Genomic DNA, 115,343 nt, shown 5'->3' with positions numbered 1-115,343 from the left:
AGCTGCGCAGGGTGGGCCAGCTGGCGTGATTGACGAGGTTGTAATCATCGGGTTCGCCCGGAAGTGGTTGCATCGGTACCGAATCGGGTAGTGCGGTCTCCCGTTGGAACCAGCCCGCGGTGTACTCCCAGACATCACGTAATGTTCCCGGATCCTTGCAGAAGAAGTAGTTGAACAAGAACCAGTGGCGGGGGTCGTGATCGACATCGGCGATGCGGGCGGGATTGCGCGCGGCGATCTGATGCACTTGCCGGGCTTGGGTTTTCAGCAGCGCCGCCAGTTCCAGCCAGGCGGTGTCGGCCCGGAGCGCGACCAGGTCGGCCACGGAACGAGTACGGATCAGCACCACTACGTCGTAGCGGGCGGGGGACACTTGGGCGCGCTGGAGCAGCTTGCGACCTTCACCCGGCGGTCGCAACACGGCCCGGAACACCGTCGCCTCCAGCACGTCGTCTCGTCGTGCGAGCGCCGCGCACAAAGGCCCGGCCTCGGCGAGCAGGCGCCGCCGCGACCGCGCGGGTAGCGGGAATGGTCCGGCCCAGGCGCCGATATCGGCCCCGATAAGCAGAAAGCCGTTGTCGGTCGGCGTGATCAGACGCGCCGGGACAGCTCGGTGTTCGTTGACAAGTTTCATGAAGGCTCCCTCGTTCTATGCGAAAGCATAGGTGGATATGCGGTAGTTTGTGCGGGTGTTGCCGCTGGTCCGCACGCGAGCGCCGGTGTGCTGGCACGGTTTCCCGATGCGGCAAACCGCTTGCCAGCCAGGCTGTCTCGCGACAAGGATCGCTACGTATGGAGAGTGCTCCGGGGATCCGCGTCCGAACCGCCGCCACAAGCGAATACACGCTCCCCAACGAATGGGAGTTCGCTGCGGAACGGCTTGCGCTGCTGGGTGCGGCCTACGACCCGGAAAGTATCGCTCTCGCTGAGCGATTGGGTGTCGGTGCGGGATCGCGGTGTCTGGAGGCAGGGGCGGGCGGCGGGTCGTTCGCGCGATGGTTGTGCGGTGCCTGTTTGCCGGCCGGCCGAGTGGTCGCTGTGGACGCGGACCCGCGTCATCTGGCGGACCTGCCCGACCTGGGCGGTGAAGTAGCTCAGCTCGACCTTGTCGCCGACGAACTCCCCGAAGGCCAGTTCGATTTCGTCCACACGCGATTCGTGCTGCTGCATATCGCGCAGAGGGATGTCGTGTTGGAGCGGTTGGCCCGGGCGCTGGCTCCCGGCGGTGTTCTCCTGCTCGAGGAGGGCGACGGTCTCGGTGTTCTCAATGAAATGCCGGGCGCGTTCGGCGAGGTCTGGCGAGCATTCGCGCGTTCGACCGAGACCGCGGGCGCCGATCAGGCCTGGGCCAGGAACTTGCCTGCGCAGCTGGAGAAACTCGGGCTCGTCGATCTCCGGGCCGATGCGCAGGCGCCAATGTTCCGCGGCGGTTCGCCGACAGCGCGCATGTGGAACCTCACCTGGTCGCAGGCGCACGAAAGCTTGGTGGCGCACGGGGTCGCACCCAGCGTCATTGCCGGCGCACAGGCCGAATTGGCGGACGAGCGGCGCTGGCTCTACGCCCCGCCTACCGTCCGTGCCTGGGCCCGCGCCGGTTCGACCTCGGCGTAGCCGCCGCGCAGTGGAAGCCTAGCGGGGCGTGTTCCCCAATGACTGGACGGCTGTGGCGATTTGAGTGCCTACGTCGAGAATCAGGCGGAAAACGTCTTCGGGGACCAGTTTTCCGTTGCACCAGAGGATATTGCACTGCGTCGAGGCGTAGGGGCCGACACCGAGGAGGACGGCCGCGGCGTTCAAAGGGTCCGCCAGTTTGCTGAGGTCGTCCAGGTTCTTGACCAGAGGTTGGCTGGGATCGCTGATGGCGTAGGGGTTTTCGTACGGCATGGCGGGCAGGTCGGTGACGGCGGCGCTCGCCCTGCGGAAGAGTTCCTTGTTGTCCGGGTTGCTGGTGCCGGTCAGCAGCCCGGTGAGGTTGCCGGGCTCGATCCGGGTCGGAATGCCGAGCCGGACGATGACGAGGTCGCGGCTGGGCACCATGGTCACGAATTGGCCGAGCGCCCCGGAGAAGGCGTAGGTGTCGCGGGGCGATCCGACGAAGACCGGGTGCGAATAGTGCTGCGGGGTAGGCACATTCACGCCGCGATAGGTGTCGCCCGCGTTGAGCCACCACAGGAAACCGTAGCCGCCGTTGGCGTCGGTCGGCTGGGCGCCCTGGCGGATGTAGTCGGCGTCGACGAGCGTCCGGTCCTGCCAGCGTCCCTGCTGGATCAGCAGCCGGCCGATCCGGGCCAGGTCGCCCGGGCGCATGGCGAGCCCGCCGTTGACGGCGGTGTTGCCGCTGCGGTCGCGCAGCCACACCCAGTTGCCGCGGTCGATCCCGAGGGGCTGCATCAGCTCGCGCTGCACGAAATCCTGGAAATCGGAGCCGGTGGTGATCTCGACGATCTTCGGCAGCAGCGCGAGGACGTTCTGCGCGTACTGGAACGTCGTTCCCGGCGCGTAGTCGACCGGCGCGGCGAGCGTTTGCAGCACCGAATCCGTTTGCAGGCCGGCGATATCGGACGGCCAGCTGAAATGGATGCCGGTGGTCTGGTTCAGGACCTGGCGGACAGTGATTCCGGCATGCGCCGGATCGGCTTGCGGAAAGAATTTGCCGAGCGGATCGTCGAGCCCGAACAACCCCATCGTGATCGCCCGCCCGACCACCACCGAGGCGACGCCTTTGCTGCCGCTGGCCAACGGCATCGGCAGATTTCCGGTCGGCGTGTGGTCGCCGACGAGACAGCCGTGGCGGTAGATCTGCACCGCGTACGCGCCGGTTCTGGCACCGTGGGCGACCGCCTCGGCCACGGCCGCCGGATCCATGCCGACCGCCGCCGCGTCCTTGCGTTCGGGCAGCGCTCCGGCCGCCGGCTCAGCGCAACCGGCCTCGGGCGTGGCCGCCGCGGTCGGGACGAACAGCGTTGCCGCTGCCACGACGGCCACAGCGAGCCAAGAGATTCCGACACGGCGGCGGATCGGCATTGTGCAAATTCCTTCCCCATTGAGACGTTGATGTCTCAATTCCGGGAGAGTAGCGCAGCTGTGGCCCAGGGCACAACAGGGTCGCCGCACCGATGACTTCCGGCCGAATCCGCCGTCGATATCTCTGGGTACACCGACAGACAGGAGTCCAGGCATGACAGGAACGACCTCGATACGGGCGAATGGGGTGGATCTCGGGATCGAGAGTTTCGGCGGCGCGGACGATCCGCTGGTTCTGCTGGCGGGCGGCACCACGATGTTGTCCTGGCCGGACGTGCTGTGCGAGCGGCTCGCGGCCGGCGGCCGGCGTGTGGTCCGCTACGACCTGCGGGACTCCGGCGCGTCGACCACCCTTGACCCGGAGCATCCGGCGTACGACCTGCGGGATCTCGCCGCAGACGCGGCGGCGCTGGTCGCGGCGCTCGGCGCCGGGACCGCCCATCTCGGGGGAGCGGGCGTGGGCGGCATGGTCGCTCAGGTCGCCGCGCTGGACCACCCGGAGCTGTTCTCCGCGTTGACCCTCGTCGGCACCCGGCCGGTAGCGCCGGGCCCGGTCGACGAAGACCTGCCGGATCACGACCACGCGATCTTGTCAGCGCTGTTCGCGCACCCGATGCCGAACTGGACCGACCGGGACGCCGTCGCGGCCTTCGCCGCCGAGGGCGCCGAGACGCTGGGCGACGATCCGGAGCAGGCGCGGGCGACCGCAGCCCGAATCTGGGACCGGACGCCCTCGGCCGACCCCGCCGTGCACCAGGCGAACCAGCTCGGCATGGTGTTCTCCCGCCTCGATTGCGCCCCGCGCTGGCGTGAACGGCTCGGTGACCTCGAGCTGCCGGCACTGGTGGTGCACGGCCGCGCCGACCCGTTCTTCCCGCTCGGCAACGGCGAGGCCCTCGCCGCCGAAATCCCCGCGGCGCGACTGCTCGTCCTCGACGACATGGGAACCGCCCTGCCGCAGGACGCGGCCGACGAGGTCGCTACCACCATGCTCGCCCTCTGACGCTCGGGCGCCAGGCGCACCGGGTGTCTTAGACTCGGGCAGTGCCGAGCGCCGAGTCAGCCGCGTCGACCGCCCTGGGTGGGCGGCAGGCCCGCTGGCAGCCGCACAACGAGAGCCGGCGCGAGCAGATAGTCGCGGCGACCATCGCGCTGCTGGAGGAGACCCCGCCCGGGGGCGAGATCTCGATGCAGCAGATCGCCGAGCGCGCCGGATTGGCCAAATCGGTGGTGTACCGGCAGTTTTCCGGGCGGGACGACCTCGATCGGCGAGTGCGGACGGCCATCGGCGAGCAGTTCACCGACACGCTCGACGAGGCGCTGGACGTGGCGTCCGGGTCGATTCGCGAGATCGTCGCCCGCGCGGTGGAGACCGTGGTGGACTGGTTCGAGAACCACCAGCGCTTGCACGATTTCCTGCGCAAAGGCCCGGCGGTCGGCGATCCCGACGACGTCGACGCCGCCACCGGTCTCGCCACCGCGGTCGCGGCGCGCACTCGCGGGCTGGTGTCGGGTCTCGCCGGTGTGGTCGGCGTCGTCGACGAACCAGCCGTCGACACCATGACTTTCGCCATCGTGTCGATGGTCGAGGCGACGGTGACCCGGTGGGCCCGCGATCCCGCCCCAGCGCTTTCCCGAACCGCCCTGATCACCACCGTGGCCGGCTATGCCTGGAGCGTGGTCGACGCCGTCGCCCGCGATCACGACCTCGCCCTGGACCCGGACCGGCCGTTGCTCGAAGTGCTGCGCGACCTGGCCGCACCGCTCTGATCGGGCGAAACCTCAAGCCACGCGCCGTGTCCCACGCTCCGGCTCACTCCGGTACCGCGACGGCGCGCCATCGATGTGCAGCAGCGACCACAGCTGTTTGGTGATCGGGTTCATCAGCCCCAGATCGGTGGCGAGCTTGCGCATGTCACCGAAATACCCGGACATGATGCGCCGCGACTGTGGTGCGCTCCAGAACGCTTCGCGCATAACCTCTTCCGGAATATCGAACTGCCGCCCGAAGGACCGTGGCGGCGACATGATCTCCCCGGCCAGCCAGCGCATCGCCAGCGGGAAAGCCAACGCGCACACCGACTTCGACGCGATGTTCATGCGCCCCAGATGCGCCGCGAGGAACTCGCCCGCGAACGAGATGTGCCGCGCCTCCTCGGCGATGTGGATCTCCATGGTGCGCAGCACCGCGGGCGGTACCGAGTCGCCGTCGCGGATCAGGGCCTTCTGGTAGTGGTCGATCGGCTCCTCGCCGCCCAGGATGCCGATGAACAGGATGACGTGCGCGTACCCGCCGGCCACGCCGATAAAGGGCGAGAGGATCTTGAAAAGCCGCCGCATCCCGGGCACGTCCACACCGATCCGATTGACCAGCTCCTGGAACATCTGGATGTGGTTGCACTCCTCGGTCATCTCGTGCAGGCAGTAACGGAACTCGGGAGAACCGTTGGGCAGCTTCATGATGTACTGCATCATCCCGCGAATCAGCACGCTCTCGAAGGCCGCGCCCACCTTGATGACGTTGGCGATCCGCCATTTCCCGATCTCGACCTGCCGCTCCAGCGGCAGCTCCCGATACCAGCGCGTCGCGCCGAGCGGATCGTATTCCGGCGACAGCACCCAGCGCGGATCGTCCGGATCGATCGCGAATTCCGGTGCGTCCCAATCGATATCCAGATAGGGGTCGAAGCGGCGGTGAACCGAGCCCTCGGACAGGGTCGCCAGCGCGTCCCGATAGTCCTGGTCGAACAGTTCCCCGCCCGAGTGCGACAGCGTCATCGGTATCTCCTCGTTCGGGCCGACCGGCGGAGCAAGTGGTCGGCGTCACTTCGAGGATATATGGGACCCAGAGTCCCACACAACTGTTCTCGAGATTGGGTGGCACGTCCAACCCTTGTCTCGGGGTCGCCGTGCGATCTACTATCGAATGTAGTAGTCGAATTGAAGGTGGGGAGGCCGTGATGGCCGAGATCGGCAAAGCGGGCGCTGAAGTGCGGCCGTCGCTGTTGGGGAGATTGGTGGAGCGGAGTTCGCGGTTCGCCAACCGTCGCGGGGTCTATCTCGGGCGACGTTCCACGAAGCTGCACGTCGCGCTGTACCGACGATTCGGCGGTCGAGTAGGTGGGCGCCTTCTCGGGTGGCCGCAGACTCGGATTCTGCTGCTGGATCACGTCGGTGCGAGGACCGGGATTCGCCGAACGTCCCCGGTGATGTACTACGAGAACGGTGCTGTCCTCGCGATCGTGGCTTCGAAGGCCGGCCAGCCGACCAACCCGGCGTGGTTTCACAATCTGCTCGCCCACCCGGAAACCACGGTTCAGGTCGGTTCCGAGACGCGCCGGGTGCGAGCACGCGTGGCAACCCGAGAAGAGCGGGATGCCCTGTGGCCCAACTGTTTAGCAGTGTATCCCGGCTATGGCTTCTTCCAGCGCCTCGCGCATCCTCGCGTGATCCCGATCGTGCTACTCGAACCGAGGTGAGGTCGATGCCAACCCCTCTGAAGATCTTCGTGGCGGGCGGGACCGGGGCGATCGGGCGGTATGTCGTTCCGGCGCTGGTGAATTCCGGACATCAGGTCAGCGCGCTCGCTCGAACGCCGGCGTCGGCGGCGGCCCTGGCCGCCGATGGCGCACGGCCGGTGGATATCTCGTTGTTCGACCGGCAAGCTCTTGCGCACGTGCTCACCGGGCACGACGCGATCGTCAATATGGCCACCGCGTTGCCGAGCACGGCACGGTTTCTTTCCGATAAGGCCTGGCGGAGAAACGAATACGTGCGAATCGAAGGTTCAGCGGCGCTCTTCGACGCGGCGACTGCCGTGGGTGTGGGCCGGATCGTGCAGGAATCGGTGGCGATGGTGTATCCCGACGGCGGGGCCGCCTGGATCGATGAGAGCACCGGACCCGATCGGTATCCGCGCGCGGTGTGCAGTCTCGCCGCCGAGGACAACGCGCACCGGCTCACCGCCGCGGGCGGAACCGGCGTGGTTCTCCGCTTCGGCGTGTTCTGCGGGCGCGGGGCCGAGCACAGCGAACTGATCCTGGCCGCGGCCCGCAAACACATCGCGACCGTCCTCGGCCCGCCATCCGGATTTCTGTCGTCGATCCATCTCGCCGACGCCGCGGCGGCAGTAGTCGCGGCGCTCGAAGTCCCAGCGGGCGTCTATAACATCGTCGATGACGAACCGCTGACCAAACGCGACTACGCGCGCGCCGCCACCGCCGCCGTGCATACCCGGCCATGGCTCTGGGCGCCCGGCCGCGCGGCTTTGCTGGGCGGACGCCGCCTCACTTCGCTGACCAGGTCCTTACGGGTGAGCAACAAGCGATTCCGCGCCGCGACAGACTGGACGCCGCGCTATCGCAGCGCCGCGGACGCCTGGCGTGCCATGGCAACGGAGCGGACCTAGGACGGGAGGCCGTTGGGGTAGCAGACGGGACGCCACAGCGTGCCGCAGAAGAAGTTGTTCAGGTCGGCTGAACCGCTGGCGATCCCGCTGTTGCCGATCGTCTCGGTGGCCTGGGGCCCGAGGGTGGTCTGCGCCTGGGCGGGAGCGACGGACAGCAGGACCGCGCCGCCGAGCAGGGCGCCGGCGACGAAGGAGCGGTTGACTCGAATCATGGGAGGCCGATCTTGTCGAAGGGGATCCGGTCACGGAGGTGACCTCGGTGGGAGCATCGAGCGCCCGGCTCGCGCCGTTACCGAAATCATTGCGACACAATCGAACTCGCGCCGTGTCCGGCCTTCAGTCTGAGACAGTAGGCAGTACTGTGGGCCCAGGCGCACCGTCCGGGGTGCCGGTGACTCTAGGAGGACGCATGCGGGCGGCTGTTGTGGCGAAATCGGAGTTCCGGGTGGCGGAGCTGGCGACGCCGGTCCCTGGCCGCGGGCAGGTGCTGATCAACGTGTCGCGGTGCGGGATCTGCGGGTCGGACCTGCATGCCCGAGTGCACGCGGACGAGATGGCAGACCTCGCCGCGGCCACCGGGTACGGCCACTTCATGCGGTCGGAGCACGAGGTCGTGCTCGGGCACGAATTCAGCGGGGAGATCGTCGAATACGGGCCGGGTTGCCGCAAACGCTGGCGTGCGGGCACTCCGGTGGTGGCGTTGCCGATCGTGCGGCAGGGGCGGCAGCCGCACGCGGTCGGCCTGTCGCGGTCGGCGCCGGGCGCGTACGCCGAGCAGGTCGTGGTACAGGAGTCGATGACCCTGCCGATCCCGAACGGCTTGTCGGCCGAGCACGCCGCGCTGACCGAGCCGATGGCGGTGGCATGGCACGCGGTGCGCAAAGGGCGGGTCGGCAAGGGCCAGACGGCGTTCGTAATCGGCTGTGGCCCTATCGGTCTCGCGGTCATCACCATGCTGAAGGCGGCGGGCGTGCGCACTGTCGTCGCCAGCGACCTCTCGCCGCGGCGCAGGCAGTTGGCGGAGGTCTGCGGCGCTGACGTCGTCGTCGATCCCGCCGCGGAGTCGCCGTGGACCGCGACGCCGAAACCGCCTCGGCTCGGCGGGGCCGAAGACCTTTTGAACCTCGCCTTCGACACGATGGAGAAACTGCGGCGGGTGCCGAACCTGCCGTGGTGGTACCTCTTCCGGATCGGGCACACCCTGAACGCGACCCCGGCCGGTCCGGTGATCTTCGAATGCGTCGGCGTCCCCGGCATTCTCGACCAGATCGTCGCCGCGGCGCCGCTGCTGTCCCGGGTCGTCGTCGTGGGCGTGTGCATGGAGCCCGACCGCTTCCGGCCCGCGCTGGCGATCAACAAGGAGATCGAACTGCGTTTCGCGCTCGGATACGACCCGGGCGAGTTCCGCGACACCCTGCACATGATCGCCGACGGGAAAGTCGATCCCGCTCCACTGATCACCGGCACCGTGGGGCTCGACGGCATCCCCAATGCCTTTGCCGCGCTGAGTAACCCGGAAGTGCACGCCAAGATCTTGATCGATCCCGCGAGTGCGGTCGCGGCACCCTGACCGCCCTGGCTCAGCGCGGTTTCACCAGGTCGGCGATTTCGGCGAAGCCGCGCCGGACGGCGTGGTCGTAGGCGGTGCGGCCGTCGGAATCGCGGATGGCGACATCGGCGCCGTTGTCCACCAGTGTGCGGACGATATCGCGATAGACGGCGCTGCCGTCGCCGTAGTAGACCGCCTCGAGCAGGGCGGTCCAGCCGAGATCGTTGACATGATCGATGTCGATGTCGGTCTGCCGCAGCACTTCCCGGACGTAGTTCAGATGGCCCTTCTCCGCCGCGGGGATGAGCGCGTTGCCGCCGAAACGATTGCGCAGCGTCAGGTCCGGCTGCGCCGGTAGCAGCGCTTCCATCATGGCGACGCTGCCGGTGACGCCGGTATTGACCCAGGGGCTTTCGCCGCGGTTGTCCTTCGCGTCGGGGTCGGCGCCGAATTCCAGCAGCACGCGGGCGACAGCGAGGTCGTCGTCCAAGACCGCGTTCATCAGTGGCGTGCGGCCGGCGTCGTCCCGGGCGTCCACCTGGGCTCCCTGGGTGAGCGCGGCGCGCACCGCGTCCGCGTCCCCCGACGCCGCGGCGGACAGCAACGCACTGGTCACCTGTCCGACGGGCACGTCCGCCGCACTGGTGCCGCCGGACGGGGTGACCGGAGCCGCGGTCGAATCGGTCCCTGCTGTGCAGCCGGTGATCAACAGTGCGCCGCTCAGCAGCGCGATGCCGTACTGGAGGGGCCGAGCCCGCCGCTTCGAGGTATCCATTTCCTCGCTCCGTTCGTCGAAAGGACTTACGGTTCCCATGCTGCGGGCCCGTGACCTGCCGCGAATCGGCGTGCCGGCTGGTTCTGCGCGCCGCCTGGCCGATGCCTGGGTCAACCGATCGGACGACCCGCGTCGCTGACCGCTACGTTGGCTCAACGGAAAGACGCTCGCCCGCACCGGAACCCGGGGCATGCGATACTCGATGGCCGAGTCCATGACACATGTGGGCCGGTGGTTGTCGCCGGGGGACGAACTGCGACTGGAAATCGACGGAATCGGTGTCATCGAGCACCACATTCAGCACTAGCGAGGCACCGTGAAGATCGATCAGGTTTCCGATTCCGTCTACGTAGTGGCCGGAACGAATGTCAACTGGGCGTTGGTCAGTGACGGTTCCGGGGTCACCGTCATCGACGCCGGTTACCCCGCTGACAGCGCCGACGTGCTCGACTCCGTCACCCAGATCGGCCATCAGCTCGCCGACATCGCCGCCGTGCTGATCACCCACGCGCACCTCGACCACATCGGCGGCGTGCCGGCCTTGGTCGAACGCGCGGGCATGCCGGTCTACACCGGCGCCGAGGAGGTGCGCCACGCCAAACGTGAGTACCTGCAACAGATTTCCCCCGTCGGCATGATCAAACAGCTGCCCACCCGTCGCGGCAGGCGCTGGCTCGCCCACACCATGCGCGCCATCTACGGCCACATCGGGATGACCCTGCCGACGGCGGCGACCGGCGAGCCCGCGACCCTGGCCGCGCTACCCGGCGGACTCGTCGCGATCCCGAGCCCCGGCCACACCACCGGTCACACCGCGTACTTCATGCCCGCGGACGGTGTCCTGTTCTCCGGCGACGCCCTCGTCACCGGACACCCGCTGGTCGAACACACCGGCCCCCAGGTACTGCCGACGGTGTTCAACCACGACGAGGCGCGCACCCGGACCACCGCCGCGGACCTGGCGGCACAGCCGGTCCGGCTGCTGGTGCCCGGCCACGGCGAGCCGCTGCGAGTCGAGGGCGACGCACTCGCGGACGGCCTGCGTCGAGCAGGCGTCAGCCGATAGCGGGCAGCTGGACGACCTGGCCCGCGTAGGCGAGTCCGGCGCCGAAGCCGAGGAGCAGGGCGGTGTCGCCTGGCTGGGCGGAGCCGGTGCGCAGCAGTTCTTCCATGGCGAGCGGAATCGAGGCGGCGCTGGTATTTCCGGCCTCGGCGATGTCGCGCGCGACGGTGACGGTGTCCGGGATCGCCAGCGTGCGGATCAAGGCGTCGGTGATGCGGCTGTTGGCCTGGTGCGGGACGAACGCGTCCAAGTCCTCGACCGTGACCCCGGCGCGATCCAGCGCGTCCCGGCACGCCTTCTCCAAAAACGTGACAGCCCAGCGGAATACGGCCTGGCCGTTCATCCGGATGTAGGGCCGTTCCGAGGTGCCGCCGCTCGCCTCGGCCGCGGCGACTTCGGCGAAGTACTGCTGGAAATCCTTGTCCTGCTTGATCGCGGCGGTCTGGCTGCCGTCCGAACCCCAGGCGACGGGTCCGATGCCCTCGGACTCGGCCGGACCGACGACCACGGCGCCCGCGCCGTCGGCGAAGATGAACGCGCAGGTGCGATCGCTCTGATCGAGCAGATCCGAGAGCCGTTCCACGCCGATCACCAGGACGTAGCGGGCCTCGCCCGAACGCACCAGACTCGCGGCGTTGGCCAGCGCGTAACAGAAACCGGCACAGCCCGCGGAGATGTCGAACGCGGCGGTGTCGTGCATGCCCAAGTCGGTCGCCACCACCGCGGCCGCCGACGGACCCAGCACCATCTGCGAGGACGTGGCCAGCACGACGGCGTCGATCTGCCCGGCGTCGATGCCGGTCGCGGCGAGCGCCTGCCGGGCCGCCGCGGCGCTCATTCCGACAATGGTTTCGTCCGGCTCGGCCCAGCGGCGAGCGCTGATGCCGGACCGGGTCTGAATCCACTCGTCCGACGAATCGATACGGTCGACGATCTCGGAGTTGGGGACCACCCGGCGGGGCCGGTACGCGCCCAGCCCCAGCATGGCCGCATGCGCCACCGGCGGGGTGGTCCTGATCTGCACCTTCACAGCAAGTCCTTCGGCAGGCGGCCGTCGGCCGCAGGGTTGAACCAAGTGTTGTATCGCGACTCTATTGCGGGAGTCCGACAATGGCACTGCCGGATCCACATACTTTCTATAGCTAACATTGGCCGATTCCGCCAACCCCGCATCCCGCCCCGGCGGTGCTGGTCAGGTGTGCGGGGAGTCGTCTCGGTCGAGGGCCGCGAGCTGGGCACGCAGGGTGTCCAGGCCCATTCCGCCCAGTTTCAAAGCGCGCGTGTGGAATTCCTTCAAGTCGAAGGAAGCGCCGGCGCGTCGGCGCGCTTCGGTGCGGGCCGCGAGCCAGTGGCGTTCACCCAGCTTGTAGGCGGGCGCCTGTCCCGGCCAGCCGAGGTAGCGGTCGAGCTCATCGCGAACCCGGACCGGATCGGTCACTGTTCGGGTCAGCAGGAACTCCAGGCCGAGTTCGGGGGTCCAGCGCCGGCCCTCGTGAAAACCGGTGCCCGGGGGCAGCGCCAGCGCGAGGTGCACGCCGATGTCCACGATCACCCGCGCTGCGCGCAGCAGCTGTTCGGCGAGCATGCCGAACAGGTCACCCTCGTCGTCGAGGTAGCCGAGCTCGTGCATGAGACGTTCGGCGTAGAGCGCCCATCCCTCACCGTGCCCGTCGACGAAGGACAGCGTCCGCTGGTACTTGTTCAGCGAATTCCGCTGGAGCACCGCGGTCGCCGCTTGGAGGTGATGGCCGGGCACACCCTCGTGGTAGACCATGGTGACCTCACGCCAAGTAGCGAAGTGCTCCTTGCCCGGCGCCACCGACCACCACACTCGGCCGGGACGGCGGAAATCCTCGCTGGGGCCGATGTAGTACGCGCCCAGCGCGCCGCCGGGCGGGGCGACCTTGCACTCCAGCGTCATGAGCTCATCGGGGATCTCGAAGTGCCTGCCGCGCAATGATTCCAGCGCTTCATCCGAGCATTTCTGGAGCCACGTTTCGAACGCGGTCAGTCCGCGCACCTGATACTTCGGCTCGGAGTCGAGTAGCGCCGCCGTGTCGGCGAGTGTCGCCCCCGGCGCGAGACGAGCGGCGACGGCCAGCATTTCGGCCTCGATCCGCAGGAACTCCGCCCAGCCCCATTCATAGGCTTCCCGCAGGTCGAGGTCGGCGCCGAGGAAGTAGCGCGACCACAGCCGGTAGGTCTGCTCGCCGACGGCATCGTCGATGGGAGCGCTGGGCGCGAGCTCGGCGCGCAGGAACTCGGCCAGCTCGGCGTAGGCCCGATCGGCGGCCCGTGCCGCCTGCCGCAGGTCGTCCAGTGGTACGCCGTCCACCCCCGCCGCGGCCCTGGCCAACGTAGTGAAGAAGCCGTCGCGACCTGGGCCGCCTGCCCAGGTATCGGCTTGTTCGGCGGTCTTGGTGATCTGGCGGAGCGCGGCGGTCCGGCCGTGCCGTGCCGCCGCGCTCAGCGAAGAACGCAGCCCGAGGAGCGTCCCGGGAACCTTCTCCAGCCGGTCGGCGATGACCGTCCAGTCCGCCGCGGTCTCGGTGGGCATGAGGTCGAACACCATCCGGATGTCCTGGACCGGGCTGGCGATCACGTTGAGCGAGGCTTCTCGAAGGCCCGCGTCGTGGAGTTCGAGCTCGAGCCCGATCCGTTCGCAGAACACGGCCTTCGCGACCCGTTCGCCGGCATCGATCGGCTCGGTGGTCAGCATCGCGCGCAGAGCGCTCCCGGCGAGCTCGGCACGGTGGGCGTGGCCCGCAGGCGAATAGTCGGTCAGGCAGTTCTCGTGTCCGGTCAGGCCGAACATGGTCGCCAGGACCGGATCAGCGGCTGCGAAATCATCGACGAACCGGTCGCAGATCTGGTGAACGCCCTCCACAGCCATGTACGCACGCTAACGGTTCTGCCCGCTCACCAGGCCAGAACCGCACGGCGCGGATAATTCGCTGGCGGGCCAGGGGAGACGCCGTTAAAGTGATCGCCGCGACGCGGGGAAGTTCCTGGATCTATAGCTGGGGGCCGAGTTGAGTTCCCCAGCGTCGTCCAAAATCTTCGAGTGTGGTCGGCACACCCTGGCTCAGTCAGCCGGGTACTCCGCGTAGAGGTCCCCGCCGAATAATTTCCAGTAGAAGCCGTTCATCTTCGCGGCGGCCGGTGCGTGCCTTGTCAGGAGCGCGGCGACAGCAGGCGAGACGTGGTCCGGGATGTAGCCGGCGGCGCACTGGAGGACGTATTCGTTGCGGGCAACTGGACCACCGGTGGGTGGCGTCGGGATCCCGCAGACATCTGTGACAAGCCAGTTGACCAGGCGCATCGCGGCGTAGTCGGCGTCGTGGGTGGTGTGGCGTTCGGCGAAGTCGCGTTCGACGGGCGTCAGGTCGAAGCGGGGTGAGGTGGCCAGTCCGAAGTCGGTGAGATAGATCCGCCGGCCGTCGGTGCGAAAGTTTCCGAAGTGCCCGTCCATGTGCAGCAGGCTCTGTCTGTCGAGGAACCGCACTATCTCTGAAAGCTGTTGTGCGACTGCGGGAGCCTTGTCCGCGGGGCACTCCCGGAGCCAGTTCGGCATCGAGTGCGGGATGTATTCGCAGAACAGCACGAGACTGGACGTCGCGGAGGCGAGGGCTTCCAGGCGGGCGCGTACCGCTGAGTTGCCGCCGTATGCGGCGACCACGGCCTCGATGTCCAAGTGTTCGTCTGCGATCGGCGTCCTGCCGGGTAGAACGCGCCAGTGGTGCAGCATCGGGAACGCCTGGGTCGCACCGGTCAGAACGCCGTCGGTGACGATGATGTTCGCGGCGAGCTCACGCCAGGCGTTAAAGCTCGGGCCCGCGATGCCGTACTGGCAGCACATCGGCAGGTCGAAGAGGTTGGTGGTGGAGCCGCGTTGCGTGAGTTCACGATCGGTCAGCGGGATGCGCTTGACGAAGACCGGGGTGGCGTCGACATCGAGAATCGCCGAGCCCCCGCCGATTCCCACGCTGTGCGATCGGGCGCCGTCCACGAGTTCGGCGAGCTCGACGTCGTTGCGAGAGGACAGGAATGCCGAGAGTTGGCGATGGCGGACGCTCCTGGCTGTTGTCATCACTGGCTTGCTAGGTTGCTGTGCCGAGTAGGTGGACTGCACAGGTCGGGCCGCCACCACACAGCGGTGATCGCGCGGGTCCAGTGACTCGCAGCGATGTATCCAGCCCCGCCACAGCGCTTCCCGCGCCTACCGAGCGGGCTGGGTGATGGCCTGGTCCGGTTCGGGCTCGCCGCATCGAGAAGCCTTGCTGTGTTCATGTCGTCGATTACCGCACGTGCGCATGCGGCGGTTGAAAACGCATGTCCGGCAACCTAACACCGGAACAGGACAAGGCGCTGTACAGCTCTCCCATAGCTGGAGGTCCACCTTCAGCCGTCACCGGCGCTGGAGTGGTCTCGGCCGCGCCATCGCCCTCACCCTGGCTACCGCGGGCCATCACGTGGTCGCGACCGGCAACCAACTCAGTCGCGGATCCGGAGGGGAGCCGCGACTGAATTGGCTTGTGTTGGTGCGGTGTTCGTCAGGCGTTGAGGGCGGTAGTGATTTTGGCTGCCATGGCGGTGACGGCGGGGCTGGGCTGGTTCTTTCCGGTCTGGGTGGCGGCCTGGACTGCGACCTGGATGGTGTCGCGGAAGTTGTCGGCTTCGCCCGGGTGCTGGGCGAGCAGGGTCATGGCGGCGGTCAGGCTCGGCAGGACCTGGTCGGCGAGTTCGGCGACGTTCTTGCCGTTGAGGTGGATGTCTTTGGTTTTGGCGGCGAGGATGTGCCCGACGAGTCCGGTGGCGGAGGTCAGGGCGATGGAGGCGTGGCCGATGCCTTGGTGGGGTGCGCCGGTGGCGGCGAGCAGGCCGACGGTGCCGTAGGCGGCGGTGCGCAGGGTGGCTTTGTCGGTGTCGGTGAGGGTGATGGTGGTGGACATGGTGTGCTCCTTGTGTTCGGTTGCGGCGGTGTGTGTGCCGGTTGCATGTTCGATGTACACACTGTGTCGGGGTCGGCTGTCACCGTTCTGACAGCCGACTGACACCACCGCTGACATCACGACCCTCCGCCCCGCGATGAACGCCTGAACCTGATAGCCCACAATGGAATACAGGCGTGGCGCGCAGAGTTGATCCCGTCTGTATCCGCAGTACACCGGAGGATGGGGCTTCATGCGGTTGACGGTCGGCAAGGCTCTTCTGCTCGTGACCGATGCGCTACTCATGATCTACTGGATCGCGGTCGCGGTCGACGCGATCCCGACGGACGCCGCATTCCGGGACTACACGAATCCCGTTGTACAAGCCTGGAATTGGTCATTCTTCCCGCTCGACCTTGCCGCCGCCGTCTTCGGGTTCGCGGGCGTCTATTTGGTCCGTGCCCGGCACCGGCTCGGTTGGATCGTCCTGACGGTCGGGTTGACGCTCACGTTCTGCGCCGGCTTCATGGCGATCTCGTTCTGGGCCTACTACGGCGATTTCAGCGTCGTGTGGTGGGGCTCCAACGCAATGCTGATGATCGTCCCCGCCCTCGTCTTCGTCCTACTGATCGTCGACCGCGAGGGGACCGACATCCACCCACGCCAGATCGTCGTCGACGATCACATTCGCCCCTGAAATTCTTCGGCCGAGCCCATAGTTCGACCGGCGAACCACTACCCTCGCCTCGTGTCCACTTCCAAGATCGTCCTCGTCACCGGCGCCGGCAGTGGTCTCGGCCGTGCCATCACCCTCGCCCTGGCCGCCGCGGGCCACCAGGTCGTCGCTACTGGGCGCACCGCCGAGACCCTGGACGAAACTGTCGCCGCCGCCTCCGGGCCGGGCAGCGTGATCGCGATACCGTCCGATGTCACTGACTCGGAGGCCGTCACCGCGCTCTTCGAGCAGGTCACCGACCGGTGGGGGCGGCTGGACGTACTCGTCAACAACGCGGGCATTTTCGGGCCTTCGCAGCCGATCGATGAAGTATCCGTGCAGGATTGGCGGCGAGTGATCGACACCAACCTCACCGGCGCCTTCCTGTGCGCTCAGGCGGCCTTCCGGATCATGAAGAATCAGCAGCCGCGCGGCGGCCGGATCATCAACAACGGCTCGATCTCCGCGCACACCCCCCGACCGAACACCGTCGGCTACGCCGCCAGCAAGCACGCCATCACCGGTTTGACCAAAGCCCTTGCGCTGGAAGGCCGTACCCACGACATCGCGGTCGGCCAGATCGATATCGGCAATGCGGCAACCGAACTCACGGCGGGGATAGCCGCCGGCGCACTGCAAGCCGACGGCACGGTCCGCCCCGAACCGACCATCGCCGCCGACGACGTGGCCCGCCTCGTCGTGCAGACCGTCGACCTGCCGCTGACCACCAGCGTGCCGTTCCTGACCGTCATGGCCACCGGCATGCCCTATATCGGACGCGGCTGACGTCGGATAGTCCAGGAGCTCATCGTTGCCGTCGTCGCCGGCCGATCAACACCCGGCGCGGAAGAAGACGCGGGTCGAGTCGTCTGCGCTGTCGTGGATGACCACCCACCTCGTCGGAGTCCGGTTCATTTCCACCAAGTGTTCGTTCTCGGCGTCGGAGGCCAGTAGGTCGGTCTGACCGCTCGCCAGCCAGGACTCCTGCCGCCAACGAGCCGGAACCCCTGGATCGAACCTGGTGAGGCCGGATTGGTGCTTGAACGCGTCGAGCGCACCGCGGGGGATATCGAAGATCGCTTCGACGATCTGATCGCCGAACATTACATCCCGCTCATAGAAGAGCAGCTCGACGTCGGGCGGAAGTACCAGCTTCCCGCAGTCGGCGACGATCCCGAGCTGCTCCGACTCGTCGGCGCACCCGACCAGCGAGCCCAGCAGGGCAGTTGCGAACACGCTGGTGCGCAGCGCGCGACTCCGAGTCACTACCCGGCGGTCTGGGCTTCGAGCTGCTTCTTCACATTGCGCAGGGTGCGGGCGATGTTCTTGGCCTGGAACTGGGCGAAAGTGTCTCCGCCGGTGACGATTCGGTCGAACACCTGCACTGCCGCGTTCGGCCAGCGCTCGCGATCGTCAGTCCAGGTTTCGGTGACGCGGGTGCCGCCGGGCTCCGGGGTGAAGTGGTACGCCCAGGAGGCGATTCCGGACCGGATCCAGGGCTTGCGGGCTCCGATGGCCTGCACTTGGAAGGCGAAATGCGAGCCCGGGTCGGCCGCGGTCACCACGCATCGCGTGACCCATTTCGTGAACCCGCGCTTGTTGACGCCGTCGAATTCCATGCCCACGTAACTGGACTCGCGCGGCTGGTGAACGGTGGCCCCGAGGTTCTCGGGGCTCCACCGTCCCATCAACGTGGGATCGCTGATCTGCCGATAGACAACGAGGGGGTCCGCCGCTACGTGAATGCTGTCGAAAACCGTCGTAACCCGGCGCACGGTGGGCCCCTTCGCTTCCTGATCGTTGTCGCCTGGAGCCTATCCGACGCCTTCCGGGCCGGGTTTCCGCACGTCCGCGGCCGTCGGCGCGACTATCCGGTGGCTGCCACCGGTCGCCGGTGCTGTGTTCCGTACAGTGCGCGAGCCGCTGTGGGCGTGCGGGTTTCGAGCGTGGCGGGCAGCTCCTTCTTCACGTGCTGTTCGAGGATCTTGCCCGCCATCGGGGCGATGATCGGCGCGGCCAGGATCAGTCCGCGCTTGTCGAACAGGGTGAACAGCCAGACCAGAATCCGCCCGGCGGGCCGCACCAGCAGATCGATGATGCGCCACTGATCGAATTGGCCGAGGCGGCGCATCCACTTCGGCAGCGTCGCGATGGAAGCCATCGCCAGCAGCCGCGCGCCGACGGCATAGGTCCAGCCCGCGCCGTGCTTCGGCGAGGTGAACAGCATCTGGTGCATGCCGTCGAGCGCGCGCTCGGTGGTGCACAGACGCGGGCGCACGGCGTCGAAGTACTCCTGGATGCCCTCGCGGGTGCGCGGGACATCTTTGGGATCGCAGGTCTGTAGTTCGGCGGCGAGCGCGCATTCCTCCCAGTAGCGATTCTCTTCCTCGGCGCTGAGCTGCCCGGGACCGAACATCTCGTAGGCCTTGAGCACCGAATGCCAGCCGGTGAGATGGATCCACAGCTGGGTGTCGGGGTTGTTGGGGCTGTATCGGCGGCCGGTGACCGGTTCGATACCGGTCGACCGGGCGTGCAGCTGCATCAGATGCTCGGAGGCCTTGATCGCGGTAGGCGTATCGCCGATCGCCACGATCAGGAAGTACGCGAAGGTCATGTCGAGCCGAGTGCGCGGGTCGGAGTAGATCTTCGCGGTGTCCAACACCGACGCGGTCAGGAACGGATCGAAGAACTCGAGGGCTACCGCGCGCTGGAATCCGATCACGGCGGTCGGCGCGGTCCAGATCTTCCAGCTCGGGGAATCGGGCCCGAAGAAGCCGTAATCCTCCCGGCGGAGAGTGGTCGGATCGAACGTCATGGCGGCTCCTCTGCGGCTCCCAGTGAATACAACGCCACCGTAGCAATTGTCCGATATGAATACAACGGGTGCGTAGCTTTTGTCGGGTTGAGGTGCGGATCGCACCCGCCAACTGGCAGGATGGGCCGGATGGAGGCGAATCGGCAGTGAGCACATCCCGAGCCACGCAAGGCCCGCGCCGGCGGTACGCACCACGCTTACCCGCCGAACAGCGGCGCGCCCAGCTGCTGGACGCGGCGTTCGCGGTGCTCGGCCGGGTCGAGTTGCACGAGCTCAGCATGGAGGCCGTCGCGCAGCAGGCCGGAGTCGGCAAACCGGTGCTCTACACCGTGTTCAAGACCCGCGCCGAGCTGGTGGAAGCGCTGCTGGAACGCGAACGCGACCTGGCGCTGGAACAGGTCTCCGACACCTTGCCCGTCGACTTGATCGGCGCCGATCCGGTCGTCGCGGCCTCGGCGACGGTCGAGGCGTTCGTGGCTGTGGCACTGGAGAATCCGACCCGCTGGCGGCTCATTCTCGCGGGCCCGGGCAGCGCACCCGATGAATACCGGGAAGCCATCCGCAGCTCCCGCGCCGGCATCTTCGATCAGGCCGAATCGCTGGTGCGCATGGGCCTTGCCATCGACGAGCGCTGGGCCGCAATGGATTCGGGCCTGCTCACCAATTCCCTGCTCACCATCGCCGAGATGCTCGGGCGGCTCGCGGTCAGCGAACCGCAGGCGTACCCGCGCGAGCGGATCGAGGACTTCGTGCAGTCCATCGTGCACCTGCTGATGAGTCAGTCGGCCCAATCCTGAGCACACCGCCGCACGAGCGGTTCAGGAGTCGGGGAGCGTGGCGGGTGGTTGCGGAGTGGTGATAGGCGCGGCGGGCACTTGCGTGTGCGTGACTTCGCCGGTGCCGAGGTAGTGCAGGATCGCCTGGTCGACAACCGAGTTGTACCGCGCGAAGGAGCCGTGATCGGTGCCGTCCACCCACATCAGCGTGCCGCGGAGGGCGGCGGCCATCGCGGGGCCGCCCGCGGCCGGAGTGGCGGCATCGGCAGTGGTTTGCACGATGAGCGGCCGGACGGCCAATCGGCTGCCGTCGAAGCGAATCCGTCGGGCCGACGACGGCCAGGCCGAGCACAGCATGCCCGAGCGCTGTAGCTGTGCGGCGAACTGGAAATAGCTACCGCCGGAGGCGAATTCGGCCAGCATGGCCGCCGCGGTCGCGGGATCGGGCCGAGTGGAGCTTTCGTTGCAATTGATCGCGTCGTGAACGAAGCCGGACGTGGGATCCAGCGCGAGACGGTTCGCCAGATACGTGAGGAACTCGGTTTGCCGCGGATCCGCACGGTATCGGCGCATCCCCTCGGCAACGTAGGGCCAATAGTTGCGCCAGTAGACGGCCGCGTCGGTGGCGGCCTGGGTCGGGCTCGGTGACACGCCAGGGTGGCGGACCGACTGCACCAGATTCGCGACCCGGCCGGAAAGCTCGCCCGGTGGCAGGTTTTCCGCTTCGGGGAGGGCGCCCGCGGCTCCGCCGAGCGCGGGATCGAGCCGGGCCTGCCAGCCGCCGCCCTGGGCGTCGACCTGTCGCGCCCACTCGCCCGCGACCGCGCGGCGGGTAGCTCCGAGCTGATAGACGGCGTCGTTGGCCGCGATCCAATCGAACAACGTGCTGACCGCGGCCTCCCTGGACTGCCACCCCGCGGCCTGCTGTTCTATCCATTCCCATTCGGGATTCACATTGGCGTCCAGCACCATCTTGTCGACCCGCTCGGGGAACAAGGTCGCGTAGGTGGCGCCGACAGCCGTTCCATAGGAACCGCCATAGAAGCTGATTCGGTCGATACCGAGCATTCCACGGACCTGGTCGAGATCGCGGACCAGCGTCTCGGTGGTGATGGTGGCGGGATAGCCGGGAGCCGCTGCCTCACATGACGATCGATCCGTGACCGGCACGATCACGGCTGTCGTTCGACCGCATCGGAGCGGCGTGGACCAGCGTAACCCCCTCGGCTGCACGGCGATCCGGTCGAACTCCCGCAAGCCGGGAACCCGGGCATCCCGCACGGACCAGAAATTCAAGGCGTCCACGCCAGGACCGCCCGAGCCCGCGAAGAGCGTCCCGCGGCTCGTCCCGGGATCGGCCGCCGGCATGCGGCTCAGCGTCAGCTCGATCTGACCGCGTTCGGGGACGGCATAGTCCATCGGGACCTGTACGGTCACGCACTCGGCCGAACCCGCCATTGCCTCGGGCGGACATGCGCCCCAACGCAATTCCGATATCGGCGCCGCCGACACCGAGGGTGTCACCCCGTTCGACATCAGGAACCACGTCACTACCGACAGCAACGCCATCGAGCCCGACCGTCGCATCGCCCCCACCTTTGAATCACTTCAGTCGCGTTCGCAGGCTACCGCACCGGCGACGGGGAAACACCTGCCGAGGTCCCCCCGGTCCGGCCCGCCGGGCGCGATGATGGGCCGATGACGACCGAGATCATTCCCGTGACCTGGAAGGACGAGCCGCAGGAGCACGACTATCCGGCGGCCGCGGATTATCTGGAACTGCTGGCCGCGCCGGAGGTCGTCGACGCTGTCGTCGCGGATCTACGCGCCGCGCCGATCGTGTACAAGAAGGCCAAGGACATTCTGCGGGCGGCCGGGCTGGCGTTGCTGTCGGCCGAGAATCCGCATGTCCGGCGGGACCTCGTCAAGATCAACAACCGGAAATCGCTGTCGCCGATCCTGCTGGTACGCGGTGATTTCCGGATCGGCGTCCCGATGGTGATCGCGGACGGATACCATCGCGTCTGCGCCATCCACTGGGCGGATGAGAACATCGCGATTCCGGCGAAGATCGCTGCGCTGCCAGGTCGTCCTGAGCCTGAACAGCCGTAGTATTCCGGCGGGATCAAGGGACGCGCATTTCCTCCGGGGCGCGCTGTGCACCGTTCGCGCTGTTGTCCGCCAGCAACTCCTCCAGCACCTGGATCGCGCCGCTGACGCGCAGCAGCCCCTCCCGGAGCCCGGCGACCTGCTGTTCCAGTTGCAGGAGCCGGGTCTGGCCTTCCTCGTAATCGTTGCGCAGCGTGCGCAGCCGGGTTTGGGCTTCGTCTCGCATGTCAGTGCTCCGTTTCCAGGTTCCGCATTCCCCGCGTCGGGGATGCGCCGTATTCGGTGGGGTGCAGGAAATACCGTTGCTCGTGTTCGGGTTTGGCTTCTTCGACGCGGATTCGGTGCGCGTTCGCCCACGGGTCCTTGCGCACGCCGGTGACCTGCCAGGAGACCCGCACGAAGGGCTTGTCGGAGCAGATGGTGAAGCGGTTGTCCGCGACCTCGGTGGCGATCGCGACCGAGGCGGGTTCGCCCAGCGGGGTCAGCTGGTAGGTGAATTCTTCGTTCAGGGCGTCGAAATAGCCGGGCAGCCGGACTTCCGCGTAGCCGTGCTCGTCGGTGCCGACGGTCCCGCGATAGAGGTTGAGCCGCTCGGGGGATTCGACGAACGAATGGGAGAGGTATTTGTGCTCCGGATCGAGCGGATGGTCGATCTTGAAGCCGCCGCCGCCTTTGCTGAGTTCGCCGGAGATGCGGACGTCACCGAAGAAGCTGCCCGCGATCGGGCCGGACGCGATGATGCCGCTCGCGGTGCCGGTGGCCCACACACCGGTATTTCCCTTGCATCGGAGCGCTGCCCCGAACGCGGCGTTGCCACCGTTGATGTCCACGGAACCCGAGTTCGTGTTCATTTTCAGGGCCCAGCCGATTCCCGTTCCGAAGAAACCGATCTCGGTGTCGCTGGCCATGCCGACGAAGCCGCGGTCGGCCTGCGGACCGCGCTGGTAGAACCAGATTCCGGCCGACGGGTCGTCGGTGCCCTGGCGCACCCGCATGCGCCGTTTGGTGTCCAAGAAGCCGGCGATATCGACATCGCCGTTGGTGGTGCGCATGGTGAGGCCCCAGCCGAAACCACTGCCCCAGAACCCGACCTTGTCGAGATCGGCGAGTCCGATGAACGAGCGATCGGCGCCATCCTGGTGCAGCCAGGTCCCGGCGGTCGGGCCGCCTTCGGCGCGGATTCGCATGCGCCGGTTGACGTCCAGTCCGATCTCGTTGGGCGCGACGTTGATCGTGAGCCGGTCGCTGCCCGACCACAGGCGCGCGCTGCCGCCGACGGCGTACCAGATCCACCGTTGCCCGGCGCCGGGGTTGTTCACGAGGGTCGTGACGTTGCGGTCGGCGAAGGAGAACCCGCTGCCGGCGCCCCCGCTGTGGATTTCGGTGCCCTCGACATGCAGGATGCGGCCGGGTCGCTGGGTGCCGATACCGACATTGCCGGACTTGTCGACGACGACGCGGTCGACGCCGGCTCCTACGTCCACCACGTGCAGTTTGCCGTCGCTGCCCGACTGCAGCCCGAACGTCTTCGCCTCCGCCGAGGTATTCGCGAGCTGTAGCCCGGATCCCCAGCCGGGACCGGATGATTCGAGCTTCAGCGCGAGCCTGTCGGTGGCGCCGCGGTCGATGTGCACCCCGGCTGCCGGTGCAGTTGTTCCGAGTCCGAGATCGCCGTTGGCGTCGAGGGTGAGGGCGGGTTTGGGGCCGGTTTGGGTGAGCGTGAGGCTGCCGTTGGGTTGGGCGCTCAATTCGGCGGCCAGGGTATGGGTCACCGTCAGGCCGGGCGCGGCGGCGCTGTGTGCCTTGTGGAATTGGACGCGGTCGGCGTGAATTCCGGTGTGGCGCCGCTTCTGTGGCGTGAGCGCAGTGACGTTGCCGTTGCTCAAGGTGACGTGCGCCAGAACCAGATCCAGGCCGGCGTCGTCGAAGTCGGTGGTGCTCTGTAGCCGGATCCAGGGGGCTTGGGTGAGGGTGGGCGCGTTGCCGAGCAGCCCCTCGGTGGTCACTTCGTGGTGCCGGATGGTCAGGTAGCGGGCGCCGGTGATGCCGTTGGTGGACAAGGTGATTCCGGTGTCGGTGACCGCGGCGGTGGGAATGTCGGTGGTCTGGCTGGGGTCGATATCCGGACTCGTGATGGCGACACTGCCGGTCGCGACGACGATGAGACGCCCGGCGTTGTCGGTGGCGGCGCCCGGGGCGATGGTGAGCCCTGGTTGATCGACGGTGGCGGTGACGGCCAGGCCTACGGCGATGCCCCACAGATGCAGGCTCGCGGCGAGCATGCCGCTGTGCGGAATCGCGAAATTCTCTACGTCGGTGACGATTTCGGTGCGGCTGGGGTTGCCGCTGCGGACGGTGTTGGTGACCCGATTCCAGTAATCGGTCCGCGTCAACCCTGTGTAGGCCATGACTCACTCCGTGCTTTGTAGGCCGAGGCGACGGACCGGTCGGCGGCTTCGCCATGGACGTCGGGATGGATGAACAGTCCGGCTTCGTCTTCCGGTTTCGCGGTCTCGACGGCCATCGGATGGGCTTTCGCGTAAGCGTCGTGCCGGACTCCGGTGAGCTGCCAGCTGATCCGCAGCCCAGGTGCGCCGCCCGCGATGGCGAAGCGGCCGTCGCGCAGTTCCCGCGCCACGTGCAGATCAGGTGCGCGCGAGCCCAGCGGCGTGAGCTGGTAGCGAACCTGCTCGTTGAGCGCTTCGAACCACTCCGCCACGGCGACTTCGGCAGTGCCGTCGGCGCCCAGCTCGACGATGCCGTCGTAGAGGTTCTTCAGCTCGTCGCTCTCGATGGCCGAATGCTGGAGATACTTGTTCGCCGGGTCGAGCGGGTGATCGATGCGGAACTGGAGCGCCGACTTCGTCAGCGTCCCTTGGATTCGCACATCGCCCTCGAACAACGCCGCCGGTCCGACGAATCCGCCGACGACGCCGATCGGCGCGATGACGTGTATGCCGCGATGGAAGGTGCCGCCCGCGTGGAATTCGCCACGCCCCATGACGGTCAGCGCGACGCCCTGGAAACCCAAGAAGTCGAACGGGCCGAGCTTGGGGCTGATGGTGCAGGTAAGCGTGGTGGTGTCCATCCGCAGACCCCACCCGCCCGCTTCGGAACCCCAGAATCCGACGTGGGTGTCGTCGGCCAGGCCGACGAACGAACGATCCTTGCCGTTCTGGAACAGCCACGTCCCCGCGGTGGCCTCCGTGGTCTCGGCGCGAATGCGCATGCGGCGGTTGACATCCAGGCCGACCTCGTTGGGCGCGAGATTGACGGTGAGCCGATCGGTACGCGACCAGAGCCGCGCGCTGCCCTCCAGGGCGTACCACACCCAGCGTTGCCCGGCGTCGGGCATCTCCTGGAAGGAACCGGTGCTGCGATTGGCGAAGGAGAATCCGCCCCCGCTGCCGCCGCTGTGGATTTCGGTGCCTTCGGCATGCAGGACCCGCTGCGGCGTCCCGGCTCCGAGCCCGAGGTTTCCTTTGGCGTCCAGCGTCAGCGTGGGCTGGGAGCCGGTTTGGGTGAGTGTGAGATTTCCGCTGGCTTGGGTGGCGAGTTCGGCGGCGAGCCGGTGCGTCACGGTGAAGGTCGGCGTGAGGCCGCTGTGCGGCCGGTGCAGCTGAATGCGGTCCACCTGAATTCCGGTGTGGCGGCGCAACTTCGGGGTCAGGCCGGTCACGTTGCCGTTGTTCAGGCTGACCTGCGCGAGAACCAGATCGACGCCGCTGTCCTCGAAGTCGGTGGTGCTGAGCAGCCGGACCCAGGGTGCGTGGGTGAGGGTCGGGGCATTGCCCAGTAGCCCTTCGGTAGTGACTTCGTGGTGCCGGATCGTGACGTAGTGGTTCCCGCTGATACCGGTGGTGGGCAGCGTGATCCCGTTGCCGGTGACGGGGATGGTGGGAATGTCGGTGGTCTGGCCGGGATCGATATCGGGGCTGATGATCGCGATGCTCCCGGCCGTCAGGGCGATGAGGTGCCCGGCGCTGTCGGCGGCGGAGCCCGGCGTGAGGAAGATCCCGGACTGGCTGGCTATCCCGGAGACCGTGAGACCGGTGGCGACGCCCCACAGGTGCAGGCCGGCGGTCAGTTCGTTGACATAGGGAATGGTGAAATTCTCGATGTCGGTGACGTTTTCGGTGCGGGTGGGGTTGCCGTTGCGGACGGTACCGGTGACCCGATTCCAATAGTCGGTCCGCTTCAACTCTGGTGTGGCCATCCGGAACTCCCTGATCTCAGCCTGCGATGATGAGCGTGCCGACGGTGTGCGCCGGGCGCAGTTGATCGACGACGGCGCGGATACTGCCCGCGACCGTGCCGAGCGTCTTCGTGCGTTCCTGTTCGTCGTCGGGCAGATTGCCCTGCTCGAAATGCACGGTGACGCAGAAGCGGAAGGGTGCGAGCCGGGACAGCACCGGCGCCTCCTGCTGTGACTCGAGCTGGCCCGGATCACAGATGACCAGTCGTGCGTTCTGGGCGGTCATGCCGGTCGGGAAGACGAGATTGCCGTACTCGGTCACCCGGCGAACGACGGTGGCGGCCGCGTCGACCTGAAAGACGCCCGCTGGTCGCGCGACCGTGAGGATGGACTCGCCGGAGGCGTACGGGCGCAGACCGGCGTCGAGCACGTAGAGTCCGCCGCCGTCGGCGGGGACCAGCGCGGTGGGCGAGACGAGCGGATTGCCGAACGACTCGGTGACCGGAAGCAGGGGTTTGGCCACCCAATTGGCGGCGTCGGTACGGTCCACCCGCATCAGATTCGCCGGCACCGTGCCGTCCTGCGCCTTGCCGTCGCCGATGACGATGGTCCCGTCGGTGCGCACGAGCATCGAGAGCGGTTCGACGACGGCGGGCAGCGGGCGCACCGGGAACGGGCCCGCGGCGCCCGGCCGCACCACGACGATCTTGGTCTGGGCGGGATCGCCCATGATATTGCCGCGATCGAGCACCAGCAGATCGCCGTTGGTATCGACCGCCATCGCGATCGGCCGCACGATGGACAGCGTCGCCGTGGTGGTCACCTGGGCCGCCCGATACGGGGTGGCGAGGGCGAAGATCTTCTTCGACCCGTCGAGAATGTAGAGCGTCTCGACGATCCCACCGCGCGGCGGCGCCACGACCAGCGCGACGATATTGGTGAACGCCGACTCCGGCGCGAGCGGCGCGGGAAGTGGCGGTGTGCCCGCCACGTCGAGGCGGCCCGCCGGGTCGAGCCGCCAGACCCGCGGCGTGAGCGCGGAGACCTGGCGCTGGGCTCCGAAGTCGCCCACGAACAAACTCCCGTCGGGTCCCGTCGTCGCGCAGCGCGGCCGGACCAAGCCGTTGACGTGAATGGCGCTCCCGGTACTGAGCGGGGCGCTGAGCACCGGCGCTTGTGACACCAGCGCGGTGACCGCCGCCAGGCCGCCCCCGCGCCCCGGCACGGTCACGAGCAGTTTGTTGCCGTCGTCGATGGCCACGCGCGGCCGGGCCCGGGTGACGGCGAAAAGGTCCAGCGCCGAACTCATTCCGGCCTTCAGCCCGCGGTGGCGATGAATATCGCTGATCTCGGAGGTGGCCCGGCGGCGCTGGTACTCGTCCCACAGCTGCCTGCCCTGCAACTCCGGAAACTCGAGCCCGACCCAGGATGCCAGCCAGGGCAGGAACTCCGACGGAGTGTGCCACGGGTCGAACAGGCGCGGAATCGCCACGATCGTCTCGGCCACCGATCGATGTGCGGGCACCGAATCATCAAGTCCGGTAAGTATTTTCTCGAACGCGAGCAGAAACGCGCCCATCGTGAAGTCCGGCGGCGCGGCGGCGGGGTCCCAGGTCGCGGGATCCTCCCACAGGACCGGCGGTAGGTAGCGCAGATAGCTGCTCGCGGTATCCATGGCGTCAGTCGGTTTTCACGGTGGTGACAGCGTGGGTGGTTGCGGCGCAGATCAATTCGTAGTCCGCTACCCGCACGGTCGCGCCCAGCGGTGAGAGCCCGAACGGGCGCTCGGCATCCGGATTCCAGTCATCCACGGTGCCGGTGGGATTGAACGGCGGGAAGTGATACAGCGGTATCTCGGCCTGGATTTGCAGCGTCCCGATATAGGCGATGTTCTCCGGCGGCATGATCGCGCGGAACAGATCCGCGGCGAACACCGGCTGGCCGGGCGCCCAGCCGGCGCCGTCCGGTCCGCCGCGGGTCGGATGCAGGTACGCGTTGATCAGGTTCTCGGTATCGGTGCGCACCTGCTTCTCGTCGGCGCCCGCGTTCAAGGCCGACTTCCAGACATTCAGCACCGCGGTGACTTTCACGGGAAGATAGCGCGGTCCGACGACCGTCAGCGCGGCGGTCAGGTCGCGGCGGCGATCCAGGTAGTCGCGCACCTCGGCGAGCACGACCGGTGACGGCGCGGGGCGCGGTTCGCTCGGGCCCTGGTCGGTCACCACGATCACGTGGACGGTGCCGGGCGCACGCGTCATGCCCGCGAAGGTCCACGGCTTCCCGTTGCGGGGTCCGCTCTCCTCGTGCAGGCGCGGCGGCAGGCAGCGGGCGGTGACCACGTCCGTGGTCGCGGCCCGCGCGAGATTCTCGTAGTCTTCGACCGTGACCGCGCGATCGCGGGTTTTGAGCACTTCCGGTGCGCGGCGCAGGGTTTCGTCGATGGTTTCCTCGTCGGAGCCGTCCAGCCCCGGCCCGAGGTTGGTGACTCCGGTGATACCGGCCGGATTGGCGCCGGCGACGGTGGCGATCCGGCCCGCGGCGATATTGCCGGAACCACCCCCGGCGATATGCCGATAGGTGCGCGCCCGGACCAGGCACCCCTGGGGTGGGACCGATCCGTGTCCCTCGCCGGTCTTCTCGTCGAAGTTGCCGAACAGGATCTCGCCGGTGACCGGGTCGGCGCGGTAGACCTCGTGCGCCCCGGCCGGTAGGTCCGCCACCCGCGTCCACTCCCGCCACTGGGTCGGGGTTCCGGTGCCGACCTCCACCGCCAGTCCGGAACCGCCGCCCGGTTCGTACAAGGGGCGGTGGGGTAGCGAAAACTGTTGAAACGGCTGGCCGTTGCCGTTGCCCAGGATTTCCGGCGTCGCGATGGTGAGCGCGTTGTGCGCGAGCGCCGCGTTGAAGAGGAAGCGGTCGAAGCCGACCGTGACCGGCGCCTGCGTTTTGTTGGCGATCCGCACGCCGAGCCAGTGCTGCGGCTCGGTCAGCGCGGGACCCGCGGTGGCGACGCGCTTCCAGCCGGGGTTCTCCGGCCGGTCGGCGGTCGGGCGTTGCGCGAACCAGTCCGCGGGCGGTTTCGAGCGCAGCGTGCCGTTGTGCTGGAGCCCCTCCGTGCCGTCGAGGACGCCCGCGACCTCGGCCCATTTGTGCGGGTCCTTGTCCTTGGTCGAATACGCGCAAGTGACGCTCACCTGTCCCGCGACCGCGGTGCGGTACAGCAGTATTCGCAACGGGATCTCCTCGGTCGTAGCCTGACCGAAGCCGAAGCAGAGGTGCACCGTCTGGTTCTTCGCCAAGGTCACCAGGTGCTTGCCGGTGGGCGGGCCGACGAGCACGGCCGAGGCGTCGGTGTAGGACAGGTCCGGCGGGTCGCCGGTGACCGGACCGATGATCACCGCTTTGCGCAGGGCGATCGGCAGCACCCGGGCCGGCTCGCCGGTTTCGAAGACGACGGGCTGTTCGGTCTCCGACGCGGGCGTCTGCGCCTGCGTTCCGGCCGGGACCGTGACGATGCCCGCACCGGAGGTGAAGGTCAGATAGGTGGACGCTGGAGTCGGCGGATTCCGGGTGATGCCCAGCAGGTTCAGGAACGCCAGGTAGTGCTTGTCCGGAACCCGATTCAGCCGATAGGTCAGGCCTTCGACGAGGAAGGCGAACAGCTCGATGAGCGCGATCGCGGGATCGCTCGGATTGTGATCGGTCCACTGCGGCGCGTAGCGGGGGATCAGCGCCCGCGTTTCGGCGACGAGATCCTGCCAGGTCCGGTCGTCCAGGTTCGGCGGTTCGATCCGTCCGCGATGCGATGAGTAGGCGGTCATGGCCGGCGCTCCAGCGTGAAGGGGTACACGAAGGTGTGCACATCGTCGGCGGCGCGCAGCCGGTAGGCGATGGTGATGATCAGCCGCCCGCCGGGGTTGTCGTTCTCGACGGCGATGCCGGTCAGTTCGATCCGGGGCTCCCAGGCCGACAGTGCGTCCTCGACGTAGAACCGGGCCAGGTTGGCGGTCGCGGCATTGTTCGGTGCGAAGACCAGGCTGGACAGGTTGCAGCCGAACCGCGGCCGCATCACCCGCTCGCCGTGCTGGGTGCCGAGGATGACGCGGATCGATTCCTCGATCCGGTCCACGCCCGCCGATTCGGCGATGCCCGCGAGCCCGAGCCGGAACGGCCACGCTATGCCGCGCCCGTAGAAGTCCGAGTCCATGGGATCCCTCTCTCCGATCGTCTAGGTGATATTGATTTGGCTGGCCCGCAGGGTGATCGGCCCGTTGGCGGTGATCGACAGGTTGCTCATCGCGCTGATGCTGATCGACCCGTCGGTGGAGTCGAGGGTGACCGAGCTGCCGAGCTTGTCCTCGATCACCACCTTCCCGAGGTCGAGGGTGTCGTCGAAGGTGATGGTGTGTCCCGCACGGCTTTTGATGACGCGCTTGGCGTTCTGGCCGTCGGCGTTGGTGACCGGCGGCATGGCCAGGGCGCTGGTCAGGCTGCCCAGTACGTACGGGCTGGCGAGGTCGCCCTTCTCGAAGGCGATGAGCACCTGCTCGCCCGGTTCGGGTTGGGCGTAGAAGCCCATGTTCTTGCCGCCCATCGGCCGCGCGCACGGGGCCCAGCCGCTGGTGATCTTGGTGGACAGGCCGGGGTATTCGAGTTTCACCCGGCCCAGCGGCAGCTCCGGCGGCACGTCGAAGAGTTCCTGGTTGTCCACCACCGTGGCGACGTAGACGCCGAAGAACTGCTCGGGCTTGTCGGGCGCGGGCTCCTCGCTGATCTGCTTGCGCAGCAACCCCATCAGGCTGGTGTGGCTGCGCTGGGTGATCTCGAAGTCGGTATGGAACCCGCTGTCGTCGAGGCGATGGGTGACCTTGCGCACCCGGTAGGTGCCGCCAAAGCGCTTGCCGACGCCCGTGATCGCGATGTAGTTGCCCGCCTTGAGATCCGGGATGCCGATACAGGTGCCGGCGCCCTCGTACATGCCCTCCAGCAGGTTGGCCAGCATCGCGCGCGCGAGGGTCATGGCGTCGAGCGGGTTGCTGATCTTTCCCGTCCGGATGCCCTTGCGCACCAGGGAGGTGAGCAGGTCCATGGCCGAACTGCCCAGGCGCTCTTCCAGATCGGCGAGATCGAAGTCGGCGGCCAAGGCGATGCCGAGCAGGGTTTGCCCCAGCTCCTGGTTGTAGCCCCGGATGACCTGTAGGCCCGCCAGCCCCGCCGTCGAGATCTTCGGTGCGAAGCTCGACAGGTTCTTGCCCCATTCCAGCACGTGCGCGGCGGTCTGCGGGCGCGGGAACTGGAAGTGCAGGCGATCCCATTCCACGTAGACGTCGAAGAAATAGCGTTCGGCGCGGGACTTGAGAAACGCCATATCGCTCTCGGATTGGATCAGCTGCTTGTGGAAACCGGGGGTCGGGTCCACCAGCGGGATGAGACCGTTCTCGACGGCGATCCGCGCCGCGACGATGGAGTCGTTGACGTACTTGTAGGCCGTCGGTTCGGGTTGGCTGCGGCGCATCTTGTAGGACTTGTCGTAGCCGATGACGCGCACGACCGGCGGCCCGTCGGCCGGGAAGGATGGCTCGATAGCGGTGATCTCGCCGAGAAACGCCGGTTCCAGCCGGTTGCCGTAGCCGAGATGGATCTCCACCGTCTTGCCGAGGTCGAACAGGGCCGAATCGAGCAGTGTGTTATCGGGATTCGCCAGGGTCAGGTGGAAGGTTCCGGCGAGGTCGAGATTCGTTTCGACGGTCAGGCTCACCGTCTGCTTGGTCACGTCGGCGGCCATGGTCAATCCGGAGATCCGGATCTCGAATCGTGGTGCGTAGAAGGCTTCGGTCACGGCCGGCTCCCTACCCCGGCCAGGCCGGGATGAGGAGCCGGGTGCCGCCGGGCAGACCGAGCGGGTCGTCGATGTCGTTGGCGTCGGCGATCTCCCGCCAGCGGGCCGGGTCGCCGAGCATCGCGGCGGCGATCCCGCTCAGCGTCTCGCCTTCGACGGTGATGTGCACGGCGGCCTCGCCCCGGACCACCGCCGTGGCGAGTTCGACGGCCGCGCCGGCGGCCGCCGAGACGGTGGGGGAGCCGAAGAACAGCCCGCGCTGCACGTCGATGGTCACGCTCACGAATTCCTGGAGCCGGATCGACAGGAAGGACCGCACCGGCGTGCCGTCGCGGCGGAACATCGTGAACCGCTGCCCGGCCTCGACCAGAACGCACCGGAAAGCCAAGCCGCCCATGGCGAAGATCAGGACCGGCGGCGCCTGGGTCTCAGGTTGTTTGTCGAGCAGCGCGACGATCGGTGCGGTGTGGACGCGCACATCCTGGCCGGACTCGTAGCTGTCGAAGAACAGTTCCATCGACAGGGTGCGGTTCTTGCCCCGCACGTATTGGATCGGTGAGGCGTTGAGCCCCGGGATGCCGACTTCGGCGAAGGTGTTGCCCTGCTCGACCTTCACCTCCTCGGGGTTGTACATCACCGTGACGGTCGCGCCGGTGGTGGTGTTCACGATGGAGGCGCGCGCCAGCTGGTTTCCGGTCGTCACGATCAGCCTCCTCGTTCGAACTCGCTGCGCAGCTGCCGCCTGAGGTCGGCGAGGATGCTGCGCCGCAACGACTCCACGTCGAGCGTCGCGGGCGCGGCGAGGTCCCGGTCGATCGCGGCCGTGCGCGGCGGTGCGGCGCTCACCGGTGGCGCCGGCGCGGCGAGCACAGGCGCGGTCGCGGGGGTGGCGACCGGTGGGCCGGTCGGCGGCGCCGAGTCGGGCGTCGCGGGCGTGCGGGCACCGTGCTCGGCGAACGCCGAGACTGCCGGGAGCGCGGTGCGGGCGCTACGCCGCACGGAATCCCTTGCCGTGCGCTCGATTCCGAGTGCTCGGCGTTCGCCGTCGTCGTGCCGGCCGGAGCCGGTAGCCCGCTGCCACGCCAGGCCCGGCGCGAGCATCTCGGCGACGTGGGTGGCCTCGTGGGCGAGCAGGGCGAAGCCTTCCGGGCTCCGCGGTTCGTATCGGCCCGTGCGGAAGTACACGTCGCGTCCGTAGGTGACCGCGTCCGCGCGGTGCGTGCGGGCGAGCTGGTCGGCGTGCGTATCGGTGTGCACGACGACCTTCGCGACATCGGTGCCGGTGACAGGGCGCAGGCGTGCCTGCGTTTCGCTGTCGAGCGGCCTGCCCTCGGCGGCGGGGGTTGTCACCCGCTCGGGTGGGTCGGGAAGCGGGACACCGCCCGTGGTCTCGACGCGTTCGAACCGGGACGCGAGCGGTTCGGGCAGCGTGCTCACGTGCTCGAGCAGATCGTGCAGCGATTGCCACCACGCGAATCGCGGCGCCCGCGCCGACATCAAGGCCCGCGCGTACCGGTCCAGGCGCTGGCCGAGCGTGTCCGGGACGAGCTGTTCGGTGGTCACGATGCCGGATCTCCTTGGGAGCGAGAGTGATTCACGGCTGCTGGGTCAGCGTCAAGATCTCTTCTACCCAGCGCAGGCGTTCGGCGTGATCGAGGGTCAGTACCTCGGTCAAGGTCCAATGGGCGTGCCGGCCCAGAATGGCTACTTCCTGGTAGACCCGATCCACGGGGTAGCCTAGAACCCCCCCAACGGCGGCACCTCCACCTCGTGATCGTGCCGGCAATGCGGACATCGGGTGTTGATCACGTGGCTGCTCAACCCGTTGACCCGGTTGTACATGTCCTGGAGGTAGGTCAGGTCCTCGGAGAACAAGCCCTCGATGACCCCGGCGTTGACCTCGGTGAGCGCGCCCAGCTTCGTCACCACCCGCGCCAGCAGCAGCACGATGAGATACGCGGGCCAGTTCTGCACCCGCGGATCCTTCAGGGGGTAGATCTCGTCGGCCGCGGTCGCCAGGCGCATCACGCCCTTCGAGTGCAGCGTGCCTTCGGGATCCACGTATCCCTTGGGTAGCTGGAAGTCGAATTCCGTTACCAGCACGGCTCTACACCTTCGTCGTGGTGAAGCTCGTCAGCCCCTCGTGCGCCAGAACCAGTGTGGCGATGGCGATGTCGCCCTTCTGGCTGAGCGCGGGCCCCTCCCATTTCGAGGGCCAGGCGTTGACGAAGTTCCAGCGCGCCACCTCGGTGTGATTGTCCAGGTCGAAGACGACGATGGAACCGTTGCGGCGCACCACCTTTCCGTTCACGATCTCCTGCCGCCAGTCCCACAGCTCGGTCGAGTCGGTGATACCCCACTTCAGGGTGATGTCGGTGAAGGTGGTCTTGCCGGGTAGCCGGGTGAGGCCGCCGCTGCCGCCGCCGGCGCCGCCGATCGCGCGCGGGCCGTCGATGACTTCCGTCGTCGAGCCCAGCCCACTGCATTCGGTGAAGCTCACCGGCTCCTTCAAGCCGATGACGGTCACGATGAAATTGAATGCGCGATACGGATCTACCCGCCGCCCTGTCTGTGCCATGCCGATCTCCTAAACCTCGGTCACCTGTGCGCCGCCATCCCACATGCCGATGCGGAAGATGATGTATTCGGCCGGATGCACCGGCGCGACCCCGATTTCGCCGAAAAGCTGGCCCAGCGCCCGTTTGTCGGGCGGGTTCAGTTCCTGGTCGATCTTCACGTAGAAGGCCTCCGCGGCTGTCGCGCCGAAGAGCGCGCCGGATTGCCAGACCCGGGTCAGGAATTCGGAGATGGTCAGCTCCAGCCGTTTCCACAGCGCGATGTTGTTCGGTTCGAACACGGCCCAGTTCGTGCCGGCGACGATCGAGTCCTCGATGAACGACATCAGCCGCCGGACGTTGAGGTTGCGCCAGGCGGTGTTGTCCTTGGGCGCGGTGGTGCGCGCCCCCCACACCATCGGCGGGCGGCCCGGAAACACGCGCAGCCCGTTGATGTTCAGATTGTTGAGTGCGCCGTGCGTGGTGTTGTCGAGCAGGAAATCCAGCGCGATCGCGCCGCGGATCACCTCGTTGGCCGGCGCCTTGTGCACGCCGCGCTCGGTGTCGCTGCGGGCGATGATTCCGGCGATGTGGCCCGACGGCGGGATGGACAGCGGATCAGCCTGGGCGTTCTTTGGATCGATGACTTTGATCCATGGCCAATACAGTGCCGCGAAGCCGGACTTCGACTCCAGCAGCTTGCGCTGGGTCTGGAGCGCTCCGTCGGCTTTCAGCGGAGTGGGGTCTTTCGCACCGTCCAGGATGGCCACGCGGTCGGCCAATTCCTCGCACTCGGTGATCACTTTGCGCTGCAGGGGCCCGTCGACGACGCCGGGCAGGCAGACCAGGCTGATGTCCTGGAGCGGCCGCAGCGCGGCCAGCGCTGTGTCCAGCTGCCCGGTGTCCTTATAGGCGACCACGTAGGCGAGCGTGCCGCCGTTCTCGAAGAAGCCGCGCACGGCGAAGGGCAACGTCTTCGTCGTGTCGTAGTCGCCGAACTGCTCGACGAAAGCGGTCCAATTCGTCACGGCGGTGGGTGTATTGAGTACCGCGTCGGCTTTCGAGACGGTGCCGATGAAGGCCGCGGTACTGGTTCCGGCGCCCTGGATGGGCCCGGTCGGCGTGATCTCGTCGATGTAGACGCCCGGTGCTGTTTTCGTCACGTCGATCATCGGTGCTCCGTCCGAGAGAAGGTTTCAGGAGAGGAAGACGGGGTGGATCTGGGCGGTTTCCCGATACTTGATCGGGTGCGTGACCTCGGGGCCGCCGGGTACTCGGACGCGCAGTGTGTAGTCGCCGAAAGCCAGCTCGCGGAAGCGAAATCGGCCCGCCGCGTCGGTGGTGGTGTCGAGGTTCTCGTCGAGGACCGAGACCGACGCGCCCGTGACCGCCGCCAAGCCCGCGTCGAAAACCCGGCCGGTGAGTTCGGGATGGGTGCGGGACACGCCCTCGATATCGATCGTCTCGACGCGGGAGACCGGATCGAGGGGATCGGGCGCCTGCATCCCGATGGTGACGGTGAGGGTGAAGGTGGGGCGCGGCACCGTGCCCAGCGCGCTCCACAGGTGCGCCAGGCTCTCGTCGGGCGGCGTCATCGCCAGCGCGGTGGGAACCGGGTAGCGCTGCGGCGGGTTCTGCAAGGAGCCCACCAGCGCGGTGTCGGGTATGACCCGGAATGTGCTCAGCCACAACAGGGTTGCGCCGAGGAGTTTGTGTTCCGCGGCGACTTTCACGTCACCGGATTGCGATGACCATGCCGTGATCAAATAGGTGCAGTCCACGCGGGTGGGTGGAGCGCCGGAAAGAAAATGATCATCGACTCGATCCATTATCGGCACGCTGCTTCGTAGCTCACGGTTTTCTGAAATGGCGTGCAGGAATAGATTGACGGTCGGCGGGGTGGGCGTGAAGTCTTTGTCGGGCGTCCGGAAACTGATCTCGGCGGCCCGCAGTTCGGCCGGGGCCGAGGCGCTCGACAACAGCCCGGCGAGGGTGGCGTCCAAGTCGTGAAACATAAACCACGCCTTAGGACTTCGGGGAGACAGTCATCATCTCCGAAGCTGCCTTTCACATGATCTTTTGGCTACCAGCAGGTACAGAGCGCCGAGGTGTACTCACTCGCACGGCTTTTCCGAGACCCCCGAGATCTCGACTCTACTTCATCGAAAACGCGCGACTCCAAGTTTACGACATCGTTGCCGTGTTTGGACCTACAATGAGCACACTTGTCCGCGGACGATGCGGAGACAGCCGGTGTCCGAAGAGGCGACATATCGCGATACGGTCGGCGCCGCCGATGCCGGTTCGGCGGAACTCGGCCCCGCGCTGCGGCGGCTGAATCGAATTCTCGCGCACGCCTTGGCTATTGCCCGGGAATCCTTCGGGCTCGATATCGCGGGGGATCCGTTCCGTGGCCTCTATATCGATGCCGAGGCGGCCCAGCGGGCGCTGCGCGACGCCGGGGGAGTGCACGGCATCGGGGACCTGGAGCCGGAATGGAACCAGATCCTCACCGAGGACGACCAGTGGGCGTGGCTGGCACGGACCTACGGGCTCACCGAACTGGAGCTCGATATCGTGTTGATCGCGCTCGCCCCCGAAGTCGATCTGCGCTACGGGCGGGTCTTCGGATACCTGCACGACGATATCGGTCAGCGGCAGCCGACCGTGGACCTCGCGCTGAACCTGCTGACCCGGACGCAGCACGAGAAGCTGGCCCGTCGCACCGTGTTCGGGACGGCCGCACCGCTGTTGCGCGGGCGGATCCTGACCTTGGCGGCCGAAGGCCGGCTGCCGATGTCGGCGCAGACCTTGCACCTGGATCCGCAGATCGTCGATGTCTTGCTCGGGCAGAACGGGCTCGATCGCCGCCTCGCCGGATGTTGCCAGTTGCGTCATCCGCAAACCCGTCCCGAGGGCGCACCGGTCGGTGAGTCGCTGCGCCGAGCGGTGGGCGCGGCGTGGCGGACCCGTCCGCTCACCGTCTATTTCGAGGGCCCGGAGGGCACCGGCAGGGGCGCGGCGGCGGCCGCGCTGGCGGCCGAGCTCGGGGTTCCCATGCTGGTCGTCCGGGCCGGTTCGCTGCCGCGCGATGAGACCTTCGCCGACCTCGTCGCCGTGGCCCTGCGGGAGGCGTTGCTGCACGGTGCGCTGGTCGTCGTCGAGGAGTTCGACGAATTCCGCCGTGTCGACGAAACAGGCAGGCGCGCAACTCTTTCTGATCAGTTGAGGACACACCCCGGCGTCGCCATCCTGATCGGCAGCGGCCCCTGGGTTCCGTTGCGCGACGACGAATTCGACTTGCTGGTGGTGGCTTTCGCCTTGCCGGACGCGGCCCGCCGGCGCGAAATCTGGGCCGCGGCGCTGAGTCAGGCGGGGGTGCACGCCGCAGCCGCGGACATCACCACGCTCGCGGGCCGATTCCGTCTGAGTGAAACCCAGATTCGCGCCGCCGTCCGGACCGCGGGCGCTGCGCCGGCCGTCGCCGAGTTGTTCGCCGCCGCGCGGGCGCTCTCCGCCAATGGACTGGCGTTGTCGGCGCGAAGGATCACCCCGAGGTACGGCTGGGACGACATCGTGCTGCCCGAGCACGCCGCCGGCCAATTGCGGGACATCTGCCGTCGCGTCGTTCATCAGGATCAGGTGCTGGGCGAGTGGGGATTCGGTCGCGGCATGTCCCAGGGGCACGGCATCAGCGCGCTGTTCGTCGGGCCGCCGGGCACCGGCAAGACGATGGCTGCCGAGGTCATCGCGCACGAGCTCGGCCTCGATCTGTACAAGATCGATCTGTCCACGGTCGTGAGCAAATACATCGGGGAAACCGAGAAGAATCTGGAGCGCATCTTCACCGCGGCGCCGCGGGCGAACGCGTGCCTGCTCTTCGACGAGGCCGACGCGATCTTCGGAAAGCGTTCCGCGGTCCACGATTCGCACGATCGCTACGCCAATATGGAGATCTCCTACCTGCTGCAACGGATGGAGCAGTACGACGGCTTGGCGATCCTCACCACCAACATGCGCGACAATCTCGACGAGGCGTTCGTCCGTCGCCTGCAGTTCATCGTGGAGTTCCCGCTGCCGAGCGAGGCCGATCGCGCGCGCATCTGGCGCACCCGGCTGCCCGCGGGCGCGCCCCGGGATCCAGCGATCGACTTCGAGCGCATGGCAAGGGATTTCGCACTCTCCGGCGCCGGCATCACCAATATTCTGCTGGGCGCGGCGTTCCGGGCCGCCGCCGACGACCAGCCGATCGGCACCAGCCATGTGCTGGCAGCGGTCGCCAGTGAGTATCGCAAGATGGGCAAGGTTGTGCCCGAGGCAGCAGGGGAGCCGGCATGAAAGCCACAGTGGCGGCGGCGGGCGAGCGCGGTAAAGCCAAGACCAGGGGCGGATCCGCGGGCCGCGTTCGGGACGCCCGATCGGCGGTGCGCGATGTCGCGCACGCGGCGGGCAACCAGGCGATGGGCAGCCGGCTCAGCCCGCGGATCGCGGAGTCGATGCGAAAAGCCTTCGGGCACAGCTTCTCCGATGTGACCATTCATACCGACCCCGCCGCGGCGGCCAGAGCCGATGCCCTGGGCGCGAGCGCCTACACGGTCGGACGCGATGTCGTCTTCGGCACCGGGCAGTACCAGCCCGATACGCCCGAGGGGCGCATGCTGATCGCGCACGAGCTGACTCATGTTGTCCAGCAAGATAATTCGTCTGCCGGTGGCGGCGGCCGCAATGCCGCGGCCGAAGCCGAGGCCGATGCCGCCGCGGTGGGTGTCGGCCTGGGCGAGCGCCCGGCCCGGGTGGCGGTTCGCGCACCGGTCGGCATCGCGAAGGCGGAGAAGGGCTTCTTCGAACGGGCCCGGGCGTTCAAGGATGAAACCTTCGCCCGGGCGGAGGCCGCGAAAGCCGCGGCCTTCGCCCGCGCGCGTGAGGTCGAGGAGCAGCTGCGCGCGGCCGCGCGGGCCGCCAAAGAAGCGGTCGTCACCACGGTCCAGCAGGTGGCCCCCGCCGTGGTCGCGGAGAAGGCGCAGGCGGCGGCCCAGGCTCAGACGAAGGCCGTCGCGACGGTACGGAAGGCGATGCCCGCGCTGAAGAAGCAGGCGAAGACGCTGGGCCGCGACGCCGTCAAGGGTTACCTCGGCACCGCCGAAGGCGTGTACCTGGAGGCCGCGAACTTGGTCGACACCGGCGTGTGGGCGGTTTCCAAGGTGGGTCAGGCCGAGGACATGGCGTTCGGAAGTCTCGACGACGCCGCCAAGCACGTGGGTCTCGGCGAGACCCAGCGCAAGGTGCTGAGCACCGCCGCGCGCGGCACGGCGCTGGTGGTGTCGGGCGGCACCATCGGGCTCGCGGGACCGCTCAACCGGCAGCTCCAGGAGGCGGCGAAACACTCCCCGGTGGATCCGGAGACCGGTGAGCCGATCGCGATCGACCCCATCACGAAGGCGCCGATGACCTCGGGGCTGGTCAGCAAGCTCTTCGACAAAATCGAAGGCGCCGTGGACAAATCCGGGGCCTTCGAAGGAGCGGCCCCCGACGACGGCATGCTCACCACGCGCGAGAAGGCCCAGATCGCCGGCAGTGTCGGGTCGCAAGTCGGGCTGGCGGCAGTCGGCGGCGAGGAAGTGGCGATTCCGCTGAAGATCGTCGCCGCGCTCGGTTCCGCGAAATCGATCGAGGTCGCGGTGCGCAAAGGCGCCACCAAGGAGGATCCGACCGCGTTCGTGCGGACCCGGGATTTCTGGTTCGCGATCGGCAACATGGTGTTGTTCATCGCCGGTCTACGGGCGGCGAAGGGTGGACGCAAGCTGTTGCCCCTGTTCATCGATTTCGCGATGGTCGCGCTGGCGACCGCGCAACCGGTGCTGCAATACGCGCACGATCTACAGCACGCGCACGGACCCGATCGGGACAAGATCCTGCACAAGGATCTGGCGGCTGTCGTGAAAGCCGGGCTGGACGCGCTGCGGCAAGTCGTCGCGCACCAGATGAATTCGCCGAAGTCCGGTGCCAAGCCGGGCAAGGCCGCTCCGACGCCCGAGCCGGAACCCGCCGTCCTGGTCAAGGTCGGCCCGGCCGAACATGTCGAGGGCGGCAAGCCGGGTACCGCACCAGCGACTAAACCGGTCTCTGCCGCCGAACCGGTCCCGGCCGCCAAACAGGTCTCTGCCGCAGAACCGGTCCCGGCCGCCAAACAGATCCCGGCCGTCGAACCAGTGTCGCAGCGGCCCGGTGCGGGCGATCATCCCTTCCGGCGACCCGAACCGGTGCCGCCCCCCGAGAAGTACTTCCCACCACCCGAACCGCGCCCTGCGCCCAAGCCGGTCCCGCCGCTGCCACCCGCGCCCGCCCCGGAGCCGCGGAAGCCGGCCGTCTACCCCGACTACCGTCGCCGCCGGGATCCGAGCCCGTTCCACGAACCGCCGGTCGAGCCGCCGCCGAAACGCCGGGAATTCGAGATTCCGCCGGACGAGAAGATGCCGGATCCCGTCAAAAAGGCTGTGCCGCAGCATGAGCCGGAGTTGGTGGACGCCGATGCGCCACCGGCCGCGCACGCCGCCGAGGCGGAAGCACCTGCCGCGGTGCACGAACCTGCCGCGGTGCACGAACCGGCCGCGGTGCACGAACCGGCCGTGCCCGCGGCCGCGCTGGTGGTTGCCGGTGACAGCGGACTCGCACCACCGGTGGTGCCGCCGCCGGTGAAAGCCAGCGTCGGCGGCCGCGGACCGAAAGCTCCTGAACCGGTGCGCCCGCCCACGCCCGCGATGACCGAAACCGCGCGCAAGGCCGGCCCGGAGACGCAGGCCGGGTATGGGAAGAAGCCCGAACTGCCGATCACCGGAGTGATGTACGGGCCGCGGAAGGCGACCCCTCGGGACCGCCGCTCGGCCATCGCCAAAAGCGCGAAGGCGTTCGAACCCGAAGTGCAGGCTCCGTTCGACAAGGCGTATCCGGGCGGCACGAGTGATCAACTGGCGATCCTGAACGGAAAGGTGGTCAAGCGGGGGACGCCCGGAGCCGGGATACTCGATACCGTCGTGCATCCCCTGAAACTCGCCGTCGACGCGAAGCAGTACCTGACGACGTTGAAGAATAATCCCGACGCCTTGATCTATGACGTCGTCAAACAAGCCAAGGACCGGGTTACCAACCAGCATCTCCCGCCCGGCTACCAGCAGGCCGTGGCAATCGATGCCCGCGGACTGAAGCTGACGGTCGCGGAGGGCACCTACATCATCGACAGCATCGTCGCCAGATCGGGCGGCGCGATCAAAGCCCAGCACATCTGGATCTGGTGCGACGACTAACGGGGAGCCACCGCCATGCCCTTCGTCCTGGTCAAGGGCGCGACCATCAAATGCGCGCACGGCGGCGTACTGCCGGTCTCGGCCGGTGACCCGCTGCACACGGTGAACGGCCAGGGAATCGTGCTGTCCGGCGACGAGATCGGCCTGCAATTCCTGGCACCCGCCCCCGGCGTCCTCGCCCCCTGTACCGCGAACAACAACGGCGTCGCCGCCCCGTGCACGACCGCCAAGGCCACCACCGGCATAGCGACGTCCTTGTTCATCGGCGGCCTCCCCGTCCTGCTCGACACCGCCACAGGCAAAACCGCCAGCGCCGCCGGCCCGGGCGAGTGGTCGGTAGTAAGCGCGGGCCAGGCCAAACTGACCGCGAGGTGACCGAGTAACCTCGGCCTCTGCTCTGACTCCGAGACAGATGGTGGTGCAGTTCGCGTGGTATCGGACCGTTACCGGCTGATCGAGCCGCGGCACCTCGGGGAGGTGATGCCGGCGTGGGAACCGCACTTTTCGCAGTTCGACACCGTGCGCGGATATTCCGAGCTCGGGCACGTGTTCCTGCGTAACAGCGCGACTCGCGAGTACGCGGTGCTGCACCCTTACGAGGCGCGCGCCGACAGCTATGGCCGGTTCATGGATCTCGACGACTTCATCACCGATGTCCTGCTCGACGCGGTCTTCACCAAATACGTGCTCCGGCCGACGCACGTAGCGGAGCTCGAGCAACTGCACGGTCCGCTCGGCGAGCAAGAGGTCTATATCGCCGCGCCCTACCCGTTCCTCGGCGGCTCCGAGGAACCGGATGCCTATATGCGCGGCGACATCTGGGTCTTTCTGGATCTCGTCGCCCAGGCGCAGGAGCTGTAGCCGAAAGCTGTTCTCGCCGTGGGACCCCGCCGGTGACGGTGTGGATTCGGCCTGCGGTAAGCTTCCGGAAATTGAGGTTTCTCCTCCGTTTGTGGTGTTCGCCGGGGGAGGGTGTTCGCATGCACGGCGGGCCGCGAAGGTGCTGTATCGGGCCCTGAACTCAGCACAACCCGGTTACCGTCAGGAGAACCCACTCGTGTCTGTATACCTTTATCGCTGGGGCAAATTCGCCTTTCGCCGCAAGTGGATAGTGCTGCCGGTGTGGCTCTTGCTGCTGGCGGCGCTCGGTATCGTCGGCGGTTTGCTCAGTAGACCGATGAGCAACGAGTTCAGCATGCCGTCGCTACCGTCGGAGCGCGCCACCGACATTCTGGACAAGCAGTTTCCCGGCATGTCGGGGCAGTTCGGCATCGATGCCGTGAGCGGCGCCTACGTGATCGAGGCGCCCGCGGGTACGAAGCTGACGGACAAGAAGAACAGCGCGGCCATCGACGCGCTGATCGCCGATCTGAAGGCGCTGTCGGTCGACAACGGCCAGCGCAGGCTGGTCACCGACAAGGCCGCCGCGACACTGGAGAACCCGGTCGAGGTGACCGAGTCGATGGGCTGCCTCAGCGCCGCCGACCCGGCCGTCTGCTCGGGCGCCCCCCTCAATGTGCTGAGCGCGGAGGCGCCGGGAACCGTTGCGGTACTGACGGTTCCGTTCGATATCGCCAATTCGGCGGACATCACCGACGAGGAGCGGCACGCCGCCTACGACGTTGCCGCCCCCGCGCGGGCACAAGGATTGACCGTCGAACTCGGCGGGGCCATCCAACAGGAACAAGAGCAGCCCAGCGGCCAAGCCGAGATGATCGGCATGGGTGTGGCGCTGATTGTCATGGTCATCGCCTTCGGCGCCGTCGTAGCGGCTTTCGTGCCGATCATCACCGCTGTCGTCGGCCTCGGCGCCGCCATGCTGGTGATCGCGCTGGGCACCGCGATCGTCGAGGTGCCCAGCTTCACCACATTCCTGGCGTCGATGATCGGCATCGCGCTGTCGATCGACTACGCGCTGTTCATTGTCTCCCGGTACAAACACGAACTGCGCGCGGCGGAAAGCCCGGAGGAAGCCGCCGGCATCGCCGTCGGCACCGCGGGATCGGCGGTGGTCTTCGCCGGTCTCACCGTTATCGTCGCGCTGAGCGCGCTGAGCATCGTCGGGGTCAACTTCCTGACGTTCATGGGTCTGGGCGGCGCGACCGCGGCCTTCTTCGCCGTACTCACCGCTGTCACCCTGATGCCCGCCCTGCTCGGCGCCTTCGGCCGCTTCCTGTTCACACCGAAGCTGCCGCTGGTCGCCCGGCACGATCCCGAGGACGACACCTCCGTCACCAACGGCATGCGGGTGGCCCGGCTGATCGGAAAGAGACCCTGGCTCGCCTTGGCCATCGCCGTGACAGCCCTTGCCGCACTGGCTACTCCGGCGCTCGACCTGCAATTGGGTCTGCCGGGCGAGGACAGCTTTCCGACCGAGTCCACCGTTCGCAAGGCCTATGACATCCGGACCGCGGGTTTCGGCGAAGGCAGCAACGGCATCCTTACGGTGGTCGCCGATCTGGAGCAGGTGCCCGAAGATTCGCGAAGAGCCGCGGTCACCGCGTTGCGCGACCGGCTCGCCGAGTTCCCCGAGATGGACTACGTGACCGCGCCGCAGTTCAGTCGGAACGAGCTCGGGGTAATGCTCAGTGGCGTACCGAGATCGGGGCCGAACAACCAGTCCACCAAAGATCTGGTGCGTGATGCGCGCGCCGCCGAGAAGGCACTGACCGAGCAGTTCGGCATCGAATACGGCATCACCGGCACCACGGCCATCTACGCCGACATGGACCGCGTCCTGCTCGGCAAGATCGTGCCCTACCTGGTCATCGTGGCAGGCGCGGCCTTCGTCCTGCTGATCCTGGTGTTCCGCTCGATCCTGGTTCCGCTCACCGCGGCCCTCGGGTTCCTGCTCTCCATGGCCGCTACCTTCGGCGCCACCGTCCTGATCTTCCAAGAGGGTGCGTTCGGCCTGATCGCGGACCCGCAGCCGATCGTCAGCTTCCTGCCGATCATGTTGATCGGCTTGGTATTCGGGCTCGCCATGGACTATCAGGTCTTCCTGGTGACCCGCATGCGCGAGGAATTCGTGCACGGCAGATCGCCGAAGAACGCCATGATCTCCGGCTACCACCACGGTGCACGCGTGGTCACCTCGGCGGCGATCATCATGATCTCGGTGTTCGGCTCCTTCCTGCTGGAATCCGACATCGTCGCCAAATCCATGGGTTTCGCCTTGGCCGCCGGTGTCGCCATCGATGCCTTCGTGGTGCGCATGGTGCTGGTGCCGGCGCTGCTGGTGATCATGGGGAAGCGGTCCTGGTGGATTCCGAAGTGGCTCGACCGCGTGCTGCCCGACATCGATGTCGAAGGGGCGAGGCTGCGAGAAGTGAAGCAGCCCGGTCGCGTCGAGGCCGATCCCTTCGTTGCTACGCACGACATGCCGGAGCCCCGCATCGCATCGCCCGTCCAGCCGGAGCCGGTCGTCGCGTCGCCCGTCCAGCCGGAGCCGGTCGTCGCGTCGCCCGTCCAGCCGGACCCGGTCGTGGCGGCGGCCCCTGTCGGGGAGTCCGTCGAGGAGGTCGCGCCGACCGTGCCCGAACCGCGGTCGGCCAACGACTCAGTCTTCACTCCGGCGACCACGAATGGTATTGGGATGCAACGGGTGCCGGGCGGACGCGGTGCGACCTCGAGAATCGCCGGATACATTCGCCGCGACGACGGGCACCCGGTGCAAGACGCCGTGCTGACACTGATAGATAAACGTGGACAACAGATTTCGCGCGTGAGCAGCAACGGCGACTACACTATCGAGCCGCCCGCGCCCGGTCCCTACGTACTGATCATCTCGGCGGACGGATACCAACCAGCCGCAGTACACGCCACCGCCGTAAGCGGGCGCACACAGCACATCGACGTCACGCTGCACGGATCCGGCGAGCTGGCGGGCGTGGTGCGGACCGCCACTCGCGAACCGGTGCCGGGCGCCACCGTCACAGTCACCGACTTGCGCGGCGACGTCGTCGGCAGTGCCGTCACCGGCGCGGACGGTGCCTACACCTGCAAGGGTGTCCTGCCCGGAACCTACACCCTGGTGGCGGTGGCTGCCCAAATGCGCCCCACCGCAACGGCATTGACCGTGCCTGCCAGCGGACAGCTCCGTTTCGACATCGAACTGGCACCGATGGCAATGCTGTTCGGAACAGTCCACGCCCGCGGCCGAGCCGTTTACGACGCCCAGGTATCCGTCCTCGACTGGTCCGGCGTAACCGTCGGCACCGTCCACACCGACGAGAACGGCCGCTACGCCCTGGCCGACCTCCCCGAGGGCGACTACACCGTCGTAGCCCGCGGCTATCCACTGGTGACCAGCGACGTAACCATCCGCGGCGGCGAAGTCGACCACGACGTACTGCTGGGCTTCGACACCGAGGAACACGCTCAGCTGTGACTGCTCAGAGGCTGTCGAGGTAGGGCTGGCCCAGCGTCGCGGACAGGTGGACCAGGCGCTGGGTGATGAAATCGGCGTCGCAGTCGAGGAGGCCGGATTGCCAGGCGCTGATCAGTTCTACGAAACCACCGACCGCGGCAATGGCGTCCATACGCAGGGCGAGCGGGTCGGTGCCGGGGCGGACGTAGACCTCGGCGCCGGTGACGACGAGGTCGGCGGTCAGTCGGAGGGCGCGGTCGCGGCAGGCTTCGAGGGCGGGGCTGCCCGCGTGGTGCCGCAGCAGGATGGCGCCGGCGGCCGGGTCGTCGGAAATGCGTTGTAGCACAGTGGCGCACGCGCGTTCGATGAGTTCCGGCAGCGGACGGCCGGCGTGTTCGCCGAAGACGGCCGTGAGCGCGGCCAGCATGTCGTCACGGACGTATTCCCAGGCGGCGACCAGCATTTCGTCGCGGTCGGCGAAGGTCTCGTAGAAATAGCGGTCGTTCAACGCGGTTCGTGCGCAGACCGCGCGGATGGTGACCGCGGTCCAGCCGCTCGCGCGCCAAACGTCAAGGGCGGCTTCGATCAGCCGGTCCCGGCGCTCGGTGCGGCGCTGGGCGGCGCTGCGGCCGCCCCAGGTGCGTGCTTCGGTCACGCTTTCCATCTTGACAACCCGGCGGCCCGCTCACAAACTGGTGACATGCGCAGTCAGTGGTGACAGTCGTCCCCAGTTGGCGCATTCGATACAGAGTCGTATCGCCCGAGGAGGGTCGGCATGGCACCACATGCCCAGGTCATCGACGAACGTCCGGAGCGCTCCGGCAAACCCGCGCCCAGCATGCGCACGAACACCGCCAGAGCGACATTCGAGGCGCTGGCCATCGGATTGGACCACCGCGCCGGATTGCTCGGCTGCTCGCGCCATGCCGACATGATGCGATTCCGGGCCGGAACTCGGCGCTACGTGGCCCTGAATCATCCCGACTACGTCGACCACGTGCTGCACGCCGGGCGCTTGAAGTACCGCAAGTCCTTCGAATACGAGATTCTGCGGGCGCTGCTCGGGGTCAGCCTGTTCACCGACGAAGGTGAGTCCTGGCAGCGGCACCGCACCCTGCTCAATCCGATGTTCGCCCGCCGTCATCTCAACGGGCTGATCGATCTGATGATCGAACCGATCCAGGCACGGCTGGATCAGCTCGACGGCGAGTCCGGACGCCTCGAGGTCGACATGGTCGGCGAAATGGTGCAGCTGACGCTCAATGTGGTCGGAAACGCGCTGTTCGGACAGCAATTCGGGCCCATCGCGACACGAATGTCGGACCTGGTCACCGGCGGCCTGCGCTTCGCGGAACGCTTGGAGCGAGTGTTCGTCGTGGCCGCACCACCCACGCCCGTGTGGCGGCTGACCGCTCGGGCAGCCTTCACGCCGGTGCCGCTGCCGCCGCCGTTCCGCAAGGTGCAGCGGATCGTGCGGATCCTCGACCACGAGGTGTGGGCGCTGGTGCGCGAGCGCGACATTCACCGCACCGACAGCCCGGATCTGCTGAACCACTTGCTCGAAGCCGCCGACGAGCACGGGCCGCTGCCGCTGCGGCGGGTCCGCGACGAGGCGCTCACGTTCATGCTGGCCGGACACGAAACCACCGCCAACGCGCTGTCCTGGATGTGGTACTTGCTCGCCTTGAATCCCGCGGCCCGCGCCCGCCTGCTCGACGAAGTCGACACCGTGCTCGAAGGCCGCACCCCGACGGTCGCGGATCTGGCCCGATTGCCCTGGACCGCAGCGTGTTTCCAGGAGGCGATGCGTTATTTCTCGCCGGCGTGGGCGATTCCGCGAGTCGCGGTCGAGGACGACGTGATCGACGGGCATCACATTCGCCGGGGCACCACGGTGATCATCCCGACCCACCACATCCACCACGACGCGCGCTGGTGGGCCGATCCGGAGGAATTCGATCCCGGGCGCTTCCTGCCGGGCGCGAATCCGAGCCGCCCGCGGTCGGCGTATCTGCCGTTCGGCGGCGGCAAACGGATGTGCATCGGCTCCAGCTTCGCCACGATGGAGGGTGTGCTGATCACGGCGCTGCTGAGCCAGCACTACGTCTTCGATCTCGTGCCGGGGCATCCCGTCGAGCCGGAGGCGACCTTGACGCTGCGCCCGCGGCACGGCCTGCCGATGGTGGCGCGCCGGCGAGAACGCGACTGAGAAGGATGGGCACGTGAGCAGTACCAGCACAGTGGAGCACGAGATCGTTGTCATCGGCGCCGGATTCTCCGGCATCGGATTCGCCATCAAAGCGATCGCGGCCGGGTACACCGACCTGCTGATCGTCGACGAGGCGGACGGGGTCGGCGGCACCTGGCATTGGAACACCTATCCCGGTGTCGCCGTGGATATTCCCTCGTTCAGCTACCAGTTCTCCTTCGAGCAGCACCCGGCCTGGTCGCGCACCTACGCGCCCGGGCAGGAGCTGAAGAACTATGCCGAGCATTGCGTGAACAAGTACGGGCTGCGCCCGTATCTGCGCCTGCGCACCGCGATCGAGACCGCCGAATACGACGAGCCCGGGAATCGGTGGACGCTGACCACCGATGCGGGGGAGCGGATCACCGCTCGGTTCCTGGTCAACGCCGCAGGTGTGCTCACCCGGCCGAAACTGCCGGAAATACCAGGGCTGGAACAGTTTTCCGGAATCACCATGCACACCTCGCGCTGGGATCACCAGGTGCCGCTGCGGGGCAAGCGCGTGGGAATCATCGGTACCGGCGCCTCGGCCGTTCAGGTCATCCCTGAGATCGCGCGCGAGGTCGCGGAGCTGACCGTGTTCCAGCGCACCCCGATCTGGTGCCTGCCCAAACTCGACGCGCCGCTGGCGCGACCCGCGGGATGGGTGCTCGAGCGTCTCCCGGTGGCGCGCCAGGCCGCGCGGATCGCCAGCCAGGCGTTCGTCGAGGTGACCTTCCCGATCGCGGCCCATTACGGCCGGGTGCTGCCCACCGGACGCGTCGGCGAGGCCGTCGGGCGCAACTTCCTGCGCACTCAGGTGCAGGACCCGGTGATCCGCGAAAAGCTCACCCCGCGATACGGATTGGGCTGCAAACGCCCCAGCTTCCACAACAGCTATCTCGCCACCTTCAACCGTTCGAACGTCCACCTGGAGACCGACCCGATCAGCCACGCCGGAACCGGCGCGGTGCACACCGTCACCGGCGGCACCCACGAGTTCGACATCCTGATCCTCGCAACCGGATTCAAGGTCATGGAGTCCGGCAACATGCCCACCTACCGCCTCGTCGGATCCGGCGGTCTCGAACTGGAGAAATGGTGGGACGAACATCGCCTCCAGGCCTACGAGGGCGTCAGCGTCCCCGGATTCCCCAACCACTTCGCCATCTTCGGCCCCTACGGCTACAACGGCTCCTCCTACTTCACCCTGATCGAAGCCCAAACCCAGCACATCCTGCGCTGCCTGCGCCACGCCCGCCGCGTGGGCGCGAACCGCATCGAAGTAACCGCGGCCGCCAACCAGCGCTACTTCGCCGAAATGCTCGCCCGCCGCAAGAACCAGATCTTCTGGCAGGCCACCTGCGCCGACGCCAACAGCTACTACTTCGACAAACACGGCGACGTCCCCCTGCGCGCCTCGACCACCCTCGAAACCGCCTGGCGCAGCAGAAGATTCCGCCTGGCGGACTACGCCTTCGACCGCGCTTCCTGAGCCTTTCGGGGCTTATAGTTGTGGTATGGAGGAGAGCGCGCCTTCGCCGCGTCCGGAGCCCGAGCCGGACCGCGCGGAGCCTCCGGCGCAGCGGGGTATCGGCCCAATCTTGCAGCGCGTCAAACCGTTCGGCGGCTGGCTTGCGGGAGTCGTCGCGGCGGTCGTTGCGACGGTGATCGGCGCGCTACTCGTGCCGACGAATTCGGAGAAGAAGAGCGATCCGGACGCGCTGCCGTTCACGATGGTGATCGATACCCGTCGGCCCAGTGGCGTCGGCTGGATGACCGCGCGAACACTGACGGAGTCGAGTCAGTTACCGATCTATGCGGACGATCAGGACAAATGGCGCGAGGATTGGGAGCGCTGGGTCGACCGGAACGCGGCCGTTCCTGCTTCTGCCCTGGTGGTGACCTTCACACTGCAAGGAACCTCGGCGGCGGAGGTGACATTGACCGGGCTCACAGTCCGGGTGACCGAACGCCGGCCGCCGATCACCGGGACCCATGTCGTCGAGATGGGGGCGGGCGACACACCGTATCGATTCGTTACCGCGGATCTGGATACCGAGCCGCCATCGCTCAGCGACTACTTCGATCCCTTCTTCGGCGCCCGCCTCCCGGAAAGCCACCGGCGCCCGATGCGATTCCCCTATCAGGTGAGTCTCTCCGACGCCGAAAGTTTCGAGGTGCACGGCAAGGCAGGAGCGTGCGACTGCGCGTTCGTCATAGAGATAGCGTGGAATGCCCTGGGCCGCACCGGAACAACGACTATCGACGACGGCGGCAGGCCATTCCGGGTGGCCGGAACGGACGCTGCCACCCACTACTGCCAATCCCTCGGCGGCTTCATCGGTTCCGAGCCCGGCTGCCGGACTTTGTAGGGGCGGCGCGGCGGGCCTTCGGATGTGTGGGAGCTCACATTTATCGGGAATCGGGCGAAATCGGCTAACAGCTACTCTCTAGTTACTGATAGAGCGTTGTCAGATGATTTCAACCTGTTCCGCGAGGAGGCCGGTAGTGAAACGATTTGCAGTAGTGCTCACCGCAGCAGTTGCCAGCGCGATCGCGGCGCCGCTTGTCAGTACCGCGACCGCCAGTGCGGATTTCTGGGAGCCCGCGCCCGGGATCTCCATCTGGGTGCCGGACGGCATGTTCCGGGGGCTGCCGGGGATCCGGCCGTCGACGCCTCCGCCGCCGCCGGGGCCGCCGCCGGTCGAGGGCGCGCCGTGCGGGGATGACGGCAGGGGGACGTGGGTGCACCTCGAGGGCGGCAATGCCGCGCATTACGGCACCGAATGGATGTGCCGGTACTGAGCGTACCGATAGCTGAATCGCGAAAAAGATCCCTTCCGGCCGAGGTCGGAAGGGATTTTTGTGGGGTAACCAGCGGTGGGGTTTATAGTTGCGCCATGCAACACCCACCTGGGCAGTGGTCTCCCGAACTCGTCGACGTGCACGAGGCGCTGACGCACATCGTCCGCGAGATCATTGTCAGCCGTCCCGCCGCCGAGGGACTGCCCTCGTTCGCGCAGCAGGCGGCGCTGTCCTATATCGGCCGGAATCCGGGCTGCCGGGCGACCGAGATCGCCGAGTCCTTCGGAGTGCATCGGTCGACCGTGTCGCGGCAGCTGCGGGCCTGTATGGACGCGGGCTGGGTGACGGCCGGGGAGGGCAGTCTGCACGCCGGTTATCCGCTGACCTTGTCCGCCGGGGGGCGGGCTGTGCTCGAGGAAGTGAACGGACACGATCTCGCTCGGCTCGGCGAGCGCACCGCGGACTGGAGACCGGGGGAGATCGCAGACTTCGCCCGCGCGCTGCGCCGCTTCCATCAACCCGGTCCGACCATTGGAGACAATCATGCGTGAGTTCGCCGCGGCCACCACCTTCGCCATCGCCGAGGACGAAACCATCGTCCGCTCCGTCTACCTCCAGGCCGAGCAAGCGCCCGCGCGAGTGCTGTTCTCCCGGCCGGTCGGCGAGCACTGGCTCGACGTCACCGCCGCGGAGTTCGCACGCCTGGTCTCCGGCGTCGCGAAAGGGCTGATCGCCAACGGGATTCAGCCCGGAGACCGGGTGGTGCTGCTGTCGGCGACCCGGTTCGAGTGGACGCTGCTCGATTTCGGGATTCTGGCCGCGGGTGCGGTCACCGTTCCCGTCTACGATTCGTCCGCCGCCGATCAGGTGCGCTGGATCCTCGAGGACTCCGCCGCGGCGGTCGCGGTGGTGGAGACCGCCCGGCACAAGGAGCTGCTCACCGATGCGCCGGACACGCTGCGGCGGACGCTGGTCATCGGCGACGGGGCCGAAGCCGTGTTGCTCGCCGACGGCGCCGACGTGCCCGACGAGGTCCTGCGCGAGCGGCTCGACGGGCTGCGCGCCGACGATCTCGCCTCCCTGGTCTACACCTCCGGAACGACCGGCCGTCCCAAAGGGTGCATGCTGACGCACCGCAACTTCCTCTCGGAAGTGCGCGGCATCCTGACTGCCAGCATCGGCGAGGTCGCGCACCCGGGGCAGCGGATGCTCACCTTCCTGCCGCTGGCGCACGTGCTGGCCCGCGCTGTGTCGATGGCCGCCGTCGAGGCGGGGATGACCCAGGCGCACTGGTCGGATTTCAAGACCATCACCACGCAATTCACGCGCTTCCGGCCGCACACGATCCTCGGCGTACCGCGGGTGTTCGAGAAGGTGCGCGACGGTGCGTACAAGAAGGCGCACGACGGCGGCAAGGCCAAGGGCGCGGTATTCCGATTCGCCGAGCGCACCGCGATCGGGTGGAGCGAGCAGATGGACAGCACAGGCGGATTCGCCCGCCGCCCGGCGGTGCTGTCGCGGCTGCGGCACGCGCTGGCCGAGCGGCTGGTGTACGCGCCGTTGCGGGCGGCGCTGGGCGGGGACTGCGAGTTCGTCATCTCCGGTGGCGGCGCGCTGGCGCCGCGACTGGGGCATTTCTTCCGCGGCGCGGGGATCCCGATCTACGAGGGCTATGGGCTCACCGAGACCACCGCGGCGCACTGCGTCAACGTCCCGGGCGCGGTGAAAATCGGAACTGTGGGTAAGCCGCTGGGCGGCAATGCCGTTCGGATCGCCGAGGACGGTGAGATCGAACTCGGCGGTGGTGTGGTGTTCGCCGGATACTGGCGTGCGGAGCAGGCCACGGCCGCGGCCCGGCCCGACGGCTGGCTGCGCACCGGCGATCTCGGCGAGCTCGACGAAGACGGATTCCTGTCGATCACCGGACGGAAGAAGGACCTGCTGGTCACCGCGGGCGGCAAGAACGTCTCGCCCGGCCCGATGGAAGACCTCATCCGGTCGCACACGCTGATCTCGCAAGCCGTCGTGCTCGGCGACGGGCGGGCCTTCATCACCGCGCTGACCACCATCGACCTCGAGGCCTTCACCGCGTGGAAGGCCGCCAACGGCAAGCCGGCCGACGCGACCATCGCCGACCTGCGCGCCGACCCCGCGCTCCGGGCGGAGGTGCAGCGGGCGATCGACGACGCCAACAGCACCGTCTCGCACGCTGAAGCCATCAAGAAGTTCGCCGTGCTCGAGCACGACTTCACCGAGGATTCCGGCGAACTCACCGCGACGCTCAAGGTCAAACGCCATGTGATCGCCGAGCGCTACGCCGACGAGATCGAGAACATGTACCGCCGCTGACCCACGAGTAGTACTCCGGGTGTGCGGTGCTGTCCACCGATCGGTGGACAGCAAGTTCGACCGGTAGAGGCTGTCGGCGGCGGCACGTGGCCCAGCAGCATTGGGGCATGCGAAATCGCTTGGTAGCCATAGCCGGCTGGAGCGCGGGCCGTCCGTGGCCGGCCATTGTCGGATGGTTTGTGTTCGTGGCGCTGTGCCTCGGGATCGGCCTGGGAATCGGCGGGAAACCCGCGGCGACCGAGGACTTCTGGATCGGCGAGGCCGGGCGCGGGGAGGCGATCGCCACCTCGGGTGGATTGCAGCAGCGGCCGATGGAGCGGGTGCTGATCACCGATCACGGGGCGCGGCTGGGCGCGGCGGCGGACACCGCGGCGCGCGAGATCAGCGACCGGATGCGGGCGCTGCCAGAGGTCGAATCCGTTGCCGCGCCGGTGTATTCGGCCGACCGGACGGCCCTGCGGGTCGATGTGACCATGGCCGGGGCGGAGCTCGCCGCTGATGAGCACGTGGCGGCCCTGCGGGCGCAGACCGAGCTGGTGCAGCGAGCCCATCCCGCACTGCTGATCGAGGAGACCGGCGGCCCCTCGGTCAGCAAGGGTGTCGACGCGTTGCGGGGGCGGGATCTGGCCCGGACCGAAATGATCGCGGTGCCGGTCACCTTGCTCACGCTGCTGGTGGTGTTCCGCTCGCTGACGCTGGCCCTGGTGCCGTTGCTGCTGGCTGTCTCCGCCATCGTCGCCGCCATCGGCTTGTCGATGCCCGCCTCACATCTGTTCCCGGACAACGGGGTCGGCACCAACATCATCCTGCTCATCGGCTTGGCGGTCGGCGTCGACTACACGCTGTTCTACCTGAAGCGTGCCCGGGAGGAGCGTGCGCGCTCCGGCGGCCGGCTGGACTCGCGGGCGCTGGTGGAAATAGCCGCCGCGACCTCGGGCCGAGCCGTCGTGGTGTCGGGGCTGGCCGTCGCGGCTTCCTCCGCGACCTTGTATCTCGCCGATGACGTGATCTTCTCCTCCATCGCGACCGCGGCGATCCTGGTCACCCTGGTCTCGGTGGCGAGCTCGCTGACCGCGCTGCCCGCGCTGCTGACCGTGCTCACCGCCCGGGCCGCACGCGTGCGCCGGGAACCCGCGCAGGGCGGTCGGTTCACCCGCGCCGTACTCCGTCGCATCGCGGCCAAACCTGTTTCGGCACTGGCTATCTCAGTGCTCGCGATGCTCGCGCTCACGGCCCCGATACTCGGCCTCGAACTCACCGATATGGGACGAGAGACCCATCCGCGCACCATCCCGGCCATGCAAACCTTCGATCGGCTCAATGCCGCCTTCCCGGAACTGAAGTCGATGCACCAGGTCGTGGTGGCGGCGGATCCGGCACGAGCGGAACAAGTTGCCGGCGCATTGCGGGCCCTGGCCGAACGTTCCGCGAGCGATCCCGAGCTGACGGGAACCGCGGCATTGCGCACCTCGGCCGACGGCCGGGTCAGCCTGCTCGAATTGCCTGTGCCGCACTACGTCAGCGACCGCGCGGCGTTGCGTTCACTCGAACGCGTGCGCGCGGACCATGTTCCGGCCACGATCGGCACGCTCGGCAACGTCGACTACGCGGTCACCGGCGATGTCGCCCGCTACGCCGACTATCCCGAGCATCAGCAGCGGAAACTGCCGCTGATCATCGCAGCGTTGCTGCTGGTGACCTTCGCCTTGACCGCCGCGGCATTTCGCTCCGTCGTCCTCGCCTCGGTCGGTGTGGTGCTGAACCTGCTCTCGGCCGGCGCCGCGCTCGGGTTGCTGACCCTGGTCTTTCAGCGCACCTGGGCCGAGACCCTGCTCGATTTCAGCTCGACGGGCAGCATCGGTTCCCGAGTTCCGTTGCTGCTCTTCGTAATCCTGTTCGGTCTGTCGATGGACTATCAGGTCTTCGTGCTGAGCCGCATTCAGGAGGCGGTGGACAACGGCGCGTCGACCAGGCAGGCGGTTCTCGACGGTGTCGGCGGTTCGGCGGGCGTGGTCACCAGCGCCGCGTTCGTCATGGTGACCGTGTTCGCCAGCTTCATCCCGCTGCACATCATGGAGATGAAGCAGATGGGCTTCGCGCTCGCCGCGGCGGTACTGCTCGACGCGTTCGTCATCAGGATCGTGATCCTGCCCGCGCTGCTGCTCCTGCTCGGTGACCGAACCTGGTGGCCGCGCCGGCCCGCCACGGTCCGCGCGGGCCGTGTCCCGGTGAACGTAGGCTGATCGAAGTGAGCCAGCCCCCGCGTACCGACGACCGGTTTCGAATACGGATCCTGCGACGGTGGTATTTCCTCTGCTGGGCGCTGTTCGGCCTGTGCCCGCCGCTGGTGGCGGTGCACGACCGGATCGACGCCACCAAGTACGGAACGTGGGCGCTGGTGGCCGTACTCGCCGCGAGTTACCTCATCCTGCTCGTGTTTCCCCGCGGTCCGTTGGTTCGGCCGAGCGGCTTCCTCGGCGTGCTCGTCCTGGTGCTCGGTGGGACCGCGATCCTGCTGGACGGCGGTGCGGCGTTCTTCATCGTCTCGCTCCCGATGTTCTGGATCTACACGACGACCCCGCGACAGGCGATCGGCTGGACCGGTGCGGCCGCGGTGGCCACTCTCCTCGGGACCGCCGGCGCGGTGCGGGAATCGCCCGGCAATGTGGTCTTCACCCTGATCGGCCTGGCCGGCGGCGTTCTGCTCGGACTGTGGATGGACCGCGTCCTGCGGCAAGGTGACGAGCGCGCCCGCGTGCTCGCCGCCGAACTGGGGCGAACACAGGCGGAGTTGGCCGCCGCACACCAGCGGCAGGGCGCGGCCGAGGAACGCGAACGCCTGGCCCGCGAGATCCACGACACCCTCGCCCAGGGCTTCGCCTCCATCATCGTGCTGGCCGAGGCGGCGCGCGGCGGGCTGGAGACCGACCCGCGGACCAGCGCCCGGCAGCTGCTGTCGATCGAGCGCACGGCCCGCGAGAACCTCACGGAGGCAAGGGTTCTCGTCGGCGCCGCGCCCGCCGGTGGTGGCGCGACCGGGGGCATCGCGCCGGCGCTGCGCCGCATCCTGGACCGGTTCGCCGAAGACACCGGGCTGATCGTGCACGCGGAACTGGCCGACCTCGACTGCGATCAACCCACCCGGATCGCCCTGCTGCGTTGCACACAGGAATCGCTGGCGAATGTCCGTAAGCACGCCGGAGCGAGCACCGTCAGCGTTGTCCTGGCTCGCGGACCCGCCGGCCCGGAACTCGAAATCACCGACGACGGCATCGGATTCACGCCGCACACGGCCCGCGGTTTCGGCCTCGACGGCATGCGCGACCGCCTCCGCGAACTCGGCGGCGAGCTCACCGTGACGAGTGCACCCGGCGACGGCACCCGGATCTTCGCGTCCCTGCCCCCGACTGATCGGAACTGACATGGCCGAACGCCTCCGGTTGATCCTCGCCGACGACCACGTCGTCATGCGCGCGGGCATCGCCGCCCTGCTGGCCGCCGAACCGACCATCGACATCGTCGGCGAGGCGGCGGACGGCAGCGCGGCGATCGCCCTCGTCGAACGCCTGAAACCCGATGTGGCACTACTGGATCTGCGCATGCCGGTCCTGGACGGGGTCGCCGCCACCCGCGAAATCGCTCGCGGCACGACGCAGGTGCTGATCCTCACCACCTACGACACCGACGCCGACATCGAACGCGCCATCGAAGCGGGAGCCATCGGCTACCTGCTGAAGGACACCACCCGTGACCAGCTCGTCGAGGCCATCCACGCCGCCGCCCGCGGCCAGACCGTCTTGGCGCCCCGCGTCGCCGAACGCCTGGTCGCCCGCATCCGCCGTCCCGCCCCGGTCGCCCTGACCGCCCGCGAAACCGACGTCCTGCGCGCCGTCGCCGACGGCCTCTCCAACCCCGAGATCGGCAAGCGCCTCACCATCGCCGAGGCCACCGTCAAAACCCACCTGCTGCGCATCTTCGCGAAACTCGACGTCAGCGACCGCACCCATGCCGTCGTCGTCGCCATGGACCAGGGCCTGCTGTAGCTCGGCATTAGTGACTCTTGCCACATCCGGTACGTGAGCGTACCGTCAGCTCGGTACGAAGGTGTACCAATGCTGGGAGGCGCATATGAACACCGTCAAGCTGCCCGACGGGCCGACCACGCCGCAGGTTGTGCAGGCTGTGCAGATCCTCTTCCGCAGGACGCGCTACGGGCGTCGGTTGCGTGATCGCTACGGCTCGGCGTTCATGGTGTACATGCCTCGATTCGGGCGGACCGTGGTGCTTTCCGAGCCCGCCGAGGTCAAGGCGCTGTTCACCACGAGTCCCGCGCTCGCGGACAATCTCGACGTCAATCTCGGGCAGTTCCTGGGGCCGGGATCGCTGTTCGCGCTGTCCGGCGACGGGCACCGGAAACAACGCAAACTGTTGACGCCGCCGTTCCACGGCCGGCGCCTCGCGGTGTACGAGGCGCTGGTCGAGGAAGAGGCGGTTCGTGAGATGGGGGCGTGGCCGTCCGGGCGGGAATTCGGGTCGATGGACTCGATGATGCGGATCACGTTGAACGTGATTCTGCGCGCCGTATTCGGCGCCGAGGGCGCCGAATTCGACCGATTGCGCGAACTGCTGCCGAAGCTCGTGCTCGTGGGTTCCGCGCTGGCCGCGGTGCCGGTGCCGCGAAAGTTCCTGGGCCGCTACGGTCCCTGGGCCCGGTTCCGGAGCTACCGGCGAGACTACGACGGGATCGTGGATCGGCTGATCGATCGCGCGGCCGCCGATCCCGGGCTGGCCGAGCGCGACGATGTGCTGTCGATGATGCTGCAATCGCACTACGACGACGGTTCGGCGATGACGCGCGGCGAGATCGCCGACGAACTCCTGACACTGCTCACCGCCGGGCACGAGACCACCGCGACCACCCTGGCGTGGACCGTCGAACGCCTGCGCAGGCATCCGGATGTGCTGCGGCGCTTGGTTACCGAGGTCGACGAGGGCGGTTCGGAGCTGCGCGAGGCGGTGCTGCTCGAGGTGCAGCGGGTCCGCCCGGTCATCGACGGCACCGCGCGCCAGGTGCGCGCCGAAGCGCTACAGCTCGGTCGGTGGACCTTGCCGAAGGGACAGAACGTATTCGTCAGCATTCGGCTGATGCACGAGAACGAGGAGCTGTTCGCCAACGCGCGAACTTTCGACCCGGACCGGTTCCTCGGCGTCCGGCCCGGCGCTTTCAGCTGGATTCCGTTCGGCGGCGGCGCGAGACGCTGCATCGGCGCGGCGTTCGCCACCATGGAGATGAACGTCGTCCTGCGCACATTGCTCCGGGACTTCACCATCGAGCCGACCGACGCCGCGGACGAAGGCACCCATTTCCGCGGTGTCGCAATGGTTCCGAGCCGCAAGGGCCGCGTCGTAGTCCGTCGCCGGGCCGCCCGTCCGGCTGCCGATTCCGCCGCGCGCACCGCCGAAGTGACCGCGTGAGCGCGCAGTCCGCGGCGGTGGGCCGCGGTATCACGCTGGCATACGAGCGGTCCGGGGCAGGCGGTACGCCATTGGTGTTGATCGCGGGTCTGGGCCAGCAACTACACGAGTGGCCCGAGCCGCTGTGCGCCTTGCTGGTGGGCCGTGGTTACGAGGTGATCCGGTTCGACAATCGGGATGTCGGAGGATCGACGCACGCCGGCTTCCCACCGCCGCGTCCGATCCAACTCCTGCGCGGCCGTTGGCATTCCGAGCAGTACGAGCTCGACGATCTGGCCGCGGACACGGTCGGGCTGCTGGATGCGCTCGAGCTGGACTCGGCACACCTGGTGGGTATGTCGATGGGCGCGATGATCGCCCAGACGGTGGCCGCGCGCTATCCGGCGCGGGTCCGATCGCTCACCTCCATCATGTCCACCACCGGCGCCGCGCGCATCGGCCGGCCCGCTTGGTCGACCTGGCGGCTGATGATGAGCCGGCCGGCCCGCACCCGCGACGACCACATCGACGCCGCGGTGCGCATGTATCGGCATATCGGATCCCACGGCTATCCGTTCGAGGAGACCGCGGTGCGGGCCCGTGCGGCCCTGGCCTGGGATCGCGATCCGCACCCCGCGCCCGGGGTCGGCCGTCAGCTGGCGGGAATCATGAAGTCCGGCGACCGGACTCGCCAACTCCGCGCGGTGACGGCGCCGACCTTGGTGCTGCACGGCGATCGCGACCGGATGGTCGCGCCCACCGGAGGCGCGGCGACCGCCGCCGCCATTCCGAATGCGCGCCTGCACACCCTGCCCGGCATGGGCCACGATCTGCCCACCGGCGTGCACAGCTCGCTCGCCGATCTCCTGCACGACCACCTCAGCGCCCCCGTGAGGAGCACCGATGCCCCGTAAGAATCGGCCACTGTCCGGTCACCCGGTAATGATCACCGGCGCCGCGTCCGGAATCGGGCGCAGCCTGGCCCAATTCCTCGCGCGGCAGGGGTCGGCGGTCGCGATCGCCGATATCGACGCGGCGGGTCTCGCACGGACCGCCGCCAGTCTGTCCGGGCCGGTGCTCACCCGCGTGCTCGACGTGCGCGACGCCGGCGCCCAGCTCGCCTTCGCCGCCGAGGTGCGCGACTGGCTGCCCGCGCCGTTGGCGGCGGTGTTCAACAATGCCGGGGTCGCGGTGTCGTCGTCGGTGCTCGACGCCGTGCCCGAGGACGACGAGTGGTTGCGGCAGATCAACTTCGACGGGGTCGTGCACGGCACCCGCGCCTTCCTGCCGCTGCTCGTCGAACAGGACCGCGGCGTCATCGTCAACACCTCCAGTGTGTTCGGGCTGCTCGGTATGCCGAACCAAAGCGCTTACTGTGCGGCGAAATTCGCGGTGCGCGGCTTCACCGATGCGCTGCGGCAGGAACTTCGAGGTACCGGGGTGTCCGCGGTCAACGTGCATCCGGGCGGCATCACGACCAACATCGCCCGGAACGCGCGCGTGCACAAGGATCCGGAAGGACTGGGCCGCAGCAAGGAGCAGATGGCGGCCGACTTCGAGGCCGTGACGATGACCTCGCCGGACCGGGCTGCCGAAATCATCTGCCGCGGTGTGGAACGCGGGAAATCACGCATCCTGGTCGGACCGGACGCCTACCTGTTCGACGCGCTCGCGCGGATCGCGCCCACGCATTACTACGACGTGATGGATGTGCTCATGCGCAGGCTGCGGGCCAGGGGCCAGGCGGGAGCCGCGGTGTGAGCGAGCATTTCGATGTGCTGATCGTGGGGGCCGGATTGTCCGGCATCGGGGCGGCCCACCAATTGCAGGCGCGGTTCCCGCGGCGCGGCTACGCGATTCTGGAGGCGCGCACCACGATCGGCGGTACCTGGGATCTGTTCCGATATCCGGGTGTGCGATCGGACTCCGACATGCACACTCTCGGCTACCGGTTCCGGCCGTGGACTCAGGCGAAAGCCATCGCCGACGGGCCGGCGATCCTGGACTACATTCGCGACACCGCCGCGGAAGCCGGTATCGAGCAACGAATTCGATTCGGGCACAAAGTAATCCGTGCGTCGTGGGACTCGCGGACGGCCCGCTGGACAGTCGAGGTGCGGCACGACGACACGACCTCCACCCTTACCTGCGCCTTTCTGTACATCTGCGGCGGCTACTACCACTACGACCGCGGACATACGCCCGGCTTCGCCGGATCAGCGGACTTCGCGGGCACGATCGTGCACCCGCAACACTGGCCCGCGGACCTGGACTACGCGGGGAAACGGGTCGTGGTCGTCGGCAGCGGCGCCACTGCGGTCACCGTGGTCCCGGCGATGGCCGACACCGCGGCGCACGTGACCATGCTGCAGCGTTCACCGACCTACATCTTGCCCGTGCCCGCCGAGGACGCGCTCGCCATCCGGTTACGTGAGCTACTCGGGCCCCGGCGGGCCTACGCGCTCAGCCGCTGGAAGAACGTGCTGGTAGGTACGCTGATCTATCAGCTCAGCCGGCGGCGGCCGAGGATGATGCGGAAGTTCATCCGCGGCCAGAACGTCAAGCACCTACCCGCGGGATACGACGTGGACACCCATTTCAACCCGTCCTACGACCCCTGGGACCAGCGGCTCTGCCTGGTGCCCGACGCCGACCTGTTCCGGGCGATCCGCGAGGGCAGCGCCACGGTGGTGACCGACCGCATCGAGGGTTTCACCCCGACCGGGTTGCGGCTGGAATCCGGGTCCGAACTCGACGCCGACATCGTGGTGCTGGCGACCGGGCTGCGCCTGCTCGCCCTGGGCGGGATCGAGCTGACCGTCGACGGGCGGGCGATCGCGCTGCCGAAAACCCTGGCGTACAAGGGAATGATGCTCAGCGGCATCCCCAACCTGGTCTTCACCATCGGCTATACGAACGCGTCCTGGACGTTGAAAGCCGATCTGGTCGCGGAGTTCGCGTGCCGGGTGCTGCGGTATATGGATCGCAACGGATACGACCAGTGCGTCCCCACGCCGGACCATTCCGTGGCCACCATGCCGTTGCTCGATTTCCAAGCGGGCTACGTACTCAGGTCCATGGACGAATTCCCGCGCGCCGGTCACCGCAAGCCCTGGCGGCTGGGCATGAACTACGCCCAGGACCTCATCACCTTGCGGCACGCTCGGATCCAGGACGGCACCCTGCGCTTCGCCTGACCTCTGCCACCCGGCGCGGATGCTGGTTGCCGAGGCCATGGCAACTAGGCTTGAGCTCGTGACCCGTGCCGACCCCAGATCCGGAAACGCTGTCGAGGCCGCGCCGGAGTCCGAGTTCCGGCGGCGGCTCCTCGACGGCATGGCCGAGGCCGTGCGCGACCAGGGCTATCGCGATACCACCGTCGCCGATGTAGTCCGCCGTGCGCGTACCTCGCGGCGGACCTTCTACGAACACTTCACCGACAAGCAGGACTGCTTCATCGCACTGCTGACCGAGCGCAACAACGACACCATCCGTCAGATCTACGCCGCCGTCGATCCCACCGCGCCCTGGCGCGTCCAAACGCGCCAGGCCGTCGAGGCCTGGATCGCCGCGTCGCGCCGCGATACCTCGATCACGCTGGCCTGGATTCGCGATATACCCGCGCTCGGCGAACGGGCCCAGCAGCTGACCCGCGACACCAGCGAAGCCTTCGTCGCCCTGATCCGGAACCTCACCATGACACCGGAATTCCAATCCGCCGACCTGCACCCGCCGTCCCGCCAGATGGCGACGATCCTCTACGGCGGCTACCGCGAACTCATCGCCTCGACCGTGGAAGAGGGCGGCGACATCACCGAAATCATCGACGTCGCAGTCGAAACCGCCATCGCCCTGATCGGCCCCCGCAGGCAATCGGCCGACGACGAATAGGCGACCTGCCGGTCGGGTGCAGCGCTTCGGCGCTGGATGCCGTCGCCGTTCTAGGTGCGCACGTCAGCGTGCGCTCCGTCGAAGGCGGATCGGATGCGTTGTCGCAGTTTGCGATTCAACCGTCCGGTGCGATCCCGGTAGGTCGCGGTGACCAACCCCTCCAGGCTCATCTCCAGGCCCTGGATCAATGCCGCGCGCAGGTCGGTCTCGCTCAGTCGCAGCGAGTCGGTGCGGGCCGCCAGTCCGATGATGCCGTTCAGCAAGCCCCACAGCGCATGGGCCAGGTCACGCCCCGGCGCCTTGCGAATCCGGCCTTGCCGTACGGCCTCGTCGAAGACGCCTGCCAGGCGGTCGGTCAGGGCGCGAATACGGTCCGCCGCCATGGTGGCCGCCGGATCTTCCGCGGCGCCGGTGGCCTCGCCTTGGTGTGACTGGGTCATCGCGAACAGTCGCGGCGACTCCAGGTAGAACCGCGTGTAGGCCCCGGCGGCGTCGACCAGCCGTTCCACCGGATCGCCGGTGGCGTCGTAGATCGCCATCAGATGGCGCTCGTTGGCTTCGATCGCGCGCTCCACGATGGCGTGCTGCAGGGCGTCCTTGCCCGTGAAGTGCTGGTAGATGGTGGCCACCGCGACATCGGCGGTCGCGGCGATCTGCTCGATGGTCGCGGAATCGCCGCTCTCGACGAACAATTCCTCGGCGGCGTCGAGGATCCGCCCGCGAGTGCGGGCCTTGCGCCGATCCTGCCGGGTCGACGGCGCCGCGGTGTCGGTCACCAGACGATCATAATCACGGTCCGCAGGCTGTCAGTGCCGCAACTCCTGCCGCGGGGAACGGCCGAAGGCCTGCTTGTACAGCTGGGCGAATCGACCGGGATGGGTGAACCCCCATCGGGCGGCCACGATGGCGACGGTGTAGCCGTCACTGGGTTCGGCCGCCCGGAGGTCCTGGCGGGCCCGGTCGAGGCGAACCCGCCGCAGGTATTCCAAGGGTGTCGTGTCGTGGTGGGTGCGGAACGCGTTCTGCAGGGCGCGGACGCTGGTACCGGATTGGCTGGCGAGCTGCGAAATCGTAATCGGCTGTGCGGGATTCGCTTGCAGGTAGTCGATCGCGCGCTGCAACGCGGAGTGCGCAACGACGCCCGGGCCGGGTTGCAGATGCAGGTCCATGGTGGTGTTGGGAAAGACCGCCAGGGCGGCCGCGGCCAGGGTGCGGGTCAGGTTCTGCAAAACCAGTTCGGTCAGCACCGGCGAGTCCGGGGCGGCGAGTTCGTGGTGGGTGAGATCGAACAGCCGGCCCCAGAATCGTTCGCTGCGTGGATCTCTCGGGACCAGCGAGGTGAATCGGAAAGCGGCGGCATCGATTCCGGATTCCGCGGCGAGATCGGTGAGCACGTCGTAGGGAATGTGCAGCAGGTTCACGTCGTGGCTGTCGCAATCGGCCAGGATCGGCACCCCGAACGGGAACACCATGAGGTCGTTGCGCTGCTGCTGAACGTCGTGACCGCCGCCGCGCAGCCGAGCCCGGCCCCGCAGCGAACGTTCGAAGTAGACATGGTCTTGCAACGGCGCGATCCGGCAGCTGTAGCCGATGGTGCTGCGGATCTCGGTGGCCATGATCTCGCCCCAGACCATGGCGCTGGTACGAACGCGGCATTGCGGCAGCGACTTCCAGAACCGGAGGTCGTTGTCGGCATACATCTGGCTGACGAACGCGACGGTCTCCTCGGCATCGCGAGACGCCAGCTCCTCCCGCCGGGCCTCGACCAATCGGTGCGCAGTCATTTCGGCCACCAGTATTCACTGGGCCGTGATCGAACGGGGCCGGATTCGGAACGATCGGCGGAGCCGGGGAAATTCCACCGCGGAGACCAAACCGGGCGCCGGCCCACACCGAAACCCTTGTCGGTGCTCATCTGGGATGGTCGAGCACCGGGGCGCAACCGCCCACCTGAAGGTCACCGGCCGAAACCGACCCCCCGACCTCGGCCGGTGACCGGACGGATGCGCGGCGCCGACCGTGCCGCGGCCGAATGGTCTCGGACCGGCCGAGATGATGGCTGTCCACTTCCGGACCGCGGTGGGCGGTCGGTAGCGTGGAGGGTGACCCGAGCAACTGGTAGGGACAGGGGAGGCGATGGCCGAGGAAAGCGAGGAGCTGGTGGAGGCGCTGGCGGTGCTTTCGGAGCTGCGGACGCTGATCGAGCGACTCCCCGAGGACGATCCCGCCTACGCCGACCTGCGGGAGCGGCGTCTGGTCGCGGCCGCCGAGGCGCTGAATCTCGGTGCCGAAGAGCGCACGGTGCAAGCGATCGGGGTGTTCTCCGAGCTGGTGATGCGCCAGATTCGGGCCATCGCGGCGGAATTCCGCCGCGATGACGACGAGGTGGAACGGGAAGCGCGCGCGGCCGGGCCGCTCTTCTGAGCTCGGGCGCGCTACACCATGGCCGGGACAGCGGAGAGGATCTCGGCGACCTGTGCGGGGTGGGTCAGCTGTGGGTAGTGCCCGGCTCCGGCGATCTCGGCAACCGGGTGGCCGACGGTGGTGACCAGCGGGTCGCTGCTGCCCGCGATGATTTGCACCGGGACGCTCACGCGATCGAGCAGGTCCCGCGATTGCTGTCGCTGCGCGCGGTCGGTGCGCAGCGCGGCGGTCACCCGGCGGGCCACACCTGGCCGATGTAGATCTGCCGCAGCGCTTTCCGCCTCCGGTGACTCGGGCAGGCTGAGCGTGCGGGCCAGCCGGGCGGCCGACAGATGCCGCAGAATCGGCGCGGCCAGGCTCGACCGGATTCGCCCGGTGGGTTCGGTCAGGAACGACGGCGCGATGAGGACGAGTCCGCTGATGCGGTCCGGGTTCTCGACAGCGAATCGCAGCGCGGGTCCGCAGGCCGCGGAGTGCGCGACCAGTACCGGGCGGGTCCGTACCGGACTAAGCAGATCGGTCAGCCAAGCATCGATCGACTGGCCGGTGGCGCTCGAGCGACCCAGGCCGGGCAGATCCGGGGCCAGGATCGGGCCGGGCAGTTGACCGGAAAGCGGCGCCCACGTGTCGGCGTTCATCGGTAATCCGTGCAGCAGAACGTATTCGGGGTCCAGGCGGTCGCCGTTCACCCAGGTGCGGCTGCCCGCGACGGCGTGCATGCCGTACCGGCGCGACCAGGGTGTCGTGGCGCCGAAGCGATCGGCCACCAGGTGATCGGCCCACTGGCGCAACGCTTCTGCGGCGGGCGGCATTGTCAGCCCGGCTTGCGCCGCCAAGACGCGAGCCGAGGCGGTCGGGTAGCGGTCGGTCGACAGGAACGACAGCGTCTCGGGATCCGCGCCGGTCAGCTTGGCCGGCAGTCGGCGCAGCAGGCCGGCGGGAATGTGGCGGCGCGGGGCCCGCACGCCGAGGTGGTCGGCGAGCGTTCCGATCAGTTCGGGCAGCACAGGCGTGTGCTCGTCGAGGATCCAATGATGGTCACCGACAGGTGCTGCCGGTATTTCGGCGAGGAACCGCACGAGGTAGTCGACGGTGACAATCGGGACGAAGGTGTCCGGTCCGCCCGGCAGCGCGGGGAGCCGTCCGTTCCACAGATCCTCGATCAGCGCGGACAGTCCGATGTGCTGATCCGGCCCGATCACCACACTGGGATTGGCGATCGTCAGCGGCACCCGCAATGCGCGGGCTCGGGCGCGCACCGCGCTATCGCCCTCGACCTTCGACGCCTCGTACGCGCCCAGTTCGGCGTAATCGGGTGCGCCGTCGTGCGCGCTGACCCGGTAGCCGCTGATATGCACCAGCCGCCGCAACTCGGGAAGCGTTGCGGCCCAGTCGACGACATGGAGCGCCCCGGTCACATTGGTGGCCCGCGCCTCGGCCACGCCGAGGCCGAAGGCGTAACGGCCCGCGGCGTTGTACACATCGCGGACCTGCGGCAGCCCGGACAACGGCTGGGTGATGTCGGCCGTGACGATGTCGAGCCCGGCGATATCCACGCCCTGGGAGAGCAGCCACGGGGTGAGAGTGTCCTTGCGGACAGCCGCCGCCACCCGTTGCCCGCGGGCGAGCAGCTCGGCGACGAGGGAACGGCCGAGGAAACCGGTCGCGCCGAATACGATCGCGTCCATTATGACTCCTAAATAGATCGGTCTACATATTTTCTGGTGCAAAAAGTGGCCCGCCGGGAATGGCGGGCCGAGATCAGCTCAGCAGTGCGCGGACCTGACGGGCGACGCGAGTCAGCGGGTCCCGGCTTCGGTGCGCCCGCGCCAGGAGCAGTGCGCCTTCGATCAGCGCCAGGGTCGTGACTGCGAGGTCATCGGCATCCGGGTGGTCCGCCAACCGTGCGCGTACCTCGCCCTCCCATGAGGCGTAGACCTCCGAGCATGCCTGTTGCAGTGGATCATTCGTGGCAGCCGTCTCCAGTGCCACGGTGGCGACCGGGCAGCCCTTCCGCCAGCCCGACTGTTCGAGCCGGTCGCCGAGCTGGTTCAGCACGCCCTCGGCGAACTCCGCGGCCGAGCCACTGGATTCGGCCAGCCCATGCAGGCTGTCGCTGATCGCCTGCCCGGCCCGCCGGATCGACGCGCCGACCATTTGATCCTTCCCGCCGGGGAAGTGGAAGTAGAGCGAGCCCCGGGGAGCGCCACTGGACGCGATCACCTGATTGAGCCCGGCGCCGAAGTAGCCGCCGGTCTCGAGCAATTCCTGTGTCGCGTCCAGTAGCCGGTCTCGTGTCTCGGTGCCCTTCTGTCCCATGCGACAAAAATAGACCGATCTACATAATTTGGCAAATCGACCCGGGCAGGTGGTGGGCCTAGAGGGCGCAGCCGATCACGCGGGCGTCCTCGAGCGGAACGCCATGCCTGTTCACACAGTCGATCGCGTCGTCGACCCCCATCAGGCGCCACCCTTCCGGTGCGGAGTACTTGAACATGTACACGACCGGGTGCAGGGTGCCTTCCGGCTGGCTCAGCGCGGTCGCATAGTTCCCGCTGCACTTCGCATTCTGGAGGTCGGCCAAGGGGTATTTGGGTGATGCCGTCATCCGCAGCGTGGTGATGAGGTATTCGCGGGTGACTACGGCGCAAGGTTTGGCCGCCGGCGCCGCCGTGGTCGGCGCCGCCGAGGTAGTGGGCTCCGCGGCGGCAGGTGCCGTGGTCACGACGGCGGGCGCCGTGGTCTCGGCCGAGGGGGCGACGGTTCCGGGGGTGGGGGCTGTGCCCCGAGCGGATGTGGAAACGGTGCTCGATGCCGACGGAGCGGCATCGGAGGCGCCCTCGCCACCACACGCCGTGAGGGCCACCGCGAGGGTGGTCGCTGCGGTCGCGAGCAGAACAGAACGGGTCATATTTCCTCCGCGCTAGAGGCCGCCCAACCGGCGGCCGTGTCCAGATCATCTGAGCGCGTGCAAATTTCATTACATCGGCGAACTATGTGGGAACTCACACGACATCGTGCTTCCTGGTTCCGTCGCCCGTGCCGAGGGCGCCAACCCGCGCCGGAACAGCTCCGCCGGTGGGCCCGGCGGCCTATATTGAGATCGGCGAGGCGCTGGCGCCTGCGGTTTTTGTTACGGCACAAGGGGTTTGATGGACGCGCGGTATTCGATCAGGTGGGCGGCGGAGCATGGGTTGCCGCGGCTGGTGTTTCTCGCGCTGCGCGGCCGGAATGATCCGCTCGCCCGGCTGATGAGCGGGGACGAAGGCTACGATGACCCGTACTCGCTGATCGATCAGCTGCGCGGTGACGGCGGGGTGCGGGTCACGCGCGCCGGTTATGCCGCCTTCGACTACGAGGTGTGCCGGGAGATCCTGCGCGACAGACGCTTCGGCGTGCGGCATCCGATCGATCCGGCTGTGCCGACGCTGTTGCGCCGCTATGCCGAGCGAGTTGTGTTGCCGCCCAACCCGATCGAAGCGCCATCCATGTTCGCGCTGGACCCGCCGGATCACGGCCGCCTGCGCAAACCCGTCGCCTCCGCCTTCACCCCCCGCGCCGTCGCTCGTCTGGGCGATCGGGTCCGCGAGGTCACCACGAAGCTGCTGGATGCGATGGCCACGCGCGAATCCGTCGACCTGATGGCGGATTTCGCCGCGCAGGTGCCGATCGTGGTCATCGCGGAGATAATGGGTTTCCCGGTGGCCGATCGCCAGCATTTCCTGAAGTGGGGGAGCGACGTCGCTCCGCTCCTGGACGTCGGAATTTCCTGGCGGACCCACCGTCGCGCGATGGCCGCGACCGAGGCGATTCGGGACCACCTTGCGGTCCACATCGAGAAGCTGCGCCGCGAACCAGGGGAGGACATCTTCAGTCTCCTGGTCTCCACGAGCGATCTGACCACCACCGAGTTGATGGCCACGGCAAACGTACTGATGGGTGCGGGTTTCGAGACCACCATGAACCTGATCGGCAATGCCGTCCCGCTCCTGTTGTCCCACCCCGATCAGCTCGACCTCCTGCGCGCCGAGCCAGAGCGCTGGCCGCTTGCGATCGAGGAACTGCTGCGGTTCGACCCGTCGATCCAGATGACCGCCCGTCGCGTCCTGGAACCTGTGGAATTCGATGGCGGCGGTCCCCTCGAGCCGGGACAGTCGGTCATCGTCTCCCTGGCGGGCGCGAATCGCGATCCCGTCAAATTCCCTGACCCGCACCGCTTCGACGTCACCCGCGTCAATGCCAGGGAACACCTCTCCTTCGGCACCGGCGTGCACGGTTGTATCGGCGCGAGCCTGACCCGGCTGGAGGTCCTGCACGCCTTGCCCGCCCTCTTCGAACGCTTCCCCGACATTCGCCTCGACGGCGAGCCGACCCGCCGCCGTCTGTCCACTTTGCGGGGTTACTCACACATGCCCGTTCGGCTCAAGTCGTAATTGATACTGGGTGGTAAGTTCGCTTCAATGCTGGGGAGATTGTCCTTGAACACTGAAGCGATTGTGCTGGATCCGACGGGCGCCGATGTTCAGGCCGAGAACGAACGGATCCGGCTACGCGGGCCGATCTCCTTGGTGGAGTTGCCCGGTGGGGTCTCGGCTTGGGCGGTCACCGATGCGGCGGTGCTGAAAGAGCTTCTCGCCGATCCCCGAGTGTCCAAGGATCCACGCCAGCACTGGACGGCCTACAAGGCCGGGGAGATCGATCAGCGGTGGCCGTTGCACCCGTGGGTCATCGCGGAGAACATGTTCACCGCGTACGGCCCCCAGCACCGCCGCCTCCGCAAGCTCGTGGCGCCGGCGTTCACCAATCGGCGCACCACCCTGATGCGCCCGGGGATCGAAGCCATCGTCGACGGACTGCTGCGGCGACTGGAAGCCCTTCCGGCGGGCGAGGCCGTCGACCTGCGGCCCACCTACGCGTACCCGGTGCCGATTCAGGTCATCGGTGAATTGCTCGGCGTACCAAAGCATTTGGATGCCAAGATCCATGCGTGTGTCGACGGGTTCTTCGACACCTCCTTCACTCCGGCGCAGGCGCAGGCCAATGTCCTCAAAATGGTCTCCCTCATGGGGCAGTTGATCTTCTACCGGCGCGGCAATCCCGGCGACGACCTGACGAGTGCGCTGATCTCGACTGTCGACGAGGACTCCGACCGGTTGACGCAAAAGGAATTGATCGACACCTTGATCCTGGTGATCAATGCCGGTCACGAGACGACGGTCAACCTGCTCGACCAGGCGATCGTCGCTTTGCTGACCAACCCGGAACAGCGGGCGGACGTACTTGCCGGCCGGGTGCCCTGGTCGGAGGTGATCGAGGAAGCGCTGCGGTACCAGCCGCCGATCACGCACCTGCCCCTGCGCTATGCGGTCGAGGATATCGAGATCGCCGGCGTCCGGATCGCCTCGGGCGAGGCAATTCTCGCCTCGTACGGGGCCGCGAGCCGGGACCCGAGAATACACGGAACCACTGCTGGAGATTTCGACGTGCACCGGGCAAATAAGGAGCACATCGCCTTCGGGTACGGTGCGCACCATTGTCTCGGAGCGCCCTTGGCCCGGCTCGAGGCGGCGATCGCACTACCGGCCTTGTTCGAGCGTTTTCCGACTATGCGATTGGCGGTGGACCCCGCCGAACTCCGGCCGCTGGGCAGCTTCGTTTCCAACGGCCATCGGTCGGTTCCCGTCCTGCTGTAAAACGGCAATCGCCCTGCCGGTAATGAGATTCACCGCACGCGGCCATTTCCTACGGGCCGCTGGCCAGGACGCTGGGACCGCGATTCCGTGTGCTCGGTGTGCAATATCCCGGCCGCCAGGACCGCAGGCACGAACCGTTACTCGAAAGTGTCGCCGACCTGGTCGAGGGCGCACTGCCGGAAATTCGGGAGTTGATTCCGCAGACCACGGGATCTCGGCGCATACCACCGGGCCTTTCACGGCGACGTCGTTCCCGGGCGGCCACTTCTACATCGATGCCAACTCGCAGGGTGTGGCTGAACTGATTCGCGATCAGGGCGCGCGTACATCGTCGACGTAGCCGCCGATCGACGTCACTCTCCCGCCGCGCCCCCGCCGTGAATTATTGTGCGAGACTGCAACTATGGATCGAACCGCTGGACCCATTTCGAATGTTTCGGACACCGCCCATTGGGTGGCCGCGTATCGCGCGATCGAATCCGCCCGGGCCGACGCGCTCTTTCACGACCCGCTCGCGGAGCGGCTGGCCGGCGAAACCGGCAAGGCCATCGTCGCGAATGAAGGGCGGAACGCGCTGGCCGGCTGGAACTTGGTCACGAGAACCAGAGTCATCGACGATCTGATCGCCGAAACCCTCGCCGAGGGCTGCGATCTGGTCATCAATTTGGCAGCGGGTTTGGATGCGCGGCCGTATCGCCTCGATCTGCCCGCCGATCTCCGCTGGATCGAAGCCGACTTCCCGGATCTGATTGCCGAGAAGAATAGTCTTCTGGCGGGCGAGACCCCGCGCTGTGTGCTCACCCGCGCCGCGGTCGATCTCGCGGACCCGAATGCCCGCGACCAATTCCTGGACGAGGCGCTCGAGGGTGCGAAAAAGGCGCTCGTCCTGACCGAGGGGCTGGTGTACTACCTGTCCGAAGACGAGGTCTCGGGATTGGCCGCCGCGCTGGCGCGACCCGAAATTCGCTGGTGGATCATGGATGTGAACAACACGCCAGTGGTCGATCGGTTCAATAAGGTCAACAAGAAGCTACTCGAGAATTCACCCTGGAAGTTCGGGCCGCTGGAACCGCTGCGATTCTTCGCTGACGCCGGGTGGACCGCGGGCAAGGTAGTCGGATTGTTCCGGATGGCGGCCCGATTCCGCCGTCTGCCCCCGCTGCTGTGGTCGCTCGCCTTCGCACCCGTCGGTCCCCGAATGCCATTGGGCGCCAAGCGGATACCGTGGTGTGCGGCGGTTCGGCTCAGCTACACCGGCGCGTGATCGGCGGCCGGGAGGGCGATCGCCCTCCCGGCCGCGGCCTCACGCCAGCTCTTCCAGCCAATCGTCGACCGCCGCGGCGACCTGATCCGATCCCTCGTGCAGCATGGCGAAGTGGTTGGCGTCCACCTGGACCACGCGATGGTTCTCATCCCACGGCTGGGCCTGCCACGCCGGGAAGTCCTCGGGGACACCGGGAATCCGCTGCGCGCACTGCAGGAACAAGGTGGGCGCGGTGATCTTCCCCGGCGCGATGCCGCGGAGCACCTGAATGTACTGACCCATCGCGGTCAACCGGGCGGGATCGAAGCGATCGAAGGCCGCCTCGTTGGTCACCATGTTCTCGGCGACCGGCTTGAGAATCCACTCACTCGCATCGCCCTCGGCCACCCGGTAGCTGTCCACCAGCACCACGCCCGCCGGCACGGGCCCGCCGAGCGCTTCCAGTTGTTCGGCGACGCTGTAGGCCAGCACCCCGCCGGAGGAGTAGCCGAACAGGACGAACGGCCGACCCTCGGCGGCATCCAGGATGGGCTGCAGCAACGCCTTCGTGGCCGCGGCATAGTCGGCGGGCAGCGGCTCGCCCGCGTGCGAACCCATCGGCGCGAGGCCGACCACGTCACGGGCGATCCGCAGTTTGCTGGCCATCCGGGCGTACTGGCGCACACCGCCCGCCGCCATCGGCGGGGCGATGCAGATGATGCGCGGCGACGCCGCCCCCTCGGTCATTCGGATGAGTTCCGGCTGCACGTCGATCTCGTCCTTGACGGTGAACTGGTCACGCATCTGCGCCGCGAGGTGCAGCAACAGGAAGGCGACCGAGAACTGCTCCCGCCCGACCGCGGTCCGGAACATGCCATACAGCGAGTCGTCGGCGACACCCTCCTGACGGTCTCGTTCGGTGGCCGCGCTGATGGCGTCCGCGAGCGCGCCCGCGCCTTCCGCCAACCGCTCGTTCAATTGCTTGGCGAGGATCTGCGGCGTCGGGAAGTCGAAGACCAGGGTGCCGGGCAACTGCACGCCGGTGGCGTCGCGCAGGGCGTTGCGGAACTCGACCGCGGTGAGCGAGTCGAATCCCATCTCGCCGAACACATTGTCGACCGCGATCAGATCGACATCCGCGTAGCCGAGCGTCGCGGCGGCCTGCTTGCGCACGAACTCCACGAGCAGCGGCAGCCGCTCCTCGGACGGCAGGCCGACCAGTTCCAGCAGCGGTGACGGCGTATCGCGCGGCGCCGATACCGGCACCAGCCCGCGGACCAGGGCAGGGGCCTGCTCGGCCCGCGTGCGCAGCACGGCACGGTCGACCGGCAGCGCGACCAACTGGGCCACGCCGGAGGTCACGGCGGCGTCGAACAGCGCCAGCCCGTCGGCTTCGGACAGCGCCGGAAAACCCTGCCGCCGCATGCGTTCGAAGTCCTCGTCGGACAGTTCGGCGCCCAGACCGCTCGATCGTTCCCACAGGCCGTAGTCGATCGAGGTGGCCGCCCACCCGGCCGTCCGGCGGTAGCTGGCGAGGGCATCGAGGTATACGTTGGCGGCCGCGTAGTTGGCCTGCCCGGCGGCCAGCACCAGCCCACCGGCGGAGGACACCAGCACGAACAGCGACAGCGGCAGGTCGCTGGTGAGTTCGTGCAGATGCCAGGCGGCGTCGGCCTTGGGCGCGAACACGGTGTCGATGCGATCGCTCGTCATCGATTCGATCAGGCCGTGGTCGGCGACGCCCGCCGCGTGCACGACACCCACCAGCGGATGCTCGGATCCGATTCCGTCGAGCAGTGCCGCCACCGCGTCGCGATCGGAGACGTCGCAGGCCATCACGGTCACCTGTGCGCCGAGTTCGGTCAGCTGGGCACACAATTCGTCGGCGCCGGGAGCGTCCGGCCCGCGCCGGGACGTCAAAACCAGCCGCCGCACACCGTATTCGGTGACCAGATGCCGGGCGAACAGCGCACCCAGTCCACCGGTGCCGCCGGTGATCAGCACCGTACCGGTGTCCAGGGGTTCCACCGGCTCACGGTCCATCTCGGTGACCTGATGTGAAACCAGACGCGGCACAAGGAGATTCGTGCCGCGCAGCGCGGCCTCGGGTTCCGCCGCGAGTGCCGCGGCGGCTGCGGCGACGGCGGCGGGATCGTGGTCGGCCGCACCCTCGAGGTCCAGTAGCCGCAACCGGTTCGGATGTTCGGCCTGGGCCGCGCGCACCAAACCCCAGACCGGTGCCTGCGCCGGGCGCACCTGCTCCCACTCGCTGGTGCGGACCGCGTCGCGGGTCAGGATCACCAGGCGGGATTCGGCGAATCGCGGGTCGCCCAGCCACTGTTGGACGGCCGCCAGCACGCCGTGCACCGCCTCGCGGGCGGCGTGCGAAGAGGCGTCGCCAGTCTCGGGGCAGTGGAGCAGCACGAGCTCGGGGACGACAGCGCCGCCGTCGGCGTCGAGTGCGGCGACCAGCGCCGCGAGATCGGGATAGCCGCGCACCTCGGCCGAATCCGGCGCATGTGCTTCCGCCGCACCCGATGCGGGTACTACCGGCGCGCCGAGGACCGCTGTGTGCGCCGGGGCTGCCGAACCGGCGACCGGCGTCGCGGCGACCCAATCGATCCGGAACAGGGCGTCGGCCACCCGGTCGGCGCGCAGCCGGTCCGCGGACACCTGCCGGGTGTCCAGGGACTCGACCGACAACACCGGGCTGCCGGTGCCGTCGGCCAGCCACAGCGTGAAACGGTTGTCGTGCACTCGGATTCGGACTCGGACGGCGCTGTGTCCAGCCGCGTACAGTGCGACTCCACGCCAGCTGAACGGCAATGCGGGCGCGTCGAGGCCACCATCGCGCATGCGATCCACGATGAGGGCGTGCATCGCCGCATCGAACAGTGCGGGGTGCAGGCCATATCCTGCGGCAGCCGCCGGATCCGGCAGGGCCACCTCGGCGAACAGCTCGTGTCCGTCGGTGCCGCGCTCGCCACGTCGCCACATGGCCCGCATGCCCTGGAATGCGGGGCCGTATCCGTAACCGGCGTCCAGCATCTCGAGGTACGCGCCGGTGACGTCGATGGCCTCGGCCTCGGCCGGCGGCCAGACGGCGAGATCGAAATCGGGCCGGACGTCCTCGGCGGTGAGGTCACCCTCCGCATGCAGCGTCCAGGCGACGGCCTCCGGCTGGCGCGAGTGCATCGTGATGCGCCGCCGGCCGGAATCCTGCGCCGCACCGACCACCACCTGCACCGACACCGCCGCGTGGGCGGGCAGTGTCAACGGCGCGTGCAGGATCAGCTCTTCCACCCTCGGGTGACCGAGCAATCCGCCGACGTGGGTCGCCAACTCGACGAATCCGGTTCCCGGCAGCAATGCCGTGCCGAGCACACTGTGGTCGGCCAGCCATCCGGCCGAGTCCACCGACCAGCGGCCGACGAAGCTCACTCCACCCGAATCCGGCTGTGGGACAACAGCACCGAGTAGCGGATGTGAGCTCGGCTCCAATCCCGCGGCATTGCCGGTGGCATCGCCCAGCCACGTCGTCGACAGATACTGCTTCGCGTCGAGCCAGTACCGCTCGCGTTGAAACGCGTAGGTGGGCAGGTCGATCGGCCGCGCGCCGGGATGGAACGCGGCCCAATCCACCTCGGCCCCCGACACGAACAACCGCGCGACCGCGGCCGTTACCGTGGCGGGCGTGGCCTCGTCACGGCGCGCCGCCGCGACCGCGACAACGCCTTCGGCGTCCACCGTTGCGGCCACCATCGGCGTGAGGACGGCGTCCGGCCCGATTTCGGCGAAGCGCACCGCACCCGCGTCCGCCATCGTGGTCACCGCGTCGGCGAACCGCACCGTGGCGCGCACCTGACGCACCCAATACGCCGGGTCCGACATCTCATCGGTCACCCGAGCGCCGGTCACGGTCGATACCAGCGGAATGGTCGGCCTGGCGAAGGTCACACCCGCGATCGCTGCCGCGAACTCCGCCGACATCGGTTCCATCAATCCGGAGTGGAACGCGTGCGAGACCCGCAAACGGTTTGTCCGCCAAGACTTCTCGGCGAACGCCTCGGCCAGTGCGGCTACCTCGGCCTCGATCCCGGAGATCACCACCGAAGTGGGGCTGTTCACCGCCGCGATCGATACGCCGCCGGTCAGCAGCGGAGCCACAGCGGATTCCGGCGCTCCCACCGCGAGCATCGCGCCACCCGAGGGGAGCGCCTGCATCAACCGGCCGCGCGCGGCCACCAAGACGCAGGCGTCCGGGAGCGACAGCACTGCGGCGATATGCGCGGCGGCGACTTCGCCGATCGAGTGGCCCGCCACCAGATTGGGGCGCAGACCCCACGCTTCGAGCAGGCGATACAGCGCGACCTCGAAGGCGAACAGTCCGGCTTGCGCGAAGACCGTTTGGTCGACCAGGTCCGTCGCCGTCAGCGCCTCGTCGAGCGAGATCTGCTGGTCGAGAAGTGGATTCAGCGCCGCGACGGTTTCGTCGAACGTCGTCGCGAAAACCGGGTGGGTACGCAGCTGCTCGGCCATACCGGCCCACTGCGCACCCTGGCCCGAGAAGACGAATGCCGTCGAACCCGAAGCCGCGCGACCCGACACCACGCCGGGTTTGGCGTCGGCCCGGCCCAAAGCCTCGATGCCCGAGAGCAGTTCGTCGCGATCAGCGCCTAGTACGACTGCTCGGTGGGTGTGTGTGGCGCGTGTTGCGGAGAGGGCGTACCCGACATCCTGTGGTGCGGCGTCATGTTCGCGGAGGTGCGAGCGCAAACGTACGGCTTGCTCCGCGAGTGCCGGGGCGCTGGCGGCGGAGAGTGCCCAGGGCAGGACAGCCCCGATGGGCGGCGCAACGGATTCACTCGCCGGGGCGACGGCAGGAGCCTGTTCGAGGATGACGTGTGCGTTGGTGCCGCTGATGCCGAAGGACGACACGCCCGCGCGGCGTGGGCGATCGAGCGTCGGCCACGGGACCGGTTCGGTCAGTAGCCGCACCTCGCCCGCGGACCAGTCGACCTTGGTCGAGGGCTGGTCCACGTGCAGCGTGCGCGGCAGTATTCCGTGCCGCATCGCCAGCACCATCTTGATCACACCGCCCACGCCCGCGGCGGCCTGTGCGTGTCCGATGTTCGACTTCAGCGATCCGAGCCACAGCGGGCGTTCCGGATCGCGATCGCGGCCGTAGGTGCCCAGCAGAGCCTGCGCTTCGATCGGGTCGCCCAAAGTCGTTCCGGTGCCGTGTCCTTCGACCGCGTCGACGTCGGCGGCGGTGATTCCGGCACTGGCCAGCGCCTGCTCGATGACACGGCGCTGTGCGGGGCCGTTGGGGGCGGTCAGCCCATTGGAAGCGCCGTCGGAGTTCACCGCCGAACCGGTCAGCACGGCGAGAATCCGGTGGCCGTTGCGCTGCGCGTCGGACAGGCGTTCCAGCACCAGCACACCGGCGCCTTCCGCCCAGCCGACGCCGTCGGCGCTGTCGGCGAACGACTTGCAGCGGCCGTCGATGGCCAGCCCGCGTTGCCGGCTGAACTCCACCAGCGTATCCGGGCCCGCCATCACGGTCACCCCGCCCGCCAGGGCCAGCTCGCACTCGCCCGAGCGCAGTGCGGCGGCGGCCGAATGCATGGCTACCAGCGAGGACGAACATGCGGTGTCGACGGTGACCGACGGCCCCTGGAGGCCGAAGGTGTAGGAGAGCCGGCCCGAGGCCAGCGATCCCGCGTTCGTATTGGCCGGATAGTCGTGGTACATCATGCCGACCCAGACGCCGGTTGCGCTGCCGCGCAGCGTCGCCGGGTCGATTCCGGCGCGTTCGAATGCCTCCCACGAGGTTTCGAGCAGGAGGAACTGCTGCGGATCCATGGTGGCCGCTTCGTTCGGGCTGATGCCGAAGAACACGGGATCGAAATCGCCTGCGGTGTGCAGGAATCCGCCGGATCGGGTGTGCGATCGACCGGGTTCCTCGCCGGTGGGGTCGTAGATGCGTTCGATATCCCAGCCGCGGTTGGCGGGGAGGTCGGTGGTGGCGTCGACGCCCTCGGAGACCAGTCGCCACAGGTCCTCGGGTGACTCGACGCCGCCGGGGTATCGGCAGGCCATGCCCACGATCGCGATCGGCTCACGCCGGGCGGCGTCGAGCTGACGATTGCGGGCGCGCAGCCGATCGGTCTCCTTGAGTGAGGCGCGGAGCGCGGCGGCGAGTTTGGCTGTGCCTTCAGGTGTTTCGGCGGGGGCGGCCTGAGCGGTCGGCTCGTCGAAATTCGTCATATCGCTATCAGTCCTCGGAGTTGTAAGCCAGATTGATCAAGTCGTCGAGATCGAGTTCGTCGATGGACTCGTCCGCCCTGTGCTCTGCTGTCTCGATGTGCGCTGCCGTCGCGCCGGGGCTTTCTTGCCCGTGCGCGAGTCGCATGAGCGCTTCCAGCAGTCCGGCTTCGCGGAGCCGGCTCAGCGAAATCGTCTGGAGCGCACTGCGAATCTCGTCTTCCGACGCATCCGCCGACGCGTCGGGCTGTTCGTTGCCGGTCAGCTCCCCGGCCAGGTATTCGGCCAGCGTCTCCGGTGCCGGGTAGTCGAAGACCAGCGTCGCCGGCAAGGGCAGACCGGTAGCGGTTTTGAGGGCGTTCCGGAATTCGATGGCGGTGATCGAATCGAAGCCCAGCTCGTTGAAGGCCCGGTCGGCCGCGATCGCCTTCGCGTTCTGATGCCCCAGCACCGCGGCCACCTGATCTCGAACCAGTTCGACGAGCACGCCGAGGCGCTCGCCCTCGGGTGTGTCAGCCAGCCGAGCGCGCAGTGCGGCCGGGGCGGCCGACACCGGGCGAGCGGGGACGAGCCCGGACAACAGGGCCGTCGCGAACCCTGCGCCGCGCAGCCCCTCCCGATCCAACCGGGCGAGAACCGGTGCCGCCGTATTGATTTCGGCGGCGGCGTCGAACAGCGCCAAGCCCTGCTCGGCCGACAGCGGCAGCATCCCAGAACGAACCATGCGGTGGCGCTCGACGGCACCGAGCTCGGCGCCCATGCCGCCGTCGCCGCTCCACAGCCCCCAGGCGAGGGACTGCCCGCACCGCCCGGACGCCCGGCGGTGCGCCGCCACCGCGTCCAGGCAAGCATTGGCCGCGGCATAGTTGCCCTGCCCCGGATTGCCGAACGCTCCGGCCGCCGAGCTGAACAGCACGAACGCCTTCAGCGGCAGCTCGGCGGTCAGCTCGTGCAGGTGCAGCGCCGCGTCGACCTTGGGCCGCAACACCGCATCCATCCGATCCGGGGTCAGCGACGCGACAGCGCCATCGTCGAGCACACCGGCGGTGTGGAACACACCGGTGAGCGGACGGCTCGCGGGGATCGTTGAAAGCGCCTCGGCGAGCGCGGCACGATCGGCGACATCGCAGGCGACGAAGTCGATTTCGGCGCCACCACCGCGGAGCTCGGCCGCCAGCTCAGCGGCGCCGGGCGCCGCCTCGCCACGCCGGCTCAGCAGCAGCAGATGCCGGACCCCGCGGGTGCGCACCAGGTGCCGGGCGAACAATCCGCCCAGGAAGCCACTGGCGCCGGTGATGAGCACAGTCTCGTTCGGACCGAAAACGACGCGCCCCATGGTCAGGGACTGGTTCGTCTGGCCGGTGGCATTGGCGACGCCCTGTGAGGCGACGCCCTGCGAGGCGACGGTCGCGGAGGCCGACGTGGTCGTTGCCCGGACCAGTCGTGCACCGTGCACTCGCCCGCCACGGACGGCCACCTGAGGTTCCCCGGACGCCAGGATCCCGCCCAACATTCCGGTGACATCGGAATCGCTGTCCACCAAGACGATGCGACCAGCACTCTCCGCCTGAGCGGACCGAACGAGTCCGGCCACTGCGGCACCGGCGAGGTTCGCAATATCCTCCCCGCCGACGGACACCGCGTCGCTGGTCCGAATCACCAACGCCGACCGGCCGGATCGCGAATCAGCGCTCCAGGTTTGCAGCACATGCAGCACGACGTGAGTCGCGGCGCGAACGGCATCGGGATCATTGCCCGCCGGGACATCCAGCACCACCGCATCCGGCACCTCGTCGGTTGCCGCCGCGGTGCTGCTCAGTGCTCCCGCCGCTGTGGTGCCGGCCGGCGCCGGAGACGATCCCGCCGTGATGGCTTCGGGCGATCCCGCCGTGATGGCTTCGGGCGATCCCGCCGTGATGGCTTCGGGCGATCCCGCCGTGATGGCTTCGGGCGATCCCGCCGTGATGGCTTGGAGCGATCCCGCCGTGATGGCTTGGAGCGATCCCGCCGTGATGGCTTGGAGCGATCCCGCCGTGGCGGCTTGGGGCGATCCTGCCGCACCCTTGGCAGAGCCGAGATCCGCCCATGGCACGGTGCGTACCTTGCTGTCGGACAACGACATCGGTGTCCACTCGACCTGGTACAGCGCGTTGTCGACCGTGGTTGTGAGCGCCGCGAGTTGCGCGGGATCGACCGGCCGGGCGGTCAATCGGCGCACAGTGGCCACCGGAGCGCCGGACGGATCCGTGAGATCCACGCGCACCGAACGGTCGCCGAGGCGGGTCGCGTGCACGCGCAGGGCGTCGGCTCCTGTCGCGTGCACGGTGACCCCGGACCATTCGAACGGCAATGCCGGGCCGGGTTCGTCAGTGCGACCCGCGTCGCCGATGAGCAGGGCATGCAGGGCAGAGTCGAGCAGCGCGGGATGCAGTCCGAAATCGGTGGCACCCTGTGGATCAGGGAGTGCGACCTCGGCGAACACTTCGTCGCCGCGCTGCCATACCGCCCGCAAACCCTGGAAAGCGGGCCCGTACTCGTACCCACTGGCGCGGAGCTCGTCGTAGACACCGCCGATCGGCAGCGGCTGCGCTCCGATCGGAGGCCACGCGCCGACGGACTCGGAGGCGGCCACTCGCGTGGCACTGGAGAGCCCTGCGCTGGCTACAGCTGCGGGCGCATCGCCTGCGGTGAGTGCGCCTTCGGCTAGAGCCCCGGCAGCATCGCCTACGGTGAGTGGGCCTTCGGCTACAGCCCCGGCCGCCTCATCTGCGGTGAGTGGGCCTTCGGCTAGAGCTCCGGCCGCGTCGCCTGTGGTGAGTGCGCCTTCGGCTACAGCTGCGGGCGCATCGCCTGCGGTGAGTGCGCCTTCGGCTAGAGCCCCGGCAGCATCGCCTGCGGAGAGTGCGCCTTCGGCGTGCAGCGTCCACGAGGATGCCTGGTCGCTCTCGCCCTCGGGGCAGGAGTAGATCCGCACCGGGCGCTGACCTGTCTCGTCCTCGGCGCCGACGACACTGCGCACCGCGACCCCGCCCGCCTCCGGCAGTACCAGTGGCGCGTGCAGGACGAAGTCCGCCAGCGTCGCGAGGTTCGCCTGGCTGCCGGCTCGCAGGGCGAGTTCGACCAGACCGGCTCCGGGGAACAACACCGCGCCGAGCACGCCGTGATCGGCCAGCCAGGGATGCGTCTGGACCGACAGGCGGCCGGTCAGGATCACACCGCCGGTGTCCGGTTGTGCGATCACTGTGGGAACCAGCGGGTGCCCGGTGGTGGCGAGGCCCATCGATCGAGCATCGCCCTTGCCGGTGGATCCCTCGGGCATCCAATACCGCTGACGCTGGAAGGCATAGGTGGGCAGGGGGATTCGCCGGGCGCCGGTCCCGGTGTACCACGCAGCCCAGTCGACATCGGCGCCGGAGACGAACAATCCGGCCGCCCCCTGCGACACCGAGACGGCGTCGGCTTTGCCGCGGCGCGCCAGCGGCAGCACCGTGGCCGCCGAGTGCTCGCCGTCGAGGCCCTGGGCGACCATCGGGGTCAATACCGCGTCGGGACCGATCTCGGCGAACCTCGACACGCCCGAATCCGCCATCGTCACAACGGCATCGGCGAACCGCACCGTGTCCCGAACCTGGCCGACCCAGTACGACGGATCACCCATTTCGTCGCCGACCCGCGCACCTGTCACCGTCGACACCAAGGCGATAGTGGGTCGCTCGAACGTCAAATTCTCGATCGCCGTGGTGAATTCGGCCAGCATCGGTTCCATCAATGCCGAATGGAAGGCATGCGATACCCGCAAACGATTCGTCCGCCAACCCTTCCCGGCGCACACCTCGGCGACAGCCTCGACCGCGTCCGCGGCACCGGCGATCACCACCGACGCCGGACCGTTCACCGCCGCCACGGACACCTCGCCCGACAGCAGCGCCAGCACATCGCTTTCGGCGGCGCCGATCGCGACCATCGCCCCACCGGCGGGCAGAGCTTGCATCAGCCGGCCGCGCGCGGCCACCAGCACGCACGCGTCGGTCAGCGACAACACTCCGGCCACATGCGCCGCGGCGACCTCGCCAATGGAGTGACCGGCCACCACATCGGCCCGCAGACCCCAGGATTCGAGCAGTCGGAACAACGCCACCTCGAACGCGAACAACCCCGCTTGCGCGAACACCGTCCGGTCGACGAGCTCCTCGGACGTCAGCGCCGCCTCCAGCGAAACCGGCTGTGCCAGTGCTGGGTTCAACTCGCTCACGATGGCCTCGAAATGGTCCGCGAACACCGGATACGCCTTGCGCAACTCGGTCGCCATCCCGGCCCACTGCGCGCCCTGCCCCGAGAACACCAGTGCTGTCGAGCCCGCCGTCGCGCGACCCGACACCACGCCGGGTGCGTCCGCGCCCGCGGCCACTGCGCGCGCGCCCGCGGTCAGATCCGCGAGCCCCTCGGCCAGCACCACTGCTCGATGGGTGAACACGCTGCGGGTCGACGCCAGCGAGAAGCCGACATCGATCGGATCATGCTCTGCCACCGGCGATGCCGCAGCATGCGCCTGGCCGGACAGCCGGGCCGCCTGTTCGGCCAGCGCCGGGCCGCTACGCGCCGAAAGCACCCACGGCACCAGTCCGCCCGCCGGAATAGCCTGCACGGGAGAAGTTCTCGCGGCAGGATCGGGCGCAGGAGCCTGTTCGATGATGACGTGCGCGTTGGTACCGCTGATACCGAACGACGACACGCCCGCGCGCCGCGCCCGGCCGACCTCCGGCCACGGTACCGCCTCGGTCAGCAACCGCACCTCACCCTCGGTCCAGTCGACCTTGGTGCTGGGGTGCTCCGCGTGCAGCGTCCGCGGCAGCAGCCCGTGCCGCATCGCCATCACCATCTTGATCACACCGCCCACACCCGCCGCGGCCTGAGCGTGGCCGATGTTCGACTTCAGCGAACCCAACCACAGCGGACGGTCCGCGGCGCGCTCCTGGCCGTAGGTGGCGAGCAGCGCTTGGGCCTCGATCGGGTCGCCCAGGGTCGTGCCGGTGCCGTGCGCGTCGACCGCGTCGACGTCGACGGGCGCGAGACCGGCATTGGCCAGAGCTTGCCGGATCACCCGCCGCTGCGACGGACCGTTCGGCGCGGCCAGGCCATTCGACGCGCCGTCCTGGTTCACCGCCGAACCGGCGATGACCGCGAGGACTTCGTGCCCGTTGCGGCGTGCATCGGACAACCGCTCCAGCACCAGTACGCCGACACCTTCGGCCCAGCCCACCCCATCGGCACTGTCGGAGAACGACTTACACCGCCCGTCCGGCGACAACCCGCGCTGGCGGCCGAACTCGAGGAACATATCCGGCGTCCCCATGACCGCGGCGCCACCCGCCAGGGCCAGATCGCACTCGCCCGAGCGCAGCGACTGCCCGGCCAGGTGCAGCGCCACCAGCGACGACGAACACGCCGTATCCACGGTGACCGACGGCCCCTCCAGACCGAACACATACGACACCCGGCCCGACACCAAACTGCCCGCGGCGCCGCTGCCGGTGCCGGTGGCCCGGGCGTAGTCGTGATACATCAGACCGGTGAACACGCCGGTCGAGCTGCCACGCAGCGCCGCCGGATCCAGGCCGGCGCGTTCGAAGGCCTCCCAGGAGACCTCCAGCAGCAACCGCTGCTGCGGGTCCATCATGGTGGCCTCGTTCGGGCTGATCCCGAAGAAGTCGGCATCGAATTCCGCCGCGGAGTACAGGAATCCACCGCTGCGGGTGTAGGTCTTGCCCGCCTTGCCGGGTTCGGGATCGTAGATGCCCTCGAGGTCCCAGCCGCGATCCACCGGCATGTCCCCGGTGGTGTCGCCGCCCTCGACGACCAGTTGCCACAGGTCTTCCGGCGACGCGACTCCGCCCGGATAGCGGCACGCCATCGCCACCACGGCGATCGGCTCGTCGTCGGCCCGGCTGTGTCTCCGAACCGCGCGGTCCTCGGCAGCGGTGGTGCCGGTGAGTTGCGCACCGATGAAGTCGGCGACGGCCTGCGGGGTCGGGTAATCGAAGATCAAGGTGGCCGGGAGTTGCAGTTCGGTCGCGGTATTGAGTTTGTTGCGGAACTCGATGGCGCTCAACGAGTCGAACCCGAGCTGCTGGAAGGCCTGCTGCGGTGCGACGGCCGCACTCGAGGCGTGGCCGAGGATCCCCGCCGCCACGGTGCGGACGAAATCGACCAGCGCACTGTCGCGATCGGCCGCCGCGAGGCCCGCCAGCCGTTGCCGGAGCGCCCCACCCGCCGGAGTCCGATCGAGCCGGCGCACCGGTGTCGGGACGAGTCCCCGGACCAGGGGCGGAATCTGCTCGCCCCGGGTGCGCAGCGCCGCCGGATCGATCCGCAACGCCACCGTTTGCGGGCTCCGGGCGGCTACCGCGGCGTCGAACAGCGCCAGACCGTCCGACTCCGACAGCGGCGGGAAGCCCTGCCTGCGCATCCGATCGAAGTCCGCCTCGGACAGCTCCGCACCGAGCCCGCTCGACCGCTCCCACATGCCGTAGTCGAGGGCGGTCGCGGGCAAGCCCAGCGCGTGCCGATGCGCGGCGAGGGCGTCCAGGAAGACGTTCGCCGCAGCGTAATTCGCCTGACCCGCGGCCAGCACCAAGCCACCCGCGGAGGACAGCAGCACGAACAGCGACAGCGGCATGTCCTGCGTGAGCTCGTGCAGATGCCACGCGGCATCCGCCTTGGGCCGGAAGACGGCGTCGACGCGATCCGCCGACATCGACGCGATCACACCGTTGTCGGCGATTCCCGCCGCGTGCACGATGCCCACCAGCGGATGCGCATCGGGGATGCCCGCCAGCAGAGCTGTCAACGCGGACCGATCCGACACGTCGCACGCCGCCACGGTGACCTCGGCGCCGAGCTCGGCCAGTTCGTCACGCAATGCGGCGGCGCCGGGAGCGTGCAGGCCGCGCCGGGACGTCACAAGGAGTTGGCGCACGCCGTAATCGGTCACCAGATGGCGGGCGATCACCGCTCCGAGACCACCGGTGCCGCCGGTCACCAGCACTGTGCCGGACTCGAGCCGCTCGGTACCGGTGCCCGGTGTCCGGCGGGTCAAGCGCGGCACGAGCACGGTCGAGCCGCGCAGCGCGGCCTCGGGTTCGCCTGCCAAGGCCGCCACCGTGTCCGCGGCGACAGCGCTGCTGCCCAGCTCCACATCCAGGAGCTGGAATCGACCCGGATACTCGGCCTGCGCGGCACGCAGTAGACCCCATACCGGCGCTTGGTCCAGGCTGACGATCTCGGAATCATCCACGGTCACAGCGTGTTCGGTGAGTATGACCAAACGTGATGCCGCGAATCGAGTGTCGGCGATCCAGCGCTGAACGGTGTCGAGCACGCCGCGCAGCACCTGTCGCGCCGCCTCGGTCGGCGGACCGTCGTGGCGCGGGCATTCGAGCAGTACGAGATCGGGAACCACCGGATCCGGGCCGTCGTCCAGATCGGTGATCAAGGCCGCGAGGTCGCGGTATCGCCGCATCGAACCGGTATCGCCGCGGCCGTCACCGAGAATCGCGAGGCGATCCGGTTCGACCCGCTGGTCCGGCTCGACACTTCCCGACGACGACTGTGCCGCAACCCATTCCACGGCGAACAAGGAGTCCGGCACCCGGCCGGCGCTCAGACGCTCGACCGGCACCGGCCGAGATACCAACGCGCCCACCGAGACAACCGGCCGGCCCTGCTCATCGGCGATCTGCACCGCGAAGTCGTCGCCCTCGGGAACGCTGCGTACCCGCACGGAGGCGGCCCCGGCCGAGTGCAGTACCACCCGATTCCAGGCGAACGGCAACACCGCCTCACCAGCTTTGCGGCCGTGCAGGATCCCGGCATGCAGGGCTGCGTCGAACAGCGCGGGATGGATCCCGAAACCGTTGCCGTCCTGGGAATCCGGCAGCGCGACCTCGGCGAACAATTCATCGCCGCGCTGCCACGCCGCCCGCAGCCCCTGGAAGAAGGGACCGTACCCGTATCCGAGTGCGAGCAGATCGTCATAGGCCCGGTCGACGTCCAGCGGCTGTGCGCCGACCGGCGGCCAGGTCGCCAGGTCGACATCGGTGGCCAGGTCATGGGGCGCGGCGTCCGGGGCGAGGACGCCCTCGGCGTGCAGCAGCCACGAACCCTCGGCCGCCTGCCGGGAATGCACGCGCAGCCGTCGACGACCGGCGTCGTCCGCGTCGTCCACCACGACCTGCACCGCGACGCTGCCTTCGGCCGGCAGGGTCAGCGGGGTGTGCAGGACGAGTTCGTCGACGACGTCGCAGCCCAGCAGGCCGCCGATGTGGGCGGCCAGCTCGACGAATCCGGTACCCGGCAGCAGCACCGTGCCGTGCACGCTGTGGTCGGCGAGCCACTCCACCGAGTCCAGCGACCACCGGCCGGTGAAGCTCATCTGACCCGAATTCGGGTGCGGCACAACAGCACCTAGCAGTGGATGGTCCACTGTCTGGAGCCCGGCGTCGGTCACTCCGCCAAGCTCGGCGGCCAGCCACGACCGCGCGAGTAGTTTCCGGGCGTCGAGCCAGTACCTCTCGCGCTCGAAGGCATAGGTAGGCAAGTCGATTCGGCGCGCGGTGGTACCGGCGTAGAACCGGGCCCAGTCCACCTCCGCGCCGGACACGAACAATCCGGCGACTCCGGTCAGCAGGGTGGCGGCGTCGGCGTGGTCTCGCCGGACCATTGCCACCGCGCCCGCCGTGATCTGCGCGACCATCGGGGTCAATACCGCGTCGGGACCGATCTCGGCGAACCTCGACACACCCGAATCCGCCATCACGGCAACAGCATCGGCGAACCGCACCGTGTCGCGGACCTGACCCACCCAGTACCGCGGATCGGTCATCTCGCCGGTGACCACCGCACCGGTCACGGTCGACACCAGCGGAATCGCCGGCTCGGCGAAGGTCAAACCCTCGATCGCCGCGGCGAATTCGGCCAGCATGGGCTCCATCAGCGCCGAGTGGAAGGCGTGCGAGACCCGCAATCGATGGGTACGCCAGCCACGTTCGACGCACGCCTCGACAACAGCGCGGACCTCCTCTTCGATGCCGGAGAGCACCACCGACGACGGTCCGTTCACCGCCGCGACCGCGACCCCCGCGGTCAGCAGGGGTGTCACGTCGGCCTGCGAGGTTCCGACGGCGACCATCGCGCCGCCACCGGGCAGGTTCTGCATCAACCGGCCACGCGCGGCCACCAGCACACACGCGTCGGTCAGCGACAGCACCCCGGACACCTGCGCGGCAGCCACCTCACCGATCGAGTGGCCCGCGACCATATCGGGCCGTACACCCCACGATTCCAGCAATCGGTAGAGCGCGACCTCGAAGGCGAACAACCCGGCCTGCGCGTACACCGTCCGATCGACGAGTTCCTCGGATGTCAGCGCCTCGCTCAACGAAACCGACTGTGCCAGTAACGGATCGATCTCAGCGACGATCGCGTCGAAGTGCTCGGCGAACACCGGATACGCCCGCCGCAACTCGACCGCCATCCCGGCCCACTGCGCACCCTGACCGGAGAACACCAGCCCGGTCGAGCCCGGAACTACGTGACCTGACACCACAGCCGCGGACTGCGCACCCTCGGCGAGCGCCCGTGTCCCCGACAGCAGATCACTTCGGTTGTCCCCCAAGACAACTGCGCGATACTCGAAGACGCCACGCGTGCCGGCCAGTGAGAAACCGACATCCGCCGGATCCAGATCCCGCTCGGACACCGCCGACACCAGCCGCCCGGCCTGACCGGCGAGTGCTGCACTGCCGCGCGCCGAAATCACCCACGGCAGCACCTCGCAGGCCCGGTCTGCCGGAGCGGCCTCGTCCGCGCCCGAGGCCCGAACCGGTTCCGCCGCAGCCTGTTCGAGGACGACGTGTGCATTGGTGCCGCTGATGCCGAAAGACGACACCCCGGCGCGCCGCGGTCGATCCGCCTCCGGCCAGGCCACCGGCTCGGTCAGCAGTTCGACGTGCCCCGCAGACCAATCCACCTTGCTCGACGGCCGATCCACGTGCAGCGTACGGGGCAGGACCCCGTGCCGCATCGCCATCACCATCTTGATGACGCCGCCCACACCGGCCGCGGCCTGCGCGTGCCCGATATTGGATTTCAGCGACCCCAGCAACAGCGGCCGGTCCGCGGGGCGCTCCTGACCGTAGGTGTCCAGCAGTGCCTGGGCCTCGATCGGATCACCCAGCGTGGTGCCGGTGCCGTGCGCCTCCACCGCGTCGACATCGCTCGGCGCGATCCGCGCATTCGCGAGCGCCTGCCGGATCACCCGCCGTTGCGAGGGGCCGTTCGGCGCGGTCAAACCATTCGACGCACCATCCTGATTCACCGCCGACCCGGCGATCACCGCGAGCACCTCGTGCCCGTTGCGCCGGGCGTCGGACAACCGCTCCAGCACCAGCACACCGGCGCCCTCGGACCACGCGACACCGTCGGCGGCGTCGGCGAACGACTTGCTCCGCCCGTCGGGGGCCAATCCCCGCTGGCGACTGAACTCCACGAAGACCTCGGGTGTCGCCATCACGGCGACACCGCCCGCCAGGGCCAAATCGGACTCGCCCGACCGCAGCGACTGTCCGGCCAGGTGCATGGCCACCAGCGACGACGAACACGCCGTGTCCACGGTGACCGACGGCCCCTCCAGCCCGAGGACATACGAAATGCGTCCGGAGGCAATGGATCCCGAGTTCGCGTTGGCCGGGTAGTCGTGATACATCATGCCCGCGAACACTCCGGTGGCACTGCCCCGCAGCGCGGCGGGATCGATGCCGGTTCGTTCGAGGGCCTCCCACGAGGTCTCCAGCAGCAGGAACTGCTGCGGATCCATCGACGTGGCTTCCTGGGGGCTGATCCCGAAGAACGCCGTATCGAATTCGCCTGCGGAGTGCAGGAATCCACCGGAACGGGTGTAGCTGGTGTTCGGCTTCTCGCCGGTGGGATCGTAGATCCGCTCGGTATCCCAGCCACGATTACCTGGGAACTCCGAGGTCGCGTCGACACCGTCGAAGACCAGCTTCCAGAGGTCCTCGGGCGAGGCGACGCCGCCCGGGTACCGGCACGCCATGCCGACGATCGCAATCGGCTCGTCGGCAACGACTTTCGCGGTGACCGCGGTGTCTTTCGCGGTGCCGGTCAACTGGCCGGCCAGGTGCTCGGCGAGCGCCTGGGGCGTGGGGTAATCGAAGATGACGGCGGCGGGAAGCGACAGTCCGGTGGCGGTTTTGAGACGATTGCGCAGTTCGACGGCGCTCAGGGAGTCGAAACCCAGGTCCTGGAACGAGCGGTCGGGCTCGATCGCGGACCCGCCCTCGTTGCCGCGTACGGCCGCGATCTGGGTGCGCACGGTATCGAAGACCAGCTGCCGTCGCCGTTCGTCATCCAGTCCTGAAAGGCGTTGCCGCAGAACGGATATCGCCGAAGACGTCACCGCACTGCGGCGGGCCGCCGGGGCGAGTTCCCGCAGCAGGGCGGGTAGCGGCCCGGTTTCGGCGCGAGCGCGGAGCGCGGCGGTGTCGAGGGTCGCGATCACCGTGTGCGGCGCGCCCCGGCGCAGTGCCGCGGCCCAACCATGCAGCGCCTGCTCGTCGGTGAGCGCGGCGAATCCACCCCGGCTCATCCGCGCCACGTCGGACTCCTGGAGGTGCGCGGTCATGCCGCGAGACCGGGCCCACGGACCCCACGCCAGCGATTGACCGGCGAGCCCGCGTGCCCGGCGGTGGGCCATCAGCGCGTCGAGGAAGGTGTTCGCGGCGGCGTAATTTCCCTGCCCGGGCCCACCGAGGGTGCCCGAGATCGACGAGAACACCACGAACGCGGCCAGATTCAAGTCCGCGGTCGCTTCATGCAGATACCAGGCGGCGTCGGCCTTCGGCGCCAGCACCGCGTTCATCCGCTGCGGGGTCAAGGACGCGATGGTCCCGTCGTCCAGCACCCCCGCGGCATGGATGACACCGGTCAGCGGCCACTGGGCCGGGACCGCGGAGATCAGCTCGGCTACCGCCGCGGCGTCCGCGACGTCACAGGCCACGACCGTGACCTGCGCGCCCAACTGCTCCAGCTCGGCGCACAGGGCTGCCGCTCCCTCGGCCCGCGGGCCGCTCCGGCTGGCCAGCAGCAACGACCGCACGCCGTGCTCGACCACCACGTGCCGGGCCAGCACCGCGCCCAAACCGCCGGTGCCGCCGGTGATCAACACCGTCCCCGCGCCGAACCCGGCTACTTCGTCGCCGCTGTCCGTGTGTTCGCCCGCGGGCCGGACGAGGCGAGCGGTGTGGGGAATGCCGCCGCGCACGACAATCTGCGGTTCGCCGACCGCCACGACGGCGGATGCGAGTTGCTCGCCGATGCCGATGCCGATGCCGATGCCGATGCCGATGCCGGTGCCGGTGTCCGTGTCGGTGTCCACCAAGATGATTCGGCCCGGCTCCTCGGCCTGGGCGGCACGCACCAAGCCCCACACCGCCGCGCCGGGGAGATCGGTGAGCTCCTCCTCGGGCAGAGCGACCGCGCCCCTGGTGGCGATCAGCAGCGTGCTCGCCGCGAACCGTTCCTGTGCCGACCATTCCTGCAATACCGCGAGTATTCGCGTGACTTCGCTCTGGGTGGCGGCAACTACGCCGGTGCCGTCGGTGTCGTTCCACCCGGCACCGGCTTCGACGAGCACCACCGGAGGTACCTGCGCCGCTTCATCCAGCCTGTCCCAGCGCCCAACCCCGGCATCCAGTGCGGAGTGCTCAGCCGCTCCATCCGGCCTGTCCCAGCGGCCAACCCTGGCATCGAGTGCGGAGTGCTCAGCCGCTCGATCCGGCCTGTCCCAGCGGCCCGCCTGGGTATCGATCACCAGCCGCTCGGCCGTTCCATCCAGTCGGTCCCGGTTCCCCACCCCGGCATCGGGTCCGGGCTGCTTGGCCGTGGCTGGTGACCACACGAGTTCCAGGATCGGGTCGGCCGCGCCACCCGACGCGACCGCGACGAGCTGCTCGAGCGGCATCGGCCGTGCCGCAACCGATCCCGAGAGGACCGGGTGTCCGTATTCGTCGGTCACCCGCACCGACACCGAGGATCCGGTGGGGGTCAGCTGTACCCGCAGCACGGCGGCGTCCGAGGCGTGCAGTTCCACCGAGTCCCACGCGAACGGCAGCGCGACCTGCCCAGCCGCGACCGTGAACGGCGATTCCGGTTGTCCCGCATCGCCTTCGACCGCACCTGCCAGGTACCCCGCGTGCAAGGCGGCGTCCAGCAACGCCGGATGGATCCCGAAACCTTCGACGTGCACCCCGGTGTCCGCATCGGCGGCGATCTCGGCGAACACCTCATCGCCGCGCCGCCAGAGTGACCGCACGCCCTGGAAAGCCGGACCGTACTCGTAACCACGGGCGAACAAGTTCGAATACGCTGCGGCGACCTCGATTTCGGTCGCCGCAACCGGTGGCCACGCCTCGGTCCGAGGTTCGGCCGTCCCGCCGGCGATGGTCAGCACGCCGCGCGCGTGCAACACCCACTCGTCGTCCTCGTCGTGCTCCGGACGGGAGTAGACGGCGACCGGCCGCTGCCCCTGCTCGCCTCCGCCGACGACGACCTGGATCTGCACACCGCCCGCCGCGGGCAGCGGCAGGGGAGCCTGCAAGGTCAGCTCCTCGAGCACCGGGCAGCCGACCTCGATTCCGGCCCGCAGGACCAGCTCCGCGAACCCGGTTCCCGGCAGCAGTACCGCGCCGCCGATCACATGATCGGCCAGCCACGGCTGGCCCGCGAGCGACAGCCGTCCGGTCAGCAGGACCTCGCCCGACTCCGGCGCCGACACCACCGCGCCCAGCAGCGGATGCTGGACCGCGCCCAAACCCGCGGCTTCGACCCCGGCGTTACCTCCGACCGGGTCGACCCAATAGCGACGACGCTGAAAGGCATAGGTGGGCAACGGGACTCGCGTGACCGGGCGTCCGGTGAACAGCGCCGTCCAGACGACATCGACGCCGACGGCATGCGCGTGCGCGAGGCAGGTCACGAACTGCTCGACCTCGCCGCGCCCGCGGCGGGCTCCAGCCAGCACCGCCGCCTGTGCTTCGACATCCTCCGGCAGACACTGCCTGGCCATCGCGCTCAGTACCGCATCGGGACCGATCTCGAGGAATCGGCGCACGCCCGAAGCCACCAGGGTGTCCACGCCGCGCGCGAACTGAACGGCCTCGCGGACCTGCCGGACCCAGTAGGCGGGCTCGAGCACCTCATCACCGGCGATCCGGCCGGAGAGGTTCGATACCAGTGGAATGTTCGGGCGCTGGTAGGTCAACGACCCTGCGACGGTGGCGAATTCGGCCAGCATCGGATCCATCAGGTGGGAATGGAACGCATGCGACACCCGCAGCCGGGAGGTCTGCCAGCCGCGCTCCGCGCACCGCTGCGCGAGCGCCGTCACCGCCTCCTCGTCGCCCGAGACCACCACGGCCATCGGCGAATTCACGGCGGCAACGGACAATCGCGGCACCTCGTCGGCGAGCATGGGGGCGACCTCGCCCGCGCTCGCCGCAATCGCGAGCATCGCGCCCCCGGCCGGCAGTCGCCCCATGAGCTTGCCGCGCGCCGCGACCAGGCGGCACGCGTCCGGCAGCGACCACAGACCGGCGAGGTGCGCGGCGGCCAGCTCACCGATCGAATGCCCGATCAGCGCGTCCGGCGTCACTCCGAAGGATTCGAGGAGCCGGTACAGCGCGACTTCGTACGCGAACAGCGCGGGCTGGGTGAACTCGGTCCGCTGCAGCGCGTCGTTTCCCTGCCCGTCGGGCCCGCCCGCCGTGGTGTCTTCGGGACCGTCGCCGACCGCTCGGCCGGTGAACATGAGCTGCCGCAGCGAGGTGCCCAGCAGCGGGTCGAACAGCGCGCAGATCTCGTCCAGCGCGGCCGCGAACACCGGAAACGCCTCGTACAGTTCGCGACCCATCCCGACCCGCTGCGCGCCCTGTCCGGTGCACAGGAAGGCGGTCTTGCGGGTCAGCGCTCGCCCGGTGATGCCGTCGCCCGCCGCGCCGTGCGCCGCGAGCTCTGCCAGTCCGGCGAGCAGGGTGTCCCGATCGCCCGCCACCACCGCGGCCCGCCACTCCAATTGGGCGCGGCCGGTGACCAGCGAATAGCCGATATCGCCGACCGTCAGGTCGGGACGTTCACGCACCCAGTCCAGCAGTTTGGCCGCCTGCGCGCGCACCCCGTCCTCGGTCTTGGCGGACAGCGGCAACGCGGCGAGCTCGGAGACGACCGGTGCCCGCTCGGGGACGACCGCACCCGCACCGGCATCGTCCGCCGGCGCGGCCGCGGGCTCCACGGGAGCGGGCGCCTCTTCCAAGATCACATGCGTATTGGTGCCGCTGGCGCCGAAGGACGACACACCGGCACGCCGCACCCGCTCGCCCGCCGGCCACGGCTCGGCCGAGGTCAGCAGCCGCACGTTGCCCCCGGACCAGTCCACATGCGGTGTGGGCGCATCGATATGCAGTGTCGCGGGCAGTGTTTCGTGCCGCATCGCCTGCACCATCTTGATCACGCCACCGACGCCGGCCGCGGCGGAAGTGTGCCCGATATTCGATTTGAGCGATCCGATCCGCAGCGGATCGCCGACGCGATCGCGACCGTAGGTGGCGATCAGCGCCCGCGCCTCGATCGGGTCGCCGAGCTGGGTGCCGGTGCCGTGCGCCTCGACCGCGTCGATATCGGCGGGGGACAGACCGGCATTGGCGAGTGCCTGCGCGATCACCTTTTCTTGCGAGGGGCCGTTCGGTGCGGTCAGTCGGCTGCTGGTGCCGTCCTGGTTCACCGCGCTGCCCCGCACGACCGCGAGGACTGGGTGACCGTGGCGGCGCGCGTCCGACAGCCGCTCGACTACGAGCATGCCGAGACCATCGGAGAATCCGGTCCCGTTCGCCGCCGCCCCGAACGCCCGGCACCGGCCGTCCGGGGACAGCGCGCGCTGCCGGGCGAAGCTGATGAGCTGGGCGGGATCCGACATCACGGTGACACCGCCGACCAAGGCGAGAGAGGTCTCGCCCTGGCGCAGGGCCTGGCAGGCGAGATGCAGGGCCACCAGCGACGACGAGCACGCGGTGTCCACCGACAGCGCCGGACCCTTGAAACCGAGGCTGAACGACACCCGCCCGGACAGGATGCTGGCCGAAACGCCCGGGTGCGCATTGCCTTCGGATTCCGCACTGTGACCGGGCGCGCCGACACGGCGGCCGTAGTCGAAGTGCATCACGCCCGCGTAGACACCGGTATCGCTGTCGCGCAGCGAGACCGGATCGATGCCGGCGTTTTCCAAAGCCTCCCAGGACGCTTCGAGGAACAGGCGCTGCTGCGGATCCATCGCCTCCGCCGTGCGGGGGCCGAGGCCGAAGAAGCCCGCGTCGAAATCGCCTGCCGCATCGAGGAATCCACCCTCCCGGGTGTATACGGTCCCGGGCACGTCCGGGTCGGCGTCGAAGAGCCGCTCGAGATCCCAGCCGCGGTCGGTGGGGAACGGACCGATCGCATCGGTTCCGGAGGCGACCAGATCCCACAGCCGGTCCGGTGTGTCCACGCCGCCCGGGTACCGGCAGCTCATGCCGACGATCGCGAGCGGCTCCCCGGCCTTTTCCTCCAACTGCTGGATGCGCGTGTTGGCGGTGCGCAGATCTCCGGTGACCTTCCGCAGATACCGGCTGAGGCGTTCCTCGTTGCTGCTGCTCGGATTGCTCATGCTGGGCCGAACTCCTCGTCGATCAGGGAAAAAAGTTCATCGTCGGAATGCGACTCGAGGTCGTCGTAGGCACCGTCGGACCACGCGGCGCCCAGATGGGCGTGCAGACGGTCGGCGACGCCCCGCAAGGTCGCGATGGTCTCGTCGGTGTCGCCGCCGTCGGCGATGATCCGCTCGACCATGGCCTCGAGCTGTGCGATGTCGGGCAGCACCGCCGCGGCCGTGGGCGCGGCCGCCGGTGCGGGTGCGGCCGTCAGGGCTTGTTCCAGCAGGTAGCCCGCCAGAGCTCCCGCGGTGGGGTAGTCGAACACCAGGGTCGAGGGCAGCGACAGCCCCGTCATCCGCGACAGCCGGTTGCGGAACTCCACGCCGCCGAGGGAATCGAAGCCCAATTCGTCGAAGCCGCGATCGGGACCGATGTCGTCGATCGACTCGTAACCCAGGACCGTGGCCGCCTGTTCGCGCACCAGGTCGAGGACGACCCCGCGACGCTTCGCTTCCGCCACCCCGTGCAGCCGCTCGCCGAGCGTGGGTCCAGCACTCACCCGCGTGGTCGTCCGCCCGCTCGCGCGCACGAATCCGCGCAGCACCGCCGGAACCGACCCGGTGTGCGCTTCGACGCGCAGCTTGTCGGTGTCGAGATGCAGCAGCGCGGGCACCGGCTCCGCCGTGGTCAGCGATTCGTCGAACATCCGCAGGCCGTCTTCGTGGTCCAGCGGCGCCAGGCCCAGCCGGTCCAATCGGCTCATGGCGGTGCGGTCCAAGGCGCCGGTCATGCCGAGGTCCGGTCGCCATGGACCCCAGGCGAGCGCGAGCCCCGGCAGCCCTTCGGCACGGCGGCGCAGCGCGAGCGCGTCCAGGAAGCCGTTGGCGGCAACGTAATTCGCCTGTCCGGCCGAACCGATCATGCCCGCGATCGAGGAGAACATGACGAACGCCGACAGGTTCATGCCCGCGGTGAGCTCGTGCAGGTGCCAGGCCGCCTCGGCCTTCGGAGCGAATACCTGGTCGATCCGGTCGGTGGTGAGGCCGTCGAAGGTGCTGTCCGCGAGCACACCGGCGGCGTGCACGACGCCGGTGAGCGGGTGCTCGTCCGGCAGGTCCGCCAGCAGTGCCGCCACGGCGTCGCGGTCGGTGACATCGCAGGCGGCGATGCGCACGTGTGCGCCGTATCCGGACAGTTCCGCCGCGAGTTCCGCTGCGCCGTCGGCACGTTCGCCGCGCCGCGAGATCAGCAGCATCCGATCGACACCGTGCGCGGTGACCAGGTGCCGGGCCAGCAGCGCGCCCAATCCGCCGGTTCCGCCCGTGATCAGAACGGTCCCCTCGCCGAATGAGATCGGTTCGCCCGCAGCGGATGTCACCGGCTCCAGCCGCGGCGCCAGGACGCTGTCGCCGCGCACCGCCACCTGTGGCTCGCCGACCGCGACGGCGGTCCGTATCACGTCGGCCGAAAGGTGGTGCATACCAACGGATCGATCCACGTCGAGCAGCACGATGCGATCCGGATATTCGGCTTGAGCGCTGCGGATCAGCCCCGACACGGCGGCTGCCGCCGGATCCGGTGCGGAATCGGGCATGGTCGCCGCGCCTTCGGTCACGACAACCAACTGCGACCGTCCGAACCTCTCGTCGGTCAGCCAGCCCCGTACCAGCTCCCATGCGGCATGCACGCGAGCACGTGCGGGCTGCCGCGGAGTACCCGGTAGTCCGGCGGCTTCGGGCCAGACCACGACGTCCGGAACGGTCGAGCCGGCGGCCAGCGCCGCCAGATCCGGATACCGCTCCTCGATCCCGGTCACGATCGCCGCCCCGAGCACGGCCGCGCTCCCGATCGAGGCGAGCGCGGCCGGTACTTCTGCCGGGGTCCAGCGCAAGCCGTACCGGCCCGCTCCGCCGCCCGACAGCGTGGCGCGGAACTGGGCGACGTCGTAGGAACGCATGACGACTTCATCGATCGACACCACCGGGTTGCCGTCCTGGTCCACGGCCACCACGGCGATCGCCTCGCTGCTGCGCCGGAGCGCCATCACCCGCATCGAGGTGACCGGAGACGTCGTGTGGAATTGTGTTGCGCCCCAGCGGAACAGGAGTTTGCCCTCGGCGGGGTTGCTGTCGAGATCCGACCAGATCAAGCTGACGAGCCCGGCGTGCATCACCATGTCGAACAGGCCCGGATGCAGCTGGAACCCGTCGCCGGGCACCTCCGGGTTCAGGGTGATCTCGGAGAACGCCGTGTCCTCACTGTGCCAGGCGGCGTCGATGCCGCGGAACGACGGCCCGTACGCCAGCCCGGCGACCCGGGTCGCATGGTCCGGAATCCAGTCGGTATCAACCGGTTCGGCGGCGACCGGCGGCCAGGGCGTACTGCGCAGCATCTCCATCAGGCCGAGGTCGATCAGCTCGCGTCCACTCAGTACGCCGCTGGCATTGCGCGCCCACTCGCCGCCGGGGAGGCGGTAGTGGAAGGTGAAGGCCCGGCGTCCCGCGACATCCGGTTCCCGCACCAGCACTTGGAGTTCGACCTCGCCGTCCGCCGGCGGCAGGATCGGCCGTTCCAGGATCAGTTCGTCGACGACGTCGCAGCCGATCCGCCGACCGGCTACCAGCAGCATCTCCATGAGCGCGGCACTGGGGACGACCACCACGCCGTAGGTGGTGTGGTCGGTGATCCACGCGTGCGTGCGCAGCGAGAATCGACCGGTGAACATCCACTCGTCCCGATCGGCGACCCGCACCACGCCGGTGAGCAGTGGGTGTTCCGAGGCGTCGGGCCGCCGCGGCGGCAGGCCGGGTTCGAGCCAATAGCGCTGGCGCTGGAAGGCGTAGGTGGGCAAGGCGATTCGTGGCGTCGGGCGGTCGCCGAACAACGGCGTCCAGTCCACGGTGACGCCCGCGGTGTGTGCCTGGGCGAGCATCGTCACGAATTGCCCGACCTCGTCGTGGTCCCGGCGCGCCGCCGCCGCGACCACCGCGCGCGACTCGATCTCGGCGGGCAGGGTCTGCCGGGTCATCGCCGCCAGCACGGCGTCCGGTCCGATTTCGAGGAAGCGGCGCACGCCTGCGGCCGCGAGCGTCTGGACGCCGGGTGCGAAACGTACCGCGGCACGCACTTGCGCCACCCAGTAATCCGGTTTCAGGATCTCGTCACCGGCGATCTCGCCGGAGATATTGGATACCAGGGGAATCCGCGGGGCGTGGAAAGTGGTCGCGGCAGCCACGATCTCGAATTCGCCCAGCATGGGCTCCATCAGGTGCGAATGGAAGGCGTGTGACACCCGCAGCCGGTTCGTCCGGCGGCCCCGCTCGGTGAACTGCCGGTCCAGGGCGTCGACGGCGTCGGCGGCACCGGAGATGACCACGGCCGCGGGCGCGTTCACCGCCGCGATCGCGAGCCGATCACGGTATTCGGCGATGGCGGCGTCGACTTCGTCCTCGGACGCGGCGATCGCGAGCATCGCACCGCCCTCGGGCAGCGCCGCCATCAGGCGGCCGCGGGCCGTGACCAGCGCGCAGGCATCCGCCAGGGACCACACGCCGGCCAGGTACGCCGCGGCCAGCTCGCCGATCGAATGACCCACCAGCACATCGGGTGTCACGCCGAAGGACGCCAGCAGCCGGTACAGCGCCACCTCGAACGCGAACAGCGCGGGCTGGGTGAACTCGGTCCGATCCAGCGAGCCTCTCGCGATCCCGGAATCGCCGGGGGACTCGTCGCTGAACATCACTTCTTTCAGCGAGCGCCCCAGCAGCGGATCGAACTGCGCGCACACCTCGTCGAGCGCGGCGGCGAAGACCGGGAAGGCCGCGGCGAGTCCCGCGCCCATGCCGACCCGCTGCGCGCCCTGGCCAGTGCACAGGAAGGCGGTCTTCCCGGCCCCTACGGTGCCGGAAACCACTCGGGCAACGGCCGACCGGCCGGGGGAGCCGCCAGGGTGGGTCAACGCCGGCGCGGATCCGGCGGCCAGTTGCCCCAGCCCGGCCAGCAGTTCGTCGCGATCGGCACCCAGGACCACCGCCCGCGTCGCGTGCTGCGCGCGGGTGGCGGCGAGCGCGTGCGCGACCTGCGCCGGATCGCTGTCGGGGTGGTCGATCAGCCACCGCTGGAGTTTCGCCGCCTGCCCTCGAATCGCGGTGTCGTTCTTGGCCGACAGCAGCCAGGGCACCGTGCCGAGCGAGTGACCACCGGCTGCCGCCGGAACGCCGGGTCCGGGCGCCTCTTCGAGGATGGCGTGCGCGTTCGTGCCGCTGACACCGAACGAGGACACCCCGGCGCGACGCGGCCGGTCACCGGCCGGCCACGGGTGCGCCTCGGTCAGCAGCGCGACGTCGCCGGCGGTCCAGTCCACGTGCGGGCTCGGCGCGTCGGCATGCAGGGTCTTGGGCAGAGTCTCGTGCCGCAGCGCCTGCACCATCTTGATGACCCCGCCGACACCCGCGGCGGCGACGGTGTGGCCGATATTCGACTTGAGCGAGCCGATTCGCAGCGGACGCTGCGCGCGGTCGCGCCCGTAGACCGCCATCAGCGCCTGTGCCTCGATCGGATCACCCAGCGTGGTGCCGGTCCCGTGCGCTTCGACCGCGTCGATATCCGACGGCGACAGGCCGGCATTGGCCAGCGCCGCGGTGATCACGCGTTCCTGGGACGGACCGTTCGGCGCGGTCAGGCCGTTGCTCGCCCCGTCGGAGTTGATCGCCGTGCCACGCACGAGGGCAAGGATGTTGTGCCCCAGGCGTTTCGCGTCGGAGAGCCGCTCCAGCACCAGCACGCCGGCGCCCTCGGAGAAGGCGACGCCGTCGGCCGCCGCGGAGAACGCCTTGCACCGGCCGTCCGGCGACAGTCCGCGTTGCCGCGCGAAATCGACGGACAGATACGGGCTGGCCGCGACCGTCACGCCGCTCGCCAGCACGAGCGAGCTCTCCCCATTGCGCAGCGCCTGAGCGGCCAGGTGCAGCGAGACCAGCGAGGAGGAGCAGGCGGTGTCCACGGTGAGCGTGGGACCCTCCAAGCCCAGCGCGTAGGCCACCCGCCCCGACATCACGCTGCTCGTGGTGCCGGTGAGCCGATAACCCTCCAGATCGCCGCCGACCAGGTCGACGTACCCGGATGCGCCCGCGCCGACGAACACCCCGGTATCGGTGCCCCGCAACGAGGAGGGATCGATACCGGCGTCTTCTATTGCCTCCCAAGATGTTTCGAGGAGCAGGCGCTGCTGCGGGTCCATCGCGGACGCCTCCCGGGGGCCGATCCCGAAGAAGCCCGGATCGAAATCACCCACGTTGTCCAGAAATCCGGCGCGCCGCGCGTAGACGGTGCCGGGCTTGTCCGGATCCGCGTCGAACAGTCGCTCCAGATCCCAGCCCCGATCGGTCGGGAAATCGCCGGTCGCGTCGATCCCGGCGGCCACGAGATCCCAGAGCTGATCGGGTGATTCGACGCCGCCGGGAAACCGGCACGCCATACCGACGATGGCGATCGGCTCGTCGGCCCGAACCCGGCGCACCGCCTGGACGACGGGTTCGCCCGCCGTCGGCTCGACGCGGGACAGCACCAGCTTCGCCACCGCCGCCGGGGTCGGGTGATCGAACACCAGCGTGGAGGGCAGCTGTAGCCCGGTGGCCTTTCCCAGCCGGTTGCGGAACTCCACGCCGCCTAGCGAATCGAAACCGATCTCGTCGAAACGCTGGTCCGATCGAAGGTCGGCCGCGGAGTCGTGACCCAGGACCGCTGCGGCCTCGGACAGCACGGTCTCCAGGACCACCGCACCGCGCTGTGCCGCGGGTGTTTCGGCCAGGCGGGCGCCGAGCGTCCCGGCCGCCGCGGCGGCCGGGGTAGCGGCACGCGCCCGGCGGGGGAGGAATCCGCGCAGGACTTCCGGCACCTCGGACTCCTCGCCGGTGCGCAGGGCACCGGCATCGAATCGGATCGCCGAGAGTCGCGCCGAGCCGTGCGCGAGTGCGTCGTCGAAAAGTCGCACTCCGTCGGCGTCGGCGAGTGGGCTCAGCCCCAGCCGTTCCCAGCGCGCCAGCGCTCCGCGATCCAGTCCGCCGGTCATCCCGCTGGACTGATTCCACGGACCCCACGCCATCGAGGTCGCGGCGAGTCCGGCGGCGCGGCGGCGCTGGGCCAGGGCGTCCAGCGCGGCATTCGCCGCGGCGTAGTTCGCTTGGCCCGAGGTGCCGAGCACGGCCGCGATCGAGGAGAACACCACGAATGCCCGGACGACTCGGCCCCGGGTCAATTCGTCCAGATACCAAGCACCGTCGACCTTCGGTGCGAGTACGCGATCGACTTGGGCGTCGGTCAGTGCGGAGACGGTTCCGTCATCGAGCACGCCCGCGGTGTGCACCACCGCGATCGAAGTGTCACCGGAGCCGATGTCGTCGAGCAGGGCGCGCACCGCCTCGCGATCGGCGACATCGCACGCGACGACCCGGGCGCGGGCCCCCAGCCCGGCCAACTCCGCGACCAGGTCGGCGGCTCCGGCCGCGTCCGGACCCCTCCGTGAGGTCAGAACCAGTTCGCGCACACCGTATTCGGCGACGAGGTGCCGAGCGAACAGTGCACCGAGGCCACCGGTGCCGCCGGTGATCAGTACCGTCGCACCGTCGAAGGTCGCCGCGCGGTCCGCGGGTTCGCTTGCGGCACTGGGAGTCTCGGTCCCACGCCGGAGTCGGGGAACCAGAACGCGGGTGTCGCGCACCGCGATCTGTGGTGCGCCCGTGTTCAGCGCGGCGGCGATCCGATCGGCAGTAGCGGGTGCGGCGGGATCCTCGTCGATCAGGACGAACCGATCGGGATGCTCCGACTGCGCGCTACGCAGCAGGCCCCAGACCGCAGCCGCCGACGGATCGAGAGTTTCGCCGGGGAGACCGGCCCCACCCGAAGTCACCACCACCAGCCGGGTGTCGGCCGATCGCGGCTGCGCGAGCCACGAGCGCAGCAGCGCCAAGGCCGAGTGCACCCGTGCGCGTATCGCCTGTGGTTCGTCGGAATAGGTTGCGGCCGAGTATGAAACGGCACGCCACACCACTGCTCGAGGAAGGTCGTCGGTGGCGACGAGATCGGCGACCGAGGAGTAGCGGGTATCGAAATCCAGAGCCGCGTCGGTTGATCCCGTGTCGGGGTTCGGCGCGAGGGTGGGCACGGACCCGGCGACCGAGGAGTATTGCGTATCGAAGTCTGGTGCTGTGCCCGGTGATTCCGCATCGGTGAGGAGCGCGAGGGTGGGGACGGGCCCGGCGCTTGCCGCGCTGGGGTTCGGATCTTCCTCCCAGTGCACCTCGTACAGCGCGGCGTCGTCGGCCGAGAGCGCACCGCGGAATTCCTTGACGTCGTACGGACGCATCACCACGGCGTCCACTGAGACGACGGGATTGCCATCCGGGTCGACGGCCGCGACCGCCACGGCTTCCGGGCCCTGGGCGACCGCGATAACCCGCAGTGCGGACACCTCGGCGGGCGCTACCGTGGTCGGCGCATGGTGGAACCGGGCCCCGGCCCAGCGGAAGAGCAGTTTGCCGGTGTTCGGATCGGGATTGCCGTCACGCCAGATCAGCCGGGAGAACGCGGCATGCATCACCATATCGAGAAGTGCGGGATGCAGCGTGTGACGTCCCGAATGCGTTGCGGCAGTGCTGAGTTCCGAGTTCAGGGCGATCTCGGAGAAGACGGCGTCGTCGCGCTCCCACACCTGCCGCACCCCGAGGAATGCCGGACCGTATTCGAGTCCCGCGTCCGCGGCGATCTGTGCGGGCAACCCCGCACTGTCGAGGTGATGTGCGTCGGCAGGTGGCCACGATTCCGCCCGTAGTCGAGTGAGCACATCCGGTTCGTGCCTAGCTCTGGCCGTCGGCTGCCCGGCCGTCGCGAGCGTACCCGTCGCGTTGTGAATCCATTCGTCGGAAGCCGATGTGCGGAAATAGAAGTCGAACGGGCGATGGCCGGTCGCGCCAGGTGCCTGCACCAGGACCTGAAGTTCGATCTCATCGCCGTCGGCGGGCACGATCGGTGCTTGCAGGGTGAGTTCCTCGACTGCCTCGCAACCGATTCGGTCACCGGCGACGAGCAGGAATTCGATCAGCGTGGCGCTGGGTAGCACCATCACGCCGTACGACATGTGGTCAGCGATCCACGGATGCGTCGCCACCGACAGCCGGCCGGTGAACAGCCACTCGTCCGAACCGGCCAATCCGAGGACCCCGGTGAGGATCGGATGATCCGACCTGCCCGCGGCCGCATCGTGGTCCGGATTCAGCCAGTAGCGACGACGTTGAAAAGCGTACTTGGGCAGGGGGATAGGAGCCGTAGCGCGCCCGGCGAAGGTCGTCCGCCAATCGACTCGCGCACCGGTCGCCTGGAGGTGCGCCAAGGCCGCGACGAACTGCGCGGCTTCCTCGGACGTCCGTCGCGCCAGTGCCACTGTCGCCGCGAGATCGGTATTCTCACCGAGGCATTCGCTGGTCATGGCCGTCAGTACCGCGTCAGGTCCGACTTCGACGAACCGGCTGACCCCGTCGGCGCGCAGCGTTTCGATCGCGGGCGCGAAGCGAACGGTGGCGCGGACCTGCTGCACCCAGTACTCGGGATCGGTCACCGCGTCACCGGCCGACTCTCCGGTGACGGTCGAGACGATCGGCAACTTGGGCGCGCGGTAGTCGAGTTTCTGTGCGACCGAGCGGAATTTGTCGAGCATCGGCGTCATCCGCGCCGAATGGAAGGCATGGCTCACCCGTAGCCGCTTGGTCCGGATGCCTTCGGCGGCGAGTTCGCGCTCCAAGCTCTCGATCGCCTCCGTATCGCCGGAAAAGACTGTCGAGAGGGGGCCGTTCTCCGCGGCTATCGAGAGGGGACCGGTCTCCACAGCCGAAGAGGCCCGATCCGACACTGCCGCAATGATCTCCGCGATCTCCGCGGCGCGCGCCGCATCGATCGCCACGGCGAGCATCGCGCCGCCTTCGGGCAGCGCGCCCATCAAACGGCCGCGAGCCGCCACCAGCGCGCACGCGTGCGACAGCGACAGGACACCGGCGACGTGTGCCGCCGCCAACTCGCCGATCGAGTGACCGACCAGCACATCCGGTGCGACGCCGAAGGATTCCAGCAGCCGGAACAACGCCACCTCGAAGGCGAACAGCGCGGGCTGCGTCCATTCGGTGCGGTCCAGCACGCCTTCGGGATCGGTGAACATCACCTCCCGCAGCGACCGTCCGAGTACCCGATCCAGCACCGCGCAGACCTCGTCCAGCGCGGTGGCGAACGCCGGGTACGCGCTGTACAGCTCGGCGCCCATCCCCACCCGCTGCGCACCCTGGCCGGTGAACAAGAACGCGCTTGCACCTGAATCAGCCTTGGCTACAACAGTATTCGGACCTCCCGCAGCCAGATCAGCCAAACCGGTCAGCAGGTCGGCGCGGTCGCGCCCGGTGACCGCGCCGCGCCACTCGAGCAGCGCCCGCGTGCTCACCAGAGCATGTGCCACCTCGTGCACGTCGAGGTCCGGGCGCTCGATCAGCCACTGCCGCAACCGATCCGCCTGTGCGTGCAGTGCGGCCTCGGATTTGGCCGATACCACCAGCGCGACGCTGCGCTCACCCGCCCCGTCGGCGTTGCGCTCACCCGCCCCGTCGGCGTTGTGCTCACCCGCCGGGTCGGTCTGGCCTACGGCCGTCCGGCGGTGCTCACCTGCCCCGTCGGCTTCGGCTCCGGCCGCCACTCGGTCGGCCGGGACGCGCGGCAAGGACTCTGCCTCGGTCGCGTCCTCCGCCCCGGCGGGCGCTTCCTCGAGAATGAGGTGCGCGTTGGTGCCGCTGGCGCCGAAGGAGGACACGCCCGCTCGGCGCACCCGTTCGCCCGCTGGCCACGGGTGGTTGTCCTGAAGTAGGCGGACGGTGTCGGCGGACCAATCCACGTGCGGTGTGGGCTCATCCACGTGCAGCGTTCTGGGCAGCACACCGTGGCGCATGGCCTGCACCATCTTGATCACGCCGCCGACACCGGCGGCGGCCGAGGTGTGTCCGATATTGGATTTCAGCGAACCCAGCCGTAACGGCTCACCCTGGCGGCCCGCGCCGTAAACGCTGATGAGCGCTCGTGCCTCGATCGGGTCGCCGAGCATCGTGCCCGTTCCGTGCGCCTCGACCGCGTCGACGTCGGCGGGATCCAGTCCGGCGTTGGCCAGGGCCTGGGCGATGACCCGCTCCTGGGAGGGACCGTTCGGCGCGGTGAGCCCGTTGCTCGCGCCGTCCTGATTGACCGCGCTGCCGCGAATGACCGCCAGCACGTTGTGGCCCGCGCGCTGGGCGTCCGAAAGCCGTTCCAGCGCCAGCATTCCGAGTCCCTCGGAGAAGCCGGTGCCATCGGCGGCCGCCGCGAAGGCCTTGCACCGGGCATCGCTCGACAGGGCCCGCTGCCGAGCGAACGCGATCAAGAGCGACGGGTCCGACATGATGGTGACGCCACCGGCCAGCGCGACGTTCGTATCGCCGGAACGTAATGCCTGGCAGGCCAGGTGAATAGCCACCAGCGAGGACGAACACGCGGTGTCGACCGCGATCGCCGGGCCGGTGAAGCCGAACGTGTAGGCAATGCGCCCGGCCAGAACGCTGTTCGAAACACCGAGGTAGGCATGGCCTTCGGTCTCCGCGCCGATGGCGGCCGAACCGATGCGCGGGCCGTAGTGCTGATGGATGACACCGGCGAATACCCCGGTTTCGCTGCCACGCAACGACGTCGGGTCGATGCCCGCGTCCTCGAGGGCTTCCCAGGCGGCCTCCAGCATGAGCCGCTGCTGCGGATCCATCGCCGCCGCCTCGCGGGGGCCGATACCGAAGAAGGCGGCATCGAAATCGCCGATATCGTCGAGGAACCCACCGTCGCGCGTATAAATGGTGCCCGCCGCGTCGGTGTTCGGGTCGAACAGCCGCGCGAGGTCCCAGCCTCGATCGGCCGGATAGCCGCCGATGGCGTCGACGCCGTCCGCGGTCAGCTGCCACAGCTGCTCGGGCGAGCGCACCCCGCCCGGGTACCGGCACGCCATACCGACAATGGCGATCGGTTCCTGCATTCGCTCGGTGAGCGTGCGCAGTCGCTGTTTGGTGTCGTACAGCTCCTTGGCCGTCTTCTTGAGGTACCGGCGCAGTTCGTCGTCGTCAGCCATCAGTGAAACTCCTGGTCTATCAGCTCAGAGGCTGTCGATGAATTCGAAAAGCTCGTCGTCGTCAGCGGATTCGAGATCGTCGGCGTCGTCGCTGCGATCCACTCGATCGGCCGCTACGTCCTCGAGCCTGTGTAGTAGCGCGGTCAATTTCTTGGCCAGGTCGGCACGTTCCGGCGGGGTCAGTTCCGCCTCGGCGAAACGTCTGGTGAGCGAGTCGACTTCGGCGGCGAGCGCTCGCGCGTCAGCGTCGGCGGGCACCAACTCCTGGCGGAGGAACTCGGCCAAGGCCGCCGGGGTCGGATGATCGAACATCGCGGTGGCCGGTAATTGCACGCCCGCGGCCGATTTCAACCGGTTGCGGAATTCCATCACCCCGAGTGAGTCGAACCCGATCGCGCTGAACGGTTTGTCCGCGTCGATCGTTTCGGCGCCGCTGTGCCCGAGCACGGCAGCCGCGTGCAGGCCGATCACGCCGAGCAGGACACGTTTCTGCTCCTCGGCGGGACGACCGAGCAGGCGAGTCACCAATGGTCCTGAACCAGCGGGGCTCTCCGCCGTCGTCGCCGCCGCGGCGACCTGGCGGCGTGCCGCGGGCCGGGACAGGGCTCGCATGATCGGGCGGACACCGGCCGGATCGCCGAGCGCGTCGCGATCGATCCGGACGGCGACGAAGGTCGGCTGACCAGCGGTCATCGCCGCGTCGAAAAGGCGCATGCCCTCGTCGGAATCCAACGGCAGCAGACCTTCTCGTCGCAGCCGTGCCAGATCGGCGTCGGTCAGGTCGCCGGTCATCCCGCTGCTCTGCCGCCACGGTCCCCACGCGATCGATGTCGCGGGGAGTCCCGCGGCACGCCGGTGGTGCGCCAGCGCGTCGAGGAAGACGTTGGCGGCCGCGTAGTTCGCCTGGCCCGGATTGCCGATGACGCCCGCGATCGAGGAGTACAGCACAAAGGCCGATAGATCCAGTTCCTTGGTCGCCTCGTGCAGGTTCCAGGCCGCGTCCACTTTGGGCCGCAATACCTTCGCGATCTGTTCCGGTGTCATGGTGGCGAACAGACCGTCGTCCAGCACGCCCGCCGCGTGGATGACACCGGTCAGCGGATGCTGCGCCGGTATGGCCGCCAGTACCGCGTCCAGCGCCGCGCGATCGGCCGCGTCGCAGGCGACCACATCCACCTGCGCACCGAGCGCCGTGAGCTCGGCGACGAGTTCGGGCGCACCGGGCGCGTCCGGACCGCGTCGACCGGCCAATACCAGCCTGCGCACACCATGCTCGGTGATCAGGTGCCGCGCGGCCACCGCGCCCAATCCGCCGGTGCCGCCGGTGATGAGGACGGTGCCCTCAGGCCGCAAGGGCGCCGGCACGGTGAGCACGTTCTTGCCGATGTGCCGGGCCTGGCTCAGATACCGGTAGGCCTCGGGTGCATGCCGCAGGTCCCACGCAAGGGTGGGGTTCGGCGACAGCGCGCCGGATTCGAAAAGCCCGACCAGTGCGGTCATGATCTCGTGCAGCCGATCCGGACCGGCCTCCATCAGCATGAAACTGCGGTAGTCCACGCCCGGATACTCGGCGGCCACCTCGGCCGGGTCACGCCGATCGATCATGCCCATCTCGACGAACCGGCCACCGCGCGGCAGCAGCCGCAGGGACGCGTCGACGAATTCGCCTGCCAGGGAGTCCAGGACGATATCCGCGCCGCGCCCGCCGGTGGCGTCGAGGAACTTCCGCTCGAATTCCAGTGTGCGCGAATTTCCCATCTCGGACTCGTCGAATCCCAGCTGGCGCAGCACATTCCACTTCGACTCACTGGCAGTGACCAGCAACCGCAGGCCCAGATGCCGCGCCAGCTGCACGGCCGCCAAGCCGACACCGCCGGTCGCCGCGTGCAGCAGCAGTGTCTCGCCGGGTTGCGCCCCGGCAAGGTCGACCAGACCGTAGTAAGCGGTCGCGTAAACGATCGGAACGGCCGCGGCCTGAGTGAACGACCATCCGAGCGGCATCGGCGCGAGCAGCCGGCGATCGACAACCGCCACCGATCCCACACCCGGTATCAGCCCGAAAACCCTGTCGCCAGGCACGAATTCGGTCACATCCGAGGCAACCTCCAGCACAACCCCGGCTCCCTCCCCGCCGGGCCGGGCTTCCCTATCCGGGTAGGTACCGAGTGCCATCAGCACATCCCGGAAATTCAGGCCAATACTCCGCACACTCACCCGGACCTGGCCCGGCGCAAGCGGTTCCAGCGCACTCGGCTGGTCAGCGAAGGCGAAGTTGTCCGCGCTCAGCGTGCCCTTGCCGCGCAGCGTCAACGCCCACGCCGGAATGGTCCTCGACGCGACATCGAGAGCATCCGGACCACCACGATCCAGGCGCGGCACGTGCGCCTGCCCGTCCCGAACGGCCACCTGCGCCTCATCACCCGCCGCCGCGGCAAGAGCCACCGCGAGCCGATAGTCCGCCCAGTCGTCAACATCGACGAGCACAATCCGATCCGGGTTCTCACTCTGCGCGGTACGCAGCAGACCCCACACCGCAGCAGCGGCAAGGTCGACCTGCTCATGCGACCGCACGGTGACCGCCCGCCGGAACACCACAATGAGCTGCCGATCCTGCGCCAGCAACCCCTGCACCCGCGAGGCAAGCGCGGCAACCAAATCCCTTACACCCGAAGGGAGATCGCCGCCACCAACCGCAGATTCCTTATGCGACAACGTATTCCACAGCGGGTTGTCGAGCCGCAAGACCACCACATCGCGTCCCGCGATCGTTACGAGCTCCCCGCCAGCGGCCTGACTCCGGCCACCCACCGCAGGAGAATCGCTCTCCGCGGTTTTGTCGGCCGCAGCGCCGTCGAGCGCGGTGCCCCAGACGACATTTACCGGGTCGCCGTCTGGGTGCGGTAGGGCGATCCAATCGACGTGGTAACCGAGGCGGTCGCGCTGGGGTTCGGCGGTGGTGAGCGCGGCCGTCGCTATTGCGCGCAGGGTCAGTGCCCGCACCTCGCCTATGGGGGTGCCGGCCTGGTCGGTGAAGGTCAAGGCGATGCGTTCGGTTCCCTGGCCGGAGTCGGAAACCCTTGCGTGCACCCGTAGTGCAGCCGGTCCGATGCTGTGCAGGTCGACGTGTTCCCAGGAGAACGGCACGGCGACCGAACCGCTCGGCGGCGCGGGAATCAGCCCAGCGAGCAGGATCGCGTGGAGGGCGGAATCCAGGAGGGCGGGGTGCATACCGAACTCCCCGGCCTGGTCGCGGACCGCATCCGGCAGGGCGATCTCGGCGAATGCCTCGCCGGAACGGGCCCACAGCGACCGGACGCCCCGGAATGCCGGTCCGTATTGGTAGCCGCGTTCGTCCAGGGCCGCGTAGCCGTCTTCGACGGCGATCGCCGCGGCGTCCGCGGGCGGCCACTCGTGCGAGCCGCTCGGGTTCGACGGTGCGAACGCGTCGTCGGTGAGGGTCGCAACGGCGTGGCGCACCCACTGGGGGTTGTCGTCGCCGGGGGAGTCGATGTGCTCGGTGCGCGAATAGAACTGTGCCGTAAGACTGTTCGAGTCGTCGGGTTCGCCAACCACCAGGCGTAGCTCGATCCCCGCACTCTCAGTTATCGGCAGAGGCGTCTCGATTACCAGTTCAGCCAGTCTCGGCCGCCCGGTGACTGACCCGGCGTAGAGCGCGAGCTCAACCAATGCGGCGCCGGGTAAGAGCACCGTGCCCGCGACCGCGTGGTCTTCGAGCCAGGGCTGCGTGCTTCGCGACAGCCGGCCGGTGAACACCACCTGTTCGGAGCCCGGTAGCCGGACGATCGCGCCGAGCAGGGGATGGCCGGCGTCTTCCAGTCCCGAACGCCGGACATCGTTCGTCACGACGGGCTGGGCCCAATAGCGCTGGCGCTGGAATGCATAGGTGGGCAAGGCGATACGGGCCGGCGGTCGTTCGTGTGACCAGTCGACGGGAATACCGGCGGCATCCGCCCGCGCCAAGGCGATGACGAACGCGGTCGGCTCATCCATCGACCGCCGCGATGTCGCCACCGCGATGGATTTCGGCTCCACCTCGGGGTGCTGTGCCAAACAGGCCGACGTCATGGCGGTGAGCACCGCATCCGGACCGACCTCGATGAACTTCCGCACACCGCGCTCGATCAGGGTGTCCACTCCCGGTGCGAACCGCACACAGCCGCGCACCTGCGACACCCAGTATTCGGGGTCGCGGACGGCGTCGCCGGCCTCCGTGCCGGTGACGTTCGAAACGATCGGCAGCAGTGGCTGCCGATAGCTCAATCCTGCGGCTACAGTGCGGAATTCGTCCAGCATCGGGTCCATGCGCGCTGAATGGAACGCGTGGCTGACCCGGAGCCGGCTGGTCCGGACACCGCGCTGTTCGAAGAGTTGCTCGACTTCGCCGACCGCATCCTCATCACCCGAAAGCACTACGGCGGCAGGCCCATTGACCGCGGCCACCGAGAGGCGATCACCGTAGCCGGCCACCACCGCTACCACTTCCTCCTCGGCGACGGCCACCGCGAGCATCGCACCGCCTTCGGCCAGGCCGCCCATCAACCGTCCGCGCGCCGCCACCAGCGCGCACGCATCCGGCAACGACCACACGCCCGCGACATACGCCGCGGCGAGTTCACCGATGGAATGCCCGGCCACTACGTCCGGTACGACGCCGAAAGATTCGAGCAGTCGGAACAACGCCACTTCGAAGGCGAACAGCGCGGGCTGCGTGAATTCCGTTCGGTTCAGCCCGCTTTCGGGCGCATCGAACATCACCGAGCGCAGCGATCCGCCAAGCCGTCCGTCGAATTCGGCGCACACTTCATCGAGAGCGTCGGCGAAGACCGGGTAGTCGCGGTAAAGCCCCGCGCCCATGCCGCGCCGCTGAGCGCCTTGCCCGGTGAAAAGGAACGCCACCCGCCCCGGCACCGCCGTGCCCGCAAGGGCGGTCGTGGTGTCCTGCCCACCGGCGAGGGCCGTCAATCCGGCGAGCAGTTCGTCACGGTCGCGACCGACGACCCCGCCCCGCCATTCCAGTCGCGCCCGGGTGCCGACCAGAGCCGATGCGGTATCCCGCACGGCGAGTGCTGGGCGTTCGAACATCCACTGGCGCAACCGATCCGCCTGTGCGCGCATCGCCACCTCGGACCGCCCCGAGATCATCAGGGCAACAACCTCCGGATTCGTCGGCGGTTCGACGGCGGGTGCGGGCGCAATCGATGGCGCTTCCTCGAGGATGACGTGCGCGTTCGTCCCGCTGATGCCAAAGGACGAGACACCGGCGCGGCGTAGTCGGCCACCGCTGGACCACGGCTCGGCTTCGGTGAGCACACGCACCGCCCCCGATGACCAATCGACATGCGGTGACAGCTCTTCCGCGTGCAAGGTGCGCGGCAGCACACCATGGTGCATGGCCTGCACCATCTTGATGATTCCGCCGACGCCCGCGGCCGCTTGCGCGTGCCCGATATTGGATTTGAGCGAGCCGATCCGCAGGGGCGGCCGATCGCCTCGATCGTGCCCGTACGCGGCGATCAACGCTTGCGCCTCGATCGGGTCGCCCAGGGTGGTTCCGGTGCCGTGTGCCTCGACAGCGTCCACCTCCGAGGGCGCCAATCCGGCGTCGGCCAAGGCCGCGGCGATCACCCGTTCTTGCGCCGGACCATTCGGTGCGGTCAGACCATTGCTGGCGCCGTCCTGATTGATCGCGCTGCCACGGACGACCGCGAGCACGTTATGACCCAGCCGCTGGGCGTCCGAGAGCCGTTCGACGACCAGCACGGCCGCACCCTCCGACCACGCCACACCGTCAGCGGCCGCGGAGAACGATTTGCAGCGCCCGTCCGAGGCGAGACCCCGCTGCCGGGAGAAGTCGAGGAAGACCGCCGGCGTGGCCATGACCGTGGCCCCGCCGACCAGGGCCAGGGAACTTTCCCCGTCCCGCAGCGCACGGCAGGCCAGATGCAGTGCTACCAGCGAGGACGAGCACGCGGTGTCCACCGTCAGCGCGGGACCTTCCAGGCCCAGGGCGTAGCCGATACGCCCCGAGACCACGCTGCCCAGTGATCCAGTGAGCGCGTAACCCTCGACCTCCGGGCCCGCGTTGCGGGTCAACGATTCATAGTCCTGGTACATCACGCCCGAATAGACGCCGGTGTCGCTGCCGCGCAACGAGTTCGGGTCGATGCCCGCGTGTTCGAGCGCCTCCCACGAAACTTCGAGCAGCAACCGCTGCTGCGGATCCATGGCGACGGCCTCGCGGGGCGCGATTCCGAAGAACGCGGCATCGAAATCGGCTGCGCCGGTGACGAATCCGCCGCGACCCGAATAGGTGGTCCCCGGGTTGTCAGGGTCCGGGTCGATAAGCCGGTCCAGCGCCCAGCCGCGGTCGGAGGGGAAGTCACTGGTGGCGTCCGTTCCCGCGAACACCAGATCCCATAGTGCGTCGGGGGATTCGACACCGCCCGGGTAGCGGCAGGCCATACCGACGATCGCGATCGGCTCATCGGTGTGCGAAAGACCGGATGGCTTCTGCTGCGCCGCCGGTTTCACTGCCGATTCCGGGACAACTCTGGACTGCACCAGCTTCGCCACCGCCGCGGGCGTCGGATAATCGAAGACCAGTGTCGAGGGCAGCGAAAGACCGGTGGCTTTACCGAGCCGATTTCGGAGATCCACCCCGCCCAGTGAATCGAGACCCAGTTCCCGGAACGGCATCTCGGCATCGATCGCGTCACCCGAATCATGTCCGAGTACCGCGGCGACCTGGGCGCGCACCGTCTCGAGGGTCAGTTCGGCGCTGCGGTCCGAACCGGCCGCGGCCAGTCTTGCGGCCAACGTCGTCACCGCCGCGGCACCTGCACCGGCCGATCTCGTGGTTTGGGCGGGGCGCCGCCCGAACCCGAGCAGTACCGCCGGCAGCGCGCGCGGATCGGCGCTGCGACGCAGTGCGGTGGCATCGAAACGAAGCGGGACCAATCGAGCTTCCCGACGCCCGACTGCGGCACCGAACAGGCGCAATCCCTCAGCGCGTTCGATCTGCCCGAGTCCCAGGCGATCCCACCGCGCCACGGCGACGCGGTCCAGGTCGCCGGTCATTCCGCCCGCTTCGCCCCAGGGTCCCCACGCCAAGGATGTCCCCGCCGATCCGGCAGCGCGCCGCCGCTCGGCCAGCGCATCCAGAAAGCTGTTCGCGGCGGCATAGTTACCCTGCCCGGCCGAACCGATCACTCCGGCGACCGAGGAGAACAAGACGAATGCGGAGAGATCGATGCCCTCGGTCGATTCGTGCAGATTCCACGCGCCCGCGACCTTGGGGGCCAGGACCCGGTCGACCTGCTCGGTGGTCAGGGATCCAATGGTGCCGTCGTCGAGGACGCCCGCGGCGTGTACCACGGCACTCAGATCGGTCCCGTCGATACCGGTCAGACTGTTCACCAGCTGTTGTACGGCGACACGGTCGGCGATGTCACAGGCAATAATCCGAGCCTGCGCACCCAGGGCCGCCAATTCTTCGACCAGGGCCGCCGCACCGGGAGCGTCGGGACCTCGGCGTGAGGTCAAGGCCAGGTTCCGGACGCCGTATTCGGTCACGAGATGCCGGGCGAACAACGCGCCCAATCCGCCTGTGCCGCCGGTGATCAGCACCGTTCCGGTGCCGAACGGGGTGGCGTCGAGATCGTCGCCGCGGGTCTCCGCGCGAACCAATCGCGGTACGAGCACGTCGGATCCGCGAACCGCGACCTGAGGTTCGCGGGTACGCAAGACGGCGACGAGCGCTTCGGCATCCAGCGGTGCGGCCGGGTCCTCGTCGACTAGGACGAAACGATCGGGATTCTCCGACTGCGCGGTCCGCACCACACCCCACACGGCCGAGGCGATGAGGTCAGGGGTTTCGTCGGCGACTCCCACTCCGCCACTGGTGATGACGATCAGCCGCGAATCCGATAGCTGTTCGTAGCGCAGCCACGAATTCAGCAGGGCGAGCGTTTCGTGCACGGCCCGCTGGGTCGCGGAATAGGTATCGGTCGGCTCCTCGCTCGGGAACTCCGCACGGTATGCCACCGCGGTCGGAATCCGCTCCGCGTCGGCCATCGCCTCGACCGAGGCATACGAATCATCGATTCCGGCGAATGCGGTGTCGGCAAGCGCCGCGAGCGATTCCGGGTCGCCGGCCACCTCGCCGCCAGCGAGATCCCAGTGCACCCGATACAGATCGGCAGTGTTCTCGGCGAGGCCTTCGAAGAATCGGTTCACGTCATACGGGCGCATGACCACGGCATCCACTGAGAGGACCGGCCGGCCATCGACGGGGTCGATGGCGGCGACGGAGATGGTCTCCGGCCCCGTCGCGACGGCGGCGACTCGAAGTGAGGTCAGCTGCGCCGCGTGGTCGGCTACTGCCATCGGCCGGTGGAATCGCGCACCGCCCCAGCGGAACAACAATTTGCCCGAGCCTGGCTCGTGATCCATTTCGCGCCAGAGCAATTCGGCGAGCCCGGCGTGCACCGTCATATCCACCAGCGTCGGGTGCAGGCCGAAAGCGCCTGCCGCGTCGCTCATCTCGGCACGCAGGGTGATGTCGGAGAAGACCGCGTCCGCCTGTCGCCATACGGCGTGGACGCCGCCGAACGCCG

Annotated in this window: 71 protein-coding genes (2 of these 71 running past the window's edge); 34 read left to right on the top strand and 37 right to left on the bottom strand. The window is 68.4% G+C overall.

Going from position 1 to position 115,343, the window contains the following annotated elements:
- On the bottom strand, window positions 1-634 hold the 5' portion of the coding sequence (locus tag AB0M14_RS28575; protein ID WP_365000125.1) for a hypothetical protein. Its footprint begins 125 nt before the window's first position; the window shows 634 of its 759 coding nt (coding positions 1-634); it begins with the start codon at window positions 632-634; the stop codon falls past the left edge of the window.
- Window positions 635-792: 158 nt separating this feature from the next.
- Here AB0M14_RS28575 and AB0M14_RS28570 point away from each other — a divergent pair, with 158 nt between their 5' ends.
- Window positions 793-1,611, top strand: a complete 819-nt coding sequence (locus AB0M14_RS28570) for a class I SAM-dependent methyltransferase (RefSeq protein WP_365000123.1) — start codon at window positions 793-795, stop codon at window positions 1,609-1,611.
- Window positions 1,612-1,629: 18 nt separating this feature from the next.
- On the opposite strand, the gene AB0M14_RS28565 is transcribed toward AB0M14_RS28570, so the two are convergent.
- Complete coding sequence (locus AB0M14_RS28565) at window positions 1,630-3,024, bottom strand: serine hydrolase (RefSeq protein WP_365000121.1); 1,395 nt, start codon at window positions 3,022-3,024, stop codon at window positions 1,630-1,632.
- A gap of 154 nt (window positions 3,025-3,178) precedes the next feature.
- Between AB0M14_RS28565 and AB0M14_RS28560 the strand changes: the two genes are divergently transcribed.
- Window positions 3,179-4,027: an alpha/beta hydrolase gene (locus tag AB0M14_RS28560; RefSeq protein ID WP_365000119.1), complete on the top strand. Its 849-nt coding sequence runs from the start codon at window positions 3,179-3,181 to the stop codon at window positions 4,025-4,027.
- A gap of 41 nt (window positions 4,028-4,068) precedes the next feature.
- Entirely contained in the window at window positions 4,069-4,794 is a 726-nt protein-coding gene (locus AB0M14_RS28555; RefSeq protein ID WP_365000117.1) for a TetR/AcrR family transcriptional regulator, read from the top strand.
- A gap of 12 nt (window positions 4,795-4,806) precedes the next feature.
- Here AB0M14_RS28555 and AB0M14_RS28550 read toward each other — a convergent pair whose 3' ends face one another.
- Window positions 4,807-5,808 carry a diiron oxygenase gene (locus AB0M14_RS28550; RefSeq protein ID WP_365000509.1) on the bottom strand — a complete coding sequence of 334 codons (1,002 nt, stop codon included), beginning with the start codon at window positions 5,806-5,808 and terminating at the stop codon, window positions 4,807-4,809.
- A 176-nt stretch (window positions 5,809-5,984) separates the two neighbouring features.
- Between AB0M14_RS28550 and AB0M14_RS28545 the strand changes: the two genes are divergently transcribed.
- Both AB0M14_RS28545 and AB0M14_RS28540 read left to right on the top strand, forming a co-directional pair.
- On the top strand, window positions 5,985-6,503 hold the full coding sequence (locus tag AB0M14_RS28545) for a nitroreductase/quinone reductase family protein (RefSeq protein ID WP_365000115.1): 519 nt from the start codon (window positions 5,985-5,987) through the stop codon (window positions 6,501-6,503).
- A gap of 5 nt (window positions 6,504-6,508) precedes the next feature.
- A complete protein-coding gene (locus tag AB0M14_RS28540) occupies window positions 6,509-7,432 on the top strand; it encodes an NAD(P)-dependent oxidoreductase (protein ID WP_365000113.1) in 924 nt (307 codons plus the stop codon).
- Here the strand turns inward: AB0M14_RS28540 and AB0M14_RS28535 are convergent.
- Complete coding sequence (locus AB0M14_RS28535) at window positions 7,429-7,644, bottom strand: hypothetical protein (RefSeq protein ID WP_365000111.1); 216 nt, start codon at window positions 7,642-7,644, stop codon at window positions 7,429-7,431. The genes AB0M14_RS28540 and AB0M14_RS28535 overlap by 4 nt on opposite strands.
- A gap of 197 nt (window positions 7,645-7,841) precedes the next feature.
- Between AB0M14_RS28535 and AB0M14_RS28530 the strand changes: the two genes are divergently transcribed.
- Window positions 7,842-9,002, top strand: coding sequence for a zinc-binding dehydrogenase (locus AB0M14_RS28530; protein ID WP_365000110.1), 1,161 nt, complete (start codon window positions 7,842-7,844; stop codon window positions 9,000-9,002).
- A gap of 10 nt (window positions 9,003-9,012) precedes the next feature.
- Here the strand turns inward: AB0M14_RS28530 and AB0M14_RS28525 are convergent, their stop codons facing one another.
- Window positions 9,013-9,756, bottom strand: coding sequence for an ankyrin repeat domain-containing protein (locus tag AB0M14_RS28525; RefSeq protein ID WP_365000108.1), 744 nt, complete (start codon window positions 9,754-9,756; stop codon window positions 9,013-9,015).
- Window positions 9,757-10,072: 316 nt separating this feature from the next.
- Between AB0M14_RS28525 and AB0M14_RS28520 the strand changes: the two genes are divergently transcribed.
- The gene (locus AB0M14_RS28520) at window positions 10,073-10,822 is read left to right on the top strand and encodes an MBL fold metallo-hydrolase (protein WP_365000106.1); all 750 of its coding nucleotides are present in this window, start codon (window positions 10,073-10,075) and stop codon (window positions 10,820-10,822) included.
- Here AB0M14_RS28520 and AB0M14_RS28515 read toward each other — a convergent pair.
- The 4 genes from AB0M14_RS28515 to AB0M14_RS28500 form a co-directional block, all read right to left on the bottom strand.
- Window positions 10,812-11,804 (bottom strand): beta-ketoacyl-ACP synthase III, encoded by a 993-nt coding sequence (locus tag AB0M14_RS28515; protein ID WP_365000507.1) that lies wholly within the window; start codon window positions 11,802-11,804, stop codon window positions 10,812-10,814. The two genes, AB0M14_RS28520 and AB0M14_RS28515, sit on opposite strands and share 11 nt — an antisense overlap.
- A 207-nt stretch (window positions 11,805-12,011) precedes the next feature.
- Complete coding sequence (locus AB0M14_RS28510) at window positions 12,012-13,712, bottom strand: DUF885 domain-containing protein (protein ID WP_365000104.1); 1,701 nt, start codon at window positions 13,710-13,712, stop codon at window positions 12,012-12,014.
- Window positions 13,713-13,904: 192 nt separating this feature from the next.
- Window positions 13,905-14,909, bottom strand: a complete 1,005-nt coding sequence (locus AB0M14_RS28505; RefSeq protein WP_365000103.1) for a serine/threonine protein phosphatase — start codon at window positions 14,907-14,909, stop codon at window positions 13,905-13,907.
- 463 nt (window positions 14,910-15,372) lie between these two features.
- Complete coding sequence (locus tag AB0M14_RS28500; RefSeq protein ID WP_365000102.1) at window positions 15,373-15,771, bottom strand: hypothetical protein; 399 nt, start codon at window positions 15,769-15,771, stop codon at window positions 15,373-15,375.
- A gap of 232 nt (window positions 15,772-16,003) precedes the next feature.
- Between AB0M14_RS28500 and AB0M14_RS28495 the strand changes: the two genes are divergently transcribed.
- Together AB0M14_RS28495 and AB0M14_RS28490 are read left to right on the top strand one after the other, a co-directional pair.
- A complete protein-coding gene (locus AB0M14_RS28495; RefSeq protein ID WP_365000101.1) occupies window positions 16,004-16,447 on the top strand; it encodes a DUF5360 family protein in 444 nt (147 codons plus the stop codon).
- 51 nt (window positions 16,448-16,498) lie between these two features.
- The gene (locus tag AB0M14_RS28490) at window positions 16,499-17,251 is read left to right on the top strand and encodes an SDR family oxidoreductase (RefSeq protein ID WP_365000100.1); all 753 of its coding nucleotides are present in this window, start codon (window positions 16,499-16,501) and stop codon (window positions 17,249-17,251) included.
- Between the two features lie 45 nt (window positions 17,252-17,296).
- Here the strand turns inward: AB0M14_RS28490 and AB0M14_RS28485 are convergent, their stop codons facing one another.
- From AB0M14_RS28485 to AB0M14_RS28475, 3 genes are all read right to left on the bottom strand, one after another.
- Window positions 17,297-17,731, bottom strand: a complete 435-nt coding sequence (locus tag AB0M14_RS28485) for a hypothetical protein (RefSeq protein ID WP_365000098.1) — start codon at window positions 17,729-17,731, stop codon at window positions 17,297-17,299.
- Window positions 17,731-18,240 carry an SRPBCC family protein gene (locus tag AB0M14_RS28480; RefSeq protein WP_365000096.1) on the bottom strand — a complete coding sequence of 170 codons (510 nt, stop codon included), beginning with the start codon at window positions 18,238-18,240 and terminating at the stop codon, window positions 17,731-17,733. Before AB0M14_RS28480 ends, AB0M14_RS28485 begins: the two co-directional genes overlap by 1 nt.
- Window positions 18,241-18,332: 92 nt before the next feature.
- Entirely contained in the window at window positions 18,333-19,280 is a 948-nt protein-coding gene (locus tag AB0M14_RS28475; RefSeq protein ID WP_365000095.1) for an oxygenase MpaB family protein, read from the bottom strand.
- A gap of 146 nt (window positions 19,281-19,426) precedes the next feature.
- On the opposite strand from AB0M14_RS28475, the gene AB0M14_RS28470 reads away from it, so the two are divergent.
- Window positions 19,427-20,077, top strand: a complete 651-nt coding sequence (locus tag AB0M14_RS28470; RefSeq protein ID WP_365000093.1) for a helix-turn-helix domain-containing protein — start codon at window positions 19,427-19,429, stop codon at window positions 20,075-20,077.
- Window positions 20,078-20,098: 21 nt separating this feature from the next.
- Here the strand turns inward: AB0M14_RS28470 and AB0M14_RS28465 are convergent, their stop codons facing one another.
- Complete coding sequence (locus AB0M14_RS28465; protein WP_365000091.1) at window positions 20,099-21,643, bottom strand: alpha/beta hydrolase; 1,545 nt, start codon at window positions 21,641-21,643, stop codon at window positions 20,099-20,101.
- A 111-nt stretch (window positions 21,644-21,754) separates the two neighbouring features.
- On the opposite strand from AB0M14_RS28465, the gene AB0M14_RS28460 reads away from it, so the two are divergent.
- Window positions 21,755-22,168 (top strand): hypothetical protein, encoded by a 414-nt coding sequence (locus AB0M14_RS28460; RefSeq protein WP_365000089.1) that lies wholly within the window; start codon window positions 21,755-21,757, stop codon window positions 22,166-22,168.
- A 13-nt stretch (window positions 22,169-22,181) separates the two neighbouring features.
- Here the strand turns inward: AB0M14_RS28460 and AB0M14_RS28455 are convergent, their stop codons facing one another.
- The 14 genes from AB0M14_RS28455 to AB0M14_RS28390 are packed head-to-tail and all read right to left on the bottom strand — an operon-like array spanning window position 22,182 to window position 36,769.
- On the bottom strand, window positions 22,182-22,391 hold the full coding sequence (locus tag AB0M14_RS28455; RefSeq protein ID WP_365000088.1) for a hypothetical protein: 210 nt from the start codon (window positions 22,389-22,391) through the stop codon (window positions 22,182-22,184).
- Window position 22,392: 1 nt separating this feature from the next.
- Window positions 22,393-24,573 carry a hypothetical protein gene (locus tag AB0M14_RS28450; RefSeq protein WP_365000086.1) on the bottom strand — a complete coding sequence of 727 codons (2,181 nt, stop codon included), beginning with the start codon at window positions 24,571-24,573 and terminating at the stop codon, window positions 22,393-22,395.
- Complete coding sequence (locus AB0M14_RS28445) at window positions 24,555-26,381, bottom strand: hypothetical protein (RefSeq protein WP_365000084.1); 1,827 nt, start codon at window positions 26,379-26,381, stop codon at window positions 24,555-24,557. The genes AB0M14_RS28450 and AB0M14_RS28445 overlap by 19 nt, the downstream gene beginning before the upstream one ends.
- Before the next feature lie 16 nt (window positions 26,382-26,397).
- Window positions 26,398-28,035 (bottom strand): phage tail protein, encoded by a 1,638-nt coding sequence (locus AB0M14_RS28440; RefSeq protein WP_365000082.1) that lies wholly within the window; start codon window positions 28,033-28,035, stop codon window positions 26,398-26,400.
- A 4-nt stretch (window positions 28,036-28,039) separates the two neighbouring features.
- Entirely contained in the window at window positions 28,040-30,181 is a 2,142-nt protein-coding gene (locus tag AB0M14_RS28435; RefSeq protein WP_365000080.1) for a baseplate J/gp47 family protein, read from the bottom strand.
- Window positions 30,178-30,567: a GPW/gp25 family protein gene (locus AB0M14_RS28430; RefSeq protein ID WP_365000078.1), complete on the bottom strand. Its 390-nt coding sequence runs from the start codon at window positions 30,565-30,567 to the stop codon at window positions 30,178-30,180. The genes AB0M14_RS28435 and AB0M14_RS28430 overlap by 4 nt, the downstream gene beginning before the upstream one ends.
- 21 nt (window positions 30,568-30,588) lie before the next feature.
- Window positions 30,589-32,199: a phage baseplate assembly protein V gene (locus AB0M14_RS28425; protein ID WP_365000077.1), complete on the bottom strand. Its 1,611-nt coding sequence runs from the start codon at window positions 32,197-32,199 to the stop codon at window positions 30,589-30,591.
- Window positions 32,200-32,209: 10 nt separating this feature from the next.
- Window positions 32,210-32,902, bottom strand: coding sequence for a hypothetical protein (locus AB0M14_RS28420; protein ID WP_365000075.1), 693 nt, complete (start codon window positions 32,900-32,902; stop codon window positions 32,210-32,212).
- 2 nt (window positions 32,903-32,904) lie between these two features.
- On the bottom strand, window positions 32,905-33,762 hold the full coding sequence (locus AB0M14_RS28415; RefSeq protein WP_365000073.1) for a DUF4157 domain-containing protein: 858 nt from the start codon (window positions 33,760-33,762) through the stop codon (window positions 32,905-32,907).
- 31 nt (window positions 33,763-33,793) lie between these two features.
- On the bottom strand, window positions 33,794-33,928 hold the full coding sequence (locus AB0M14_RS28410; RefSeq protein WP_365000071.1) for a DUF6760 family protein: 135 nt from the start codon (window positions 33,926-33,928) through the stop codon (window positions 33,794-33,796).
- A gap of 8 nt (window positions 33,929-33,936) precedes the next feature.
- Window positions 33,937-34,302, bottom strand: a complete 366-nt coding sequence (locus AB0M14_RS28405) for a hypothetical protein (RefSeq protein ID WP_365000069.1) — start codon at window positions 34,300-34,302, stop codon at window positions 33,937-33,939.
- 4 nt (window positions 34,303-34,306) lie between these two features.
- The gene (locus AB0M14_RS28400) at window positions 34,307-34,777 is read right to left on the bottom strand and encodes a phage tail protein (RefSeq protein WP_365000068.1); all 471 of its coding nucleotides are present in this window, start codon (window positions 34,775-34,777) and stop codon (window positions 34,307-34,309) included.
- A 9-nt stretch (window positions 34,778-34,786) separates the two neighbouring features.
- On the bottom strand, window positions 34,787-35,926 hold the full coding sequence (locus AB0M14_RS28395) for a phage tail sheath subtilisin-like domain-containing protein (RefSeq protein WP_365000066.1): 1,140 nt from the start codon (window positions 35,924-35,926) through the stop codon (window positions 34,787-34,789).
- Between the two features lie 24 nt (window positions 35,927-35,950).
- The gene (locus AB0M14_RS28390) at window positions 35,951-36,769 is read right to left on the bottom strand and encodes a Pvc16 family protein (RefSeq protein ID WP_365000064.1); all 819 of its coding nucleotides are present in this window, start codon (window positions 36,767-36,769) and stop codon (window positions 35,951-35,953) included.
- A gap of 238 nt (window positions 36,770-37,007) precedes the next feature.
- Here AB0M14_RS28390 and AB0M14_RS28385 point away from each other — a divergent pair, with 238 nt between their 5' ends.
- From AB0M14_RS28385 to AB0M14_RS28365, 5 genes are all read left to right on the top strand, one after another.
- Complete coding sequence (locus AB0M14_RS28385) at window positions 37,008-39,092, top strand: ATP-binding protein (RefSeq protein ID WP_365000062.1); 2,085 nt, start codon at window positions 37,008-37,010, stop codon at window positions 39,090-39,092.
- Window positions 39,089-42,055 carry a DUF4157 domain-containing protein gene (locus AB0M14_RS28380; RefSeq protein WP_365000060.1) on the top strand — a complete coding sequence of 989 codons (2,967 nt, stop codon included), beginning with the start codon at window positions 39,089-39,091 and terminating at the stop codon, window positions 42,053-42,055. Before AB0M14_RS28385 ends, AB0M14_RS28380 begins: the two co-directional genes overlap by 4 nt.
- A gap of 15 nt (window positions 42,056-42,070) precedes the next feature.
- Window positions 42,071-42,430, top strand: coding sequence for a hypothetical protein (locus tag AB0M14_RS28375; RefSeq protein WP_365000058.1), 360 nt, complete (start codon window positions 42,071-42,073; stop codon window positions 42,428-42,430).
- Window positions 42,431-42,484: 54 nt separating this feature from the next.
- The gene (locus AB0M14_RS28370; RefSeq protein WP_365000056.1) at window positions 42,485-42,916 is read left to right on the top strand and encodes a hypothetical protein; all 432 of its coding nucleotides are present in this window, start codon (window positions 42,485-42,487) and stop codon (window positions 42,914-42,916) included.
- Window positions 42,917-43,112: 196 nt separating this feature from the next.
- Entirely contained in the window at window positions 43,113-46,445 is a 3,333-nt protein-coding gene (locus tag AB0M14_RS28365; protein ID WP_365000505.1) for an MMPL family transporter, read from the top strand.
- Between the two features lie 4 nt (window positions 46,446-46,449).
- Here the strand turns inward: AB0M14_RS28365 and AB0M14_RS28360 are convergent, their stop codons facing one another.
- Window positions 46,450-47,079, bottom strand: a complete 630-nt coding sequence (locus AB0M14_RS28360; protein ID WP_365000054.1) for a TetR family transcriptional regulator — start codon at window positions 47,077-47,079, stop codon at window positions 46,450-46,452.
- A 120-nt stretch (window positions 47,080-47,199) separates the two neighbouring features.
- Between AB0M14_RS28360 and AB0M14_RS28355 the strand changes: the two genes are divergently transcribed.
- The 14 genes from AB0M14_RS28355 (at window position 47,200) to AB0M14_RS28290 (ending at window position 63,153) form a co-directional block, all read left to right on the top strand.
- The gene (locus AB0M14_RS28355; protein WP_365000052.1) at window positions 47,200-48,633 is read left to right on the top strand and encodes a cytochrome P450; all 1,434 of its coding nucleotides are present in this window, start codon (window positions 47,200-47,202) and stop codon (window positions 48,631-48,633) included.
- 13 nt (window positions 48,634-48,646) lie between these two features.
- On the top strand, window positions 48,647-50,146 hold the full coding sequence (locus AB0M14_RS28350; RefSeq protein ID WP_365000050.1) for an NAD(P)/FAD-dependent oxidoreductase: 1,500 nt from the start codon (window positions 48,647-48,649) through the stop codon (window positions 50,144-50,146).
- Window positions 50,147-50,171: 25 nt separating this feature from the next.
- On the top strand, window positions 50,172-51,026 hold the full coding sequence (locus AB0M14_RS28345) for a hypothetical protein (protein WP_365000048.1): 855 nt from the start codon (window positions 50,172-50,174) through the stop codon (window positions 51,024-51,026).
- A gap of 136 nt (window positions 51,027-51,162) precedes the next feature.
- Window positions 51,163-51,459, top strand: a complete 297-nt coding sequence (locus tag AB0M14_RS28340) for a hypothetical protein (RefSeq protein ID WP_365000046.1) — start codon at window positions 51,163-51,165, stop codon at window positions 51,457-51,459.
- Between the two features lie 95 nt (window positions 51,460-51,554).
- Complete coding sequence (locus tag AB0M14_RS28335) at window positions 51,555-52,010, top strand: MarR family winged helix-turn-helix transcriptional regulator (RefSeq protein ID WP_365000044.1); 456 nt, start codon at window positions 51,555-51,557, stop codon at window positions 52,008-52,010.
- Window positions 52,003-53,808 (top strand): long-chain fatty acid--CoA ligase, encoded by a 1,806-nt coding sequence (locus tag AB0M14_RS28330; RefSeq protein WP_365000041.1) that lies wholly within the window; start codon window positions 52,003-52,005, stop codon window positions 53,806-53,808. Before AB0M14_RS28335 ends, AB0M14_RS28330 begins: the two co-directional genes overlap by 8 nt.
- A gap of 107 nt (window positions 53,809-53,915) precedes the next feature.
- Window positions 53,916-56,051 carry an MMPL family transporter gene (locus AB0M14_RS28325; protein ID WP_365000039.1) on the top strand — a complete coding sequence of 712 codons (2,136 nt, stop codon included), beginning with the start codon at window positions 53,916-53,918 and terminating at the stop codon, window positions 56,049-56,051.
- 5 nt (window positions 56,052-56,056) lie between these two features.
- Window positions 56,057-57,229, top strand: coding sequence for a sensor histidine kinase (locus AB0M14_RS28320; protein ID WP_365000037.1), 1,173 nt, complete (start codon window positions 56,057-56,059; stop codon window positions 57,227-57,229).
- Between the two features lies 1 nt (window position 57,230).
- Window positions 57,231-57,851: a response regulator transcription factor gene (locus AB0M14_RS28315; protein ID WP_365000034.1), complete on the top strand. Its 621-nt coding sequence runs from the start codon at window positions 57,231-57,233 to the stop codon at window positions 57,849-57,851.
- Window positions 57,852-57,936: 85 nt separating this feature from the next.
- Window positions 57,937-59,283 carry a cytochrome P450 gene (locus AB0M14_RS28310; protein WP_365000033.1) on the top strand — a complete coding sequence of 449 codons (1,347 nt, stop codon included), beginning with the start codon at window positions 57,937-57,939 and terminating at the stop codon, window positions 59,281-59,283.
- Complete coding sequence (locus AB0M14_RS28305; RefSeq protein WP_365000031.1) at window positions 59,280-60,176, top strand: alpha/beta hydrolase; 897 nt, start codon at window positions 59,280-59,282, stop codon at window positions 60,174-60,176. The genes AB0M14_RS28310 and AB0M14_RS28305 overlap by 4 nt, the downstream gene beginning before the upstream one ends.
- On the top strand, window positions 60,166-61,023 hold the full coding sequence (locus AB0M14_RS28300) for an SDR family NAD(P)-dependent oxidoreductase (RefSeq protein WP_365000029.1): 858 nt from the start codon (window positions 60,166-60,168) through the stop codon (window positions 61,021-61,023). Before AB0M14_RS28305 ends, AB0M14_RS28300 begins: the two co-directional genes overlap by 11 nt.
- Entirely contained in the window at window positions 61,020-62,459 is a 1,440-nt protein-coding gene (locus AB0M14_RS28295; protein ID WP_365000027.1) for an NAD(P)/FAD-dependent oxidoreductase, read from the top strand. Before AB0M14_RS28300 ends, AB0M14_RS28295 begins: the two co-directional genes overlap by 4 nt.
- A 58-nt stretch (window positions 62,460-62,517) precedes the next feature.
- A complete protein-coding gene (locus tag AB0M14_RS28290) occupies window positions 62,518-63,153 on the top strand; it encodes a TetR/AcrR family transcriptional regulator (protein WP_365000025.1) in 636 nt (211 codons plus the stop codon).
- Between the two features lie 50 nt (window positions 63,154-63,203).
- On the opposite strand, the gene AB0M14_RS28285 is transcribed toward AB0M14_RS28290, so the two are convergent.
- Window positions 63,204-63,929, bottom strand: coding sequence for a TetR/AcrR family transcriptional regulator (locus AB0M14_RS28285; protein ID WP_365000023.1), 726 nt, complete (start codon window positions 63,927-63,929; stop codon window positions 63,204-63,206).
- Window positions 63,930-63,959: 30 nt separating this feature from the next.
- A complete protein-coding gene (locus tag AB0M14_RS28280) occupies window positions 63,960-64,937 on the bottom strand; it encodes a helix-turn-helix transcriptional regulator (RefSeq protein ID WP_365000021.1) in 978 nt (325 codons plus the stop codon).
- Window positions 64,938-65,289: 352 nt separating this feature from the next.
- On the opposite strand from AB0M14_RS28280, the gene AB0M14_RS28275 reads away from it, so the two are divergent.
- Window positions 65,290-65,577 carry a hypothetical protein gene (locus tag AB0M14_RS28275; protein ID WP_365000019.1) on the top strand — a complete coding sequence of 96 codons (288 nt, stop codon included), beginning with the start codon at window positions 65,290-65,292 and terminating at the stop codon, window positions 65,575-65,577.
- A gap of 11 nt (window positions 65,578-65,588) precedes the next feature.
- Here AB0M14_RS28275 and AB0M14_RS28270 read toward each other — a convergent pair whose 3' ends face one another.
- The 3 genes from AB0M14_RS28270 to AB0M14_RS28260 form a co-directional block, all read right to left on the bottom strand.
- On the bottom strand, window positions 65,589-67,265 hold the full coding sequence (locus AB0M14_RS28270; RefSeq protein WP_365000017.1) for an alpha/beta fold hydrolase: 1,677 nt from the start codon (window positions 67,263-67,265) through the stop codon (window positions 65,589-65,591).
- Window positions 67,266-67,338: 73 nt separating this feature from the next.
- Window positions 67,339-67,896, bottom strand: a complete 558-nt coding sequence (locus AB0M14_RS28265) for a TetR/AcrR family transcriptional regulator (protein ID WP_365000015.1) — start codon at window positions 67,894-67,896, stop codon at window positions 67,339-67,341.
- Window positions 67,897-67,954: 58 nt separating this feature from the next.
- Window positions 67,955-68,488 (bottom strand): hypothetical protein, encoded by a 534-nt coding sequence (locus AB0M14_RS28260; protein ID WP_365000013.1) that lies wholly within the window; start codon window positions 68,486-68,488, stop codon window positions 67,955-67,957.
- A 241-nt stretch (window positions 68,489-68,729) separates the two neighbouring features.
- Here AB0M14_RS28260 and AB0M14_RS28255 point away from each other — a divergent pair, with 241 nt between their 5' ends.
- The 3 genes from AB0M14_RS28255 to AB0M14_RS28245 all read left to right on the top strand — a co-directional run bounded on the left by AB0M14_RS28255 (window position 68,730) and on the right by AB0M14_RS28245 (window position 72,534).
- On the top strand, window positions 68,730-70,010 hold the full coding sequence (locus tag AB0M14_RS28255) for a cytochrome P450 (RefSeq protein WP_365000011.1): 1,281 nt from the start codon (window positions 68,730-68,732) through the stop codon (window positions 70,008-70,010).
- Between the two features lie 45 nt (window positions 70,011-70,055).
- Window positions 70,056-71,270, top strand: a complete 1,215-nt coding sequence (locus AB0M14_RS28250) for a cytochrome P450 (protein ID WP_365000009.1) — start codon at window positions 70,056-70,058, stop codon at window positions 71,268-71,270.
- Between the two features lie 403 nt (window positions 71,271-71,673).
- On the top strand, window positions 71,674-72,534 hold the full coding sequence (locus AB0M14_RS28245) for an SAM-dependent methyltransferase (RefSeq protein ID WP_365000007.1): 861 nt from the start codon (window positions 71,674-71,676) through the stop codon (window positions 72,532-72,534).
- Between the two features lie 39 nt (window positions 72,535-72,573).
- On the opposite strand, the gene AB0M14_RS28240 is transcribed toward AB0M14_RS28245, so the two are convergent.
- The 4 genes in view from AB0M14_RS28240 to AB0M14_RS28225 are tightly spaced (at most 24 nt apart) and all read right to left on the bottom strand, a layout consistent with a single transcriptional unit that may run on beyond the window.
- The gene (locus AB0M14_RS28240; protein ID WP_365000005.1) at window positions 72,574-78,783 is read right to left on the bottom strand and encodes a type I polyketide synthase; all 6,210 of its coding nucleotides are present in this window, start codon (window positions 78,781-78,783) and stop codon (window positions 72,574-72,576) included.
- A gap of 7 nt (window positions 78,784-78,790) precedes the next feature.
- Window positions 78,791-95,548 carry an SDR family NAD(P)-dependent oxidoreductase gene (locus tag AB0M14_RS28235; RefSeq protein ID WP_365000003.1) on the bottom strand — a complete coding sequence of 5,586 codons (16,758 nt, stop codon included), beginning with the start codon at window positions 95,546-95,548 and terminating at the stop codon, window positions 78,791-78,793.
- Window positions 95,545-106,707 (bottom strand): type I polyketide synthase, encoded by an 11,163-nt coding sequence (locus AB0M14_RS28230; RefSeq protein WP_365000002.1) that lies wholly within the window; start codon window positions 106,705-106,707, stop codon window positions 95,545-95,547. The genes AB0M14_RS28235 and AB0M14_RS28230 overlap by 4 nt, the downstream gene beginning before the upstream one ends.
- 24 nt (window positions 106,708-106,731) lie before the next feature.
- Window positions 106,732-115,343, bottom strand: the 3' portion of a protein-coding gene (locus tag AB0M14_RS28225; protein ID WP_365000000.1) for an SDR family NAD(P)-dependent oxidoreductase. The gene runs 5,368 nt beyond the window's last position; the window shows 8,612 of its 13,980 coding nt (coding positions 5,369-13,980); its start codon lies off the right edge, out of view; it ends in the stop codon at window positions 106,732-106,734.

Origin of the sequence: Nocardia sp. NPDC051832, assembly GCF_040681285.1 — a bacterium.
Taxonomy (GTDB): domain Bacteria; phylum Actinomycetota; class Actinomycetes; order Mycobacteriales; family Mycobacteriaceae; genus Nocardia.
Note: the sequence above shows the minus strand (reverse complement) of the source record. Positions and strands in the feature narration are given on the sequence as shown.

Excerpts from the sequence above, each read along its gene's own strand:
- AB0M14_RS28570 (WP_365000123.1), top strand. The coding sequence starts at position 793 with ATGGAGAGTGCTCCGGGGATCCGCGTCCGAACCGCCGCCACAAGCGAA.
- AB0M14_RS28565 (WP_365000121.1), bottom strand. The coding sequence starts at position 3,024 with ATGCCGATCCGCCGCCGTGTCGGAATCTCTTGGCTCGCTGTGGCCGTC.
- AB0M14_RS28560 (WP_365000119.1), top strand. The coding sequence starts at position 3,179 with ATGACAGGAACGACCTCGATACGGGCGAATGGGGTGGATCTCGGGATC.
- AB0M14_RS28545 (WP_365000115.1), top strand. The coding sequence starts at position 5,985 with ATGGCCGAGATCGGCAAAGCGGGCGCTGAAGTGCGGCCGTCGCTGTTG.
- AB0M14_RS28540 (WP_365000113.1), top strand. The coding sequence starts at position 6,509 with ATGCCAACCCCTCTGAAGATCTTCGTGGCGGGCGGGACCGGGGCGATC.
- AB0M14_RS28535 (WP_365000111.1), bottom strand. The coding sequence starts at position 7,644 with ATGATTCGAGTCAACCGCTCCTTCGTCGCCGGCGCCCTGCTCGGCGGC.
- AB0M14_RS28530 (WP_365000110.1), top strand. The coding sequence starts at position 7,842 with ATGCGGGCGGCTGTTGTGGCGAAATCGGAGTTCCGGGTGGCGGAGCTG.
- AB0M14_RS28525 (WP_365000108.1), bottom strand. The coding sequence starts at position 9,756 with ATGGATACCTCGAAGCGGCGGGCTCGGCCCCTCCAGTACGGCATCGCG.
- AB0M14_RS28515 (WP_365000507.1), bottom strand. The coding sequence starts at position 11,804 with ATGCTGGGGCTGGGCGCGTACCGGCCCCGCCGGGTGGTCCCCAACTCC.
- AB0M14_RS28510 (WP_365000104.1), bottom strand. The coding sequence starts at position 13,712 with ATGGCTGTGGAGGGCGTTCACCAGATCTGCGACCGGTTCGTCGATGAT.
- AB0M14_RS28505 (WP_365000103.1), bottom strand. The coding sequence starts at position 14,909 with ATGACAACAGCCAGGAGCGTCCGCCATCGCCAACTCTCGGCATTCCTG.
- AB0M14_RS28500 (WP_365000102.1), bottom strand. The coding sequence starts at position 15,771 with ATGTCCACCACCATCACCCTCACCGACACCGACAAAGCCACCCTGCGC.
- AB0M14_RS28495 (WP_365000101.1), top strand. The coding sequence starts at position 16,004 with ATGCGGTTGACGGTCGGCAAGGCTCTTCTGCTCGTGACCGATGCGCTA.
- AB0M14_RS28475 (WP_365000095.1), bottom strand. The coding sequence starts at position 19,280 with ATGACGTTCGATCCGACCACTCTCCGCCGGGAGGATTACGGCTTCTTC.
- AB0M14_RS28465 (WP_365000091.1), bottom strand. The coding sequence starts at position 21,643 with ATGCGACGGTCGGGCTCGATGGCGTTGCTGTCGGTAGTGACGTGGTTC.
- AB0M14_RS28460 (WP_365000089.1), top strand. The coding sequence starts at position 21,755 with ATGACGACCGAGATCATTCCCGTGACCTGGAAGGACGAGCCGCAGGAG.
- AB0M14_RS28455 (WP_365000088.1), bottom strand. The coding sequence starts at position 22,391 with ATGCGAGACGAAGCCCAAACCCGGCTGCGCACGCTGCGCAACGATTAC.
- AB0M14_RS28450 (WP_365000086.1), bottom strand. The coding sequence starts at position 24,573 with ATGGCCTACACAGGGTTGACGCGGACCGATTACTGGAATCGGGTCACC.
- AB0M14_RS28445 (WP_365000084.1), bottom strand. The coding sequence starts at position 26,381 with ATGGCCACACCAGAGTTGAAGCGGACCGACTATTGGAATCGGGTCACC.
- AB0M14_RS28440 (WP_365000082.1), bottom strand. The coding sequence starts at position 28,035 with ATGGATACCGCGAGCAGCTATCTGCGCTACCTACCGCCGGTCCTGTGG.
- AB0M14_RS28435 (WP_365000080.1), bottom strand. The coding sequence starts at position 30,181 with ATGACCGCCTACTCATCGCATCGCGGACGGATCGAACCGCCGAACCTG.
- AB0M14_RS28430 (WP_365000078.1), bottom strand. The coding sequence starts at position 30,567 with ATGGACTCGGACTTCTACGGGCGCGGCATAGCGTGGCCGTTCCGGCTC.
- AB0M14_RS28400 (WP_365000068.1), bottom strand. The coding sequence starts at position 34,777 with ATGGCACAGACAGGGCGGCGGGTAGATCCGTATCGCGCATTCAATTTC.
- AB0M14_RS28395 (WP_365000066.1), bottom strand. The coding sequence starts at position 35,926 with ATGATCGACGTGACGAAAACAGCACCGGGCGTCTACATCGACGAGATC.
- AB0M14_RS28390 (WP_365000064.1), bottom strand. The coding sequence starts at position 36,769 with ATGTTTCACGACTTGGACGCCACCCTCGCCGGGCTGTTGTCGAGCGCC.
- AB0M14_RS28380 (WP_365000060.1), top strand. The coding sequence starts at position 39,089 with ATGAAAGCCACAGTGGCGGCGGCGGGCGAGCGCGGTAAAGCCAAGACC.
- AB0M14_RS28375 (WP_365000058.1), top strand. The coding sequence starts at position 42,071 with ATGCCCTTCGTCCTGGTCAAGGGCGCGACCATCAAATGCGCGCACGGC.
- AB0M14_RS28355 (WP_365000052.1), top strand. The coding sequence starts at position 47,200 with ATGGCACCACATGCCCAGGTCATCGACGAACGTCCGGAGCGCTCCGGC.
- AB0M14_RS28345 (WP_365000048.1), top strand. The coding sequence starts at position 50,172 with ATGGAGGAGAGCGCGCCTTCGCCGCGTCCGGAGCCCGAGCCGGACCGC.
- AB0M14_RS28335 (WP_365000044.1), top strand. The coding sequence starts at position 51,555 with ATGCAACACCCACCTGGGCAGTGGTCTCCCGAACTCGTCGACGTGCAC.
- AB0M14_RS28330 (WP_365000041.1), top strand. The coding sequence starts at position 52,003 with ATGCGTGAGTTCGCCGCGGCCACCACCTTCGCCATCGCCGAGGACGAA.
- AB0M14_RS28325 (WP_365000039.1), top strand. The coding sequence starts at position 53,916 with ATGCGAAATCGCTTGGTAGCCATAGCCGGCTGGAGCGCGGGCCGTCCG.
- AB0M14_RS28315 (WP_365000034.1), top strand. The coding sequence starts at position 57,231 with ATGGCCGAACGCCTCCGGTTGATCCTCGCCGACGACCACGTCGTCATG.
- AB0M14_RS28310 (WP_365000033.1), top strand. The coding sequence starts at position 57,937 with ATGAACACCGTCAAGCTGCCCGACGGGCCGACCACGCCGCAGGTTGTG.
- AB0M14_RS28300 (WP_365000029.1), top strand. The coding sequence starts at position 60,166 with ATGCCCCGTAAGAATCGGCCACTGTCCGGTCACCCGGTAATGATCACC.
- AB0M14_RS28280 (WP_365000021.1), bottom strand. The coding sequence starts at position 64,937 with ATGACTGCGCACCGATTGGTCGAGGCCCGGCGGGAGGAGCTGGCGTCT.
- AB0M14_RS28275 (WP_365000019.1), top strand. The coding sequence starts at position 65,290 with ATGGCCGAGGAAAGCGAGGAGCTGGTGGAGGCGCTGGCGGTGCTTTCG.
- AB0M14_RS28270 (WP_365000017.1), bottom strand. The coding sequence starts at position 67,265 with ATGGACGCGATCGTATTCGGCGCGACCGGTTTCCTCGGCCGTTCCCTC.
- AB0M14_RS28265 (WP_365000015.1), bottom strand. The coding sequence starts at position 67,896 with ATGGGACAGAAGGGCACCGAGACACGAGACCGGCTACTGGACGCGACA.
- AB0M14_RS28260 (WP_365000013.1), bottom strand. The coding sequence starts at position 68,488 with ATGACCCGTTCTGTTCTGCTCGCGACCGCAGCGACCACCCTCGCGGTG.
- AB0M14_RS28255 (WP_365000011.1), top strand. The coding sequence starts at position 68,730 with ATGGACGCGCGGTATTCGATCAGGTGGGCGGCGGAGCATGGGTTGCCG.
- AB0M14_RS28245 (WP_365000007.1), top strand. The coding sequence starts at position 71,674 with ATGGATCGAACCGCTGGACCCATTTCGAATGTTTCGGACACCGCCCAT.
- AB0M14_RS28240 (WP_365000005.1), bottom strand. The coding sequence starts at position 78,783 with ATGACGAATTTCGACGAGCCGACCGCTCAGGCCGCCCCCGCCGAAACA.
- AB0M14_RS28235 (WP_365000003.1), bottom strand. The coding sequence starts at position 95,548 with ATGAGCAATCCGAGCAGCAGCAACGAGGAACGCCTCAGCCGGTATCTG.
- AB0M14_RS28230 (WP_365000002.1), bottom strand. The coding sequence starts at position 106,707 with ATGGCTGACGACGACGAACTGCGCCGGTACCTCAAGAAGACGGCCAAG.